Origin of the sequence: Rhodococcus sp. ARC_M5, assembly GCF_022810405.1 — a bacterium.
GTDB lineage: Bacteria > Actinomycetota > Actinomycetes > Mycobacteriales > Mycobacteriaceae > Rhodococcoides > Rhodococcoides navarretei.
Map to the genome: position 1 here is coordinate 114,986 of NZ_JALGQE010000004.1, position 114,102 is coordinate 229,087.

General features: G+C 63.0%; 116 protein-coding genes (1 of these 116 running past the window's edge). 60 read left to right on the forward strand and 56 right to left on the reverse strand.

Annotation, left to right across the window (positions count from 1 at the left end):
- Positions 1-36 precede the first annotated feature (36 nt).
- Both MTX34_RS08020 and MTX34_RS08025 read left to right on the forward strand, forming a co-directional pair.
- Positions 37-345, forward strand: a complete 309-nt coding sequence (locus MTX34_RS08020; protein WP_243596793.1) for a WhiB family transcriptional regulator — start codon at positions 37-39, stop codon at positions 343-345.
- Between the two features lie 120 nt (positions 346-465).
- On the forward strand, positions 466-684 hold the full coding sequence (locus MTX34_RS08025) for an ANTAR domain-containing protein (protein WP_243596794.1): 219 nt from the start codon (positions 466-468) through the stop codon (positions 682-684).
- A 144-nt stretch (positions 685-828) separates the two neighbouring features.
- Here the strand turns inward: MTX34_RS08025 and MTX34_RS08030 are convergent, their stop codons facing one another.
- Positions 829-2,043: an EAL domain-containing protein gene (locus MTX34_RS08030; RefSeq protein ID WP_243609015.1), complete on the reverse strand. Its 1,215-nt coding sequence runs from the start codon at positions 2,041-2,043 to the stop codon at positions 829-831.
- A 444-nt stretch (positions 2,044-2,487) separates the two neighbouring features.
- On the opposite strand from MTX34_RS08030, the gene praA reads away from it, so the two are divergent.
- Both praA and MTX34_RS08040 read left to right on the forward strand, forming a co-directional pair.
- Positions 2,488-2,997, forward strand: a complete 510-nt coding sequence (gene praA, locus MTX34_RS08035) for an alkane oxidation protein activator PraA (RefSeq protein ID WP_243609016.1) — start codon at positions 2,488-2,490, stop codon at positions 2,995-2,997.
- A 40-nt stretch (positions 2,998-3,037) separates the two neighbouring features.
- Complete coding sequence (locus MTX34_RS08040; protein ID WP_243596797.1) at positions 3,038-3,754, forward strand: hypothetical protein; 717 nt, start codon at positions 3,038-3,040, stop codon at positions 3,752-3,754.
- 67 nt (positions 3,755-3,821) lie between these two features.
- On the opposite strand, the gene MTX34_RS25960 is transcribed toward MTX34_RS08040, so the two are convergent.
- The 3 genes from MTX34_RS25960 to MTX34_RS08055 all read right to left on the reverse strand — a co-directional run bounded on the left by MTX34_RS25960 (position 3,822) and on the right by MTX34_RS08055 (position 6,485).
- A complete protein-coding gene (locus MTX34_RS25960; RefSeq protein WP_243609017.1) occupies positions 3,822-4,925 on the reverse strand; it encodes a GGDEF domain-containing protein in 1,104 nt (367 codons plus the stop codon).
- A 91-nt stretch (positions 4,926-5,016) separates the two neighbouring features.
- Positions 5,017-5,235: a hypothetical protein gene (locus MTX34_RS08050; RefSeq protein WP_243609018.1), complete on the reverse strand. Its 219-nt coding sequence runs from the start codon at positions 5,233-5,235 to the stop codon at positions 5,017-5,019.
- 386 nt (positions 5,236-5,621) lie between these two features.
- Positions 5,622-6,485: a DUF559 domain-containing protein gene (locus MTX34_RS08055; RefSeq protein ID WP_243609019.1), complete on the reverse strand. Its 864-nt coding sequence runs from the start codon at positions 6,483-6,485 to the stop codon at positions 5,622-5,624.
- Between the two features lie 566 nt (positions 6,486-7,051).
- Here MTX34_RS08055 and MTX34_RS08060 point away from each other — a divergent pair.
- The 5 genes from MTX34_RS08060 to MTX34_RS08080 are packed head-to-tail and all read left to right on the forward strand — an operon-like array spanning position 7,052 to position 10,445.
- Entirely contained in the window at positions 7,052-8,275 is a 1,224-nt protein-coding gene (locus MTX34_RS08060; protein ID WP_243609020.1) for an alkane 1-monooxygenase, read from the forward strand.
- Positions 8,275-8,439, forward strand: coding sequence for a rubredoxin (locus MTX34_RS08065; RefSeq protein ID WP_243596800.1), 165 nt, complete (start codon positions 8,275-8,277; stop codon positions 8,437-8,439). Before MTX34_RS08060 ends, MTX34_RS08065 begins: the two co-directional genes overlap by 1 nt.
- Positions 8,436-8,609 (forward strand): rubredoxin, encoded by a 174-nt coding sequence (locus MTX34_RS08070; RefSeq protein ID WP_027495558.1) that lies wholly within the window; start codon positions 8,436-8,438, stop codon positions 8,607-8,609. Before MTX34_RS08065 ends, MTX34_RS08070 begins: the two co-directional genes overlap by 4 nt.
- On the forward strand, positions 8,606-9,814 hold the full coding sequence (locus MTX34_RS08075) for an FAD-dependent oxidoreductase (RefSeq protein ID WP_243609021.1): 1,209 nt from the start codon (positions 8,606-8,608) through the stop codon (positions 9,812-9,814). Before MTX34_RS08070 ends, MTX34_RS08075 begins: the two co-directional genes overlap by 4 nt.
- Before the next feature lie 10 nt (positions 9,815-9,824).
- Positions 9,825-10,445 (forward strand): TetR/AcrR family transcriptional regulator, encoded by a 621-nt coding sequence (locus MTX34_RS08080; protein WP_243609022.1) that lies wholly within the window; start codon positions 9,825-9,827, stop codon positions 10,443-10,445.
- Positions 10,446-10,657: 212 nt separating this feature from the next.
- Here MTX34_RS08080 and MTX34_RS08085 read toward each other — a convergent pair whose 3' ends face one another.
- Positions 10,658-11,125, reverse strand: coding sequence for an SRPBCC family protein (locus tag MTX34_RS08085; protein WP_243609023.1), 468 nt, complete (start codon positions 11,123-11,125; stop codon positions 10,658-10,660).
- A 99-nt stretch (positions 11,126-11,224) separates the two neighbouring features.
- On the opposite strand from MTX34_RS08085, the gene MTX34_RS08090 reads away from it, so the two are divergent.
- Positions 11,225-11,833, forward strand: coding sequence for a ClpP family protease (locus tag MTX34_RS08090; RefSeq protein ID WP_243609024.1), 609 nt, complete (start codon positions 11,225-11,227; stop codon positions 11,831-11,833).
- Positions 11,830-12,456 carry a ClpP family protease gene (locus MTX34_RS08095; protein WP_243609025.1) on the forward strand — a complete coding sequence of 209 codons (627 nt, stop codon included), beginning with the start codon at positions 11,830-11,832 and terminating at the stop codon, positions 12,454-12,456. Before MTX34_RS08090 ends, MTX34_RS08095 begins: the two co-directional genes overlap by 4 nt.
- On the opposite strand, the gene MTX34_RS08100 is transcribed toward MTX34_RS08095, so the two are convergent.
- The 4 genes from MTX34_RS08100 to MTX34_RS08115 all read right to left on the reverse strand — a co-directional run bounded on the left by MTX34_RS08100 (position 12,414) and on the right by MTX34_RS08115 (position 14,819).
- Entirely contained in the window at positions 12,414-12,716 is a 303-nt protein-coding gene (locus MTX34_RS08100; RefSeq protein WP_308198155.1) for a helix-turn-helix transcriptional regulator, read from the reverse strand. The genes MTX34_RS08095 and MTX34_RS08100 overlap by 43 nt on opposite strands.
- 45 nt (positions 12,717-12,761) lie before the next feature.
- A complete protein-coding gene (locus tag MTX34_RS08105) occupies positions 12,762-13,199 on the reverse strand; it encodes a protein-tyrosine phosphatase family protein (RefSeq protein WP_243609026.1) in 438 nt (145 codons plus the stop codon).
- A 506-nt stretch (positions 13,200-13,705) separates the two neighbouring features.
- Positions 13,706-14,368, reverse strand: coding sequence for a class I SAM-dependent methyltransferase (locus MTX34_RS08110; RefSeq protein WP_243609027.1), 663 nt, complete (start codon positions 14,366-14,368; stop codon positions 13,706-13,708).
- A gap of 40 nt (positions 14,369-14,408) precedes the next feature.
- Complete coding sequence (locus MTX34_RS08115) at positions 14,409-14,819, reverse strand: SRPBCC family protein (protein ID WP_243596806.1); 411 nt, start codon at positions 14,817-14,819, stop codon at positions 14,409-14,411.
- 131 nt (positions 14,820-14,950) lie between these two features.
- On the opposite strand from MTX34_RS08115, the gene MTX34_RS08120 reads away from it, so the two are divergent.
- On the forward strand, positions 14,951-15,622 hold the full coding sequence (locus MTX34_RS08120) for a TetR/AcrR family transcriptional regulator (protein ID WP_243609028.1): 672 nt from the start codon (positions 14,951-14,953) through the stop codon (positions 15,620-15,622).
- Positions 15,619-16,551, forward strand: a complete 933-nt coding sequence (locus tag MTX34_RS08125) for a TIGR01777 family oxidoreductase (protein ID WP_243609029.1) — start codon at positions 15,619-15,621, stop codon at positions 16,549-16,551. Before MTX34_RS08120 ends, MTX34_RS08125 begins: the two co-directional genes overlap by 4 nt.
- Positions 16,552-16,680: 129 nt before the next feature.
- Here the strand turns inward: MTX34_RS08125 and MTX34_RS08130 are convergent, their stop codons facing one another.
- Positions 16,681-17,889, reverse strand: coding sequence for a citrate/2-methylcitrate synthase (locus tag MTX34_RS08130; RefSeq protein ID WP_243609030.1), 1,209 nt, complete (start codon positions 17,887-17,889; stop codon positions 16,681-16,683).
- 89 nt (positions 17,890-17,978) lie between these two features.
- Here MTX34_RS08130 and MTX34_RS08135 point away from each other — a divergent pair, with 89 nt between their 5' ends.
- The 3 genes from MTX34_RS08135 to crcB all read left to right on the forward strand — a co-directional run bounded on the left by MTX34_RS08135 (position 17,979) and on the right by crcB (position 20,147).
- On the forward strand, positions 17,979-19,115 hold the full coding sequence (locus MTX34_RS08135) for a citrate/2-methylcitrate synthase (RefSeq protein WP_243609031.1): 1,137 nt from the start codon (positions 17,979-17,981) through the stop codon (positions 19,113-19,115).
- A gap of 166 nt (positions 19,116-19,281) precedes the next feature.
- The gene (locus MTX34_RS08140) at positions 19,282-19,782 is read left to right on the forward strand and encodes a CrcB family protein (protein WP_243609032.1); all 501 of its coding nucleotides are present in this window, start codon (positions 19,282-19,284) and stop codon (positions 19,780-19,782) included.
- Positions 19,779-20,147, forward strand: coding sequence for a fluoride efflux transporter CrcB (gene crcB, locus MTX34_RS08145; protein ID WP_243609033.1), 369 nt, complete (start codon positions 19,779-19,781; stop codon positions 20,145-20,147). The genes MTX34_RS08140 and crcB overlap by 4 nt, the downstream gene beginning before the upstream one ends.
- 3 nt (positions 20,148-20,150) lie before the next feature.
- On the opposite strand, the gene MTX34_RS08150 is transcribed toward crcB, so the two are convergent.
- From MTX34_RS08150 to MTX34_RS08175, 6 genes are all read right to left on the reverse strand, one after another.
- Positions 20,151-20,618 (reverse strand): GNAT family N-acetyltransferase, encoded by a 468-nt coding sequence (locus MTX34_RS08150; RefSeq protein ID WP_243609034.1) that lies wholly within the window; start codon positions 20,616-20,618, stop codon positions 20,151-20,153.
- Positions 20,619-20,830: 212 nt separating this feature from the next.
- Entirely contained in the window at positions 20,831-21,166 is a 336-nt protein-coding gene (locus tag MTX34_RS08155; RefSeq protein ID WP_243609035.1) for a hypothetical protein, read from the reverse strand.
- A gap of 161 nt (positions 21,167-21,327) precedes the next feature.
- The gene (locus tag MTX34_RS08160) at positions 21,328-21,837 is read right to left on the reverse strand and encodes a hypothetical protein (RefSeq protein ID WP_243609036.1); all 510 of its coding nucleotides are present in this window, start codon (positions 21,835-21,837) and stop codon (positions 21,328-21,330) included.
- 57 nt (positions 21,838-21,894) lie between these two features.
- Positions 21,895-22,464: a cysteine hydrolase family protein gene (locus MTX34_RS08165; protein ID WP_243609037.1), complete on the reverse strand. Its 570-nt coding sequence runs from the start codon at positions 22,462-22,464 to the stop codon at positions 21,895-21,897.
- Positions 22,465-22,718: 254 nt separating this feature from the next.
- Positions 22,719-23,195 carry a DIP1984 family protein gene (locus MTX34_RS08170; protein WP_243609038.1) on the reverse strand — a complete coding sequence of 159 codons (477 nt, stop codon included), beginning with the start codon at positions 23,193-23,195 and terminating at the stop codon, positions 22,719-22,721.
- A 149-nt stretch (positions 23,196-23,344) separates the two neighbouring features.
- Entirely contained in the window at positions 23,345-23,818 is a 474-nt protein-coding gene (locus tag MTX34_RS08175; RefSeq protein WP_243609039.1) for a MarR family winged helix-turn-helix transcriptional regulator, read from the reverse strand.
- Positions 23,819-23,947: 129 nt separating this feature from the next.
- Here MTX34_RS08175 and MTX34_RS08180 point away from each other — a divergent pair, with 129 nt between their 5' ends.
- The 5 genes from MTX34_RS08180 (at position 23,948) to MTX34_RS08200 (ending at position 27,470) form a co-directional block, all read left to right on the forward strand.
- Positions 23,948-24,874: an EamA family transporter gene (locus MTX34_RS08180; RefSeq protein WP_243609040.1), complete on the forward strand. Its 927-nt coding sequence runs from the start codon at positions 23,948-23,950 to the stop codon at positions 24,872-24,874.
- A gap of 385 nt (positions 24,875-25,259) precedes the next feature.
- On the forward strand, positions 25,260-25,631 hold the full coding sequence (locus MTX34_RS08185) for a PLDc N-terminal domain-containing protein (protein WP_243609211.1): 372 nt from the start codon (positions 25,260-25,262) through the stop codon (positions 25,629-25,631).
- A gap of 206 nt (positions 25,632-25,837) precedes the next feature.
- A complete protein-coding gene (locus MTX34_RS08190; protein WP_243609041.1) occupies positions 25,838-26,170 on the forward strand; it encodes a hypothetical protein in 333 nt (110 codons plus the stop codon).
- A 121-nt stretch (positions 26,171-26,291) separates the two neighbouring features.
- Positions 26,292-26,468 (forward strand): hypothetical protein, encoded by a 177-nt coding sequence (locus MTX34_RS08195; protein ID WP_243609042.1) that lies wholly within the window; start codon positions 26,292-26,294, stop codon positions 26,466-26,468.
- A gap of 132 nt (positions 26,469-26,600) precedes the next feature.
- A complete protein-coding gene (locus tag MTX34_RS08200; RefSeq protein ID WP_308198496.1) occupies positions 26,601-27,470 on the forward strand; it encodes a type IV toxin-antitoxin system AbiEi family antitoxin domain-containing protein in 870 nt (289 codons plus the stop codon).
- A 23-nt stretch (positions 27,471-27,493) separates the two neighbouring features.
- On the opposite strand, the gene MTX34_RS08205 is transcribed toward MTX34_RS08200, so the two are convergent.
- Positions 27,494-27,706, reverse strand: coding sequence for a hypothetical protein (locus MTX34_RS08205; RefSeq protein ID WP_243609043.1), 213 nt, complete (start codon positions 27,704-27,706; stop codon positions 27,494-27,496).
- 93 nt (positions 27,707-27,799) lie between these two features.
- Between MTX34_RS08205 and MTX34_RS08210 the strand changes: the two genes are divergently transcribed.
- Positions 27,800-28,093: a hypothetical protein gene (locus MTX34_RS08210; RefSeq protein ID WP_243609044.1), complete on the forward strand. Its 294-nt coding sequence runs from the start codon at positions 27,800-27,802 to the stop codon at positions 28,091-28,093.
- Here MTX34_RS08210 and MTX34_RS08215 read toward each other — a convergent pair.
- The 6 genes from MTX34_RS08215 to MTX34_RS08240 are packed head-to-tail and all read right to left on the reverse strand — an operon-like array spanning position 28,050 to position 33,310.
- Positions 28,050-28,811: an HpcH/HpaI aldolase/citrate lyase family protein gene (locus MTX34_RS08215; RefSeq protein ID WP_243609045.1), complete on the reverse strand. Its 762-nt coding sequence runs from the start codon at positions 28,809-28,811 to the stop codon at positions 28,050-28,052. The two genes, MTX34_RS08210 and MTX34_RS08215, sit on opposite strands and share 44 nt — an antisense overlap.
- 11 nt (positions 28,812-28,822) lie before the next feature.
- Positions 28,823-29,779, reverse strand: a complete 957-nt coding sequence (locus MTX34_RS08220) for an aldo/keto reductase (RefSeq protein ID WP_243609046.1) — start codon at positions 29,777-29,779, stop codon at positions 28,823-28,825.
- The gene (locus tag MTX34_RS08225; RefSeq protein ID WP_243609047.1) at positions 29,776-30,615 is read right to left on the reverse strand and encodes an ATP-binding cassette domain-containing protein; all 840 of its coding nucleotides are present in this window, start codon (positions 30,613-30,615) and stop codon (positions 29,776-29,778) included. Before MTX34_RS08225 ends, MTX34_RS08220 begins: the two co-directional genes overlap by 4 nt.
- Entirely contained in the window at positions 30,612-31,436 is an 825-nt protein-coding gene (locus tag MTX34_RS08230) for an ABC transporter ATP-binding protein (RefSeq protein WP_243609048.1), read from the reverse strand. Before MTX34_RS08230 ends, MTX34_RS08225 begins: the two co-directional genes overlap by 4 nt.
- 3 nt (positions 31,437-31,439) lie before the next feature.
- Positions 31,440-32,378 (reverse strand): ABC transporter permease, encoded by a 939-nt coding sequence (locus MTX34_RS08235; protein WP_243609049.1) that lies wholly within the window; start codon positions 32,376-32,378, stop codon positions 31,440-31,442.
- Positions 32,378-33,310 (reverse strand): ABC transporter permease, encoded by a 933-nt coding sequence (locus tag MTX34_RS08240; protein ID WP_308198505.1) that lies wholly within the window; start codon positions 33,308-33,310, stop codon positions 32,378-32,380. Before MTX34_RS08240 ends, MTX34_RS08235 begins: the two co-directional genes overlap by 1 nt.
- A gap of 328 nt (positions 33,311-33,638) precedes the next feature.
- Here MTX34_RS08240 and MTX34_RS08245 point away from each other — a divergent pair, with 328 nt between their 5' ends.
- From MTX34_RS08245 to MTX34_RS08270, 6 genes are all read left to right on the forward strand, one after another.
- Complete coding sequence (locus tag MTX34_RS08245) at positions 33,639-35,216, forward strand: ABC transporter substrate-binding protein (RefSeq protein ID WP_243609051.1); 1,578 nt, start codon at positions 33,639-33,641, stop codon at positions 35,214-35,216.
- A 19-nt stretch (positions 35,217-35,235) separates the two neighbouring features.
- On the forward strand, positions 35,236-36,447 hold the full coding sequence (locus tag MTX34_RS08250; RefSeq protein WP_243609052.1) for an exo-alpha-sialidase: 1,212 nt from the start codon (positions 35,236-35,238) through the stop codon (positions 36,445-36,447).
- Positions 36,444-37,136 (forward strand): SDR family NAD(P)-dependent oxidoreductase, encoded by a 693-nt coding sequence (locus tag MTX34_RS08255; RefSeq protein WP_243609053.1) that lies wholly within the window; start codon positions 36,444-36,446, stop codon positions 37,134-37,136. The genes MTX34_RS08250 and MTX34_RS08255 overlap by 4 nt, the downstream gene beginning before the upstream one ends.
- A gap of 73 nt (positions 37,137-37,209) precedes the next feature.
- Positions 37,210-38,391: a four-carbon acid sugar kinase family protein gene (locus tag MTX34_RS08260; RefSeq protein WP_243609054.1), complete on the forward strand. Its 1,182-nt coding sequence runs from the start codon at positions 37,210-37,212 to the stop codon at positions 38,389-38,391.
- Positions 38,388-39,401, forward strand: coding sequence for a 4-hydroxythreonine-4-phosphate dehydrogenase PdxA (gene pdxA, locus MTX34_RS08265; RefSeq protein WP_243609055.1), 1,014 nt, complete (start codon positions 38,388-38,390; stop codon positions 39,399-39,401). The genes MTX34_RS08260 and pdxA overlap by 4 nt, the downstream gene beginning before the upstream one ends.
- A gap of 12 nt (positions 39,402-39,413) precedes the next feature.
- On the forward strand, positions 39,414-40,175 hold the full coding sequence (locus tag MTX34_RS08270; protein ID WP_243597344.1) for a DeoR/GlpR family DNA-binding transcription regulator: 762 nt from the start codon (positions 39,414-39,416) through the stop codon (positions 40,173-40,175).
- 91 nt (positions 40,176-40,266) lie between these two features.
- Here MTX34_RS08270 and MTX34_RS08275 read toward each other — a convergent pair whose 3' ends face one another.
- Positions 40,267-41,493, reverse strand: coding sequence for a GGDEF domain-containing protein (locus tag MTX34_RS08275; protein ID WP_243609056.1), 1,227 nt, complete (start codon positions 41,491-41,493; stop codon positions 40,267-40,269).
- 125 nt (positions 41,494-41,618) lie between these two features.
- Here MTX34_RS08275 and MTX34_RS08280 point away from each other — a divergent pair, with 125 nt between their 5' ends.
- The 5 genes from MTX34_RS08280 (at position 41,619) to MTX34_RS08300 (ending at position 45,841) form a co-directional block, all read left to right on the forward strand.
- The gene (locus MTX34_RS08280) at positions 41,619-42,824 is read left to right on the forward strand and encodes an MFS transporter (RefSeq protein ID WP_243609057.1); all 1,206 of its coding nucleotides are present in this window, start codon (positions 41,619-41,621) and stop codon (positions 42,822-42,824) included.
- Between the two features lie 14 nt (positions 42,825-42,838).
- Positions 42,839-43,195, forward strand: coding sequence for a metalloregulator ArsR/SmtB family transcription factor (locus MTX34_RS08285; protein ID WP_032396178.1), 357 nt, complete (start codon positions 42,839-42,841; stop codon positions 43,193-43,195).
- A 20-nt stretch (positions 43,196-43,215) separates the two neighbouring features.
- Positions 43,216-43,743 carry a copper resistance CopC family protein gene (locus MTX34_RS08290; protein ID WP_243609058.1) on the forward strand — a complete coding sequence of 176 codons (528 nt, stop codon included), beginning with the start codon at positions 43,216-43,218 and terminating at the stop codon, positions 43,741-43,743.
- A gap of 35 nt (positions 43,744-43,778) precedes the next feature.
- Positions 43,779-44,510 carry a TetR/AcrR family transcriptional regulator gene (locus MTX34_RS08295; protein ID WP_243609059.1) on the forward strand — a complete coding sequence of 244 codons (732 nt, stop codon included), beginning with the start codon at positions 43,779-43,781 and terminating at the stop codon, positions 44,508-44,510.
- Positions 44,511-44,620: 110 nt separating this feature from the next.
- Positions 44,621-45,841: a Fic family protein gene (locus tag MTX34_RS08300; protein ID WP_243609060.1), complete on the forward strand. Its 1,221-nt coding sequence runs from the start codon at positions 44,621-44,623 to the stop codon at positions 45,839-45,841.
- Here the strand turns inward: MTX34_RS08300 and MTX34_RS08305 are convergent.
- From MTX34_RS08305 to MTX34_RS25695, 4 genes are all read right to left on the reverse strand, one after another.
- Complete coding sequence (locus MTX34_RS08305) at positions 45,814-46,782, reverse strand: diiron oxygenase (protein ID WP_243597350.1); 969 nt, start codon at positions 46,780-46,782, stop codon at positions 45,814-45,816. The two genes, MTX34_RS08300 and MTX34_RS08305, sit on opposite strands and share 28 nt — an antisense overlap.
- Positions 46,783-47,024: 242 nt before the next feature.
- Positions 47,025-47,342 (reverse strand): hypothetical protein, encoded by a 318-nt coding sequence (locus MTX34_RS08310; RefSeq protein ID WP_243597351.1) that lies wholly within the window; start codon positions 47,340-47,342, stop codon positions 47,025-47,027.
- A 100-nt stretch (positions 47,343-47,442) separates the two neighbouring features.
- A complete protein-coding gene (locus tag MTX34_RS08315; protein WP_243597352.1) occupies positions 47,443-47,610 on the reverse strand; it encodes a hypothetical protein in 168 nt (55 codons plus the stop codon).
- A gap of 93 nt (positions 47,611-47,703) precedes the next feature.
- The gene (locus MTX34_RS25695) at positions 47,704-47,826 is read right to left on the reverse strand and encodes a hypothetical protein (RefSeq protein WP_279393024.1); all 123 of its coding nucleotides are present in this window, start codon (positions 47,824-47,826) and stop codon (positions 47,704-47,706) included.
- A 42-nt stretch (positions 47,827-47,868) separates the two neighbouring features.
- Between MTX34_RS25695 and MTX34_RS08320 the strand changes: the two genes are divergently transcribed.
- Both MTX34_RS08320 and MTX34_RS08325 read left to right on the forward strand, forming a co-directional pair.
- Entirely contained in the window at positions 47,869-48,750 is an 882-nt protein-coding gene (locus MTX34_RS08320; protein WP_279393025.1) for a sensor domain-containing diguanylate cyclase, read from the forward strand.
- A gap of 95 nt (positions 48,751-48,845) precedes the next feature.
- A complete protein-coding gene (locus MTX34_RS08325) occupies positions 48,846-49,487 on the forward strand; it encodes a bifunctional 2-polyprenyl-6-hydroxyphenol methylase/3-demethylubiquinol 3-O-methyltransferase UbiG (protein WP_243597354.1) in 642 nt (213 codons plus the stop codon).
- Between the two features lie 3 nt (positions 49,488-49,490).
- Here the strand turns inward: MTX34_RS08325 and MTX34_RS08330 are convergent, their stop codons facing one another.
- Positions 49,491-50,519, reverse strand: coding sequence for an ABC transporter substrate-binding protein (locus tag MTX34_RS08330; RefSeq protein WP_243597355.1), 1,029 nt, complete (start codon positions 50,517-50,519; stop codon positions 49,491-49,493).
- Positions 50,520-50,696: 177 nt separating this feature from the next.
- Between MTX34_RS08330 and MTX34_RS08335 the strand changes: the two genes are divergently transcribed.
- From MTX34_RS08335 to MTX34_RS25965, 5 genes are read left to right on the forward strand one after another with little or no spacing between them, the layout of a single operon-like run.
- Positions 50,697-51,659: a 3,4-dioxygenase subunit beta gene (locus MTX34_RS08335; protein ID WP_243597356.1), complete on the forward strand. Its 963-nt coding sequence runs from the start codon at positions 50,697-50,699 to the stop codon at positions 51,657-51,659.
- A gap of 32 nt (positions 51,660-51,691) precedes the next feature.
- Positions 51,692-51,886 carry a twin-arginine translocase TatA/TatE family subunit gene (locus MTX34_RS08340; RefSeq protein ID WP_243597357.1) on the forward strand — a complete coding sequence of 65 codons (195 nt, stop codon included), beginning with the start codon at positions 51,692-51,694 and terminating at the stop codon, positions 51,884-51,886.
- Complete coding sequence (gene tatC / locus MTX34_RS08345) at positions 51,883-52,659, forward strand: twin-arginine translocase subunit TatC (RefSeq protein ID WP_243597358.1); 777 nt, start codon at positions 51,883-51,885, stop codon at positions 52,657-52,659. Before MTX34_RS08340 ends, tatC begins: the two co-directional genes overlap by 4 nt.
- Positions 52,647-53,063: a preprotein translocase gene (locus tag MTX34_RS08350; RefSeq protein WP_243597359.1), complete on the forward strand. Its 417-nt coding sequence runs from the start codon at positions 52,647-52,649 to the stop codon at positions 53,061-53,063. The genes tatC and MTX34_RS08350 overlap by 13 nt, the downstream gene beginning before the upstream one ends.
- Positions 53,064-53,074: 11 nt before the next feature.
- Positions 53,075-54,472: an SMI1/KNR4 family protein gene (locus MTX34_RS25965; protein ID WP_243597360.1), complete on the forward strand. Its 1,398-nt coding sequence runs from the start codon at positions 53,075-53,077 to the stop codon at positions 54,470-54,472.
- Positions 54,473-54,518: 46 nt separating this feature from the next.
- Here MTX34_RS25965 and MTX34_RS08360 read toward each other — a convergent pair whose 3' ends face one another.
- Positions 54,519-55,022: an LppA family lipoprotein gene (locus MTX34_RS08360; protein WP_243597361.1), complete on the reverse strand. Its 504-nt coding sequence runs from the start codon at positions 55,020-55,022 to the stop codon at positions 54,519-54,521.
- 56 nt (positions 55,023-55,078) lie between these two features.
- Complete coding sequence (locus MTX34_RS25970; RefSeq protein ID WP_243609061.1) at positions 55,079-56,803, reverse strand: alpha/beta hydrolase; 1,725 nt, start codon at positions 56,801-56,803, stop codon at positions 55,079-55,081.
- 88 nt (positions 56,804-56,891) lie between these two features.
- Between MTX34_RS25970 and MTX34_RS08370 the strand changes: the two genes are divergently transcribed.
- On the forward strand, positions 56,892-57,191 hold the full coding sequence (locus MTX34_RS08370; RefSeq protein ID WP_243609062.1) for a WXG100 family type VII secretion target: 300 nt from the start codon (positions 56,892-56,894) through the stop codon (positions 57,189-57,191).
- On the opposite strand, the gene MTX34_RS08375 is transcribed toward MTX34_RS08370, so the two are convergent.
- The 4 genes from MTX34_RS08375 to MTX34_RS08390 form a co-directional block, all read right to left on the reverse strand.
- Positions 57,192-57,860, reverse strand: coding sequence for a S1 family peptidase (locus MTX34_RS08375; protein ID WP_243609063.1), 669 nt, complete (start codon positions 57,858-57,860; stop codon positions 57,192-57,194). It lies immediately after the preceding gene.
- Between the two features lie 15 nt (positions 57,861-57,875).
- The gene (locus MTX34_RS08380) at positions 57,876-58,754 is read right to left on the reverse strand and encodes a cyclopropane mycolic acid synthase family methyltransferase (RefSeq protein WP_243609064.1); all 879 of its coding nucleotides are present in this window, start codon (positions 58,752-58,754) and stop codon (positions 57,876-57,878) included.
- Positions 58,754-68,548, reverse strand: a complete 9,795-nt coding sequence (locus MTX34_RS08385) for a non-ribosomal peptide synthetase (RefSeq protein WP_243609065.1) — start codon at positions 68,546-68,548, stop codon at positions 58,754-58,756. Before MTX34_RS08385 ends, MTX34_RS08380 begins: the two co-directional genes overlap by 1 nt.
- Positions 68,549-68,754: 206 nt before the next feature.
- Complete coding sequence (locus tag MTX34_RS08390) at positions 68,755-68,898, reverse strand: hypothetical protein (RefSeq protein ID WP_243609066.1); 144 nt, start codon at positions 68,896-68,898, stop codon at positions 68,755-68,757.
- A gap of 55 nt (positions 68,899-68,953) precedes the next feature.
- Here MTX34_RS08390 and MTX34_RS08395 point away from each other — a divergent pair, with 55 nt between their 5' ends.
- Together MTX34_RS08395 and MTX34_RS08400 are read left to right on the forward strand one after the other, a co-directional pair.
- Positions 68,954-70,588, forward strand: a complete 1,635-nt coding sequence (locus MTX34_RS08395) for a DUF4012 domain-containing protein (protein WP_243609067.1) — start codon at positions 68,954-68,956, stop codon at positions 70,586-70,588.
- Positions 70,589-70,991: 403 nt separating this feature from the next.
- Entirely contained in the window at positions 70,992-71,186 is a 195-nt protein-coding gene (locus MTX34_RS08400; protein ID WP_243609068.1) for a hypothetical protein, read from the forward strand.
- Positions 71,187-71,203: 17 nt separating this feature from the next.
- On the opposite strand, the gene MTX34_RS08405 is transcribed toward MTX34_RS08400, so the two are convergent.
- From MTX34_RS08405 to MTX34_RS08455, 11 genes are all read right to left on the reverse strand, one after another.
- Positions 71,204-72,823, reverse strand: coding sequence for a polysaccharide biosynthesis tyrosine autokinase (locus MTX34_RS08405; RefSeq protein WP_243609069.1), 1,620 nt, complete (start codon positions 72,821-72,823; stop codon positions 71,204-71,206).
- Positions 72,824-73,212: 389 nt separating this feature from the next.
- Complete coding sequence (locus MTX34_RS26125) at positions 73,213-74,367, reverse strand: glycosyltransferase (protein ID WP_374639139.1); 1,155 nt, start codon at positions 74,365-74,367, stop codon at positions 73,213-73,215.
- On the reverse strand, positions 74,351-75,514 hold the full coding sequence (locus MTX34_RS08415) for a glycosyltransferase (protein WP_243609071.1): 1,164 nt from the start codon (positions 75,512-75,514) through the stop codon (positions 74,351-74,353). The genes MTX34_RS26125 and MTX34_RS08415 overlap by 17 nt, the downstream gene beginning before the upstream one ends.
- Complete coding sequence (locus tag MTX34_RS25710; protein ID WP_279393026.1) at positions 75,511-76,083, reverse strand: CatB-related O-acetyltransferase; 573 nt, start codon at positions 76,081-76,083, stop codon at positions 75,511-75,513. Before MTX34_RS25710 ends, MTX34_RS08415 begins: the two co-directional genes overlap by 4 nt.
- Positions 76,084-76,097: 14 nt before the next feature.
- Entirely contained in the window at positions 76,098-77,330 is a 1,233-nt protein-coding gene (locus tag MTX34_RS08425; protein ID WP_243609072.1) for a hypothetical protein, read from the reverse strand.
- A 37-nt stretch (positions 77,331-77,367) separates the two neighbouring features.
- Positions 77,368-78,210 carry a hypothetical protein gene (locus MTX34_RS08430; protein WP_243609073.1) on the reverse strand — a complete coding sequence of 281 codons (843 nt, stop codon included), beginning with the start codon at positions 78,208-78,210 and terminating at the stop codon, positions 77,368-77,370.
- Between the two features lie 425 nt (positions 78,211-78,635).
- Positions 78,636-79,484, reverse strand: a complete 849-nt coding sequence (locus MTX34_RS08435; protein ID WP_243609074.1) for a glycosyltransferase family 2 protein — start codon at positions 79,482-79,484, stop codon at positions 78,636-78,638.
- A 98-nt stretch (positions 79,485-79,582) separates the two neighbouring features.
- Entirely contained in the window at positions 79,583-81,100 is a 1,518-nt protein-coding gene (locus tag MTX34_RS08440; protein ID WP_374639142.1) for a sugar transferase, read from the reverse strand.
- 494 nt (positions 81,101-81,594) lie between these two features.
- Positions 81,595-82,914 carry a UDP-glucose/GDP-mannose dehydrogenase family protein gene (locus MTX34_RS08445; protein WP_243609075.1) on the reverse strand — a complete coding sequence of 440 codons (1,320 nt, stop codon included), beginning with the start codon at positions 82,912-82,914 and terminating at the stop codon, positions 81,595-81,597.
- 187 nt (positions 82,915-83,101) lie between these two features.
- Positions 83,102-83,401, reverse strand: coding sequence for a hypothetical protein (locus MTX34_RS08450; protein WP_243609076.1), 300 nt, complete (start codon positions 83,399-83,401; stop codon positions 83,102-83,104).
- 49 nt (positions 83,402-83,450) lie between these two features.
- Positions 83,451-84,896 carry a sugar transferase gene (locus MTX34_RS08455; protein ID WP_243609214.1) on the reverse strand — a complete coding sequence of 482 codons (1,446 nt, stop codon included), beginning with the start codon at positions 84,894-84,896 and terminating at the stop codon, positions 83,451-83,453.
- Positions 84,897-85,499: 603 nt separating this feature from the next.
- Here MTX34_RS08455 and MTX34_RS08460 point away from each other — a divergent pair.
- A complete protein-coding gene (locus MTX34_RS08460; protein ID WP_243609077.1) occupies positions 85,500-86,075 on the forward strand; it encodes a hypothetical protein in 576 nt (191 codons plus the stop codon).
- Positions 86,076-86,101: 26 nt separating this feature from the next.
- Here the strand turns inward: MTX34_RS08460 and MTX34_RS08465 are convergent, their stop codons facing one another.
- From MTX34_RS08465 to MTX34_RS08495, 7 genes are read right to left on the reverse strand one after another with little or no spacing between them, the layout of a single operon-like run.
- Complete coding sequence (locus MTX34_RS08465) at positions 86,102-86,953, reverse strand: sialate O-acetylesterase (protein ID WP_243609078.1); 852 nt, start codon at positions 86,951-86,953, stop codon at positions 86,102-86,104.
- The gene (locus MTX34_RS08470; protein WP_243609079.1) at positions 86,950-88,167 is read right to left on the reverse strand and encodes a lipase family protein; all 1,218 of its coding nucleotides are present in this window, start codon (positions 88,165-88,167) and stop codon (positions 86,950-86,952) included. Before MTX34_RS08470 ends, MTX34_RS08465 begins: the two co-directional genes overlap by 4 nt.
- Before the next feature lie 4 nt (positions 88,168-88,171).
- Positions 88,172-89,434: an acyltransferase gene (locus tag MTX34_RS08475; protein WP_243609080.1), complete on the reverse strand. Its 1,263-nt coding sequence runs from the start codon at positions 89,432-89,434 to the stop codon at positions 88,172-88,174.
- A gap of 16 nt (positions 89,435-89,450) precedes the next feature.
- Positions 89,451-90,695: a lipase family protein gene (locus MTX34_RS08480; RefSeq protein ID WP_243609081.1), complete on the reverse strand. Its 1,245-nt coding sequence runs from the start codon at positions 90,693-90,695 to the stop codon at positions 89,451-89,453.
- Positions 90,692-91,393, reverse strand: coding sequence for a YveK family protein (locus tag MTX34_RS08485; protein WP_243609082.1), 702 nt, complete (start codon positions 91,391-91,393; stop codon positions 90,692-90,694). Before MTX34_RS08485 ends, MTX34_RS08480 begins: the two co-directional genes overlap by 4 nt.
- Positions 91,390-92,634 carry a S9 family peptidase gene (locus MTX34_RS08490; protein WP_243609083.1) on the reverse strand — a complete coding sequence of 415 codons (1,245 nt, stop codon included), beginning with the start codon at positions 92,632-92,634 and terminating at the stop codon, positions 91,390-91,392. Before MTX34_RS08490 ends, MTX34_RS08485 begins: the two co-directional genes overlap by 4 nt.
- A 5-nt stretch (positions 92,635-92,639) precedes the next feature.
- Positions 92,640-94,106, reverse strand: a complete 1,467-nt coding sequence (locus tag MTX34_RS08495; protein ID WP_243609084.1) for a polysaccharide biosynthesis tyrosine autokinase — start codon at positions 94,104-94,106, stop codon at positions 92,640-92,642.
- Between the two features lie 92 nt (positions 94,107-94,198).
- On the opposite strand from MTX34_RS08495, the gene MTX34_RS08500 reads away from it, so the two are divergent.
- The 15 genes from MTX34_RS08500 (at position 94,199) to MTX34_RS08570 (ending at position 110,454) form a co-directional block, all read left to right on the forward strand.
- Complete coding sequence (locus MTX34_RS08500; RefSeq protein ID WP_243609085.1) at positions 94,199-95,638, forward strand: O-antigen ligase; 1,440 nt, start codon at positions 94,199-94,201, stop codon at positions 95,636-95,638.
- A gap of 142 nt (positions 95,639-95,780) precedes the next feature.
- Positions 95,781-97,271 carry a cellulase family glycosylhydrolase gene (locus MTX34_RS08505; protein ID WP_243595129.1) on the forward strand — a complete coding sequence of 497 codons (1,491 nt, stop codon included), beginning with the start codon at positions 95,781-95,783 and terminating at the stop codon, positions 97,269-97,271.
- A gap of 435 nt (positions 97,272-97,706) precedes the next feature.
- Positions 97,707-98,840, forward strand: a complete 1,134-nt coding sequence (locus MTX34_RS08510) for a glycosyltransferase (protein WP_243609086.1) — start codon at positions 97,707-97,709, stop codon at positions 98,838-98,840.
- Positions 98,837-99,832, forward strand: a complete 996-nt coding sequence (locus MTX34_RS08515; protein WP_243609087.1) for a GDP-mannose 4,6-dehydratase — start codon at positions 98,837-98,839, stop codon at positions 99,830-99,832. The genes MTX34_RS08510 and MTX34_RS08515 overlap by 4 nt, the downstream gene beginning before the upstream one ends.
- Positions 99,829-100,803, forward strand: coding sequence for a GDP-mannose 4,6-dehydratase (locus MTX34_RS08520; protein ID WP_243609088.1), 975 nt, complete (start codon positions 99,829-99,831; stop codon positions 100,801-100,803). The genes MTX34_RS08515 and MTX34_RS08520 overlap by 4 nt, the downstream gene beginning before the upstream one ends.
- Positions 100,800-101,417, forward strand: coding sequence for a DapH/DapD/GlmU-related protein (locus MTX34_RS08525; RefSeq protein ID WP_243609089.1), 618 nt, complete (start codon positions 100,800-100,802; stop codon positions 101,415-101,417). Before MTX34_RS08520 ends, MTX34_RS08525 begins: the two co-directional genes overlap by 4 nt.
- 69 nt (positions 101,418-101,486) lie before the next feature.
- On the forward strand, positions 101,487-102,557 hold the full coding sequence (locus MTX34_RS08530) for a glycosyltransferase (protein WP_243609090.1): 1,071 nt from the start codon (positions 101,487-101,489) through the stop codon (positions 102,555-102,557).
- Entirely contained in the window at positions 102,554-103,699 is a 1,146-nt protein-coding gene (locus tag MTX34_RS08535) for a polysaccharide biosynthesis C-terminal domain-containing protein (RefSeq protein WP_243609091.1), read from the forward strand. The genes MTX34_RS08530 and MTX34_RS08535 overlap by 4 nt, the downstream gene beginning before the upstream one ends.
- The gene (locus MTX34_RS08540) at positions 103,696-104,811 is read left to right on the forward strand and encodes a glycosyltransferase (RefSeq protein WP_243609092.1); all 1,116 of its coding nucleotides are present in this window, start codon (positions 103,696-103,698) and stop codon (positions 104,809-104,811) included. Before MTX34_RS08535 ends, MTX34_RS08540 begins: the two co-directional genes overlap by 4 nt.
- Positions 104,812-104,816: 5 nt before the next feature.
- Positions 104,817-105,842, forward strand: a complete 1,026-nt coding sequence (locus MTX34_RS08545) for a hypothetical protein (RefSeq protein ID WP_243609093.1) — start codon at positions 104,817-104,819, stop codon at positions 105,840-105,842.
- A 277-nt stretch (positions 105,843-106,119) separates the two neighbouring features.
- On the forward strand, positions 106,120-106,782 hold the full coding sequence (locus MTX34_RS08550; protein ID WP_243609094.1) for a TetR/AcrR family transcriptional regulator: 663 nt from the start codon (positions 106,120-106,122) through the stop codon (positions 106,780-106,782).
- A 91-nt stretch (positions 106,783-106,873) separates the two neighbouring features.
- Entirely contained in the window at positions 106,874-108,019 is a 1,146-nt protein-coding gene (locus MTX34_RS08555; RefSeq protein ID WP_243609095.1) for an NAD(P)/FAD-dependent oxidoreductase, read from the forward strand.
- 252 nt (positions 108,020-108,271) lie between these two features.
- Entirely contained in the window at positions 108,272-108,694 is a 423-nt protein-coding gene (locus MTX34_RS08560; protein ID WP_243609096.1) for a hypothetical protein, read from the forward strand.
- 36 nt (positions 108,695-108,730) lie between these two features.
- Positions 108,731-109,999, forward strand: coding sequence for a transposase (locus tag MTX34_RS08565; RefSeq protein WP_243609097.1), 1,269 nt, complete (start codon positions 108,731-108,733; stop codon positions 109,997-109,999).
- Between the two features lie 170 nt (positions 110,000-110,169).
- On the forward strand, positions 110,170-110,454 hold the full coding sequence (locus tag MTX34_RS08570) for a hypothetical protein (RefSeq protein WP_243609098.1): 285 nt from the start codon (positions 110,170-110,172) through the stop codon (positions 110,452-110,454).
- 107 nt (positions 110,455-110,561) lie between these two features.
- Here the strand turns inward: MTX34_RS08570 and MTX34_RS08575 are convergent, their stop codons facing one another.
- Genes MTX34_RS08575 through MTX34_RS08585 form a run of 3 tightly spaced genes read right to left on the reverse strand, consistent with a single transcriptional unit; the run spans position 110,562 to position 113,353 of the window.
- Entirely contained in the window at positions 110,562-111,182 is a 621-nt protein-coding gene (locus MTX34_RS08575) for a GntR family transcriptional regulator (RefSeq protein WP_243609099.1), read from the reverse strand.
- A gap of 21 nt (positions 111,183-111,203) precedes the next feature.
- A complete protein-coding gene (locus MTX34_RS08580) occupies positions 111,204-112,148 on the reverse strand; it encodes a hydroxymethylglutaryl-CoA lyase (RefSeq protein ID WP_243609100.1) in 945 nt (314 codons plus the stop codon).
- Complete coding sequence (locus MTX34_RS08585; RefSeq protein WP_243609101.1) at positions 112,148-113,353, reverse strand: CaiB/BaiF CoA-transferase family protein; 1,206 nt, start codon at positions 113,351-113,353, stop codon at positions 112,148-112,150. The genes MTX34_RS08580 and MTX34_RS08585 overlap by 1 nt, the downstream gene beginning before the upstream one ends.
- 208 nt (positions 113,354-113,561) lie before the next feature.
- On the opposite strand from MTX34_RS08585, the gene MTX34_RS08590 reads away from it, so the two are divergent.
- A protein-coding gene (locus MTX34_RS08590; protein ID WP_243609102.1) for a 2-hydroxycarboxylate transporter family protein crosses the window boundary here: on the forward strand, positions 113,562-114,102 show its 5' portion. It continues 806 nt past the right edge of the window; only the first 541 of its 1,347 coding nucleotides appear in the window; its start codon is at positions 113,562-113,564; its stop codon lies off the right edge, out of view.

The window sequence follows — 114,102 nt, forward strand, 5'->3', positions numbered from 1 at the left end:
TGGAACGATCGGCACGACGCGAAACGGATCACGACGATGACGGATGACCAGGTCTGGCGCCTCAAGGGTGCGTGCATCGACGATATGGATGCCTACGACTCGCAGCAACTCCCCCGCCACGGACGTAAGCGCGCAGAAAAAGCATGGCGCCTGTGCGCCGATTGCCCGGTGTTGCGTGACTGCGCCGAACAGACGGCTCGTGATATCGAGTCGGGTCGCATTCCGGTGGGAGTGGTTGTCGCCGGTGCCGCATACCACGACAATGCGAGCAACGGCCGTCGCACGGACGCGTACCGAACACTCGAATTTCTCATCGGGCGCCCGCTGTCCAACCCTGCCGCCTGATCACGGCCCGGTAACGGACCGCTACTGATCAAGTAACGTCGACAACTCTGTTCGACGCGTTTTCGGCGCGTCTTTCGGTGTCCGACCTGCGGCATTCCGGCCCGGGTGACAATTGAGCGCATGAACGCAGGTCGGGCTCTTCGCGTCGACTGGCCCTGTGATGTGCAGAAGGTTCTGGACGACCGAGCACCCATCGAGCAGGCCAAAGGGATCTTGATGTCCGTGCACCGCATCGGCCCACAGGCCGCATTCGACATGCTTGTCGAGCAATCGCAAAAGACCAACCGCAAGCTTCGCGAGGTGGCGCTCGACCACGTCAGGCAGGCATCAGCGGGGTAGCAAAAGAAGTTCGGCCTCGCACGCTGTTTTTTCAACGTGCGAAGCCTGGGCGATGGGGTAGTCCGGACTACACGATCACTTGAGTGCCGTATGCCCTGACGCGGCCACCCGAAACATAGCCGGTCGACAGCTCCGTGCGAGAGCTCAGAAGCGCGCCAGAATAGCTCGGGCACAACGCACTACGGTCGAGCGATCGTACGACATCACGTAGTCGAACTCCCGGTCGGCGTCGACCTCGCCGCGGTGCAGATCGATCGCGGCGAGCACTCCACAGAAGTGCGGGCCGAGGACCACCACGTTCCACTCCTCGACCAGTGGATCCACCGGATCGAGAGGCGCATGCATGATGCCACCCTCTTGCACGTAGCCCATGCCGACGCCGTAGACGCCGGCATACGAGATCTGCTCGGCCATCGACACCCAGCGCCCGCGGGTGGTCGGGGTGAAGTGCTCGGCTCGCTGAAAAGTACCGAGTACCAACGTTTCCGGCCCTGCGGCTGCGGCCTGCATCTCGAGCGATGTGCTCATCGCCACCAGTAGACGCTTGGTGCTGCGGGTCGCAGTCTTGCCTGCGGAGGCAATGCCGTACGGCGACTCGGCGGCGATGGCAGGGGTGCTCCAGGTCGGGAACGGAGGCATCACCTCGGCCGCATCGGCAGGCAGTTCCTCCGTCGTTGCCGCGGCCGGATACAGCTCGCCCACCCCGTAGGTCGCTCCGAGTCCGAGTGCGCGGCTGCGATGCAGGGCAGTGTCGACCCCGCTCGCCACCACTACGGCACCGGTTCGTTCGACCTGAGCCGAGACGGCATGAGCAGTGCGTGCAGTTGCGAGATCAGGGCGGCGGGAGACCATGGATCCGGCGAGGATGATCACGTCCGGTTCGATGAGAGGGAGAAGAGTCATCGACTGTGGCCGACGACCGACGTCGTCGACGGCCACCACCTTGCCGTCGCGTCGAGCCTTGTCGATGGCAGCGAGTGTGCGGGCCGGGCTGTCGACGAGTGCGGCTTCGGTGACGACCACGATGTCGCGTCGCAGCTGCTCTTCGGTGGCCGGATCCAGAGCAGCGAGCGAGTCGACGTCCATGGAGACGAGCATCGGCAGTCGTACCGACTGATTGATTCGAGCCACTCCCCAGGCGAGGGCGTCGAGCTCACGCTTGGCATCCATGGCCCTGGCTGCGCGCTTGAGGGCGTCGGCCGAAGCCAGAGGACCGTTCTCGGGGCCGCGCAATTGAACCTCGATTGCTGCGAGCGCGCCGTTGTCCAGCCGACAGACCGGGGCGAAATACGGCTGCACCGTCAACTCTCCCGTGTCCGTGTCGACTGCAGATCCTGCTTCGGCCAGCGCGAACGTCACACCTCAGTTTGACACGAAAAAACCACCCCCGTCACGTGGGGGCGTCTCCGTTTTCAAACCTGTCGGGCGCACTTTCTTTCGCTCGGTCAATCTTCGGCGTCGGAAGTGTCATCGACACAGCCACAACCATCTCGTTTCGGTAACTTTGTATAACGCAACGGTAACGGCAGAAGGATCCGGGCCGCCTTGAATCCAGAAGCTCACCTTCGTGCCGGAATCGGGGTGAAAGCCGATGTTGCACTGCACTTTCGAGGCATGCGCCGGATTCCGTTACCACTGCATACAACAAACATACCGACCGGATTGTGACTTCTCACAGAGTTGCAGCAAAGCATTTTCGATGGGTGTTTTGTCCCCCTAACGTCCCTCCCGGTTGCCGGAACACCGGCACCACCGGGCCCCGGCAGGGGGTCCGGAGCCGTTCTGGACTTGGAGGATCGATCGATGACGCTCAACCCGCCGACCCGCTCTCGTACACTCGCAGCCGCCGTTTCCGCTCTTGCCATCGCCGGAGCAACAGTCGGTGCCGCCAGCGCCGGTGCCGCTACCATCTCCCCCGCCGGTACCGCCTTCACAGCGCCCGGAACCATCGTCGTGAGCACACCGGCCTCGTTCGGAGTTCCCGTCAGTTGCTCCATCGAACTCATCGGCTCCACCAGTGCCGACGGCTCCTCGGCATCGATCACCGACGCCCAGATCAGCGGTTCCAATCGTCTCTGCAACCTGCCGCAGTTGAAGAACCTGCCCTGGACCCTCACCCCCACCAGCGCGACCACCGGCGAAGTGTCCAACGTCGGCTTCTCGCTGGTCGGCTACAACTGCGGCCCGGCCACCCTCGCGGGTTCGTTCGACAACATGACCAACACCCTCACCTCGACCAACCAGCCCATGTCCGGTAACTGCACGGTCAACAGCCTGTCGGTTCAGCCCGACCCCGCTTTCACCCTGTCCTGATTCCTCCCGTCCCAACTCCCATTCTCTAGAAGGAGAACGCGTGAAGATCCGCAACAAGACCGTCGTCACGATGACGGCACTGGCATCGAGCATTGCCCTCGGCACGCTCGTCGCCGCCCCGGCCAATGCTGCCGACACCCTTCCCATCACGTTCCAGGCAGACACGACGACGATCATCGCCAAGACCGGTCAGCCGGTGGTGTTCCCGACCACGGACCTGGTGACCGATGTCGACCTGGTCGGTGGAACGGTGACCGGTTCGCTCGCCCTCCCGCAGGCGTCGGCCGATCTGAAGCTCGGACCCGCAACGCTGGCCAACTTCACCATCTCGATCATCGACGCGACCCCGGTCTCCGGCACCCTCGTCCAGGGTGGACCCGCCGAGGCACCCACGTTGGATCTCGACGTCGAGCAGAGCTTCAAGATTCGAATCGACTCGGTGAAGCCCCTCGGTATCGACACCGGATCCGCAGGATCGGCCTCGGCCGATCTGATCCCCGCGGGTGCCGATTGCGTCACCGCCGAAACCACCGCCAACCTCACCGGTTCGCTGGATGCGATCGACCTGATCCAGAACAACCAGACCGACTCACATGTCACGGGCACCTACACGATTCCGCAGTTCGAGGACTGTGGCGCGTTCACCTCGGTGCTCAACGCGATCATCGCCGGCCCGGGGAACACCCTCGACGTGCACCTGACCAACCCGGTCTTCGACGTCGGCACCCGGTCCGCGATTGCGGCAGAGGTGGCATAAGCAGTTTGCGCCTCGATCGGCGGCGTCGACCGGTTCCATCGCGGAACACGGTCGGCGCCGTCGTTCGTCACCGTTCGTCGGCGGGGCTGGTCGGCACCGGATCCGAACACTGTGCGACGCGATCTCCGCCCAATCTCTTGGCCCAGTACATCGCCTTGTCCGCCCGGCCGAGCAGTTCGTCGATGCCGGCCTCGACGCCCCTGGCTTCGACAACCGCATGGGCGACGCCTATCGACGCTGTCAATGGGGACCGATCGGTCGCGTCGCACAAGCGGATTCGCAGTTGCTCGGATCGTTCGATCACCGAGTCGAGGCCACCGAGGCAGACGACTGCGAATTCCTCGCCGCCGAGCCGAACCGTGACCGCCGGTGCCGGGAAGACGTCGAGAATGCGGCTCGCAGTCAGTCGTATGGCCGTGTCTCCGTGCTCGTGACCGAACCGATCGTTGACGGCTTTGAAGTTGTCGATGTCGATCACCACCGCGGTCACCACCGCATCCGTCCCGGGTCGACGGTCGAGGTTGCCGATCGCCGCGTCGAATCCCCGTCGATTCTGCATTCCGGTGAGCGGGTCGTAGAACGCGCCGGTGGCATCGCGGCGCAACAGCATCAGGAAGGAGTGGCAGATCAGCGGCGCCGAGAACATCACCAGGATCAGCATCACGAGATAAAGAGTGGTCCGTAGACGCTGTGCGGGGTCGTCGACCATGGCCGATGCGTAGAGAACCGCAACGGTGACGAAAGCGAACAGGTGATGCGCGGTGAACAACTCGGGGCCGTGAAATCCCACGACGTAGCTGCCCATCACCGTGAAGAGCGCCGCCATCGGCAGCATCTCGGACGGCTCGTCGACGGTGAGAAGTACTGCGGCGAGGACGATATCGGCGTACAGCACGAATGCGATCGACATTCGCCAGCTCGGCCAGCCGCCGATCAACCAGGCGACCCCCAGCGGAAGAATCGTGACGATGGTCGACCACAGCGCCCATTGCCCCGGGCCGCTGTCTCCGAGGCCCGGGATCGCCAGGGCGATCACAGCAGCAGCCGCGTAGACGAAGCAGAGGATCCCGATGAGGATCCTGGTGACGTGCAGTGCTTGCTGGGACCGTGCATACGCAACGTTCCACCCGTAGTCGACCGGGAGCGACCACCATTGGCGAAGACTGTTCACAGGTCTCGAGCAGCTTTCCTAGTGTCACGACGTAGATGGACAAGTCAACCACAGACGAAACCACCTGGTCCGCAAAGTGGGAAACTCGCGACTATCCCCGCATGCCGTCGGCCAACTCGAACACTCGGCCCGCGTAGGTCACCATGAACGCATCGAGCGCTTGCTGTGACAGTTCGGGGCACCCGGCTCTCCGAAAGAAGTGCTCCAGGTCCACCAGTCGATCCCCCAGTCCGACGCGTTGTCGATCCAGGGCCTCGAGCTCGACGACCAACGCCTTCAGTTCCTCGACCTTGCGCAGTACGTCGTTCACCGGATCACCGTCCACTTCACTGGGCCCACCACCGTCTATCGATTCGGCGGCGGAGCCGGGCTTCCCTTCCCAACCCCGCCGAACTCGACCCTACGCCCTATCGAACATTTGTGCGAACATCGATCTAGTTTGTACCATTCATCTTGTGCACGATCCGAGGAAGTGACCTACAGTCTGTGACATGCTCCAGAAAAGGGGTCAGAACGGGGTACGCCCGCCGGGTTCGACCGATCCAGTTCAGTTGGCGCTCTTAGCAATCCTCACGATTGCTGTGATCGCTCTCGTTGTTGTCGCCGTACAGCAGGGCCGCCTCTGACCGCGCACCCAAACGTTCACCATCGACCGCGATCGGCGACATTCCGCGTTCGTCACACGGTTCCGAACGCTCAGGTCCGGGGTAGCGACCGGCCGACTGCATCGATCGAACGTCGACGACGCCTGACCACCTCGATGATCTCGTCCACCACGCGCCGCGTATCGCCCATTGCCTGGACGGCCGAGTAGCGCAGCACCAACCATCCCTCCAGAACCATCTTGTTCTGCCGTCGACGATCGTTGTCGAAAGCCTGGCCCGAGATGTGGAACTCCCGGCCGTCGACTTCTACGATCACCCGCGCCCGGAAGTCCACGAAATCGCCGAAGTAGGGCCCCACCTGTGCGTTGATCTCGATGAAGAAATGTCGAGCGGACATCGCTCGCGCCACGACACGCTCCGCTTCCGATCGTGTCCCGAGGCAGCACAGACGTAATTGTCTCCGTACGGCTTTCATGCCGTTCATGCCGCGAGATGATTCGCAGACCGTAGCGATTCGACGCCGAAGGGCCGGCCGCGCAATGGCCGTATCGAAGAATCGCTCCAACTCCTCACCCGTCAGAGTCGCCGCGACGTCCACGAACACCTGAGCCAACGTCACCACTGGAAGCCCTCGGTGCCGGTCCGATTCGGGGAGGCGTCGGCGATGAATCTTCACCCAGTCCGGTGCCTGGTGCCGTGTCGACGGCGGCACCGTTGCCGTGACGTGCAGTGGCTCCTCCTCCACCAACCCCCACACCCACGCCGCGGTCAGATGGCTGAGGACGGCGTCGGGCTTCCACAGAGTCACCGCAGTGCACAGGTCCAGATAGTCGGGCTTTCCTGTCGCATAGATCCCGGGCAGCACTCGAATCAACTGACCGGACGCAGTTCTACGTGTGATGGTGCTGCGACTCGTCCCCCGAGCCATCAGGTCGACCGCGGTGTGTACCCCCATGCGAATACCGTGAACGATCCACGGTGCTTGCGCCAGTGGCGCTTTCGAAACCTGTGGATGGATCCGAGTTATCCACAGGCTGCCGCACCTCAACGTTCACTATCGACCCCGATCGGCGACATTCCGCGTACGGTGCACGGTTCTGAACGCTCACGTTCGCGCTTCCGACACGACGCTCGGGCAGGTTGCGCCGGTGTTGCACCGGCGCAACCGTTCGACCTCAGGATCCGAGGAGTGCACTCACTGCAGTGCTGCCGCTCTCGGCGCTTCCGCTGCCGATGAGGCCGAGGATGACGTCGATGATGATCTTGGCGATGAATGCGTCCATAACTACTCCTGTTGTGTAGTACCCCCGACGGGATACAGACGGACCTACGAGCGCCGTGGCCGCATGTGACCGGCCACAACGGATCGGAAGGTAGCAGCTGAAACTGTCCGAAGGGTGACGCTGTGGGCGCAACCACAGTTCACACCGCAATTTTACAAATCTGCACATTTGTCCAACAACATGACAAATTCGGTGTATTGTCCATTCCACAGTGATCGGCCTTACACGAGGAGTGACGATGACCGCATCGAATGTCGACGATCAGGCGCAGGCGCCGGTCGACGAATGGCACGACCGCAAGCGATACCTCTGGTTGATGGGCTTGATCCCACCCACGGCGGTGTTCATGGCCACCGGACTGGTGTGGGCTTTCAACCAGCTCGGCTGGAATGCGGTGTCACCGGTCTGGTGGTGGATCGGTGCCCTGCTCGTCTACGGATTGCTCCCGATCCTCGACCGGTTCTTCGGTCCCGACGGCGACAACCCTCCCGACGAGGCGATGAAGGCACTCGAGGAAGACAAGTACTACCGCTACTGCACCTACGCCTACATTCCGTTCCAGCTCGCCAGCCTGGTGTTCGCCTGCTACCTGTGGTCGGCCGACAACCTGTCGTGGCTCGGGATCGACGGTGGGCTGGGGCTGATCTCCAAGATCGGACTGGCCATCAGCATCGGCGTGATGGGCGGCGTCGGCATCAACACCGCACACGAACTCGGCCACAAGAAGGACAGCCTGGAACGCTGGTTGTCGAAAATCACTCTGGCACAGACGTTCTACGGCCACTTCTACATCGAGCACAATCGCGGACACCATGTCCGCGTCGCCACCCCCGAGGATCCGGCGAGCTCGAAGTACGGCGAGAGCTTCTGGGCCTTCTTGCCTCGCAGCGTCTGGGGCAGCCTCAAGTCGTCGTGGGAGCTCGAGAAGACTCGCATGGAGCGATTGGGCAAGAGCACGTGGAGCATCCAGAACGACGTGCTGAACGCGTGGCTGATGTCCGTCGTTCTCTACGCGGTGCTTGTCGCGGTGTTCGGTCCGATCATTCTGCCGTTCCTGGTGATTCAGGCAATCTACGGTTTCTCGCTGCTCGAGACGGTCAACTACCTCGAGCACTACGGCCTGCAGCGCCAGAAGAAGGAGAACGGCCGCTACGAGCGCTGCACCCCCGAGCACAGCTGGAACTCCGATCACATCGTGACGAACATCTTCTTGTATCACCTTCAGCGACACAGTGATCACCACGCCAACCCCACCCGTCGCTACCAGACCCTGCGCAGCATGGACGGGGCGCCGAATCTACCGAGCGGATACGCGAGCATGATCTCGTTGGCGTACTTCCCACCGGTGTGGCGCAAAGTGATGGACCACCGGGTTCTCGACCACTACGACGGTGACATCACGAAGGTCAACATTCAGCCGTCCAAGCGGGAGAAGATCCTCGCCCAGCACGGAGCCAAGTGATGGCTGCCTACGAGTGCCCGGTGTGCGAGTTCGTCTACGACGAGACCAACGGCGCTCCGCGCGAGGGCTTTCCGGCCGGCACTGCATGGTCCGAGGTACCCGAGGACTGGCCGTGCCCCGACTGCGGTGTACGCGAGAAAATCGACTTCAGGAGTAAGGCATGAAGCTCTACCGCTGCGTTCAGTGTGGATTCGAGTACGACGAGGAACTCGGCTGGCCCGAGGACGGCATCGAGCCCGGCACCCGCTGGGACGACATTCCCGACGACTGGTCGTGCCCCGACTGCGGCGCGGCCAAGGCCGATTTCGAGATGGTCGAGGTCGAGCGCGGGTGAGCACGCCCACGCCGCGCTCGATCGCAATCATCGGATCGGGTGCGACCGGGTACACCGCAGCCAAAACGCTACGCGCAGAGGGGTTCACCGGCTCCATCACGATGGTCGGGAGTGAACAGGCCGCGCCGTACCGTCGGCCGACGGTGTCCAAGGAATTGCTGACGGGAACCAAGTCGATCGACCAAGTTCAGCTGGGCAACCCGATCGACGGCGTCGACGTGCGCTCGGGCGTCACGGCAGTCGGCGTCACCGATTCGGCCGTGCTGCTCGACGACGGCGACCCGGTTCCGTACGACGCGCTGCTCCTGGCAACCGGTTCTCGGGCACGGCAACTCGATCTTCCGGGCCACGTGTTCACGCTCCGCGGTGTGGCCGATGTCGAGCCCTTGCACGCCGACATTCTGCGCACCGGATCACTGCTGGTGATCGGCGGCGGACTGATCGGGTGCGAGGCGGCCGCGGCAGCCCGATCGCTCGCAGCCGAGGTGACGGTGCTCGAGGCAGCGTCCGCTCCGCTGAATCGAATCGCACCGGCTGCAGTGTCGCAGATGTATCGAGACTTACACGCAGACAACGGTATTGAGCTGCACACCGATGTCGCCGTGACCAGTCTGGAGACACTGTCCGACGGCACCCTTCGTGCGACCGCGCAGGACGGACGCAGTTGGTCGGCGGGCACCGTACTGGTTTCCGTGGGGTCGGTACCGAACGTCGAACTCGGAGTGGACATGGGGCTCGAGGTCGGCTCCGGAATTCTGGTCGACGCAGAAATGCGCACGTCCACGCCGAACGTCTACGCCGCGGGCGACGTGGCAGAGGTACCCAATCGAATCCTCGGCGGCACGTATCGCAGCGAGCATTGGAACGGTGCGGTGGATCAGGCCACCCGGGCTGCCCGCTCGATGCTGGGGGTTCCGCCCGGTGATCTCGATGTCCCGTGGGGCTGGTCCACTCAGCACGGCCTCAACGTGCAGTTCGCAGGGTGGACCGGCCCCGACGACGAGTACGTGGTCGTTCGTGGCTCCATCGAGGATCGACGATTCACCGCATGCGCGCTGCGTGACGGCCGGCTCGTCGGGGCCATCGGGGTGGGTTACCCCAAGGACATCCGGCAGATCAGATCGCTCATCGCGAGCGGAGACCGCGTCGATCGGAGTCTCCTCGGAGAAGATTGGCTGGATCAGCCGCATGCGGTCGTTCGATAGAGTCGTGTTCATGCCCGCAGCCGAACAGACGTCGACCCCCGGTCGATACCGTGAAGCAGCGTCGACTCTTGCGCGCGATACCGCGCTCGATGCGCTGCGCGAGTTGTTGCACCAACGCAACTGGCGCAACGTGACGATGAGTCACATCGCCAAGGCTGCGGGTCTGAGCAGGCAGAGCCTGTACAACGAGTTCGGTTCGCGGCGCGGCGTCGCACAGGGCTACGCCATCAGATTGACGGACGCGTTCGTCGCGATGTGCGAAACAGCGCTGTACCAACACGAGAACGACGCGTCGGCCGCTCTGCGACAGGGTTTCTCGTCGTTCTTCCAGCTGAGCGCGCTCGACCCCCTCGTGCGATCACTGCACGGCGGCGACGCACCGGAGGATCTTCTGCGCCTGATCACCACCGACAGCGAGGTGCTCATCGACCGCGCGGGCGAGCGGCTGTCCGGGACATTCCAGCGCGGGTGGGTGGGCGCAACCCCACGCCAGGCCGACGTCGTCAGCAAGGCCATCGTTCGATTGGCCCTGAGCTACATCCCCGAGCCGCCCGACGACATCGACGCAGCAGCCGATGATCTGGCGCTGCTGCTCACGCCGTTCATCGATTCCATCACCGCGGACAGCTGACCTCGGCACCCGTCGTTCGCCCTCGCCTCCCGTACCCACTGACCTCGCGTACCCCGCTGACCTCCCGTACCCACTGACCCCGCGCACCCACTGACCCCGCGCACCCGCTGACCTCGCAAACGCGCGCGCGTTTGCTGGATGCGAGCGAAATCGGTAGCGAACCCGAACGCGTCTGACGAATGCGCGCGCGTTTGCGATCCCTTGCTTCAAGGTCAGCCCTCGGACTCCACGATTCGTTTGATTGCCGCCAGGGTCCGCGGGATGCCATCAAGTGCCGCCTGGCTGCGAGTGTCGATTTCCTGCTGCGCGTCGTCGCCGAACTTGCGGTGGAAGTAAGCGATGCCGTCGGGAAGGAAGTTCCAGTTCTCGGTCAGGCGTGTGCCACCGTCCACCGACTCGAGGGTGTAGCCCCAGCGTACGAAGTTGTCGCCCACCACCCAGGCGAATTCACGACCGGGCTCGGCTGCTGCCACTGTGGAGACCGTTTCCCACGTACGCCCCGGCACCACGTTGCGGCCGGTGAACGTCGATCCCACGCCACCGCCATCGGGTTCGTTCCACCAGCACTCCTGGCAGATCGGGCTCCATTCGCCTGTTCGGGTGATGTCGGAGACAACGGCGTACACGTCGTCGGCAGACGCAGCGACGACGACGGATTCGGAGAACTCGAGTGCAGTCATCTCACCATTGTCCCTCTGCACCCAACGAAGCTGTGAGCAGACTCGCTGCCCACAGCAGAACAATTGGCGTGCAACAGGATTGGCACTCAGACTCGAACCATGAGCGAATCACCCCGAATGTTTCCGCCCGAACTCCGCAACCAACTCCTGCGGCACCGAGTTCTGGTGCTCGACGGCGCACTCGACGACGACAACGGCACCGTCCTCACCACTCACCTGCTGACTTTGGCGGCAGAGAATTCCTCCGCCGACATCGCCCTGTGGATCCACTCCCCGGGCGGATCGGTACCCGCCATGCTCGCCATCCGCGATGTGATGAAACTCGTCCCCTGCGACGTCTCGACGCTGGCGCTCGGATTGGCCTGCAGCGCTGGTCAATTCCTACTGTCGTCCGGCGCACGTGGAAAGCGCTACGCGCTGCCGCATTCACGGATCCTGATGCACCAGGGCTCGTCGGGCATCGGTGGATCGGCTGTCGAAGTGGAGGTGCAGGCCAACGATCTGCGGCATACCCGAGATACGGTGCTCGGTCTCATCGCCGACGACACAGGACAGACACGGGAGCAGATCTTCGACGACTCCTTGCACGATCGCTGGTTCACCGCGCAGGCCGCCCGCGACTACGGGTTCGTCGACGCCATCGTCGATTCGTTCGATCAGGTCATGCCCGCGAGACGGGTGTCGTTCGGAATGGAGTTGGCACGATGAGCACGTACACGATCCCCAATGTCATCACCCGAGATTCGCGCGGCGAACGCGTCGTCGACGTCTATTCGCACTTGCTCAGTGAGCGCATCGTCTACCTCGGGACCGGGATAGACGCCGGTGTGGCGAATGCAATGATCGCGCAGTTGTTGCACCTCGAGGCCGACTCCCCCGACCAGGAGATTTCGATGTACATCAACTGCGAGGGCGGAGACACGGCCGCCATGTTGGCCGTGTACGACACCATGCAGTTCATCGGATCACCCGTCGCCACAACATGTGTGGGCCAAGCCGTAGCAGCGGGTGCGGTACTGCTCGCGGCGGGTGCACCGGGGCGACGCTCGGCACTGACCCACAGCAGGGTGGTGTTGCATCAGCCTGCGGCGCAGGGACGCGGGACCATCCCCGATCTGATTCTGGCTGCCGATGAGGTCGTGCGAGTCCGGTCCGAGATGGAAGCGATTCTCGCGAAGCACACAGGACGCGACGCGGCGAGGCTTCGGCACGACACCGACCGGGACCTGGTGCTTACGGCCACCGCCGCCCGCGAGTACGGCGTCGTCGACCAGGTTCTCGAGGGACGTCAGGCAGCCATCAACGTCGCGTCGCCTCGCGACAGGTCGTGATGCGCCAGGCCTGAGATGTCCGCCATCGATGTGCCCAGCGCACCGACAACGGCCGCGAGGATTTCGCTCGACGGATCCTTGCGGCCGCGTTCGAGCTCCGACAAGTACTGCGGCGCAATGCCTGCGCGCGCAGCGGTGTCGGCCAGAGTGTCGCCGCGGGCGTGCCGGCGCTCGCGCAATCGTCGGCCGACTACCTCTCGCCACAGCGGTTCCACCGTGCGCGGCGTTCGACGCTCATCCATTCGTATGACCTCGCCCATGATCGGAGCCTAAGCCTCGATTTCGTGACGGGTCGGCGATTCTGCTCAGAGCAGAGAACCTGGCCTGACGAACGTCTTCGCAAAGTGCTTCTGCCGCGGGGTCTCCATAGCCCGGTGTGAGTAGTTGCGCCGAACGTAGTCGACGGCGGCACTGCCGGGCATACCGTCGAGCGCCACGAGACACGCCAGCGCTGTGCCAGTACGTCCCACACCGCCGGTACACGCGATCTCGACCCGCTCGGTTGCGCAGCGACGCAGTGCTTCTCGTAGTACGGTCCCGAGTTCTTCCGAGTCGGACGGGAGCCAGAAGTCGGGCCATCGAACCCATCGGCTGTCCCAGTCGAAGTCGCCGGGATCCTTGCCCTGCAGGTAGACCCCGAAGTCCGGCAGTGGGCCGTCCGGCATCGAACCACGCAAGCCGCGTCCCCGAACTACGCTGCCCGACGGCAACTGCAGCACGCCCGGGTTGTGTCGATCCCACATAAGGCTCCTCCTTCCCCTGCGTCGACTTCTGGAAGTAACGATGCTGCGGTATCGTTCGCTTCACCAACCCGAAGCACTCACCGGCCCGCCTCCGATATGGCGTACATGATGACAATTCTGCACGAGAGGGCAATGCCCCCGTTCGTCCGATGAACCCCCACAGGCCGCGCAAGGCGCGGACCGATGGTTGGGCACTCCACTATCTGGCGCAGTGGCGGCGGCGAGTCGAGTATCTCGAAGATCGCGTCAACCGAAAACACAGAGCGGTGTTCGAGAATCGGGTGCCGATCTTGGCCGGGTTCACGGGATGTCCCGCATGCGACGGCCACTTCTCCGGCGACGGACCGCGCGATGCATTGGAACGACTCATGCGCCGCGATGGGCGTCGTGCCCACCGATTACGCGTCGCGGTGACTCGATTGGATCAGCGGTATCGTGACGTGACAGTCGAGATCGATCGGTCCAGGTCGATGCCGTGGTGGGAGCGCCGAGCACCGTGGGTGTGACTACCGCGGCGGCTTCGTCCACTCGATGGTGTGTCGAAACCCTATGCGGTGTCGCATCTTCGCGCCCGGTAGCCGCTTTTCGACGATGTCTCGGATTTCGTCGAAGCTCAACACTGGCTCTTCGACCGGGAACGGTGTCGATGCTGTCGCTGGGCTCGGCCACGGGCGGTGAATGAATCCGATCAATGGGTTGGTCACGATGGAGACCGAATCCCACAGGAGATCTCGTACGCTTCGGGGTGGCGCAAGCCCGACGATGAGCGCCCGACCGCCCGGCGCAAGAATTCGCCCGACATGATGCACGGCATCGTCGACATCGAGGTGATGCAGGACGGCGACCATCGTCACGAGATCGATCGAATCGTCTGCCCAGGAATCGAGTTGGCGATCTGTGATCGACACATTGTGTGCATCGGCGGAGGTGATCGCAGCGATTCGGCGCATCTCCGAATCGGAGTCTGCCCCGGCGACCTGATCGAAGTGTGGAGCCAACGCACGCACCAGACCACCTCGACCACAGCCCATGTCGACCGCACGGCCACGCCGGTCCGGCAGATTCGCCAGAATCCAGCTGTGAAAGTAGTCGTTGTGACTCCACGGGTGTCGCTCGTTCAGCTCCCGAACCCACTGGGCACCTCTGCCTCCGATAAGGGACGTCCCCATTCGTCTCAGCACCACGGGCCCCAGTATCCACTCGGCGTGGTCACTGAGCTTCCAACAACTCTTTGAGTCGTCTCAGATCTTCGGCGACCATGTCGAGATCGCGCTCGAATTCGTCGTCGCTGAGTTCGATCTGGCGGACCGTGAACAGAATCTCCGCCCCATTCGGATGACTCAGCACCCGTACAGGATTGTTCACTACGGTCCCTGAAGGCAACGTGACGTCATGATCGAGGACGCCGAGGTCGTTGTGAGGCACGAAACGGACTGTCACCTGCCCCATCGGCGATTCAGCGAGAAGTCGATCTCCGTCGACGGTCACTGCGCTGTTGGCCAATCCTGCTGCCCACCTGGGTAAGTTCGCGGGATCCGCCGCGAACTCGTACACCTCGTCGGGTGTGCACCCGATTACTTGGCTCACATGCCGACTTGCCACCACGAGTTCTCGATTCATAACCACGACCCTACGTAGGACGGGCCACGGCGTCTCAGATCTCCCAACGCGCAGGTATCGAACACCACTTGAACATGTTCAACAGAGGGTCTACCGTCAATTTTGAACACGTTCAGAAACGAGGCGAATCGATGGCACGCACGTCCGACACGCGAGGCAAGGTGGTCGAGGTAGCCCTACGCCTCTTTCGCGACGAAGGGTTTCAAGCGACCACCATGCGTCGCATTGCCGACGAAGCAGGCGTCTCACTCGGGAATGCGTACTACTACTTCGCCGGCAAGGACGAACTGGTCAGCGAGTTGTACGTGGTGATCCAGCGAGACCATCGCGAGCGCGCCCTCGACGTTCTCGTCGACGGCGCGTCGCTCTCCGACAACCTCGCTGCCGTCCTGCATTCCGGTCTGGACGTGATGGAGCCGTATCACGCCTTCGGCGGCTCCTTCTTGCACTTGGCACTGCCGACGAGCACGAGCTCCAGCCCGTTCTCGGAGGAGTCCTCCGACGCCAGGTCCATGGCCATCGACCTCATGCGAACCACCTTGGAGGCGTCGAAACAGAAGGTCCCGGCACCACTGAAAGACGCTCTTCCCCAACTACTCTGGATGCTCTACATGGGAGTCACCCTTCATTGGGTCACCGATTCCTCGGACAACCAGAGACGAACCCGCACCTTGGTCGACGGGCTCGTACCCGTCGCAGCCAAAGCAGTGCGCCTCGCACGCCTCCCGGTGGCACGGGGGTTGGTCACCGACGTGGCCGGCCTGCTGAAACGAGTGACATCCCCAGAAGGGCTCGAACAATGAGTGATTCACCCTCGACCGTCGTCCTGTGCGGCGCCTCCGGCTACATCGGCGGGTACCTACGTCGGCACTACCGAGAACGCGATATTCAGGTCAGGACCATTGGTCGCGGATCGTCCAGCGACGCAACGTGGTCCGACCACCGCAGTGTCGTCGAGGTTCTCGACGGGTCCGATGTCGTCGTCAACCTGGCCGGTCGCTCGGTGAGCTGTCGCTACAACAAGAAGAACGCGGACGAGATCATGTCGTCGCGAATTCAGACGACGGCCCAACTCGGCCGCGCCATTGCCGACGTAGAGAACACACCTCGATTGTGGGTCAACGCCAGCACCGGCACCATCTATCGCGACTCGCGCGACAGGCCGATGGACGAACGATCCGGCGACATGGGATCGGGATTATCGGTCGAGGTGGCTCGCGCCTGGGAACGCGAGTTGTTCGACGCCGATGTAGCGATCCGCAAGGTGGCGCTTCGCATGTCGATCGTCTTGGGCGCAGGCGGCGGGGCCATCAATCCGATCATCGATCTGGCCAGAGTGGGGCTCGGCGGCACGATGGGCGACGGCGGCCAGATCTTCAGTTGGGTGCACGTCGCCGATGTCGCACGCGTCCTCGATCACCTCTACGACAACACCGATCTCTCCGGCCCGGTCAACGTTGCTACTCCGTTCCCCGTCACCAACGAGGAGATGATGCAGCAGGTCAGAAGTACCCTGGGCCGCAATCACGGTCTACCGACACCTGCGTGGCTACTCCAGTTCGGTGCACGGGTGATCCGGACGGAGGCCGAACTGGTTCTGAAGAGTCGCTGGGTCGACCCGAAAGTGCTGATAGACAGCGGTTTCGAGTTCCACTATCCGAAGCTGAACAGTGCACTGGCAAACGTCGCATCCGAGACACCACGAGGATTGCTCCCTGTCGCCCTGGGATGACGACCGCGCGCGGAAACGACCGGAACCAGGACGTGCCCTACTACATCACCTGGCCTGCAACTGAACCGAGGTTGCCGCCGTGCATCGGCAACTGCATGCTGCGTTCGCTCTACTGGATTGCCCGACGCGTCAGTAGGCTTTCGGCCGCGTTCCTGTGTAGATGCCCGGTACTCGAAAGCGAAGGGGCGCTTCGTCGTATTCCTCGAGGGCGTGTGCCGTCCAACCCACGATGCGGGCGAGGGCGAACACCGTTTCCGGGGTGTCCGCCTCGAGACCGTAGGCACAGGTCATGGTGGAAAGCGCGAAGTCGAGATTGGGAAACGTATCGAATCGATCGCTGACCTCGGCGATGACGACGTCTGCCGCTGTGATCACCGCGGGTTCCGCGCCGAGATCGGGATCGTGGAGTAACCGCAACAGTTCCTCGGCACGTGGATCTCGATCGGTGTAGATGACGTGGCCGAAACCGGGAACTCGTTCTCCGGACCTCAATTGTGTTGCCAGAGCACCGATCGGATCGACAATTGCCGTCTTCAGGAACCGATACACCGGTTCGGCTGCGGAGCCGTGCAGGGGACCGTCGATACATCCGAGCCCCGCCGAGACGATCGAATACAGATTGGCGCGGGTGCTCGCCGCGACACGGACCCCGAGCGTCGATGCCGCGAGGCCGTGGTCGGCAGTCAGGTTCAGAGCTGCGTTCAACACCTCGAGCCCGCCTGGGTGCGGCCTCTCGCCTGTCACTGCATCCCAGACCGATTCCGCTACCGGACGTTCCGCGGATCGCGCTCCCAACGCAGCAGACACGGTCGCCAACAGCTGTCCGGCCTCCCGAACAACCGAGGCGGATCCGGTGTCGAATCGCATGGGGCGAAATGTCGACACGACGTCGACCGCGATACGTATCCGATCGATCGACCGACAGTTCGGAGCCAGGAGCGCTATCGCATCTCGACACCGTTGTACTACAGCATGATCCGTGACGATGTGCACGTCGTCCAGCAGGTCACCCGTCCAGACGAAGTGTGCAACCGACTCGAACGGGCGAGAGCTCAGCTCGACGGCATCACGACCTCGGTAGTACAGATGCCCGTTCTCGATCAGCGTGGTCTGTGTCCGAATTCGTTCCACCGCACCGATATCGGTTCGGCGGGCCGAGTCACGGCCCGCAAGCGATTCCACCTCGTCGACGTCGAACACGCTCCCCCGCACACCGGGTAGTCGCGTACTGGTCAGCAGTCCGCGGCTGACGTAGGCGTACACCGTTTCCGGCTTGACGCCCAGCCGTGCAGCCGCTTGGGCTGTGGTGAGTAGATTTCGGCCGTCCGCGTGGGTCATGGGCGTCTTTCATATTGATGCAATCAACATTGACAATAATCAACGTTAGCGCGGATCGTGGTGCTTGACCAGCGCGAAGGAGTGCAACCATGACCGTGATCGAAGCCCCGAGAGGGCTCCACAATGTCGTCGTCACCACCACGTCGATCGGGGACGTGCGAGGCGACGAAGGTTTCTACCATTACCGCCAGTACTCGGCCATCGACCTGGCTCTGACAGGCACGTTCGAGGACGCCTGGTTCTTGATGGTCGAGGGTCGGTTGCCGGACGGCACCGAGCGCGCGGAATTCCTGCGCACGGTAGCGCCCTTGCGAGTGCTACCGGACGACGTCGCAGCGGCCGTGCGGACGGTGGCGACATCAGGTCCCGAACAGCCCCTCCTCGCGTTGCGGACGGTGTTGTCGGGGCTGGCCGGCGCGGTACCGCTGTACGAGTCGTCGGAGTCGGACAAGCGGACGACGGCCCTGCGGCTGTGCGCGATGACACCCACCATTCTGGCTGCGGTGCACAGGATTCGGTCCGGTAAGGAACCCGTCGAACCGCGGCAGGATCTGATGACGGCTCAGAACTGGTTGTACATGATCACCGGAGATGCGCCCGACGCGGCCAGCGCCCGAGCGGTCGACCGCTACCTCACCGCCACGATCGATCACGGGTTCAACGCGTCGACTTTCACTGCGCGAGTCGTGGCGTCGACGGGGTCGGACATCGCATCCGCAGTGTGCGCCGCGATCGGTGCCTTCGCGGGCCCGTTGCACGGAGGTGCCCCGGATCGCGCCCTCGACGGGTTGGACGAGATTGCCGACGTCGACTCCGCCGATGCGTGGGCGCGTTCCAAAATCACGGCAGGCGAGCGCATCATGGGATTCGGTCATCCGGTGTATCGCACCGACGATCCCCGATCGGTGATGCTGCGCGAGACGGCGCAGGAGATGGGCGGGGACCTCATCGACAAGGCCGTGCAGGTCGAGAAGATCATCGCTGCTGCGCTCGAAGATCTCAAGCCCGACCGCAAGTTGTACGCCAATGTGGAGTACTACGCCGGCGTCGTGATGGAACTGTGCGGAATTCCGCGATCCATGTTCACTCCGACCTTCGCGTGCAGCCGGATGGTGGGGTGGTGCGCCAACATCGTCGAGCAGTCTCACGACAGCAAGATCATCCGGCCGATCGCCCGCTACGACGGCCCTGCGCCTTCGGCAGTGGAGCGGGTAAGTGCCTCCTAGGGCACTTACCCGCTCCACTGCGGCGAGGCCGCACCGCGGTATGCCATGATGGAAACGCACCTCGGTGTGCAGCGGCGGTGGGGCTCGCCGTAACCGAACCTCGGTCTTCGCGCCGACAACAGTCCCTGTCTCGGCACTCGCATGTCCGCAGATAGGGAGCAGGTTGATGAACGATTTCGACGAGCACAGCGATACCGCGGCCGATCGGGCCATGCCTGTGGACCCGGACGGCGTCGAAACGGCGCGCCCTCTACACGTACAGCCGGCGGCAATTGCCGCAGTTGCTCTCGGCGGTCTGGTGGGCACCGGCATACGCTACGGCGCGGAGTCGGCCTTCCCGTTCGTATCCGGTTCGTTCCCCTTCACCACTCTCGTCATCAACATCACCGGCGCGTTCATCCTCGGGATGTTGCTGGAACGGCTTGCCTTGTCCGGACCGGACAGTGGCTTGCGACGACGGATACGGCTGTGTATCGGCACCGGGGTACTCGGCTCGTACACCACCTACAGTTCGTTCGCCCTCGAGACCGTGGAGCTGGTGCAAGATCATCGCGTCGTGGCTGCCGCGGTGTACATGACCGTCAGCGTGGTCATCGGTACGTTGGCGGCCGGGGCGGGCATCGTCTGCGCGCAACGGTTCGGTACCCGCGCGGAGGAGAAGCAATGATCGCCCTGTGGGTCGTGCTCGCCGGAAGTGCCGGTGCAGTCAGCAGATTCGTCCTCGACGGCGTCATTCGGTCACGACTGAAAACCGAGTTTCCCTACGCCACAGTGCTGATCAACATCACCGGATCGGCCGTACTCGGTGTCGTAGCAGGGTTGGTGGCGTTCCGCTCGGCACCGGAACAGGTGCAGGCCATCGTCGGCGTCGGATTCTGCGGCGGCTATACCACTTTCAGCACCGCGAGTGTGGAGACCGTTCGCCTGCTCGAACGGCGTCGCTACGGTCTCGCTGCGTACAACGCGATCGGCACGGCGCTCTGTACTACCGCGGTTGTCGGTGTCGCGATGGTCGCGACGGCGTACATCTGATTGTCACAACTGCGCCCGCATAGCAGGAAAGGCGCTGGCAGCGAAACCGTTTCGCTCGTATATGCCCTGCCCTGAGGGCGTCGCCATCAGCTCCGCTCGTGCAATGCCGGTTTCCCGAGCCCAGTCCATCACCGCAGCGAACGCTCTGCCGCCGAACCCCTGACCTCGAGCTTCGGGTGCGGTGCACACATTGCTGATCAGGACATCACGTCCATCCGGTGAGAGAGGCGAGGGTGCAGCGTCTCGAACGGCACCCATGGCGCAGGCTACGACCACGCCGTTGTGTTCGACGACGACAATGCGGTAGTTCGCATCGTCCAATCGGTCGACGAACCAGTCGAATGCATGTGCGCGCCAAAGTTGGTCGTCAGGGGCACTGCCCATCGATCGAAACATTTCGGCGCGCAATTCGACGAGTGCGTTCACGTCGCCCATACACGCCCGCCGAACCGTCACACCGACCTCACCCATGATGCTCACCTCATCCCATCGCCGCCCCTGACCCCAGCCTGGTGTACACCGGCTCAACGATCAAAGCACCCGGTCACTGGATATCACCGTGAACGCTACTGACACGCGTGGCGAGATCCGAATATTCGACGATGAGTCCTGACGCGTCGTACCGTACTGGGAAACAGGCAATTTCGGTCGAGCATTTCCACCCTGCGCTCCGTAGCGCAGGTTCACAAGGTCTCGATCTTGGCGAACGGGTAGCCACCGATAACCACAGCGACGAACACATAAGCTGCCAGCCCTGCCAACTCCCACGTTGTTCTCTCTCGCTGGAAGTCGGAGAATATCCACAACAACGGTGCCAGCAGCAGAATGGCTGCAGCGACGCCGCACACTACGAACAGCCTGTTCGCTCGTGCACGTAGGTGCGGCGTGGTCTTCACCCGGTCCGGTACGTCTTTGCCGTAGTAGTCCGGATAGAGAACTTTGCCGCGTAGCCCCACTGACGAACCGAAGCCGAACGCGACGATTCCCACGATCAGCCCCAGGGCGAGTGCAGTGTTCACGACGGTGCCGCTCTCATGTCGGTGACATCGGAACCGAAACGTATGAACCCATGTACAGCAAGACACCCGCGCTCAACCGATCGTCCATACCGCACGGTATCAAATCGACATCGATCGAGTGCGCCACGACTACTGTCGCCGTTCGGTCGGTTTTCGAGTGACTACATTCCCCCACGAACGATCCGCACGTACTCTCTCCATCCCTCCAAATAGGGCTGCAGATCATCGATCTCGATCAGAGCGATGTCTTCGACGGGGCAGTTCCGGCTTTCGATGACGATCGAGACGCCGTCGATCTCGCCGGACGCCCACCATCGCTGGAGTCCACCCCACTTCTCGAACTCCACGCTCACACCGTTGCAGGGAATTGACACGGCGATCCCGGGAGCGTCCCGGACCAATCTGTGTCGGCTCCGGTAATCGGGCTCCCTCGGGGAAATTCCGGTCGCACGTTCGATCGCGCGAACCACCTCCCATCGAGAATCTCCGACCACGGTGTCGATCTGCACAGACACGTCACCGTCAGGAATGCCGTGCACGAGTCCGGCGGACGAGAGTCGGTCGTCCACCCATCCCCAGTGCCCGATCATGATGGGGCCGATCCACTCCGCCAGTCCGAACACACGAACCTGCCGAGCTTCCGAAAGCATTCGGCTCTCGAGCTGACTCATGTGTTCCCAGAACTCATCCGGGGACAGTCGGCCGGTCACTTTCATTGCGCGCCTTTCTCAGTCCGTGAGAAAATCCTCTGTAGTCACGACCGTCGCGAACTCGCCGTGCAGATTCGTCGCGGTGATGGTCGACAATGTCGCTGCCGGAACGGTGGTTCCATCAGGCCCCATCCGATCGAATGTGTGCGTGGCGTCGATGACGAAGAAGGTGTCGTAGCCGAGGTTGCCGGCCATGCGTGCCGTTGTCTCACAGCAGTGGTTGGTGGTGATCCCGCAGATCACCACCTGATCGATACCCTCACCTCGAAGCCAGGCGTCGAGATCCGGCGTGCCGTAGAAACTCGAGTTGACCCGCTTGCTGATCAAGAGATCAGGTGTCCCGTCGAGGATCTTCTTGAAGGAATGCCCCGCACCAGTCGGCGACAATGGAGACTGCGGGTTCTCGGAGTCATGTCGAACGAACACGATCGGCCACGCCTTCGATCTCCACAATCGTAGTAGTACTGCAATATTGCTCTCGCACAATGGGTTGTCACGCGGACCCCAGAACTCGGAATCATCGAACCCGGACTGCACATCGATGACGATCAGTGCGGGTCGATCGAGATCGGTCGGTACGGAATTCATACCATGCAGGCTATCCGCCAACCTTCATCCTGACCATATCGCCGGGTGGCCCCTTACCCACCCTCGTTCCCGTTCGATCAGCACACGGTAGTGCGACGTGCGCGGTGCACCGTCCTGCGTGAGTTGTAATGAGCTGCACTGTGACCGGGCGAATACCCGAAACGCTGCTCACCACGCGGGAGAGAGGCCGGAAGACCGCCGGCCACGGTACGTGCTCGCCTCGAACGAAAACTACCTACAACCCGGCGTCCGGCTCACTCGTCGATCAGGTCGAATTCCCAGTTGACGCGTTGAATTTCCAAGTCCACGAGCCGAATACGCTTGGCGATATCATCGGCAGTAGAACGCAACTCGGCAACTGGAAGAGCTGCCACGTGCACCAACTCCGATCGCAGTTGGCGCGGTCCGTATCGACGCTCCTGATCGCGCCCCGACGCCGCATCCGCCGCGGCGGAGATCGCCTTGTGGCGCATACGTAGTACGTCACGCGATGCCAGCGCGTCCGTGATGGTTCCGTCTTGCACTGTCGCGGCGCTGTTCGTCCGGTTTATCCGACGGATGAGAACTTCGAGGCGGTCGAGAGCAATCATGTACTCCGACAACAGACCGACAGCATTCTCGGCCGGTAATTCACCATCCTGGTGGCGGGCATTCGCCAGAATTCGAGCTTTCACATGCTCGGCGCGCTTGATCAGTTCGCCTCGTTCTGCGAGGGCCTCGGCAAGCTTCATGATCTGCACCTCGGGCCAATAGCACCGAAGGTGGAATGACTGCGGGCGCTCATGCGCCTTTCGACGTGTCGAATCTGTTCATGGTTCAACAAATACCACAGTTCATCTACATACGGAAGGGCCTGTGCGAGTGACCGATCGACACACCTCTACCGAAGATCGGAGAGAAGTCGCTTCAACAGGCCGGCAAGCTGGCTTCGCTCATCCGGATTCAGCGCCCTCAGCAGAGCCTCCTCGTTGGCAACGTGCGCGGGTAACGCGGCATCCACAACGTCGAGTCCGGCCGGTGTCAATTGCACGATGATCACCCGACGATTCGTCGGGTCGATTTCTCGTTCGATCAGTCCTTTGTCGGTCAGTCGGTTCAAACGATGCGTAACAGCGCCGGACGTCACCATCGCACTGTCCAACAACTGTCCGACAGTGAGGCGATGCGGGGCCCCGGTACGCCGGAGCGTCGCAATCAGATCGAATTCACCTGGTTGCAAACCGAATTCGGCCAACACCGCGTGAATGCGCTTGTCCAGAACCGATGCCGCTCGGCCGATACGCCCGATGACCGCCATAGGGCTGACATCCACATCGGGTCGCTCGACCTTCCACTGTTGCAGGATCCTATCCACTGCATCGTGCGCCTCCTCCGACACCGACGAACCCCTCACTGCCGAACCGTTGACTTCGGACCAGCATACGCCTACGTTTCAACGCTAGATAGTTCAACGTTAAGAGATCAATTCGTCGGGAGTCGAGAGATGTGGGCGTCACGCACCAAGACACGGTCGAGCCACCCTCTCGAGCTCCAGGGCGCGTCCTCGCCCCTCGGAATCACAGCCGCGGCCGCTCTGGCTCCGGTTGTTTGGGGCACAACATATGTGGTGACTTCAGAGCTTCTTCCGCCGGACCGACCCATGACTGCCAGCGTCCTTCGCGCTGTTCCCGCCGGGCTACTGCTCCTCCTCATCGCACCGGGCATTCCCGGCCGAGGTTGGCGACTGAAGACCACGGTCCTCGGCGTGTTGAACATCGGATTATTCTTTCCGATGTTGTTCGTGGCGGCCTACCGACTACCCGGCGGGGTCGCTGCAGTAGTCGGTTCTGCGCAACCCCTCGTCATCATCGCGATGTCCACTGCGCTCGGGTGGGGACGGACGCGTCCCGTCCAGATCGGATGCGCCCTTGTCGCCGTCGCCGGGGTCGCGCTGACGACGATGACGAGCGCTGTTCATCTCGACGCGATCGGACCCGCCGCCGCTGCCATGGGTACCGCCAGCATGGCGACCGGCATCGTCCTCACCAAGCGCTGGGGCGTGCAGCAGAACACGAGTCCGCTCAATTCCACTGCCTGGCAACTACTTGTCGGCGGGATGGTGATCTGCCCGTTGATCCCGATCGTCGACGACGGTCCGTGGGCCATCGATGCGAAGGCTGCACTCGGCTACGCATGGTTGTCGGTGATCGGCGGCGCGATGGCGTACGCGCTCTGGTTCAGAGGTGCCCGCGCGCTGCCGTCTGCGAGCATCTCCCTTCTCGGCATCCTCAGTCCACTGACCGCGGCCGCGGTCGGCTGGATCGTGTTGGGACAGAACATGACAGCACTTCAGTGCACGGGCTTCGTCGTCGCACTCATCGGTTCGATAGCCGGGCAGTTCATCACGACGCGTCCGCCGCGACCGACGTAGTCGGGCTGAGTAATCGAACACCACGGCCCGCAACAACAACCCCGACTCGAGACTGTGGACGGTGTCGGCGAACGGAATGATCCGCTCGTCGAGTTCTCCATCGAACCAGCACATTCGATACGGAGACGGCACGCGCTGTCATCGGCGGATAGAGACGATTGTTCCGTTGACCCAATCGGAATCTTCATGTTCGAGGGATCGTCCGTGTTCGAGGCAGCGGTCCAGTTCACCTACCCGGCAGTGCTTCCTGGAACACGGCCCCTGGACCCGTCGAAACTCCCGGCATCGAAACGACCGCAGGGCTGAATCGGCCTGTCGGATTCTCGACAACCCCGCTACGATGCTCGGTACATCAGACCGAACGGTCTGGAACATGGAGGATCACATGCCGTATTTCGGTCTGCTGGTGATGTTGCTGTGGGTGTTCTGCCTGATCGACGTGATCACGGCCGACGACGGCGGAGTGCGATTTCTCCCGAAGATCGTGTGGCTCTTGCTGGTGGTGTTTCTCCCGCTCGCCGGCTCGCTGGCATGGCTGTTCGCCGGACGTCCGATAGGTGGCGGAATCTGGGGAGGTGCCGGCGGCGGCATCCGGCGGGTGAGCAATTCTGCGTTTCCGGAGTACGAGACGCGCCCTGGTCGTCAGGCCGCACAGAATCCTGATGCCGACGCGGAATTCCTTCGGCAGTGCCGAGAGCGTGCTGAGGAGCAACGTCGACTCGAGCGCGAGCGCCGGAAGCGAGATCTCGAATTCTGATCATGATCACCGGTCAGCATCGACTCCGTGGAAAGGGACGGTGTCCAGTACACGCGACCGACGAACGTTTGCAGAGCAACGCTCGAAACCAGCGCAAGAACTATCAGACCGTCTCGCATGATCACGACGGAGCTGTGGGGCGCTGCGGATCGCGTGCCTCAGTCATCCTGGCAGCTCAGAACCCTTGGTCGCGTATCGTACCGAGCATGTTGTTTGTCGGTTTTGTGGTCGCCGCGCTCGGTGCGTGGATGATGACCGTCGCGACGAAACAATTGTCACGCGTCAACGAAGGCCACCGTCTACCCATGATCATCGGAAGGTTTGCGGTCCGCCCCCCGTTCGCGGCCACGGCGCTTCGAGTGGGAGCTCAGACTGCAGCCCTACTCGCAACGCTGATTGTCTTGAACGCGACGTGGAACTACACCGCACCCTGGCCTTCGACCATTGCCGCCGCTACGACTCTCACTGCACCAGTTGCCATTCCAGTCATCGCCATAACCTTGGCCCACAATCGACGCCTGCCGGCCCCGGGACGGTGAGTCTCCTGCACCTCGCTCCCATCACTGAAGAAGAGTCAGCCGCTCGATTCGATCGAAACGAGCATGTTTCGGCCACTGTCGAAAGCACCTTGCCACGCGCGCATCGGGGCGTACTGTCCCGGTGAAAATCACCGGCCCGGACACCGTCGATGCGAGCGGCAAGGGGTCGTTCCGCGGCCTCGACTCCTATTCGGTCGGTCCCATCCCCTTCGTGCGGTTCGAGAACGAGTGGAAGGTCTCTCGCGCCTTCGCCTGCAGAGTGGTCGGCGCATTCGATGGATCCGACGCCTGCGCGTGAAGGGCCTCACCTGCAACTGCCACCACGCCTACCACCGACCATCGACAGAATCCGGTGCAGCCAGCCGCGCTGAGCGCGGTCAACTGCACCCGATTTTGTTCGTGGAACCGCTTCGACGCAGTGAACGTCCAAATGGACATGCTCGATCATTGGTTGTCGCAACACGACGGCGTGATCACCCGTGCCCAGGCGGCGATCTGTGGCCTGAGCGGTGATGCCGTCGACCGTTTGGTACGCAGAGGCACATGGCAAACGATTCACCGCGGGGTGTATTTCGTTGCAGACCGCCCCTTCACCGCAGATGCGCGTATTCGATGCGCCGTGTGGAGTGCGGGAACGAACGCCGTGCTCAGCGGGGAAGCCGCGGCGTTCTGGCACCGAGTGATTTCCGAGGCACCGAGCATCATCGAGGTCACCACCCCACGCAAGGGGCGAAGCCGCGCGGAGGGATGCCGGCTTCGCCGACGCGACATTCACAGCAAGGACATCGTCGAACGCCGCGGGATGCGGGTCACGTCGCTCGACCTCACTGTTCTCGAAGCGTCGATCGGCAAGGCTCACATCATGGATCGCGCACTTCAGCGACACACGAATCTGGAGGGACTGCGGCAGGCAGATGCCCGAAACCCAGGCCGCGCCGGAGCCTCCGAAGCGAAGCGTCTGCTGAAGGTCGCGGCGCATGGCGCCCGCTCGGAGGGTGAGCGCCTGCTGATCGGCGAATTCCGGTCCCGCGATATCCGCGGCTGGGTGGCCAACTTTCGATGGGGCGGATACGAACTCGACATCGCTTTCGCTGCAGAGATGGTCGCGATCGAAATCGACGGTTGGGCGTATCACTCCGATCACGACGCATTCCAACGGGATCGAATCCGACAGAACGACATCACTCCGAATTGGACGATCCTCCGCTACACCTGGTTCGACCTCACCGAGCGGATGGAACACGTGATCGCGGAAATTACCTCGACAGTTGATCGAATCCGGTGCAGCCAGCCGCGCTGAGCGCGGTCAGTTGCACCCGATTTTCATCGACGCGCGGACTCGGGCGGACGGTACGACCCATCGAGTCGACGTCGGATACGGCGAATCGCCTTCCATCCTGCGGGCGTCACCGCGGTGCTGATGATCGCGCCGAGCATGACGCCCTGCGACAGGGCCGACCACTGGCCGGGGCTGTCGCCGAACAACGGCCACTTGTACACGAGCGCAAGGACCGCAAGAAACACCAGAGCACGCATACTTGCACCCTCCCATGACATAGTCAGCGCCGCGAACTATCCGGTATCGTGGTGAGAACGGGCACAGCGGACCACACGAGGTCGGAGGCCGAGATGCAGAAGCCGTTCCGTGAGTGGGTCATGACCGGGGCCTTGAGCAAGAGATGCGGTGCAACCCGAGCGGACTACATCAATGCGCTGGCACTTGTCCCGGCAGTCGGTGTCGGTTTCCTGTTGGTGCACTTGATGATCGACTCGGGCTCCACAGCACTCGATTACGCAGCGGGATGCTTGGGTGGTGCCATCACAGGCTTGCTGTATCTCTACGTCGCGTACCGGGTCGATGTGCGCAAGAAACGCGGGCCTACCCCTGCGCCGCCGCTAGGTGCTCGGCCGACACGGCTTTGAGGTGCGTCAAATCCGATGCCACGGTCGCCAGGGTGAATCCCTCGGACAGTCGCTGCGCAGCAATACTTCCCGAAGCAGTGTGAATTCCCGCAGTGATACCTGCTGCGGCAGCGGCCTTCTGCACTCGTACCAGGGCCGCGTCGAATTCGGCGTCGACGGAGGGGTCCGTGGGCGATGATCCGCCGACGGCCAGGCGCAGGTCCGAGGGTCCTACGTAGACGCCGTCGAGTCCTGGCACAGCGCAGATTTCTTCGACATTGGCCAAACCTTGTGGAGTTTCGATCATCGCCAGCACGACGGTATCGCGGTTGGCGGCGGCGGGATCGGGCCCAATGCGTAGTTGTGAGCGCATCGGTCCATAAGAGCGGATGCCTGCCGGCGGGTAGGTCGCTGCGGATACCGCGGCGGCGGCATCGGCAGCGGTGTCGACGAGTGGAACGATGACACCGGCCGCACCGGCGTCGAGTGCGCGGCCGATGACGGTGGCGTTGTTGGCCTCGACGCGAACGAGGGCGGCGGGTCCGTGGGCGGCGTCGATGGCCGTGATCCCGGCGAGCATGCCGGAGTATCCAATCAGGCCGTGCTGGAGGTCGAGGGCGATGTAGTCCCAACCCACGTGCGCGAGCCATTCGGTGGAGACCGGACTGTCGATCACCGACCAGTAGCCGAGGATGCGCTCGCGGTTACGAACACGGGCCGCGAATTCCTGTGCAGACATTGAAAACCCCTTCAGCGGTTGTAGTTCGGCATCGGTCCACGGAGCGCGGCACCGACTTCGTCGCACGAGGCGACGACGTCCGCGTCCAGTGGCCCGCGGCCGAGAGCGGCGATGTTCGACTGGAGGTGCTCCACCTTGGAGCCACCCAGCAGCACCGGCCCGGTGGCGGGCTTGGATACCAGCCATCGTAGGGCGAGCTCGGTGAGCGGCATCCCGGCACCGTCGGCCACAGTGCCCAGCTGGGTGATGGCGTCGAATATCGCCGTGTTCCAGTATCGTTCGCGGTACATCGTGGCCAGGCGCGAGTCGCCGAACCGACCGTCGGTGGGTTCGCTTCCCGCCGAATGCTTTCCGGTGAGCAGTCCGCCGCCAAGTGGGTTGTAGACCATGGTGGTCAGTCCCGTCGACGCCGCGAACTCGACGTACTCCTCCTCGATCCTGCGGGCGAGCAGGTTGTAGAGCTGCTGCGCGACGATCGGCCGCGGGGCACCCACCTCGTCAGCGACGCGGTTGATCTCCCCGATTTGCCAGGCCGCGAAGTTCGAGACGCCGAGGGCCCTGATCTTTCCTTCCGCCACCAACTCGCCCACTACTGCGAGAGTGTCGACCAGAGGAGTCGCGCGATCGGGTTGGTGCAGGTAGAACAGGTCGACGTAGTCGGTGTTCAACCGCGTGAGACTGGCATCGACGCTGAGCCGCAACCCTTTCGGAGACAGAGGACTGTTGTCGCCTGCGTCGGGATGAGGCATGCCCGCTTTGGTTGCCAGGGTCACTCGGTCGCGACGGGTTGCGAGCAGGGCGGCGAGGATCCGCTCGGATTCCCCGCCTGCGTAGCCGTTGGCCGTGTCGATGTGGCTGATTCCCGCGTCGAGCGCGGCGTCGAGCATCTTGGCGGCACCGGATTCGTCGACGGTGTCACCGAACGTCATGGTCCCGAGAACGAGGGGAGAAATGTCGAGCGATGTCATGCGGAGACTCCTGCCGGGGTTTTCGTGAGCCGCGAAACGACATGTCGCGGTTTGATTCCTGTCATGGCTGCGGGGTCCAGAGCCGCTGCGCGCAGGGCCCGAGTGTACGGCTCCTTGGGTCGCGCGAGCACTTCCTCGGTCTCGCCGCCTTCGACCACGCGGCCCTTCGACATTACGATGACCGTCTCGCTGATCTCGCGGACGACACCGAGGTTGTGCGAGATGAAAACGTAGGTCAATCCGGTCTGCTGTTGAATTTCGCGCAGCAGCTCGAGCACCTGCGCCTGCACGGACACATCCAGTGCGCTGGTGGCCTCGTCGCACACCAGGATCTCCGGTCCCGACGCGAGAGCACGGGCGATGCCGATTCGTTGGCGCTGTCCACCGGAGAACTCCGCCGGTCTACGCCCGAGGGCTGTGGTCGGCAGACCGACTCGGTCGATGAGTTCGGCGGCCTTCTTCGCGCGCTCGGACTTACTGCGAATACCTCTGAGCCGTAGCGGCTCTCCGACGATGTCGACAGCCGTCAGGTGCGGATCGAGTGATCCGTAGGGATCCTGGAACACCATCTGCACACGAGAACGGAACGGCCGCAGTGCTTTCTCGGACATCCGCGCGATGTCGGTGCCGTCGACGACGATGCGTCCCGAGGTGGGAGTGAGCAACCGCACGATGGACTTGGCGATGGTGGATTTGCCGCAACCGGATTCACCGACGATGGCGATGGTCTTGCCCTTGTCCACCGAGAAGCTCACCGTGTCGACCGCGCGGAATGTGCCGGCGGCAACCGGGTATTCGACGACGAGGTCCTCGACCGACAGAAGTGGTGCACTCATACCGTGGCCTCGACCTTCTCGACTGCTTCGTTCCACGGTCCCAGTTGCGGGATCGCGTCGAGCAAGTTCTTCGTGTACGGATTCTTCGGAGCATTGACGAGCTCTTCGGCACCACCGTTCTCGACGAACACGCCACTCTTCATCACGTAGATGCGATCGGACATCAAGCGCGCGACGCCGAGGTCGTGGGTGATGACGAGCAGTCCGATTCCGGTGCGCTCCTGCAGTTCCAGAAGCAGGTCGAGGATGCTGGCCTGCACGGTGACGTCGAGGGCGCTGGTCGGCTCGTCGGCAACGATCAGTTCGGGGCCTGCCGCGAGTGCGCCTGCGATGAGAACACGTTGAAGCATGCCGCCCGAGAGCTGATGCGGGTACTTGTTCAACTGGCCTGCGGGATCGGGGATACGGACCTGTTCGAGCAGTTCGATGCATCGCGCGGTCTGCGCGGATCGGCCGGTGACGCCGCTGTGCCGGACCGCTTCTCGCAGCTGGCTACCGATGGTGTGCACCGGACTCAGTGCCGTCATCGGATCCTGCGGGATGAGCGCGATGTGCTTACCGCGAATGCCGCACAGCTCCTTGTCGTTTCCGAGTATCTCGGTGTCCTTGAACGTCACGGACCCGGAGAGCACCGCCAGATCGCCGGGGAGCAGGCCGAGGATGCCCATCGCTGTCGTGGACTTGCCGGACCCGGATTCACCGATGATGGTGACAGTTTCACCTGCCTCGATGCAGAAGGACACGCCGTCGACGGCCCTGATGAGGCCTTTGTCGGTGACCAACTCGATCTGCAGTTCGTCGACCTTCAGTAGGTTGCCCATGACTCAGGCACGCCCTTTCTCTTTGGAGCGGGAGAACATTCGTCGCAGACTCGATCCGGCCGGACGGTCGCGCAGGCCGTCACCGAGCAGGTTGACACCGACCACCAGCAGCACGATGACCAGGCCGGGCAGGGTGACGAGCCACCACGAGGTGGTGATGTAGTCCTGGCCGTCGGAGATGATGCGTCCCCAAGTGGCGAACGGACGTTGCGGTCCGGCACCGAGGTAGCTCAGTGCACTTTCGAGCAGCACGGCCTGTGCGAGGAGCAGCAACACGACCAGTGATGCCTGCTTGATGATGTTGGGGACCACGTGGCGCAGCAGGATCGCGATGCGTCCGAGCCCGAGTACGCGGGCAGCGGCGATGTATGGCTTCTCGCGTTCGACCAGGACGAGTGATCGTGTCAGACGGGCGATCTCGGGCCACTGGGCGATGGCGATGACGAACGTGATGACCGGGATCGACGGGCCGAACAGTGCGACGACGAGGAGCAACATCATCAGCAGCGGCAGGGACAGTTGCGCTTCGAGCAATCGGGAGACGACGGCGTCGACCCAGCCGCCGAAGAAGCCGGCGAGCGATCCGAGGGTGAGTCCGATGAGGCCCGAGACGATGACGGCGAGGATTCCGACGGTGAGCGAGACCTGCCCGCCGTAGAGCACGCGGGCCAGGAGGTCGCGGCCGAGCTGATCGGTTCCGAAGAGATGCCCGTCGGTCAACGGTGCGAGTCGCCGTTGGGCGAGATCGGTGGCGTCGGGCGAGGCGAGTGGCAGGACGCGAGCGAAGGCGACCGGAAGGATCACGGCCAGCGCGCACACGGTGCCGATCCAGATCTTGACGCGGCTGTCTCGTCTCCTGCGCGTGGCACCGGCCGAGGCGAAGTCCTTGGTGGTGACGGCGCTGGGACGTGCTGTGTCCGAGGGCTTGTCGACGACTGTCATCAGCTTGCTGCCTTCCCGAGGCGGACGCGGGGGTCGAGGAGTGGGTAGCAGAGGTCGACGGCCAATTGCACGAGGACGGCGAGCACTGCGGTGACCAGAACCGTTGCTTGGATCAACGGGTAGTCGCGGGTTTCGAGGGCGCGTACCACCAGCGAGCCGACGCCGGGCCAGGCGAAGACCACCTCGACCACGACGACGCCGTTGAGCATCGAGGCAAATCGAGTGCCGAGCGCGGTGACGACCGGGATCGAGGAGTTACGCAGCGCGTACCGCCAGGTGATCTCTCGTTCGGTGACGCCCCTCGAGCGAGCGACGGTGACATAGGGCGAGGCGTACGCGTTGACCATCTCGCGTCGCACCATGCGGGAGATGAGGGCGATCTGCAGGATGGCCACGGTGACCGCGGGCAGGATGAGCGACGACCAACTGGTGAAGCCGGCAGCTGGGAGCACCGGAACCAGAACGGCGAAGAAGGTCAACAGCATCAGGCCGGTCCAGAAGTCCGGCATCGACTGGCCTGCGATGGTGACGACGTTCGCACCAAGCTCACGGCGGGTGTCGGCGCGACGGGCCATCCAGATGCCAAGGGGAATCGACACCACGGTCGTCAGCAGAATTGCCGCGAAGGCCAGCGTGATCGTGTACGGGATGCGTTGCAGGACGACGTCGAGCGCGGGTGCCTGGAACGAGTACGAGGTACCGAGGTCCAGGGTGAACAGGCCCTTCAGATACAGCGCGTACTGGGTGAAGATCGACTGGTCGAGGCCCAGGTTGGTGCGGATCTGCGCCAGGTCCTCGGTGCTGGCCAGCGGGCCCGCCATCGAGTAGGCCGGGTCACCCGGGGCCATCCGGATCAACACGAAGACCGTGGTGAGCGTCAAGAAGATGGTGAGCACGCTCTGCCCGAGCCGTCGCACCACGTAGCGAGCCATCGGCGCGGTGAGGAACGCGGGCAGCTTGGAGCTGGTGGCGGACGTGGCCGCGGGCACGCTGGGTGGACTGGCGGTGAGCTGGGTCATCGCCCCACCTGCGCTGCTGATATTGCCTGGGTCATCGTCGACCTTTCGATAACACTGCCTCGTTGTAACTCAGCTCACAATGGCACCGATGCGCGGTTTGCGCAACCTTGAATATTTTTCTGCGCACTTCATGCATTTCGTAGTACAGTCACCCTGTGTCCACGATCACTTTCGTCGACGGAGGTCCGCGAGACCTGAACCGACATCCACATTTCGATGTGTCAGTCACGAGAGGTCAATGATGACCGAAAGCTTTGTCAACCAGCGCTTTTCACGGCGGTCACTGTTCCGGTCGAGTCTGATTCTCGGCGCGGGACTGACCCTCGGTGGCGCGATGACTGCATGCGCGACGCCCACCGGCCGGCCCGGACCGGACACCGTCAGCCTGGCGATGAATCGATCGATGGTGAGCCTGGACAACAAGCTCCTCCAGTTCGACGCGGCCTTGACCGTGCAGCGCGCAGTCCGCGAGGCGCTGACCACTATCACTCCGTCACTGAAGGTACAGCTCGTCCTGGCCGACAGCTTCGAGCTCGTCGCGCCGACGCGGTGGCTGGTGCATCTACGTCCCGGTGTCACCTACTCCGACGGCAGGCCGGTTCGGGTCGAGGACGTCGACACCGCACTGCGCATGTACAGCCAGGTCACCGGTTCGTTCGTCGGCACGTTCTTCCCCGAGTGGCCGACGGTCGGCAAGATCGACGACTCGACGTTCACGCTCGACACCGAGCGGCCCATCCCCGTGCTCGACTACTTGATGTCGAACATTCTGATCACCCCTGCCGAGGACAATGTTCCCGAGGATCTGCAGGATGGCGTCGGCACCGGCCCGTTCGTGGTGACCTCGTCCGATCGCGGCACCGGTAACTATTCGCTGGCGAGAAACCAAAGCTATTGGGGAACTGCGGCATCGGCCGAGTCGGTCAGCGTTCGGTTCGTACCCGACGAATCCAACCGCGTCGTCTCCCTGCGCAGCGGCGAGGTCGACGTCATCGATGCCATCACTCCCGATGCGGCGGATCAGCTCGCCGGCCTGGCCGGTGTCACCGTCGAACGCACCGACGGAGTCCGGCTCAATCAGCTCTTCTACAACTTCCGCAAGCCGGCCGGGCATCCCCTGGCCGATCCTCGCGTCCGAAGAGCACTGAGCTATGCCATCAACGGCAATGCACTGATCGACCAGGTGATGCAGGGCGCGGCAACTCCGTCACGCGGTGTCGTACCGGGCATTCTGGCCGGAGCCATCGAGACCGGCGAGTACGTCTACGACCCACAGCGGGCCAGGCAGGAACTCGAGGCGCTCGGTGTTCGCGATCTGGAAGTCAAGATCATCTGGGAGACCGGTGAATTCGCGGCCGATACCGACATCATGGAGTCGGTGCTGCAGATGCTCTCGGCCGTCGGTGTTCGGGCGACGCTGCAGCAGTTCGAGCCGGGCGGCGACATCGCGACCTGGCGTCAGGGCAAGGCAGGCGACTGGGACATCCTCGGCAACGGTTACCCCAGCCCCACCGGCCTGGCCGTGACCATCATGCAGGGCATGTACGCGGGCACCGCCGCCAAGGAAGAGACCCGAGACACCTACCACGGGTACATCTTTCCCGAGATCGCGTCCCTCATCGCCAAAGCATCCGAGGACGCCGACGCCACCACTCGAAACGAGACACTCGCCCAGGCCCAGCGTCAGATCTGGGAGACCTGGCCGTGCCTGTGGTCGTTCGTGCCCAAGACCGTCATCGCTCGGCGCAACCGCATCGCCGGAATCGACCTGCGCCCCACGAACTCCTACGACATGGCTGCGGTCACGCTCTCCTCCTGAGCAGAAAAGAAGGTAGAACATGAGCAACACCAGCTTCCTCACACCGGGCGATCTTCTCGCCGACGGTGCTGTGCGAGAGACCGCCGAGCCGGGGCGCTCCGACGCATTCCTGCCTGCCCCTCAGGTGCAGAACCACGCGGCCAACCTGGCGATCCTGCCCGACGGCGCGTTGGCGTGCGTGTGGTTCGCGGGCACGCAGGAGGGTGTTCCCGACATCAGCGTGTGGTTCTCCCGCCTCGAGGCCGGGGAACAGCATTGGAGTGCTCCCGTCCAGCTGTCCGACGATCCGACGCGCTCGGAGCAGAATCCTGTTCTGTTCGTCCGTGATTCGGGCGACGTGTGGTTGCTGTGGACCTCGCAGCATGCAGGCAACCAGGACACCGCGCGGGTGCTGCGTCGCATCTCCCCCGACGGTGGGCTCACGTGGGGTGAGGCGCACGTGTTGCTTCCCGAGACCGATGCGGGCGGCGTCTTCGTGCGTCAGCCCGTCGTTCGACTCGACTCGGGGCGCCTACTGCTGCCGGTGTTCCACTGCGTCAAGATCGACGGCCGCAAATGGGTCGGCGATCGCGACTACAGCGGTGCCATGATCTCCGACGACGACGGCACGACGTGGCGCGAAGTGGTGGTGCCGAACAGCATCGGCTGCGTTCATATGAACATTGTGGTGCAGCAGGACGGTTCGCTCGTCGCTCTGTACCGCAGTCGGTGGGCGGATCACATCTACCGCAGCGTCTCCACCGACGACGGAGACTCCTGGAGCGCCCCGGTCCCCACCGAACTCCCGAACAACAACTCGTCCGTTCAGGTCGTCGCCCGCGCCGACGGAACACTGGCCCTGGTCTACAACCAGTCGTCGGCGCTGGACGCCACCGCACGACGCGTCTCACTGTACGACGAGATCGACGACGACGGCTTGGCCGACGGCACCGATGCCGCCGAGTCTCCCCTCGACGACGGTGACGCCCGCGCGGCATTCTGGGGAGCGCCCAGAGCGCCGATGACACTGGCCATCTCGTCCGACGGCGGGCTGACGTGGCCCGTCCGGCGGGATCTCGATGTCGGCGACGGCTACTGCCTGACCAACAATTCTCGGGACGGCTCCAACCGCGAGTTCTCGTACCCGTCGATCGTCGAGGGTTCCGACGGTCGACTTCATATCGCGTACACCTACTTTCGGCAGGCGATCAAGTACGTCCAACTCGACTCGGACCGGGTCGTCGGCGCATGAGTTCGACGCCGCACGCCGTGGTCACCGGAGTCAGCAGCGGAATCGGGGCATCGATCGCGCGGACGCTGTCCGATCGTGGCTGGCACGTCACCGGATTGAGTCGGACCCGTCCTGAACAGGGTTTCGATGACGGCGGACCGCATCGCTGGATCGGCGTCGATCTCGCCGATACCCAGGCCGTCTCCGATCTCGTCGACGAGCTCCCCGATCCGCACTCGATCGTCCATGCTGCAGGAGTGCAGCGGTCGGGCCGGCTCGGGACTCTCGATCCTGCCCACAGTGAGCAGATGTGGCGGATACATGTCGCGGCCGCCGAAGTTCTGGTCGACGGGTTGGCCTCGCGCATGGCCGACGGCGGCCGGGTGGTGTTGATCGGTAGCAGGACGATGACCGGAGTGGCGGGCAAGAGTCAGTACGTGGCCACCAAGTCGGCGTTGGTTGGCATGGCGCGGTCGTGGGCCATGGAGTTGGTGAGCCGCGGAATCACCGTCAACGTGGTGGCTCCCGGTCCGACGGACACTCCGATGCTGCACGATCCGGGGCGGGTCGCGACCCCGCCGATCACCCCTCCGCTCGGGCATTTCATCGACCCCGACGAGGTTGCCGAGACCGTCGCGTTTCTGCTGTCGCCGCACGGACGCAGCATCACCGGCCAGACCATCGTCCAGTGCGGCGGAACATCGCTATGACAATAATGCGTGAAACACGCAATAATGTTACCTTTAGGTGCGCACATAGCGCAGATATGGACGGTGAGGCACGATGAGCAGCACGCAGCGCCCCCGCATCCTGATACTCGCGGACGATCTGTCGGGAGCCGCCGAAACTGCAGCACTGTTTCTCGATCGTGACGTCACCCTCGGCATCGACATCGGTGCAGTTCACGGCGACAGCGACGTGCGTGTGGTCGATCTCGGCACCCGTGTCATGTCCGGCCCCGAGGCCGCCGACCGGGTGCACGCTGCGGTGCGCGATCTTTCACCCCAAGTTCGGGTGATCAAGAAGATCGATTCGATGCTGCGCGGCAACATCGCCGCCGAGGTCGAGAGTCTGCTGAACACCGGACCGATCGTCTTCGCCGCCGGCCTTCCTGCCCTCGGCCGCACCGTCGAGAACGGTGTGCCCCACATCGACGGGGTGCCCCTCAATCTGAGCGACCGATGGGCACTGGAGACAACCGAGGCCCCCGCCTCGATAGCCGACCTGTTCGGCCACGTTCGCACGACCTCCGTCGCACTGGAGGACGGCATAGACGGGCTCACCGCTGCAGTCGATTCCGGCGCGGTGGCAGTGTTCGACGTGCGGTCGGACGCGGACCTCGACGCCATCGTCGATCTGTCGGCACTCCTTCCCGGCGTCCGCCTCGTCGGCACCGCGGCGCTGGCTGCCGCGGTCGCCAGAACACTGCGGCCGAACGAGCTCGGCTCCCTTCCCATCGAACCCGTACCCACTCTCGTCGTGGTCGGCACCGCAGAAGCTGTTGCTGCACAGCAGGTATCGGAGCTGGAGCGCTCCGGTGCCACGCACGTCCGGATCCATGTGGACCACTTGCTGGCCGGCACAGACCCCACTCCGGTGCGCAACGCCGTCGACGGTGGGGCGGCGATCCTGACAGTAACCGGCCCTGTCGATCCCGCTCGCTCGAGCGCGATCGCGACCGCGTTGGCCGAGTTGGTCGCCCTGGCAATTAGTAATAAGACCGTGGGACTCGTCCTCACCGGAGGCGAAACCGCACGCCGCGTGCTCGACGCCCTGGGCGTCAACACTCTTCATCCGATTACCGAAATCCATCACGGCGCAGTCGTGTCCCGCACGGCTGCAGGCGGATACGTTGCCACTCGGCCCGGCAGCTTCGGTGGACCGGACAGTCTCGTCGCGATGACCGCGTACCTGCGAGGCGTCGAAAGCACACCTTCTTTCTCTAACAGTGAGGCATTGGCATGACTACAACACTTCAGCCCTACATCGCGGTCACCATGGGCGACGGCGCCGGGATCGGTCCCGAGGTGATCGTGCCCGCCATGATCGACCCCGCTACCCTCGAGCGGTGCAAGCCGGTCGTGATCGGCGACGCGTCACGGCTGCGACTGGCAGCGCAGGTGCTCGGCACCGACGTGGAGATTGTCACCGTCGAGCGTGTCGAGGACGCCGAGTTCACACCGGGTCGGATCAACGTCATCGACCTCGATCTGCTCCCTGCGGACCTCCAGTGGGGCGAGCTGTCCGCTGCTGCGGGCGATGCCGCATTCCACTACATCCGTGTCGCAAGCGAACTCGCCGTGCGCGGTGAGGTCCAGGCGATCTGCACCGCACCGCTGAACAAGGAAGCGCTGCACGCGGCCGGGCACATCTTTCCCGGGCACACCGAGCTGTTGGCACACCTGACCGGCACCGAGGAAGTGTCGATGATGCTCTCGACGCCCAAGCTCAAGGTCATTCACGTGACCACGCATATCGGGTTGCTCGACGCGGTCGCCAAGATCGAGCCCGGATTGGTCGAGCGCACCATTCGGCGCGGGCACGAGGCTCTGGTGCGCTCCGGCACCGCTCAACCGAAAATCGGTGTCTGCGGCATCAACCCTCATGCGGGCGAGAACGGCTTGTTCGGCTACGGCGAGGAGGATCTCAAGATCGTCCCGGCCGTCGAGAAGTTGAAGGCCGAGGGTATCGACGCTGTCGGTCCGCTGCCCGCCGACACCGCCTTCTTCCTGGCCGGCCGAGGAGACTACGACCTCATCGTGGCCATGTACCACGACCAGGGCCACGGACCGGTCAAAGTGCTCGGAATCGAGGCGGGAGTCAACATCACGGTCGGCCTGCCGGTGATCCGCACGTCCGTCGATCACGGCACCGCATTCGATATCGCAGGCAAGGGCATTGCCGAGGCCGGTAGCATGATCGAAGCTCTGCGGCAGGCTGCCGAATTGGCCACCAGCCCAGCGCTACTGAGCTGACGGGGGTGGGTGGTGCGAGTATCGGAAGCCCGACGCGGTGAGATAGTGCGCCTGGCCAAGTCCGGTGGACTCACCAGCGTCGAGGAGTTGTCGGCGTTGTTCAAGGTGACCGCCTCGACCATCCGACGCGATCTCGACCACCTCACCAAACAGGGGCTGCTGGCCCGTACCTACGGCGGCGCCATTGCCATCGGCGGCCGACACGAGGCGTCGGTGAAGCAGCGGTCCCTCGAGGGATACGACGCCAAGCGGCTCATCGCAGCAAAGGCCGCCGAGTACATCCAGCCCGGTGAGACGGTTCTGTTGGACGCCGGCACCACAGTCGGCGCAATGGCGGAGTTCCTGCGCGAAGCGGTGGATCTCACCGTCATCGCCGCGGGGTTGACTGCGCTCGAAGCACTCGTCGACGCCGACGAGGTACACGTGGAATGCATAGGCGGGACCTTGCGCCACGTGAGCCAGGGATTCGTCGGTCCACTTGCCGAGGCATCCCTGCGGCGGGTCTCGTTCGATCGAGCGTTCCTGGGAGCCGATGCCGTCACCGCCGACTTCGGTATCTGCGAGGCGGGTTACGAGCAAACCCAGCTCAAGGAGTTGATGATGGAGCGCGCAGTGCAGACCTACATCCTGGCGCACTCGGCCAAACTCGGCCAGAAGCCCTTCCACGCCTGGGCTCCTATCCCGCCGGGCACCACTCTCATCACCGATTCCGAAGCAACTCGGGCCCAGATCGACGCCTTCGAAGGTAAAGGCATCGAGGTCGTCATCGCGTAGAGGTCACTGCGCATGCCCGCTCCCCCCAACCCGGCGAATCAATGCGACTCTGTTGCACTCCGACCGACTGAATCCCACATTGATCCGGATCTCAGGCCCGCTTGGACGAATACATTCGCTCGTCTGCGATTCGTAACATCTGGTCCGGGTCAGTGGTCGGCTCCCAACTCCATCCGACGCTGACCGATACCGGGACGTCAGTGCCGTCGATGTCGTAGGGGCCGGCAAGGAAGCCTCGTACTCGGTCTGCGAGGCGTTCGACTCCGTCGGCCGATCTGGCCGACAGCAGTAGAGCGACAAATTCGTCCCCTCCGATGCGGCAGGCAACATCGGCTGCGCGCACGTTGTCGAGAACGCGACGTCCGATGGCGGCGAGTACGCGATCGCCCACTGCATGACCGAAGCGATCGTTGATGGATTTGAAGTCGTCGACGTCGACGAACAACATTCCTACCGGCCGATCGCTGGACTTTTCCTTGAGACTGTTCAGCTCGGCCATCAAGCGTCGACGATTTCCCAGCAAGGTGAGGTCGTCGATCAGCGCCTGGCGTTCGAGTGTCATCTCGGCGTCTTTGCGCGCGGTGATGTCCTGGATCTGCGCGATGACCACGTCACCGGCCTCGGCGTCGCGCACCAGGGTGGCGTTGCGCTGCACCCAGATGGTGGCACCGTCCTTGCGGAGATATCGCTTCTCCGACGCGACGTTGGTCAGAGTTCCATCGGCCAACCCCCGTAGATGCTCGTCCGCGAGGGGAATGTCGTCCGGGTGGGTGAGATCGCGAAAGGTCTTCTGCTGCAGCTCTTCCGAGGTGTACCCCAACAGCTCGCACAGCGCCTTGTTCACCTGCAGCCAGCGGCCGTCCACGGTCAGGACGGCTTTGCCGATCGGGGCGTTCTCCATGGCGATCTGAAACAACCGCACAGCGCGGTCGCGCTGTCGTTCCGCTTCGGCGCGGGCACTGACATCGACGGCCATCACGGTGAACCCGAGGACGGTAGCGTCGACGACATCGGGGACGTAGGTGGTCTGAGTGACGCGCACAGCACCGTTGACATCGATGAGCGTGCGATCGAACTGCTGCTGCTCGCCGGCGAGGACGCCGGTGATGTACGGCAGGTTCAACTGATACAGCGCCTCGCCGAGCAGTTCACTGATGTGCTTACCGACCAGATCCCGCGGATCGATTCCGAAATAGTCCGCATACACCCGGTTGGCGAAGACGTTCCGGAGCGAGCTGTCCCAGTACCCGATCATCGACGGCAATCGATCGACAGCTCGATGCATCACCTCGTTCGACGTGTTGCGAGTTACCGCCATGAATCACCCCACTTGCAATGCCGACTGCTGAACGATACCGAAGTATCTCGCGTTTCGACCGCGTGAGGCCCAAATCCATCCAGGTTATGAGTGCGCACTTGCGCACACGTGTGTATGTTGAAGCCATGCTGCTCGACAATGTCGCTTTTCGACGACTCTTCACCGCACAGGTCGTCGCGTTGCTGGGCACCGGACTGTTGACGGTCGCGCTGGGGTTGCTTGCCTACGACATCGCCGGCAGCGCCGCCGGGGCCGTGCTCGGCACCGCCCTCGCAATCAAGATGATCGCGTATGTGTTTGTCGCTCCGGTCGTTTCGTCGTTGACGAGCACGCTCCCCCGCAAGCTCGTTCTCGTCACCGCTGACGTCGTGCGGGCACTCACCGCGCTGGCGCTGCCCTTCGTCGATCAGGTGTGGCAGGTCTACGTCCTGATATTCGTTCTGCAGGCAGCATCGGCCACCTTCACCCCCACCTTCCAAGCCGTCATCCCGACGATCGTCCCGGACACACAGCAGTACACCCGCGCACTGACGCTCTCCAGGCTCGCCTACGACCTCGAATCCCTGGTCAGCCCTCTGATCGCCGCAGCTCTGTTGACGGTCATCGGCTTCCACACGTTGTTCGTCGGTACAGCTCTGGGGTTCGTCGTCTCCGCGGTGATGGTGGTCGGCACCGCCCTACCGCGACACGTCGCAACCAAAATCCAGAGACCGACAACAGGCATCGCGACGTTCGTCAGAAATCCTGAACTGCAGGGACTGCTCGCGCTGAACACGGTGGTCGCCGCAGCGACGGCGCTCGTGGTGGTCAACACCGTGGTCTACGTCCGCGATCTGTTCGGCGGATCGAGCAGCCAGCTGGCAATCGCTCTCGGTTTCTACGGCTGCGGTTCCATGGTCGCAGCACTGTTCATCCCGCGCGTACTCAGAGCTACGACCGATCACATCCTCATGCTCACCGGAGCCGTCGTGGCCGTGACAGGCACGGCCGCAGCAACATTGGTGGCAACCCTGCACGGAGGATCGGCCGGGTGGGTTGCACTGGCCACCACGTGGGCGGTCCTGGGCATCGGGACGTCGATGATCAACACACCGTCGGCGAGAATCCTGCGTCGTGAATCCGACGAGAGCACCCGGAACTCGATCTTCACCGCGCAGTTCTCGCTGTCGCACGCGGCATTTCTGCTCACCTATCCGGTAGCGGGATGGGTCGGCGCACAGTTCGGACTGTTCACCGCGGCGCTGGTGCTCACGGGCTTGGCTACACTTGCGGCACTGTCCGCAGCACGCCTGTGGAGTCGCACCCGAATGTCGGTGGTCGCCTCCGCGTAGGGAGACGACGTTCGATGCCACCGAAGAAGGAACCGCGCATCAGTCTCGACCATGCCGTCGAACCGGACTCCGCACGCCTGGCCACTGCAAGCGACACCTTTCGGATGCTGTCCGATCCCACCCGGCTCCACATCCTCTGGCTGCTCGACCGCGGCCCAGCGGACGTCAGCGCACTCACCACGGCCACCGGAACCTCGCGCACCGCCGTCAGTCAGCATCTGGCCAAGCTCCGCTTCACCGGACTCGTCGAGACCCGACGCGACGGCCGCAACGTCATCTACCGCCTGGCCGACGGTCACCTCGCCCGACTCGTGCGCGAGGGTCTGAACTTCGCCGACCACAAGGTCACCGGCGAACCCCCGCACGAATAACCCAACCGAGAAAGCATCCGATGAAACGCCTGGCCCTGATCGCCGCCACCATCCTCACCGCGACGGCATTGTCGATCGCCCCGGCATCGGCGCATGCAACTCTGCAGTCCAGCAACCCCGCCGAAAATGCTGTGCTCGACGCCGCGCCGGACGCGGTGACCTTGACGTTCAATCAGAACGTGCAGTCGAACTTCGCCACCGTCACCGTCGTCGGGTCCGACCAAAGCCAATGGGCGGCATCGGAACCCGTCGTCGACGGCAGCACGGTGACCGTCGATCTCGACGGACTCGGCGCGGCAGGCGAGTACACCATCGGCTATCGAGTGGTCTCGGCCGACGGGCATCCGATCACCGGCAGCATTCCGTTCCAGCTGACCCAGGGCACGTCCACCCCGCCGGCGACAGACCTCGACTTCACCAACGAGGCCCTACCGCCCGCTCCCCAGCCAGAAGAAGACAACGGCTTCCCACTCTGGCCCATCGGGGCGCTCGTGGCCGTGGTCGGAGCAGCAGGTGTGCTGTTCGCGCTGCGTAAACGCACCCATTGACGGCCTCGACCAGTGCGGACGTGAGACCATGCAGCATGAGCGACGGTGGGTCACGCCCCAAGGCCGATGGCCGTAAGCGGCGTTGGGAACAGCACAACACCGATCGTCGACGTCATATCATCGGTGCCGCCATGACTGTGCTGGCTCGCGATATCGCTCCCGGTGAGCGTCTCACCACTGCTCAAATTTCCGCCGAAGCCGGGGTGCATCGCACTGGTTTGTACCGGCATTTCAACGATCGCACCGATCTCGACACCACCATTCAGCGGGCCATCTGCTCGGAGTTGACGGCCACATTGGTCACCTCGTTCGAGTTGACCGGCACTCCTCGCGATGTGGTGCATCGGGTGGTGAGCACGTATGTGCGCTGGGTGGCCGAGCATCCCGCGTGGACGCGGTTCGTCGAGCAGGACGTCAGCGATCAGTCGCCGACGCCACTCGAAGAGACCAATGCTCTACTCGCCGAACAACTCGAAGTCAGCGTCGCCGGATTCCTCGCTCTGGTGCACGCGGATCTCACGGCAGACGACTGGTCGCTGGTGCGGCCGTGGGTAGCCGGGTTGGTCTCGTATTGCATGGGCGCGGTCCGCAGTTGGAGCGGGCAGACCGAATCACGCACCGGCCTCGATCATTTCGCCACGTTCCTGGCCGACACCATCTGGCTGCAGGTGAAAGGCCTTGGCGCATCCCGTGGGATCGCGATCCCGCAGGTGCCCCTGGAGAGCGTCGTCGACGAGACTCAGCCGAACGACGGCTCACTGCAGTAGCCCCGAAAGCGTCGGAAAACGCGACCATTCGCCCACATAGAATACTTTCGGAGTATCAAAGTATACTTGAGTCCGAACTAGTCACGTTTTCTGGCGATCGGGAGGCAGCAATGATCTGGTCGCCACACCGCGTCGAGTCGCGGGCATGGAAGCCCAGTCGGCGTCAAGGTTCGCGGGCCGATCGCACGCTGCAACACATCGAAGTGTCCATTCCGCCCATGATCGGCGAAGCGCACTGCGATGTGTCCGGCTCGGTTGCCATGGCTCACGAAGAGGCGATCATTGCTGTCGCACGACTGGAGGCGGGTTTCGGCGAGCACCTCGCTCCTCTGTCCGACTTTCTACTCCGAAGCGAGTCTGTCGCCTCGTCGAAGATCGAGCACATCGACGCCGGCTGGCGAGCGTTCGGCAAGGCGTTCGCGGGAGGTAAATCCAACGCGGAGGCCAAATCTCAACTTGCGGCCGTGCATGCGTTGGCGGCGATGGTCGACGCCGCCGGCAAAGGTCCGATTACAGGCGACAGTCTTGCAACCGCGCACAGATTGTTGATGGCACCGGATTTCTACACCGCGCGCGATTCGGGCACCGTTCGCGACGTGCAGAACTGGATCGGGGGCAGCGATTACACCCCGATCGACGCCCTGTACGTGCCACCTCCGCCGGAATTCGTCCCCGAATCGATGACGGATCTGCTCATATTTGCGAATCGAACAGACTTGCCCATACTCGCTCAGGCCGCGATCGCGCACGCCCAGTTCGAGTCCATCCACCCGTTCACCGACGGCAACGGCCGCATCGGCCGAGCTCTGATCAGCGCGATCCTGCGTCGACGCGGGTTGACCGGACGGGTGACAGTCCCTCTGGCGTCGGTGATGCTCGCGGACACAGGCCGCTACTTCGACAGACTGACCGACTACCGCGCCGGCGGCGCAGATGGATTCGTGGAGTACGTCGCGCACGCGGCAACAGTGTCCAGCTACGCCGCCCAGGACTCGGCCAAGGCCTTGGCCGACCTTCCCGAACACTGGCGCGCCACTGCGCGACCTCGTGCCAGTTCGGCGGACGCAAAGATAATCGACGCTCTGCTCGACATCCCGATCCTGAACGCGGACACGGCCGGCCAGATCACCGGCACTACCGATGCGAGCACCTATCGCGCCCTTGCTCGGCTGACCGAGGCAGGCGTGCTCGAGGTACTGACAGCCAGCAAGCGCAACCAGATCTGGGCTGCCACTGCTGTGCTGGCCGAACTCGACGCACTCAGCCTCACCATCGGCAAACGCTCGATCCCCCAACGATCAGCTCAGCCGAACGACGGCTCACTGCGGTAGCGCGAAGGCCGTCCGTCGATACCGAGAGCGCGCCACACTCGCTTCGATACTCGGTTCATCAGTCCCAGTTCACCGGCGAGCATGCGAACGTCACCGAAGGTGTCGCGCAATGCCTTTCGCGAGGAGTCGCTATCCCACCAGACGGCGTCCACAACCTCGTCGGGGATGTCGAGCTCGCGTCGCATCTGCTTGCTCGGCTTCATGATCACATCGCACAACAATCGCATGATGACGGGCGTCAGGATCGAGATCGACGCCTTCTCGAAGGGGCCGAGCCGCGGGGCCTTGTGCTCGAGATACTGGTGCGCGAAGCCGATGTGACGGGCTTCCTCGGCGATGTGGATCTGCATCACGCGCTGGACCAAGGGGTGCCCGACGCTACCGGCGCGCAGAACGCCCTTCTGCATGTGGTCGATCGGCTCTTCTCCTGCGAGGACACCGACGAAGAATCCGAACGGTGCCGATCGGGCGGCGAACACCGTGAGCACGGGCACGATCTTGCGGAACCATGCGGGCCCACCCGGCACGTCGATGCCGATGCGGTTCACCAGTTCCTGGAACATCTGGGTGTGGTGGCACTCTTCGGTTGCCTCGTGAGTCGAGTACCGGAATTCGGGTGAATCGTTCGGGAGCGTGAGGGCGTACTGCATGAGCCCGCTGATGAGGATCTGCTCGAACTGCAGTCCGACCTTGACCATGCTGGCCTGGCGATACATACCGATGTGAATCTGCCGGTCCAGGGGAAGTGACTTGTACCAGTCGGTGTGGCCGAGCGGGTCCGCATCCGGGAGCACCCAGCGCGGATCGTTGGGAACGATCGCGTACTCGGGTTCGTCCCAGGGGATGTCGAGGAAAGCGTCGAAGTGCTGATGCACCGAAGCCGTCGACAGTGCATGCAGCCTGTCTCGGTAGAGCGATCGTGCGTCGTCGACTGCAGTCATGATGGTCCTTCCGCCCGCGTCCGAACAATATGTACGAAGAATGTGTACGCAACACAGCGTCACACATAAAACCGGTTAGTGCAACGGACCGTCGCAGATATCTGAGAAATCTGCTTCGAAACGACGAAACCGGTCGACCGCAGTGCGGTCGACCGGCCTCGCGAACCCAGTTCAGCGCTGTCGCACGTGAACAGAAATTCGTAGCAGACTACGAAGTTCCGCTCACGTGCGACGACGTCGCTCTACAGCACCATCGCCAGGAAGCCCACGCCGATGACGATGCCGATTACTCCGGTGCCGATGGCCAGCGCCGCGTCGGAGCGTTCGGCACGCTCCCCGGCCAGGTCGGGGGTTCGATCGGCCCACAGCGCAGAGGCGACGGCGATCAGACCTGCCGCGATACCGAGGCCCGCGGCCCAGAACGAGACGATCGACAGCGCACCGAACATCACGGCGTATTCGGTCACCTGAGCTCGGGTGCGAATGTGCCGATTCCACCACTTCGGTGGCATGTCGTCGTCCGAGTCACGGGCATCGAAGCGGGGAGAGGTGACGGTCACTGTGGGCTCCTTTCGGCTAAGAGTGTGCCTCCATTTTGGCACTCGCCGGTCGAGAGTGCCAATCCCCTGGACGAGGGCGATGGGCGCGTCCGCGGAAAAATCAGCCCCACAGAAGCCGCTGCCCCACAGACGCTTTCGTCGGCCCCAGATCGAAGGTCGCAGCGTCGGGCATCAAGTATGGGACGAGTATCCGCATCGCGTAGTCACGGTGCTCGAGCAGAACCTCGAGATATGTGCCCGACGCCTCCTCGCCGGTCACGTCGGACACGATGGCAAAGGACCGCGCATCCCCTGAGACGGCGCGCAGATCGTGAACGAGTCGCTCGCATATCGACCTGTTCGTCGATCCGCCTCCCTCCGACTACTGCCCCGCGAGCACCCGCTGCCGGCCGGAGCAGTCGTTGACGACGGCCACCGGCTGAAGTCCCCAGTTCTCGGTGATTCGCTCGGCCGCGATGTCGACACACACGTCTGCCGGCGACACTTCCCGCAACGGTCGGCGGGACCGACCTGAACTAGACTCTCGATGCAGGAAGGGGAGAGAGCGGGTCGTTGCGTCGTGGAGGAACAACGGTACCGGCGCATGTTCGCCTCCAGCCCCGTGGCGCAGGCTCTCTCCGACGCCGACGGATTGTTCGTCGAAGTCAATGCCGCCTACTGCGAACTCGTGGGCTTGCCTTCCTCTGAACTGATTGGTCGATCCGCGACGGTGCACACTCACCCGGACGACCTCGCACTCCACGGCAGCGTCGAGGATCTGATGGCCGCGGGGGTGGCCGCGGAAAGATCCGTGAAGGTCGAGGTGCGGGTCGTTCGCCCGAACGACGAGATTCGCTGGGTTCTGCTGACTCTGGTTCCTTTCACCGGTCCGGCCGATGCCGAATGGACGCTCGCCGCCGCTCTCGATATCACCGAACGAAAGGAAGTCGAGGACGGCATCCTGCTCGCGTCTCGAACCGATCAACTGACCGGAGCGCTCAATCGTCGCGGCTGGTCGGACTACGCGGTGTCCGTCGTCGACGACAACTCGGTCGACACAGTCGTCGCGGTTCTCGATCTGGACCATTTCAAACAGTTCAACGACACCTTCGGCCACGCTGCCGGCGACAAGTTGCTCCGCGACTTCGCGTCGACGGCCCGCGACTGCATCGGCGTCGACGGACTCCTCGCACGTTGGGGCGGAGAGGAATTCGTGATCACTCTGCGCAACTGCGATCGTCGCGAAGCTCTTCGATCACTCGAGAAACTGGCAGCCGCCACCCGGCCATCGGGTGTCACGTTCTCGGCCGGATACACACTCCAGCGACCGAACGAAGGTCTTCGCCACACACTCGACAGAGCCGACGCTCTGATGTTCCAGGCGAAGCGCGCAGGCCGCAATCGAATGGTCACCGACGCACCGCACTGACACAGTTCAAATTTGCCGATACTGCAAAAATACTTGCCGCAACCATGCCGCGCTGCCACTCTGGCATCTGCAACGCCACCGCGAAAGGCCATGGAATGACGCATACATTCGACAAGGATTATTGGGAGCACCATTGGGATGACAGAACATCCCATACCGTCGCAGCGAATCCGTATCTCGTGGAGGAGACAGCCGGATCGACGCCCGGTACCGCGCTGGACGCAGGCTGCGGTGCGGGAGCGGAAGCGATCTGGCTCGCCGAACGGGGTTGGCGGGTCACCGGTGCCGACATCTCGGCCGCAGCCCTCACCACCGCCGCACAGCAGGCACAACATGCAGGAGTCGACGTCACCTGGATCGAAGCCGACCTGACGTCATGGGATCCAGCAGAACAATGGGATCTGGTCATGACCCACTACGCGCATCCGTCGATTCCGCAGTTGGAGTTCTACCGACACATCGCGCAGTGGGTGGCGCCGGGCGGTTCGCTACTCATCGTCGGGCACCTGCACGATGGCGCGCAACATGATTCACACGAGGGCACGCCGCCGCACGAGGCCACCGTCACCGCGAAAGATATCACCGCCCTGTTCGACGCCTCCTCGTGGCGCATCGACACCGCAACCGAGCGTTCCAGGACCGTCGGCGGTACAGGTCTGCACTCGAAGACGTTGCGTGACGCGGTGGTTCGCGTCACCCGGGTGGCACCCGCCGGGACGAAGCCCGCTCCTCGGTAGCCCTCAGCCGGCGTTGCTGACAGCGGCGGCCAGTCCTTCGACCAGAGTCGGCAGGAAGTACGGAATCGACAGTGCCGTCGGGCCCACTGCCGCTCCGGCTTCCTGCCCGACGAATCCTGCCACTGCACCCGCGGCAACCGCCGGAATCTGGCGCGAGACAGACGAATCCAGGAACTGCTGCAAGGCATCGTCGGTGTCGACCTGAGTGAACACCACATCGGCGTCGATCTTCGAGATGTTCTCCGCCGAGACCGTGGTCGAGTAGGTGGCATCGTCGGTCGCGAGGTCGGTCACCGAGGCAGGCGAGACGAAGCCGAGATTCTCGAGCAGCTCCACCCGTGGGTCCGACGGCAACAGCAGGTAGTAGACATCCGCAGCCTCGGACACGTAAGCAATTGTGCGGCCCTCGAATTCGGGATGCGCAGCACCTGCGTCCTGAACCTGACGATCGAGATCGGCAACAAGATCACGTGCCCTGTCCTGCACGCCCAGAACATCTCCGGTGGTGGTGATGACATCGCGCCACGGCGTCGACCACAGCTCCTCGGGCGGGGCGATGACAGGTACGCCGGCAGCGGTCACCGCGTCGTATTCCGCCTGCGTCAGGCCGGAGTGCGGAGCAAGCAGTACATCGGGATCGGCGGCGAGCACCTTCTCGACCGTCAGCGCATCGGTGACGTTGTCGAGCAGAATCGGTGCCGGCTCGCCGCTCGCGTCGATCGCATCGGAGATCCACGGGTAGGTCAGATCATCACCTCCGCCGTATTCGGCCGAGGGCATGGCCACGGGTACGACGCCGAGCGCGAGTACCGCGTCCGTGGTGCCGAATCCCCATGTCGCAACCCGCTCGGGCACGGCGTCGAGCGTCGTCTCGCCGTACATGTGCGGCACGGTCAGCGGGAACGAGCCGGTGGACGACTCTGCGGCCGGAGTCTCGGCACTATCGGAAGTGCTGCAGCCGACCACTGCGATGGATGCGGCGGCCATAGCGGTGAACACTGCAGCGAAGCGGGTGGTTACACGAAGAGTCATCACGGTCCTGTGGGTTGGCGGCATTGCCACTGAGGTTAGCCTTAGCTACACCCTCATGGAAATCCAGCCCCACCGCTCACAGCAACCTCGCAGCGAGGGTTCAGCGTCCTCACCGGAACACCCCAGAGTATTGGCACTACCGAAACGAACCGATGCCATCTCAGAGGAGAACCCACGATGACCCCAATCCCAGAGCCCACCAACACTTCTGCCGGACCCACCTACGAGGGACGCCTGCTCGATCGCCCCACCGAGGAGGTCGTCGACCAGGGTGCCGGGTTCGACATCACCACCCTGATCACCCGCCGCCGCGTGCTGAGCATCGTCGGCGCAGGGGCCGGAGCGGTGGCACTGGCCGCCTGCTCCTCCACATCGAGTTCCGGAAGCGTCACCACCACAACAGCTTCCATGACGGCGAGCGCAACGACCGAGATTCCACAGGAGACCAACGGCCCCTACCCGGCCGACGGCTCCAACGGCGTCAACATTCTCGAAGAGTCGGGGATCGTGCGCAGCGACATCACCTCGAGCCTCGACGGCGGCACCACGGTCGACGGCACACCGCTCTCGTTCACCTTCAGTCTCACCGACATGGCGAACGACAATCGACCGTTCGAGGGTGCGGCCGTATACCTGTGGCAGTGCGATGCGGACGGCCAGTACTCGATGTACTCCGAGGGCGTCGAGGACGAGACGTACCTGCGTGGCATTCAGGCTGCCGGTGCCGACGGCACAGTCACATTCGAGACCATCGTCCCCGGCTGCTATTCCGGTCGCTGGACCCACATGCACTTCGAGGTCTACCCCGACGCGGCGTCGGCGACCAACGTGGACAATGCCATTGCCACCTCGCAGGTCGCGTTCCCTCAGGACATGCTCGACGCGATCTATCAACTCGACACCTACCCGAACTCGGCGCAGAACCTCGCCCAGCTCGGCAGCCTCGACAACGACAACGTGTTCGGCGACGGCTACGACCTCGAGATGGGGACGTTCTCGGGCGACCCCACATCCGGCTACGTCGGATCGTTGGCCGTGGCCATCGACACCGCCACCGAACCCGCTGCAGGAGGCGGCGGAGCACCCGGCGGAGGTGGCGGTCAGCCTCCGATGGGCGGCGGCACTCCCTCCACCAACTGATCCCTCTCACCCCAACCACCGAAGGAAAACCCATGTTGCACAACCTCACCGGATGGCACGCCCTCATCGTTCTCGCCATCCTGCTGCTCGTGTTCGGTTCGACCAAGTTGCCGTCACTCGCCAAGGGCGTCGGCCAATCGATGCGCATCCTGAAAGACGAAGTGCGCGTGGACAAGGCAGCATCTACGCCGGACGACGCCACCGTTCCGTACCGACACGCGTCATGACCACGGCCACCGCCGCGCGAGGCGTAATGCCCCTTGCCGGGCACATACGCGAGGCCCGTCGCCGCGCTGTCCGCGCGGCGGTGTCCCTGCTCGTCGGCATTGCCATCGGATTCACCCTCTCCGATCAGATCCTCGACATCCTCCGCGCGCCCGTCGAAGAACTGGCTCTCACCCGTCAGGCCAGTCTCAATTTCGAGACCGTCACCGGCGCTTTCGATCTCGAACTGAAGATCGCCCTGTTTACCGGCGTGATCGTGTCGTCTCCGGTGTGGCTGCGTGAGCTGTTCGCCTACCTGACCCCCGGCATGACGCGTCGGGAGAAGAAGTACGTCTACGGATTCTCCGCGGCCGCCGCTCCACTCTTCGTCGCCGGCTGTCTGTTCGGATTCGCCATCTTCCCTCGCATGGTCAGTGTGCTCGCCGGGTTCTCCTCCGACCAGGACAGCACCATCCTCAACGCCTCGTACTACGTCGATTTCGTCATGAAGATCGTGCTGGCCACCGGTATCGCCTTCGTCCTTCCGGCATTGCTCGTGATGCTCAATTGCCTCGGAATCCTCTCCGCACGCAGGCTACGCAGCAGCTGGCGCATCAGCATCGTCGCCATCGCCCTGTTCAGCGCACTGGTCACGCCCGCCGCCGATGTCCTGTCCATGTTCCTCGTCGCGCTACCGATGGCAACACTGTTCGGCGCAGCGATCGCGATCACCGGCGTACACGACAGACGCGCCCTCACCCCACCGAAACCGGAGCTCTCATCATGTTCGGCTTGACCTTCGAGAAACTGTTCCTGGTCGCGATCATCGCCGGGTTCGTCCTCGGCCCCGCACGCCTCCCCGGATACGCCCATCAACTCGGACGGGCCGTGCGTGCCGTGCGCCATTTCGTCGAATCGACCCGCAGCGCAGCGGAAGACGAGATGGGTGTTCCGCTGCGGCGCAGCGAGTGGGAATCCATGGACTTACGGCAGTACGACCCCCGCCGCGTCGTCAGCGACGCTTTACGTGACACCGACGCACTGCGTGAGACCGACTCCCCATCGGAACAGGTGCGCGCCGAGGCTGCCCGAGTTCGGCCCGGTCAGAAGTACCTGATCACCGGGACGGCGTCGCATCCGCACCGGATTCTCCTCGACTCACTTTCCGAGGACGACCCGCGACGCATCGCCGCGCAGTAGATTCGGAGATTGTGAACACGGCGAACATTGCGGTCCCCGATGGTTGGTACTCGTTGGTGTCGACCGGGCACGAAGTACACGCAGTCCCGAGTCCGACATCGGTTGTGGCAGCGTCGGATTTCGGCGTCAACGTCAGTGCTGCGCGTCCCGGTGAGGTCTCGGTGACCATCGAAAACGCGTACCGCCCTCCGACCGATCATGTTCCGAAGGGGTGGACCCTCGAAGCGTCCGGGACCTTCATTGCCGCAACGCTGTTGCGCGTCGAGACCCCGGACGGCATCGTTCACGACGAGTTCCCCGACTTTGCGCAGATCATCCTTCCCTCCGAGATGACGTATCGGATGTTCCGAAAGTTTCGGGACGACACCGGCCTCGAGCAGCATCTCTTCGAACTCACACCGGCGATGATTCTCGACGCGCAAGGACGACCCGCGCGCTTCGAGACAATCCAGCGCGCTCACCCGGACCCCGACGACGTCACAAGGTGGGAAGTCGCATGCCCCACGTCGGCACCCGGCGCGTCCGTCATGGTCAACGGAAGCGGGGCCGATCGAGCCGAGGCGTTGCGCGCGGTCGTCGACAACGGCCTGAACCTGTTGCACAGCGAGACACCCGATGCGAGCCCGCTGTCGCCGATCTTCGTGGCGTTGGGTGCGGAGTTCGCCTGGGTCAGGGGTTTCGGCGATCCAGCGTTGTCGACGTCGGACCTCGCGCAGGTGGTTCTCGACGGCATCGAGGGTGAGCGGCGCTCTGCCGTCGAGCGCGCCGCTGCTTTTTCTACCCGTTCGTCACGCCCGCCTGTCAAATATTCGACGCACTCATCGAGTGTCACGCAGCAATGGAATCGGATCGCCGCGTGGCTCGAGAACAATATTCCGAACTACGTCGTCACGGGTGCCGACGAGACGCGCATTGCCGATGCCCAGAGGCGAACCGGAGTGGAGTGGCCGAGCGAGCTCATCGAACTCTTCCGGTGCGTCGACGGCCTTCCTCGTGAGCCATGGATGGTCCTGTTTCCGAAATACGAGCTGTTCGGTCTCGACGCGATGCTCGAGGACCGTGCAATGATGACCGACATCTGGCAGACCGGCGATGCCGAGAACGATCCCGACCGGGTGATCTCCACGACCGCAGGCGAAGCCGCGTGGACCTTCCTCGACGAATTCATCCCGATCGCGGGGATGGACGGCTACTCCCTGTTCGTCGACACCCGCCCGGGCGAGTTGAACGGCTGCGTGACCGTCTTCGACAAGGTGAACTCCGACGATGCTGGGCCGCAATGGCTTTCCATCAGCGCTCTGCTCGACGATCTTGCAACCAGTCTCGAGACAGGAAGGCCGTTCGACGGAGGGTGGCGGCACGCAATCGTCGACGGGCATCTGGCGTGGGACATTGAGGTCGAGTGGTGACAAACCATTGGCTGGACCCCAGCGCCGAGGGTGTAAGACGCGCGACTCACCGCAGGTAACAGCCCGTGGTGATCATCAGCGCGGTGCGTCCACCTGCACCCAGCAGTATTCGGCCGCCGTCGGGGTCACGCATACTCACCGAACGACTTTGTCCATCTTCACGGTTGAGATCGACTCCGTCGAAACCATTGGCCACAGCGATGCTATCGACAGCCTCGAGCACTGCCGCCCATCGATCGGACGGGATGGGAGTATCGGAACTGTACGGCAGCAGTTTCACCTCGACCCCCGGCGTGTTCGAATACGGGGCGCTGCAGGGTGATTCGCTGCGCGCTCGGGTGGTGGACCATTCCAGGCCCGGCACGAGTGCCGAAATGGCCGCCTTGATGTCCTCCTGCATTTGCTCGAACTTCGGTTCGACAACGCTCTGCCGCCCCGGCCGTTGCTTCAACTCCTCGGTCAGCGCGGCGGTCTCCTCGGCCCTGATCTCCGAATCCGCCTTCCCCCGCGGACGCTGGTCCCCCTCGTACGGCTCCGCTGTGTTGCTCATGCACCCTCCCAGGAATACGGCAGCGAGTACGGCTGCGCACGCACGTCGCGGTCTCGTCATCGGGCCACCGCCACATCGGGAATGCCGGCGATCACGGCAGCTTGATTGAACTGACTGGTGGTGTCCAGCTTGTAATAGTCACTGTGACTTCCCATCCGGTCGATGAGGGGGCCGGTGAATCGATCGGTGGACATCAGCGTGACGTCGGTACCGTCGGGCATCACGATGTCGGCGGCTCGGGTCGACAGATCGTGCACTCCGGCGATCTCGCGTGGATCACCGTCGAACCGGGCCAACGCAGCGACACCGTCTCCCCCGGACGCGAGGGTGTACGCGTCACCGTTGATGTGCAGTGCGCCGAGGTTGTCGGTACCCACACCGGGCGAACCCATGAACACCGCGTCGTCCACACCGGTACCGTCCTGCAACGCGAATCCTGTTGTGACAGAACCATAGGAGTGCCCGACGGCCGTCAGATGGGGATCGTCCGAACGCGAGGCATCGATGCCGTCGAGGAAGGACGCCAGTCGGTCACCTCCGGTCCGTGCCATGTCGTCGGACAGCACCCCCACATTCTGCGGTGACTCGTATCCCATGAAGGCCACCGACGCGACGCTCTGCCCGGCAGTGTCGGTGCTGTAATGGTCGAGTTGCCACTCGGACAGATCCCGCACGGACGCTGCGTCGCGCACCAGGTTGGCCAAGCCGCCGTCGACGGTACTGGTGAAGCCCGGGGTGTGTACGGACACGTGATCGGCGGTGTCCACGTCGCCCACCGCGACCACTGCGGTGGCCAGCGTCTGGCCGGGCGAGGCGTCGAAGGACAGCAATTGCCTGTCCGGGAACGGGATTCGATTGCCTTCCGAATCCAGCGCCACGTTTCCGTCCTGCCCCACCTCGAACATAGCGCGTTCGACGGCATCCAGAGATGCCCGCTTGTCCAGTGCGAGTTGCAGCCTCTTCTCGTCCATCGCGTTCTGTGTCTGCTCGAAGCGAGCCCGCGCTTCGTTGATCTGCCCGTCGATGGTGCTGCGATCGATCTCGAGTTGCATCAGGTTGGCCGTCGACCGTTCGGCGGCGGGGATGCCGTCGAGGTCCCCGATCCAGTAGGGGCGCTCCGCGCGGACGTAGGCACGCTGATCGTCGGTGAGCGAATCCCACCACTGGTTGTTCTCGGCGGGCTTGCCGTCTCCCGGCGGCATCGGGGCCTTCATCGATCCCTGATCACTACCGAAATCGGCTGCCTCGCGTACGTCGGTGCTGCCGTGGTCGGTGATCGAATTCTGCGCCGCGGCACTCATCACTGCGGCCGCGTTCTCTTCGATCTCCGTTCCGCGACGCACGATTTCGCCGACGCGGTCGAGGAGTTCGGCTTCGAGTCGTTGACGGTCCGCGGCGTAGGCGTCGGTCTGATTCGGCGGTCGCTCGAAAGCCCATCTGTCCCAGAGCGTGTTGTCGTTGCACACGGCGAAGTCGTTCGCGAAAGCCAGCGACGAGACGTCGGCGAGCGCTCGTTTCAGTGCGGTGACGCCATCTTCGGTGTCGTCGGTGAGCCTCTTGACGGCCCCGGCCTGCGCCGCCGAGTCGGTCAGGTGGTCTACGACGGCATCGAACGCGCGGCGTGCCTCCTCGCTGGTCTCCCCTACCCAGCCGTCGACGACCCCGAGACGATCGAGCTGATCACCCAGTTCGATCAGGGTGCTGATTCTGCTGGCGAGCGAGCTGCTGAGCCGCTCGAGCCCCGCCGTGTCCCAGTCGTTGATTCCCCCGATGTCAACCACGCGGTCAAGATACCAGCCCACTACCCGCCCCACCGGGTGTTACGTTCACCGTAGTGACAGGCACCAACAGCCTCGGGGGAGGAATGTGATGGGGGATCGTCTGGACGTCGACGTGGCCGCGCTTCTCGACGCAGCGGGCAGAACCGACCTTGCGATCGAGATGGCGTCCGAAGATCTGGCCGTGGTGGCACGCGATATGTCGACGGGTGCAGCGTGTTGGCCGGGAGCAGCAGGCACGGCGTACTCCGCCCTCATGGCTGCGTGGGACACAGCCGATTCGACGCTGTCCACCGAGGTGAAAGATCTTGCTCGAAAGCTGCAGGCAGCGGCACGAGACTACGCAGAGGCCGAGGCTCGAACGGAGGCGCAGATTCGCGGTACCGGCTGACTACACCGGACGGAAGCCCGCACCCGGAGCCCCCGACTCACTCAGCAAGCGCACCGATTCCGACGCCGATGCGTAGGCGGTGGGACTGAGCAACGGAGCGCCCGAGGCATGGCTGGCGATTCCGACGAGCGTGGTGCCGGCCATGAGTGGGGCACCGGAGTCGGCCCATACGGTGACGGCATCGGACATCAGATCGCTGCCCCGGGTCTCGACGATGGTGCCGCACGTCAGTCCGCTGCCGAGCCCGCTCTTGCAGACCGGCTGCCCCACCGATCCGATGCCGATGTCCGTCACGGTGATTCCGCCCAGACTCGCCACCGGCGTGACCTTGGTGGGATCGAGGACGATGACGCCGTAATCGGGTCCCCAATGCCCGACGGCCGTAGTGCCGACCGGGGCCGCGGGCGATCCGACGAGCGTGACGGGCAGACCCGTACGCAGAATGCAGTGGCCTGCGGTGAGGGCAACGAGTCGGCCGGCGTCGTCGTATCCGACGGCCGCGATGGAGCAGGCGGTGAGGTCGTCGATGCCGCCGGTGGTGACGAAGCCACTGCCGGGCCCGACGACCGGAAGGGGTGCTGCAGCAGCAACTCCGGGAGCCATCGCGCTGAACGTCAGGACCGCGGCAGCGAACAGTCCACTGACACAACCGAGTCGGGCATTCTTCATGGTGGGCATTCCTTTTCACTCCACAGGGATGTCTGCAGCCGCCAGCGTGAATTGCACAACGTCGATGCGTGAACTCTTGAATCGGGCCGACGAGCCGGTGAGGTACTGAACGTACTTGTCGTACGTCGCCTCCGAGGACACGGCGATGGCCTCGTCCCGGGACGCGATCAACTTCTCGGCCCACGTGTCGAGGGTCCTCGCGTAGTGCAGCCTTAAGGGATGCTCCCGAAGCAACTCGAACCCGGCTTCGGCAGCCTTGGACTTGATCACCTTGACGAGCGTCAACTGTCCGCCGGGAAAGATGTCGCGCAGGATGAAGCGGGAGAAATGCGCATCCTCGCGCGTGAGTCCGCCCGCACCGGAAGCCGGATCGGGTGGCGTGATGACGATGGTGTGCAACAACATTCGACCATCGGCCGACAGTAGCGAGCGGCACTTCGCGAAGAACGCCGAGTATCGATTGCGCCGAAAGTGCTCGAACGCGCCGATGCTGACGATCCGGTCGACGGGCTCGTCGAATTCCTCCCACCCCTGCAGCCGAATGTCGACGGTGCGGTCACTCGACAGGTCGGCCACGACGGCGCGGCCGTGCTCGTACTGATTGCGGCTCAACGTCAGACCGATGACGTTGACGTCGTACTTCTCGACCGCCCGCTTGGCGAGAGCTCCCCAACCGCAACCGATGTCGAGCAACGTCATGCCCGGCTTCAGGTCGAGCTTGCCGAGGGCGAGGTCGATCTTGGCCGTCTGCGCCTCCTCCAGCGTCATGTCGTCACGCTCGAAGTAGGCGCAGCTGTACGTCATACTCGGATCGAGGAACAGAGCGAAGAACTCGTCCGACAGGTCGTAATGCGCTCGCACGTCATCGACGTACGGCTCCAGTTGTTCGCTCATCACGCCACACCTTTCCCCACCGCATCGGTGCCGATCACTCGGCCTAGTGCACGGGCACCGAGCTCGCCCAGCATGTCTTCGTGTTCCACATCCACCCGATGCACCGACATCCGGCCGTCGACGAATTCCGTCCAATGCTGCGCACCGTGCGAGCCACGAGCGGCGAAGTAGTGCACCGGACCCGCGAACACAGCGGGCGAGTACGACGCCACCCAGGTGGGAGACATCGCGACGGGACGATACATTCGCTGCAGATGATCCTCGGTGAGAAACGCCAGTTCACTTCTGTTCTCGCGCAATCGATCCACGATGGCCTCGAACGAGTCACCCTCGACCCCGAGCTGACGAGCGAGATCGTCGATGCCGAACTCCGAAGCCCCCTCCGGCACTGAGAGCTGGGCATCGACGAGCGCCAGCAGTGCGACGTCCTCACCCTCCGACTGCAGTTGCGCAGCAACAGCATGCGCGATCACACCGCCGAGCGACCACCCGACCAGGTTATAGGGGCCGTGCGGCTGAACACCTCGGATCTCACGCACGTACCTCTCGGCGAACTCCTCGATCGAGTTCGGTGCGGCGTCACCGTCGGCGATACCGGGCACCTGCAGCCCGTACAGCGGACGTTCGGTCTCCCCGAGCAGCGAGAAGTAACTCCAGGCAATGCCGATGGCCGGGTGCACGCAGAACAGCGGTGCGCCCACACCCTCGGTCCGCAGCGGAAGCACCACCTCGAAGGCACTGTCGGCCCCCTGCTCGCCCGCATCGAGTTGCGCGGCCAGGGCCGAGATCGTCGGATGCACCAGCAGCAGGCTGATGGGCAGTCGACGGCCCAGCCGGTCCCCCAGTGCATCCATCACCTGCACCGCAGAGAGGGAGTGCCCGCCCAGATCGAAGAAGTTGTCGCCCACCCCGATGTCCTCGCCGGCCACCTGCAGCACGTCCGCGAACACCGCGTGCACCAACAGTTCGCTTTCGGAGACCGGGACGCGCCGTTCGGTCGACATGACCGAGGGCTCGGGCAGCCTGCTCGCATCGACCTTGCCGGACAATGTCATCGGCAGCGCCTCGACGACGGTCACGGTACTGGGCACCATGTACGCCGGGAGCGTCCTCGCCAGGAACTCGCGAGCCTCCCGCGGTTCGACGCCACCCACCACGTAGGCAGCCAGAGAGTGCGCACGACCGATCACGCTGGCCTGACGCACATTCCGGTGACGCAGCAACGCTGCCTCCACCTCGGACAACTCGATGCGATGGCCGCGAATCTTCACCTGTGAATCCACTCGGCCCAGATATTCGAGTTCGCGATCGCTGCCCAGCACAACCCAGCGCACGAGATCGCCTGTGCGGTAGAGCCGTCCGTCGCCGAAGGGATCGGCAACGAAGCTGCTCGCCGTCGTTCCGCTCTGCCCCACGTATCCTTCGGCAAGACCGGCCCCACCGAGGTAGAGCTCCCCGACGACGTTGTTCGCCACCGGGCGCAACCGGGCGTCGAGGACCACGGCGTCGAAGCCGCGAACCGGTCCGCCGATGGTCACCGGGCTTGCCGGGCCCCACTCACGCTGGTCGCTGGTGCAGGTACTCATGACGGTCCCCTCGGTGGGGCCGTAGGCGTTGAACACCGAGCGATCACGTGACCATCGCTGCAACAGAGCAGAATTGGCGGCTTCGCCCGCCATGACGATGACGCGAAGCGACGGCACTGCCTCCGCGTCGGTCACCTGCAGCACGGTCGGTGTGAGGCAGGCGTGGGTCACCTGATGTCGATCGATGAGCGCTTCGAGTTCGCGCCCTCCGTGCACCTCGGACGGAACGATCACCACGGCGGCTCCCGCGCCGACGGCCATCAAGGTCTCGAAGATCGATGCGTCGAAGCTCGGGGATGCGAACTGCAGTACCCGGGATCCCGGCTCGACGTCGAACAGGTCTCGTTGGCTCTGCACCAGATTCGCGATGCCGCGGTGCGTCACCCGCACGCCTTTGGGTGCCCCGGTCGAACCGGAGGTGTAGACGACGTAGGCCACGCTGTCCAGCGGTGCGTCCCGCACGTCGACGCGGTCAAGTTCGTCGCCGGTGACGCTCACCCAGTCGCTACCGACCGAGTGAAAGTCTGCAGCCGAGATTCCCGTGACCGGCGCTGCCCGATCGAGGATCTCCTGTACCCGAGCCACGGGTTGAGACGGGTCGATGGACAGGAAGCCGGCACCGGTCTTGGCCACGGCCCAGATCGCGATGAGGTACTCGACGGAGCGAGGGTAGGCGATCGCCACCAGCGCACCGGGTCGAGCGCCCGCACGTATCAGTCTGTCTGCCAGGGCATTCGACTGTCGGGCCACCTCGCGGTAGGTCAACGACCGTGAGTCGTCGATCACGGCGGTATTGTCCGGCCAGCTCGTCACTGCCTGCTCGAACACCGCCGCCAGTGTGCAGCGTTCGGGTGCGCTGTCTCGGTGGGAGGCAACGGCCGACGGAGCGTGCCCGAAATCTGCGCTGCCGAGCCGGGCGTCCGGCTGCGCCCCGACCAGGGCCAACACCTCGGTCAGACGCTCGGCAAGTCCGAGAATCACCGAGCGCGAGAACCGGGCGGGCGAGTACCCGAGATGGCCGATCAGTCCGGACTCGGACTCCGCGACCACGACCTCGAGGTCGAACTGCGTGGCCGTGATGTCCACGCGACGCGGGGCGATCTGCGAGGACCCGAGTTCGATTGTCGGAGTTGCCATGTCGCCGAAGGCCAGGAGCACCTGGAACAGCGGATGGGTATCGACGGCGCGGGTGGGTTGCACGGCGTCCACCACCCACTCGAACGGTACGTCCGAGTTAGCAAATGCGTCGAGATCGCGGTCTCGCACGGCGGTCACGAAGTCCGCGAACGTCATCGATGGATCGGCCTGTGTCCTGAGGACGACGGTACCGACGAACATGCCGACGAGGTGGTCGAGCGCGGGGTCGGATCGGCCCGCCACCGGGGTGCCGATGGCGATGTCCTGGGTGCCACTGGCTTCGGCGAGCACGGCGGCCAGCGCTGCGTGGACCACGACGAACACCGTCGCGCCCAGTCCATGGGCGAGCGTGCGTAGACGAGTGAGGGTCTCCGAGTCGACGGCGAACTTCACCGGACTCGCATCGACCGACGCGTCGGGAGTCCCGGTCGGCAAGTCGAGAAACTCCGGTACGCCGGCCAGGGTGCGTCGCCAGAATTCGAGCTGATCCGACGCCACCGTGTCGAGAACGTCGCGCTGCCACACTCGGTAGTCCGAGTAGTCGACGGCCAGCGATCCGAATTCCGGTGTGGATCCGGACAGTCGGGCCAGCAGAGCGATCTCGATGTCTCGGGCGAGTGGACGGAGCGAGAGGCCGTCGATCGCGATGTGATGTGCAACGGCAGACAGCACCCGCTCGCCGCCTCGGTTCACCAGGGCCAGACGCAGCGGTGCCTCGAGGGTCAGGTCGAAGCCGTGCAGAGCCGGAATGTCATGGGCGGCATGAGCATCGTCCAGCGTCGACAGCACGATCTGCGGATCGAGAATCACGGTGACGGGACCATCGCCGGCCGACGGGTACACCGTGCGGAGCGGTGTATGCCGTTCCAGCACATCCACTATCGCGGCGCGAAGAACATCGAGATCGAGATCCGCCGGGAGCGGCACCTCGACGGCGATGTTGTAGGCGGCCGATGTCGGGTCGTAGCGATTCTGCAGCCAGATTCGCCGCTCGGCCGGGGCCAGCCCGGGGTACGACCGCGCCTCGGGATCGTGGACCAGAGCGGGCAGTGGGGTGTAGTTCTCGGACAGCAACTCGATCGCGGCCGCGAGCCGTGCCGCGGTGGGCGACTCGAAGATGGTTCGCACCGGAACGTGGGTGCCGAGGGCCGCGCTGATGCGAGTCGCAGCACGCGTCGCGACGAGAGAATCCCCGCCGAGGACGAAGAAATTGTCGTCTACGGCAGGACCGTCGATTCCCAGCAGGTCGGCGAAAATTCCGAGAACCACCTCCTGCGCCAGGGTGCGCACCGCCGCCGGATCGCCGTCCGGCAGCGTCTCGGACGGCAACGCGGCGAGATCCACCTTGCCGTTACCGGTCAACGGAATACCGTCGATCCGGGTGATGGCGGCCGGCTGCGTCGACAACGGCAGCCTGTCCAGAAGCCAGGCGGCTGCGTCCTGCGCATCGAGGCCCACCACCCACGCGTGAATTCTGTTCTCGCGCATCGTCGCCACTGCAGCACTGACGTCCGGGTGCGCCGTCAGTGCACTCTCGATCTCGCCCAGTTCGATCCGCACACCGTTGATCTGGACCTGGTCGTCCCTGCGGCCGCGGTAGTCGAGCACGCCCGACAGCTGCCGCCGGATGAGGTCGCCGGTCCGATACATCCGGGTGCCGTCGGCAGCCGCGATAAAGCGCGCGGCGGTCGACGCCGGGTCCGCGCGGTAGCCGCGAGCCACACCCGACCCTGCGAGGTACAGCTCCCCGATGCCCCCGAGTGGCACCGGCTGCAACCGGTCGTCGAGCACGAGCGCTCCCACGTGCGGCAACGGTCGACCGATGGTGACCGGCTCTCCGGCGCGCAGCGACTCGGCCAGCGTGGCCACCACCGTCGCCTCACTCGGACCGTAGGCGTTCAGCATCGACCGTCCCGCCGACCAATCGTCGACGACGCCCTGGCCCAACACGTCTCCACCGACGGCCACGGTCTCGATCCCCGGCGTCGGCGGCACGGTGGCGAGCACCGCGGGCGTGGACAGGTAGTGGGTGACGCGGTGCGCAGTGAGGAAGGCCGCCATCTCGTCCCCACCGAGCAGATCGGGTGGCGCGATCACCATGGTCGCCCCGGCCCCGAACGCTAGGACGAGCTCTAGTACCGCGGCATCGAAGTTCACCGAATATCCATGCAACACGCGCGAACTCGGTGTCACGCCGTAGCGCTGAACTACCTGCTGCGCAAGCGAATAGACACCCTGATGCGTCACCACCACGGGTTTGGGTGTTCCCGTCGAACCCGACGTGTGGATCACGTACGCGGGGTGCGCAGGGGTCAGCACTGCCAGGCGGTCCGCATCGGTCAGGGGCAGGTCGCTGAAGTGTTTCGCCTGATGCTCGTCGAGCCAGGTCACCGTCGGCTCGAGTCCGCCGAACCCGATCTCGACGTGCTCGAGCATCTGTTCCCGGCGAACTTTCGGGTAGCGCGGGTCCACGGGGACGAATGCGCCGCCCGCCTTCACCACGGCCCACAACGCAACGATGTAGTCGGCCGAGCGCTCGAGGGACAGAGCGACAAAAGTTTCCGGTCCGACGCCGCGTGCGATCAGGAGCCGCGCGATTCGGTTCGAGCGAGAATCGAGCTCGGCGTACGTCACCGAGTCCAGGCCGTCGATGGCGACAGCATCACCGGAAATTGCTGTGCCACTGGCCAACACGTCGAGTAGCGTTCCGCCGGCCATGGCGGACGGCAGTGCGGGAGTCTCCGCCAGCGCCAGGTCACCGATCACAACGGCGGGGTCGGCGACCGCCGCGTTCAGGAAGGCCAGGATCACCGAGGCGAACTGTTCGACGGTGGCCCGCTGGTACAGGTCGATCGAGTACTCGATCTGGCCGGTGATGACCGCCGAATCACCCGGCTCTTCCGCCAGCACGAGAGTGAGATCGAACTCGGACGTGCGGGTGGGTATCTCCAGCACCGAGACCGGCAGATCCTCGACCGATCGGTGCGGCGCATTGTCGAAGGCCAGCATCACCTGGAACAGCGGATGCCGGTCGAGGGATCGGTCGGTCGCCAGGGCGTCGACCATGCGCTCGAACGGGACATCCGAATGCGAGAAGGCATCGAGGTCCGCGGTGCGGACCGCATCGAGCAACGACGCGAAACTCTCCGACGGGTCCACAGTGACTGCGAGAGGCAGGGTTCCGACGAACATGCCCACCATCTCGTCGAGCGCTTCGTGACCTCGCCCTGCAGTCGGAGACCCGACCACCACCCGGTTCGACGTGCCGAAGCGACTCAGGGCGGCAGCCACGGCGGCATGGACGACCATGAACGTGGTCGAGTTCATCGATCGGGCCAGTTCACGAATACCCGCGTGCAGCGTCGACCCGATCTCGAAGGGCACTGCGTCCGTGATCATCGATTGCATGGTGGGCCTGGGGAAGTCCGCCGGCAGCTCCGCCGACGCGGTGCCGGCATCACCCAGAACCGATCCCCAGAACGAGAGTTGTTCGTCGGCAACCGAATCCACCAGTGCGCGGTTCCACACCGCGTACTGGCCGTACTGCGCGCGTAGGCGTGGCCAGGTGGGCGCGTGACCTGCGCCGCGTGAGGCGTGGGCGAAGGCGAAGTCGCGGACGAGTGGGTCGACCGACCACCCGTCCATCGAGATGTGGTGCACCACGACCACGAGAACGGTGTCACCGGACTCTTCTACCCTCAGAAGGGTTGCGCGGATGGGCACTTCGGCCGTCACATCGAATCCCTGGGCCGCGGCAACTGCGACAGCAGAGTCCAGATCGTGCTCGGAGACAGTGCGCTCGGGCACCTCGACGAGGACGGTATCGGTGGGCCGCACCACCTGCCTCGGTCCGTCGTCGGCCGGGTAGTACGTCCGCAAGGCTTCGTGTCGCTCGATGACGTCGCGGAGAGCGGTCAGAACCAACGAGTGGTCGTCACCGGCTCCGACGCGGACCGCCACCGGCATGTTGTAGGCGGGCGATGCGGGATCGAACTGGTTGAGAAACCATAGCCGCTGCTGCGCGTAGGACACCGGGATACGCGTCGGCAGAACGGTGTCGAGTAGCTCGAGCGAGACCTCCCGCGCCGAGGATGCGTCGATGGCAGCGGCGACTGCGCGGACTGTGGGGTCGGCGAACAGTGCGGTCAACGAGATCGAGGAACCGAGGCGTGCGAGAACTCGGGTAGCGCTGAGCGAGTCACCGCCGAGCTCGAAGAACGAGTGCTCGCGCCCCACCTTCTCGACGCCGAGGACGTCGGCGAATGCCTTCGCCACGGAGCGTTCGGTATCGGTCTGCGGCGCAACGTATTCGGTGACGACGAGGGCAACGGGGGCCGGCAACGCACGACGGTCGACCTTGCCGCTCACCGTCATCGGCAGGGCGTCGAGAACCACGACGGCACTGGGAACCATCCAGGCGGGCAAACGGTTTCGCAGATGATCGTCGAGCCCCGCCGATTCTCCGGTGACGTAGAGGACGAGTCGGTCGTCGCGCACGACGGCCACTGCAGCGGTCACTCCCACACACGTCGTGGCCGCGGACTCCACTTCGCCCAGTTCGAGACGACGCCCGTGCAGCTGGATCTGCTGATCGCTGCGGCCGAGGTATTCGAGCGAGGAACCGTCGAATGACCGGCGGACGATGTCTCCGGTGCGGTACACCCGAGCCCCGGAAACCCCGGGGTCGGCGATGAACCGCGTCGATGTGACCCCCGGCTGGCCGCTGTACCCGCGGGCGAGTCCGTCGCCGCCGAGATAGAGCTCGCCGACGCCGCCACACGGTGTCGGCCGCAGGTGCGCGTCGAGCACCAGGGCGCGCACGCCCGGCAACGCAGCGCCGATGGTCACCCGTTCGCCGGCCTGCATCGCGTCGGACAAGGTGGCCAACACCGTTGCCTCGGTCGGCCCGTAGGCGTTGCGCATCGCCGCATCGGCGGAGACGAACCGGTCGCGCAATGCGGGCGGGCATTCCTCTCCCCCGACGTCGAAGACCTCGATGGAGCCGAGGTCGTCGGGGTCGAGGGTGGCCAGCACCGTCGGCGAGGTGATCAGATGTGTGATCTTCTCGCGGTCCAACACATGGGCGAGGGCGGGGCCTGCGTAGACGTCGGCCGGGGCGATCACCAGGGTGGCACCCGCGGCGAAGGCGGCAAGGATTTCCTGCAGGGACGCGTCGAACACCGGTGAGGCCGCGTGCAGCACGCGCGAGTCGGGGGTGACGGCATACCGTTCGACCACGTTGGCCGCGAGTTGCGCGAGTCCGCGGTGAGTGACGCTGACGGCCTTGGGTTTTCCGGTCGACCCCGAGGTGTGGATGACATAGGCCTCATTGTCCACGTGCACGGTCGGCGGCGTGAAGGGCCGCGCATCCGCGTCGAGCAGGTCTTCGATGTCGAACCATTCGATCGTGCTCGGAAGTTGTTCCAGCACATCCCTGGTGGTGATGCCGAAAGCGACGTTCGCGTCGGCGAGTACTGCGGCCAGCCGCTCGGCGGGCTCGGTGGGGTCCAGAGGAACGAACGATGCGCCTGCAGTGGAGACCGACCATGCTGCGAGCACGGATTCGTAGGAGCGTTCGATGGCAACGGCGATGCGCGTCTCGTTCACTGCGCCCAACGAGAGAAGCTGCGCAGCAATGTGTTCCACGACCAGGAGAAAGTCTTCACTCGACTGATCGACTCCCGTGGCACGCACCACGGTGCCGCTTCTCAGGAGCGAGGGCAGCGGTACGGGGGTCGAGGTCGCCGTCGCAGATGCGCCGAGCAACGCTGCCTTCTCGTCGACATCCAGCACCTCCAGCTCGGACACGGCGAGCCCCTCGGGTGCCTGGACCACCTCGCGTAGGAGTGCCAGGAAGCGTCGATGGTGGGCTGCGAGCTCATCGGTGCTGTAGAGCGCCGGGTTACCGAGGAAGTCGACGCGAGTGCTGGTGCCGGCGACACCGGGGTAGACGTTGACCATCATGTCGTCGATGGGGCCGCTGGAGAGCACGCGGTATTCGCCGATGACGTCACCGAGCCGAATCGTGCTGTTGTACATCATGATGTTGACCGTGGGACCGAACACTCCGCGTCCCGCGGCCGCACTGCCGGTGCCGTCGCCGGTTGCCCGCTGCATGTCCTCGACGCGGAAACGTTGATGGCGAAGTGCGCCGGTGAGTTCCACCTGAATCCGTCGCAGCAGTTCCTCGACGGTGACCCCGGGTTCGACGCCGATGCGCAGCGGCACGACGTTGGACATCATGCCGGACGATTCGCGCAGTTTGGTGGTCGCTCGGCCCGATACCGGCAAGCTGAGCATGACGTCTTCGGTGTCGGTCATGCGCGCGAGGTAGAGCGCGAACGTGGCAAGCACGACGGGGACGTCGGAGGAGTTGTACCGATGTGCCACTGCGGCAACGGCTTCGGTGAGGTCTGCATCCAGCACCGCACCGACACTCACCGTCACTCCGCTGGGAGCGGCGGGTTCACTCGGGCTACCGGCCAACCGGGGAGCTTCGAGATGTCCGTCGAGTCGACCGAGCCAGTACTGGCGATCGGTCTCGTAGCGGGAGGAGTCGGGGTATGCGGCCTCGTAGTCGTAGATCTCCCGCACTCCGATGGCGCGGGTGTTGGGGATCTCGGTGCCCTCGATCAACGCGGTGTACACCGCAGCGGTGCGCTCCTGCACCGAGATTGCGCCCAGTCCGTCCATCACGATGTGGTGCGCCCGGCTGTACCAGTAGTAGTGGCACGGGCCCACCTGGATGATCTCGGAGGCGATCAGTTGATCGCGCACCAGATCGACGGGTTGCCGGTACTGCTCGTCCATGTAGCGCTGGGCATCCTCGATGGGATGCTCGCGGTCGGTGAAGTCGCGGTAGATCATCGCGTAGGGCACCCGGAGGTCCGACCACTGGTACGGGTGACCGTCGTCCACACCGATTCGCACTGCGGGCGATTCGAGCCGTCGGCAGGCGATGTCCGTTGCACGAATCAGCACGGCCGGATCGATATCGCCGTGGATCTCGACGTATTGAGCGATGGTGAACGGCACATCGGGGGCCAGCTGCTGAGCGAGGTAGATATTCATCTGAGCAGCCGACAGAGGGAAGCGGCCATCCTCGAACCGCTCATCCGCCTCTGGCGACACTCCCCGACCTCCTCAACGCACGCGCCCTGACGGCTTCGATTCGGCCGGCGCGCCACCATCGACGTAGATCTTTCATCGCCCACTACAAACTAGTCGACACGGGGTGAATGCTCTACCTGGATCGCACTACAGGTACGCCAGATCGACTACTCCCCCTTAGGCTGTGCACTCGAATACATTTCCTCGACCGAGAGGCCACCGACGATGGCAACCAGTTCCACCGATACCCGTGGTCGGAAATCGGGCAGAAAGCGGCCGATTCTCATCACGGTGGGGGTATTTCTGGTCATTGTCATAGCTTTTGCAGTGTGGCTTGGTTACGAAGCCTATTCCGCGCAGTCGAGTTTGACCGCCACCCGCGACTCGGCCACACAGGCCAAGGACGCATTGCTCGACGGCGATTCGGCCGGAGCCGAGGCAGCCGCGGCGCGCGCCTCCGAATCCGCGGACGATGCGGTCTCGGCGACGACGTCCATCCCGTTCTCCATCGCCACAGCCGTTCCCTATCTCGGTAGTCCCCTGAAATCGGTAGCGCAGATCAGCGATGTGGTGCAGGGATTGGCCGTGGAGGTGTTGGCCCCCGCGTCGGCCGCCGGTGCCAGCCTGAATCCGAGCAGCCTCGTCGAGGGCGGTGGCAAGGTGGACACCGCGGCCCTACGGGATGCGCAACCGGTACTGCAGCAGACCTCCGCAGCAGCCGACGAGCTCAGTGAGCGCGCCCAGCAGGTGGACGAGCCCGAATTCCTCGGCGTGGTGGACGAGGCCCGGACGTCGCTGATCGATCAGACGCACGAACTCGCGACTCTGCTCACCAACACCCGCATCGCCAGCGAACTGCTGCCGTCGATGCTCGGCGACAACGGCCCGCGCAGTTACTTCCTCGCGTTCCAGACCAATGCGGAGGCTCGGGGCACCGGCGGGCTGCTCGGTGGCTACGGCATCATCCGAACCGAGAACGGCACGGCCCGCGTCGACACTCTCGGAGCCAACAACGAACTCGAATTCGCGGAGCAGCCCATCGATCTGGGGCCCGAATACAACGCGCTGTGGGCTCCGCGAAACACCACCACCGATTTCCGCAACTCGAATGCGAGCCCGCACTTTCCGTATGCCGGCCAGATCTGGTCGTCCATGTGGACGGAGCAGACCGGGGAGGCGCTCAACGGTGCCATCGCCACCGACCCGATTGCGTTGAGCTACATCCTCGGTGCCACGGGCCCGGTCACGTTGGCCGACGGCGAGCAGATCACCGCAGACAACGTCGTCGAGATCACGCTCAGTACTGCCTATTCCAGGTTCGGCGACGACCAGTTGGCCCGCAAGGCGTATCTGCAGGAGATCGCCGCGGCAGTGGTGCAGAAGATGACCACGGGAGCGGCACCCACCAGGCCTCTGCTCGACGCAGTGGGCCGCGCCGGCAGCGAAGGCCGCATCTCGATATGGAGTGCGGACCCGGCCGAGCAGGCAATTCTGGCCGGTACCAAGGTGGGTCACGTGTTGCCGGACAGCCCCGCGCCGTACGCCAACGTGGTGGTCAACAACGCCGGCGGCAACAAGCTCGATTACTACCTCACGCGCGACATCACGTATTCGGCGGAATCCTGCACGGCAGGAACGCGTAAGTCGACGGTCACGGCCACGCTGACCAACAACGTCGATCCGGCGGGTCTGACGTCGTACGTGGCGAGCACATTCCAGCCGACCGTGGAGTACGGCACCAACGAATCGATCGTCTACGTGTACGGCACTCAGGGCGCGAAGATCACGTCGATGAAGGTCAACGGCATCACGGGATTCTCCATCCAGGCCGGCACCGAGCTCGGTCGGCCGGTGCAGGCTACGTACCTCACCATTCCGCCCGGCAAGTCGCAGACAGTGACGTGGGAACTCGAGGAGCCTGCTGCTCCGGGCGAGGCCACGGTGCCGTTGCAGCCTCTGGTGGATCAGCCCACGGTGAGCATCGACGTTCCGCAGTGCTGATTGCGCAGTAACTCGCCCCTCCACTCTCGTCGGCAAGCAATGGTCGGCGAGAGTGTCCTTGGGAGTCATTCGACTGAATTAAATTTTTAGCGAAGTCGGGCCACGCGACTGTTGACGAATGCGCACTTATAAAAGGCGTTATGTTCCTGTTCTCGGACCGGAGCCCGGGAATCCCAAGACGGGATTCGCGCTCCGACGCCGGCCTCGGACATACCGACATCCCTCCGATTCAAGCGCATCCGTGCTCGATACAGTGACGACGACGCGGGTGCATAACTCGCGTTATGCAACCTTTCGCAGGCAATACAAAGACTGAGATGCTCTGCTTCTTAGGCATTTTCATACCCATCAGCGCATGTAGCTTCGACGATGTCATCAACGAATGCCACGTCAGGAGCTACACATGAGCAAGCAGAAGAAAATTCAACCGAGCATCAGCGACAAGCTCACGGCCGTCGTTCAACTACTGGCCGCAGTGGCTGTCACAGCGCAGATCCCGAACGTCTCGGCGCCCCTGATTCTTGCGTCGATGACTCTCGCGGGAGTTGTAATTGGCACGAGCGGACGGTCGAAGCCGACTTCTTCACGATCGAAGTGAGTCCGGCCCTACAACAGCTACTTCCGCAGCCTGGGGTTCTCCGTACCGTTTCGATGCGGAGTCTCCGACCGACGGGGGCGAGGGTAGGAATCGGATTCCTGCGTCGACTCTGCGGTACGTGGACCGGCAGCAGGCGACGCAGAAGCAGACCACGAGGCGGACTGCCGCGACGGCGGAGCATGTACCGGTGCGGGAGCAGGAGGGGACACCGGCGTCAGTGGGGCAGCGGGTGCCTGAGGTGCGGGCGCAGGAACCGGCGGTGTCACCTGTTTGGGCAGGTTGGTATCGGCGGTGTAGTTGTACGAGTAGCTGTACATGTCGCCCTTCTTCGAGGGCGTCAATGCCAACACCACGCCGAGGACGTGCGCACCGATTGTTTCGAGATTACCGATGGCCCTGGACAATTCGTTACTCTTGGTGTGCCCGTAGCGGGTGACCAGGAGCGCACCGTCGGCATGGGTGGTGAGGACGGCCGAGTCTGTGACCGGCAGCAACGGCGCACCATCGACGATCACGTAGTCGAACTTCGAGCGCAGTTCCACCAGCATGACGCGAGACGCTTCCGAACCCAGCAGCTCGGACGGGTTCGGCGGGATCGGACCCGACGCCATGGCCTGCAGACCCTCGTATTTCGTCGGCTGAAGCACCTCGTCCACTTTCGCCTGACCCGCAAGCACAGTACTCACACCGACCGAACCGATGAGGCCCATGTACTTCGAGACGCGGGGACGACGCAGGTCACCCTCGACGAGAACGACGTGGTGTCCGGCCTCGGCAAGTGAGATCGCCAAGTTGACCGCGGTGGTCGTCTTTCCCTCGCTCGGAATCGCGCTGGTGACGACGATGACACGCGGAGGATGATCGACCTCAAGGAACTGCAGGTTGGTGCGGAGCTCACGGAAAGCCTCGGCGCTGGACGATTGCGCAAGATCCTGAAAATCGACAGCCGGATGCGTTGTGCGCTCCTTGTCGAACGGAATGGTGCCGACCAAAGCCTTGCCGGAGATCGACTCGATCTCACGACGACTCTTGATGGTGTTGTCCAGACGATCCCGCAGCACTGCAAGCGCGATACCAAGCATCAGGCCAACGGCGGCACCGAGGGCGAGGTTTCGCTCAGTGTTCGGGCTGACCGGGTTGGACGACGAGGAGGCTTGCTGAAAGACCTTCACACCGGCCGATGGAGCACCTCCATCTTCAGGTGTTTCCAACTCCCGAACCTGAGCAGTGAGTTCGTCCGCAGTGGCGTTTGCAATGTCGCGAGCAAGCGCAGGTGAGGAATCAGTGACAGTAAGATTGAACAACACTGTGTCCGGTGTAGACGTGGCATTGATCTTCTCCGCCAACTGACTCGCGCTCAAGTTCAGCGGGAGTATCGTCAACACCCGGGCAGCTAGCGCCTCGCTGGTGGCAAGCTCTGAGTACGACGCTACGAGCTGCTGCGAAGCGAGATTGCCCTGATAGGTCTCGGTCACTGTTGCGCCACCGGTGGTCGAGACAAACATCCTGGCACTCGACTCGTACTGAGGTGTGACCAACAGCGAAGCGCCCAGTGAGCCGAGGATCGCCACGATCACGGTGACGGCGATGATGATCCACCGCGCCTTCAGGATCTTAAGGTAATCCTGTATCTCCATGTCTCGAGCTCCTCGTCCGTTTCTTACACCTCACAACGCGACACTGCGTGGCCTAATCGTTACATAAGTCAGGTGGCCACGCACACCTGGCGAACTTGGGCTGCAAGTCAGCAAGGCCATTGCCCACTAACACCGAACAAAACCATCGAATCACTAAAAAAACACCCACAATGGGGCTCGATGACCAATGCAGACAACTGGTCTGAGGTAGCCCCATGTGACCGGAACCTGTTCCGGACGCTAGACCGGTGCTCCAACAATAGCTGAAGGAACCAACCAAAAGTCAGCAATTCCGTTGTCCGGACGATCCCGGAGGAGCACACTGCTGGAAGCTAAGCCAGCTCCGTTCAAGATCTTGACTGCTGACAACCTGATATCCGATGTCACAGTCAACTATCAAGCAAGAACCCCTCGAACTTTGCGACCAAGTTCTCAGGCGAGTAGTGCCTCGCTGTTTCGACAGCAGCGGCTCCTAGCCTTGACCGCAACACAGGATCTTTCACCAAACGCATCATCCCATCGGTCAAAGATTGAACGTCGCGTGGCTCGAAGAATAAGCCGTCTCTGCCGTCAGTAATTGTCTCCAACGGACCGCCCTCCCCGGACGCCAGAACTGGAAGCCCCATGGCCATTGCCTGCACGATAACTTGCCCGAAGGGCTCCGGGATAATTGATGTATGGATGACCGCATCGACCGATTCGAGTGCCGCATAGACGTCGTTGACGTGCCCAGTCAGATGAACATTCGAGGACAACCCCAAATCCGCTATTACGGACTTTAGTCTCTCCAGGTAGGCGGCATCCTCAAATAACGCACCACCAATCAACGTCAACTTCGCCGGCGTTGTTTTTACCAAGTTCGCGAATGCCTGGATTGCAAATTCCTGCCCCTTCCATTCAGCAATACGTCCCACCAGGGCAAAATGAACGTGACTACATCCCGACCCAGTAGCCAAATATTTGGGTGTAAGAATAGGGCTGGGGATAATGGCGGAAGCACGTCCTCTGCGAACCTTCGGCACAGTCTCCATTGTCGATTTCGAGTTGGCCAGAACACCAAACGGAGCTATTCGTAACGTCAGCCGTATGAGCAAGACACCCAACCTGCTCATGAAATCGGTCGAAACGCGATCGCGGACGTAACAGAAAAATCTAGTTCTTGCCCACAGTCCAGTTCCCGCGACCAGCAGGTGCCCCTTCATTGAGTTCGAGACGATCACATCAGGACCAAGGCTGCGGAGCTTGACCCTTAGAAGTCGTATGTAAACCAGTGACTTCCAGACCGACGAGACTAGCCCGGTGTTGAAAGCGATCTTCGAGCGTGATGCATTTCTTACGTCACCCACAAGTGGAAGAATATGCACCTCTACACCCAAACCCCTGAGACGGGCATGAAGAGGACCGTCTTCCCCCAACACCACAATGGGTCGACCACGCGACATGTTCGAAGTAGTATTGAGTAGCGCAATCTCCGCACCGGACATTCTTGCGCAATGTCCGTAAAAGACAACTATACTCTGACCCTCGTTATGAGAAGGTTCCATTAGTTATCACCCTCATCCGCTCCAGAAAGGACTCTTTACTAAATCGCTCACGTGTGTTTTTCGCTATCGACTCCGAATTCCACTCCATAGACTCGAACTCCTTAATCGCACCCAGCATAGATTCAGGGGTTTGTGAATGAAATAACAAACCTGACTGACCATGAACCACGGTGTCGAGCGCACCCCCGGCACCATAAGCGATGACCGGTGTACCACATGCCATGGCTTCCACTGGAACGATTCCGAAGTCGTCCTCGCTACCAAACAGGAGAGCCGCGGCATTCGCATACAAGAAGGACAGCGATGCTTTCCCCTGCCAACCCAAGAATGTCACATTAGTTGGGGCGTCCGCGCGCAACATCTTTAAATCTCTACCATCGCCCACAACGTCCAAGTGCAGATCTGGTCGTGCTCGCATGACATCCAGAACGAGACCGAGCCTCTTGTAGGGCTCAATTACTCTCCCTACCCATAGAAACGACTCGCCACGCGCGTGGTGCGGGATAGGATCTGACAGTTCCGGAAGCTTCAATGGCGGCGGAATCAATACAACATTTGACACGTCGTAATACCGCTCTATTCGCTCCTTGACTGCCCGACTTGTCGCTATAAATACGTCTACATCCTTCGCAAATCTACGATCGAACCATCGCAAATACGGACCAAATATCCGAACCGCTAGCCGTTCCGAGAACGCACCCGCACCGGAATACAATTCGCTTCCACTCCAGGCTTGCCGCAAAGGGCTATGACAGTAGACGACCTTTGACCCAGTGCATCTTATTCCGTGCGCAAAAGCGTAAGACGATGCAAGAACATTGCCTCGCACATTAGGAAACGCTCGGACGATAAAAGGGTATAGGGGGAGAAGATAACGGTACGTATTTCCACTAACAAAACCAACCACCCGGCGAGATTTATTTCGAGACCCAGAAATCTGCTCCAGGACTTTTCTGCTGCCGCCAACCGTTACAACTGGCGCACCCGGCAGCAAATCCCGCGACAGTACCGAAGTCACAAGTTCTGCGCCGCCAAAAGCGAAAGCAAAATCGTGTGTGACTGTCCATTCATTCGTTGAGCTATCCACGAGCGATACCTCTCCCGCTTTGTTATTTAAACGGTGGCCCGAACTGTTGCCTGAAATCATTTGTCAAACTCTTTCAAAAAGCGATGCACATCGTCACTCGATATGATGTCCACGTTATCGGTGATCTTGTCAATTGACCATTCCCACCACCGAATTCGGCTAATGGCATCGGAGGTCTCTTGGTCAAATCTTTTCCGCACTTCACGTGCGGGATTGCCTACAGCGATTGTGAATGGAGGTACGTCACGAGACACCACCGATCCCGCTCCAATAACGGCGCCATCGCCGATAGCTACCCCGCTCAAAATTGTAACCCCCGCTCCGATCCAGACGTCAGAACCGACAACGATATCTCCGCGGGATTTAGGATGGCTATCACTACCTGCCCCTGGCAGGTTAAATTTTATCCTAAACGGAAAGGTCGTAACTTCATCTGTTGGGTGCCCTCCACCAAGTACAAATGTTACGCCCTCACCAATAGAACAATACGATCCAATAGTCAGCTTTGTCGGGTCGTATTTAAAGTCGAGAATACGTGGCGTTCCATATGTCCCGACGCCTACCGATGCGACTCCTGCACGCTGCAATCTCCGCAAGTCCGACCGGTGTTCTCGCAATTTGGTTCGCAAGCCCCTCAGCTTTATCAAATCGACCGTGTCCTTTCAAGAAATTCCTGTGAGCGTGCTGGCGCACAGACTTGACCCCAGACCAGAGCCAGCAAGAATGCAGATGCGCACACTGTTCCGACTGAGTAAATGCTGTCAAAAAAGAATGCAGGTAGAGAGATTACGCCGAAAATGCAGAGCTTGGTACCAGCATCCACCTTGGTTCGAAGTATTAAAGTCAGCACGAAAAGAATAAGAGCGACACCAAGTATTCCTAGGTCAAAGTACGCTGTTACATAGCTGTTGTCGAAGGTGCGTACGAGGCTGGAATTACTGTAAGTCGCAAAATAGTCTGTAGATCGCCGAAATCCGCGGCCGGTAACCTCGCAGACTCCTGTGCAAGTGAGACTCGCTTCCGCACGCTGCAGGATGGACAATGTATTCGCTCTAGTCGCGAAGGAAGCTTCGGATGCCAACTCACTGAAGTCGAAAACCCGTAATTGACTTGCGGTCAATAGTGTACTTGAGAAGTAGGTCAGAGTTAATATGCTTCCCACACCTAGCAAGTAGGCAGTCCGAGCGACGGTGGACATTTTCCGGGTCAGAGCTGATGAAATAGTGGCGATGAGACACACTATGGCAGTAGTGATGAAGGCCGAACGCGTACCGGTGAATAGTGCGGCACCCGTACCAGAGAAGAGAATTAGAAGTATAGCGAATCCTCGAAAACTAGCCCAGTAGTATGCTGCCAGTCCGCAGCAAAGAGTCACAATGACAAATGCTGATAGCAACGGGTGCCCCATGACCCCAGTTGCTCGAAAGAGTCCGGAGTTTGGGTATTCGACTCGCAAGTCGATTCCTGTGGTGACTAGCAGATCGAAACTAAAAAAGAATGATGCCGAAAGTACGAGCATTGATGCCCCGAGAATGGTCCAGACGCACTTTTTAGCCTGCGGTATTGTCGCAGCGGCAACCCCAACAGCGGCGGATGAAACAAGCAGACTGACAGACACGATCCGGTCAGGAACGAGCAACCCTGTAGTTCCAAAAACCAGAACGCCAACGGTAACTATGCCGACGCTAACTTGACTAAGCTGGACTCTCCAAAGTAACAGATAGAACGAACAAATCCCCGAGAGGATTACTGTCAGCGCCAGTATTTGCCACAATCCGTCTGGTGCTGCCGCATTAAAGGGGAACAGAAGGCATAACGTAAGACCGAAAAGGACCAGAATTTTCGGCGCGCCTATTTTAGCAGAATAGCTGGACACTTCGCTTCTCGCTGGACTCGGCATAGATACGCGCATATTAGGCATGCCAACCGCCCTTAGCTAGGCGTGACGAACCAAATGCACTGTAAGCGAGCGAGCTTAGAATGATCGCTAGGGTTGAGATAAGGATCAGCGCAATCGAATCCTGAGCGAAAATTCCGTAAGCAAATGCGGCGTAAACTACCGCAGCCATTGGAAGCAAGTACATCAGTTCGAGAGCAGGGCGTCGAATTGACGCGAGATACATTGTTATTGGAATAGTTAATGCACTTGCGGTCTGTGCACATATAACAACGCAGACTATCAAGACTGCGGTTGAGTCTGTAAGCAAACCAAGTATCCAACTCCCCATCAGGGCACACCCGGCTCCGGCGATGCCTACCGATGCGGTAATTACCATAGACTTGATGTAGGTTTTACGCACCGCGAGGGTACTGCTACTGGTTGAATCGCTCATTTCCTTTATTAAGCCGGCCAGCAGCGCCACCAAAGCAACTTTAGGTATCGACCCAAGCCGGGTGGCTGCGTCATACACTTGCAAATTTTCTGGCGAGCCGGATAAACCCAGCGCCCATCGATCAAGCTGCAGTATCGACAAACCAATCGCGGCCACGGCACCTTTTGATTTAGCGAATTGCCAGATGACTCCGTCGATGTTGACAGTCTGATCATCCGGACGGTCCACTATTGTCTGCACCCTTGCGATGGCAATTACCATCTGTACGACCCCACTAAGTAGGATCCCCAACCCTAGTGCAATTACTCCTTTACCGAGTCCGAGAAGCAAAGAAACGACAAGCAGCTGCGTCAACGCGCCTGACAAGTATACCCATGCGCGCAACACATAGCGCGACTTACCAAGTGCAACTCCGGCGATCACAAGCCCGATACCTCGGCAGACTGTCCCAATGGCAAGAAGGACAAACAGCGTCGCAACGTCCCCGAAACTCGCAGACACGTCCGCATTGCGCGCGTACCATGGCCATATCGTAATCGCCAACGCTGACAACAGAATTGGGGTGGCACTAGTAATTGCGCAGAGCTTTAATAGAGCGCGTGGATATGCCTGGCCCTGCGCAGCTAGGCTAACGGAAAGGGTTCCTGTTCCGAAGTCAAGGACCAAGAATACTGTGATTAGTGTCGAAGCGAGCGCCCAGACTACGTATGTATCAGGATCCAAAAATTGCAATCCTAAGAGCGGAGTCAAAAGGGAGATCCCCCCTGCGAGAAGGGCAGGTGCCCCACCCTTAAGAAGCCGCATGACTAGCGTAGACCGCTCTCTTGGTACGCGGCTACTCGATCGGATCATGTCTTCTCCCGACCAAAGGAATGACGTATCTCGGCGAGTCTAATCTTGCGAATATCAGAGCTGCGCGACGTTACCAGGAGATCAAACCCGGCGAGCACAGATCCAAGGAACCCGAACTTGCGGCGTGCAATCTCTAAAGCGGCAGCTGCTTGACCGCGGGTGACGATATGTGGCACAGACTTAGCACTCACTCCACCCTCGTGAATTGCGATTGCTTCACGGCAGAGCAAGAGTTCTATATTCATCGCGCGTGCGCGGCGGCACATGTCTCTGTCCTCGCCGTATAAAAAGAATTTGGGATCGAATGGTCCAAGTCCGTTGGCCACGTCTCTATTCATGATAAGAAACGTCCCAGGAAGCTTCAGCCCTCTGGGAATTCGAGCGGAAGATCCGAGTTGAAGTACAAGGCGACTCCAGGCCCGTATCAGGTATCTCGTTGGGGTGAATGTCCAGTCACCGTACGCGTGATGCTCAATTTTGCCCGAATGACCAACAACCAGTGGCGAGACAATCGAATGAGTAGGGCCATTTTGCAGGCACGCAATAAGTTCGCGGAGTCCGCGGCCTTCTTCCAAGTAGCAGTCAGGGTTCGCAATTGCGACTATTTCTGACGATGAATTCTCAAGTGCCAGGCGCACACCAGCACCAAAACCGATGTTTCCGTGGCCCTGCAGTGTTACGGCACCGTTTCGCTTGTAAGCCGGACCAGAATCGTTTTGTACGACGACGACCTCGATCTCGTTTGTGCATTCTTCGTGGGGCTTCGAGTCTGCAAGTGATTCGATCAGGCGATCGATACCTTCATGTGGTGAATTGTAGGCGACTACTAACAGTGCGATGCCCAAGATATTCTCATTCCGATAGCACAACAGTTTCGACGGCTTAGTTTGATTGAACTGCGCCAAACGACATGCTGACTGCTTGCAGCTCAGCCTTACGATTTCTAGTACGCACCTTCACGCGCAGTCACCGCCCTGATCGTTTTCGCAATGATCAGCAGGTCCCCTACCATCGACCAGTTCTCGACGTACGAGAGGTCCAGCCGGACTGTCTCTTCCCACGACAGGTCGGATCTGCCACTGACCTGCCACAGACCGGTCACCCCGGGCTTGACCAACAGTCGCCGACGAACCTCACCGTTGTAGGTCTCGACCTCGCGGCGCAGCGGAGGCCTCGGCCCCACCACACTCATCTCGCGCTTGAGAACGTTGACGAACTGCGGAAGCTCGTCGAGACTGAGACGACGTAGCACCTTGCCTACGGGCGTAACCCGCGGATCGTCACGCATCTTGAACAGCACCCCACCTGCACCCTCATTCTGATCGAGCAGATCCGCGACCTGCTTGTCCGCGTCGGCAGTCATACTTCGGAACTTGATCATCGAGAACGGTGTGCCGTCGATGCCCATTCGCTCGGACTTGTAGAAGATCGGCCCACGACTCGTGGTCTTCACGGCAATGGCGACTGCCAGCAGGATCGGCGAGATCATCACCAGCACCAGAGCCGCGAACGTCAGGTCGAAGGCAGTTTTGCTGAATCGCGTCGCACCGTTGTACTGGGGCTTCTCGACGTGGATCAGAGGGAAGCCGGCCACGGGCCGCATCACCAGGCGCGGACCGGCTACATCGACCACACCTGGGGCGACCACCAAGTCGACGTTCTTCTTCTCCAGGTCCCAGATCATCTTGCGAATGCCTTTGTTGCCCAGGTGCTCGGTAGCGGTGACGGCCACCGTGTCGGCACCGCACTCGTTGATCGCATCGAGAACGTCGTGCTCATCCCCGAGCACTGGAATGTCGGTGCCTTCCACATGAACCAGCCCGTCCCGCGGAGCCTCGTAACCGGGCATGCAGATTCCCACCACCGCGTAACCCGAGGCCGGCGATCCTTCGAACGACTGAGCCATCGACACCGCGGCGGTACGGCTGCCCACGATCAACACCGAGGTCTTGTATTCACCCTTGCTCCGCAGCCGAGTGACCACCTTGCGCCAGAGCCACCGGCTCACCAGGAGCGCAAGCAGTCCGGCAGGCAACGCGATGGCCAGATACAGACGAGCGAAGTCGATGCGGAACAGCAGGGACACGATCGCGATGACCCCGAAGAGGCGGAAGGTTGCCGAGACGATACGCCGGTACTCCTCCGCGCCGTTTCCGATGACGCGAGGCGATCGGGTCCGAAAGATCGCGAGGAAGGAGATCCAGAGGGCGGCCAGAGCAATGGAAACACCGGTGTACGTCACCGTCGGGAGCAAACCCGCAGTCGCCACATCGCCGTCACCGAAACGTACGACCTGAGCCAACGCGACCGACAGAACGACGACGACCACGTCGGTTGCACGCAGTCGCCTGATGTACTGCTCTTCCCACACGTGACGCGAAGTCAGGGTGCGTGTTGCCACCGCGCCCTGCCGACGCGGATAACCCCACAGAGAGCGCTGTGCAGCCCCGACAGATGCCACGTGCTCCCCTCCTCTGTATTACGGCGGACACCGGAGGTGTACGCAGAATTTCGGTCCGACCCAATCCGGCAAGCAACTGGTATCGAATTGGAATAGTCCCACGCTGTTATCAGATGCACCACGCGAGCGGCCTAGATCACAAACAAATAACAGCAGGTAATCGGTGTACCACACCTTCGCTGACTAGGCGATCCGTGCGACTGGAACCCTTTGGATGTAACCGCGCCAGGGCCCAAAAACGTTACATCTGAACACAATCGACACGGTGATGTGAGGCTTCACAGGCTTCAGCGCCGATTATTGTGCGATCGACGGACTCACCCCCGTCGAAGGGCTCCTGAACAAACCCTCAGTAGACCGAATGGGTCGAAGCAAGGATTTCGCCTACATCAGCGAGCGCAAGAAATCGAATCGGCGGAAAGTCAGAGTCAAAAGAATGAGTTCCTCAATTCATTCCAACGAATGAATTTTTCGCTCGGTTTTCTTCATCCTGATCAGGGACGGCCGAGCCCGCGGTAGTTCCACCCCGCCGCCCGCCACTGCTCCGGGTCCAGGCAGTTACGTCCGTCGATCAGGGTCTTGCTGCGCACTGCGCCATCCAGGTCCTCAGGAGCAAGCGCCTTGAACTCTTTCCATTCCGTCAGCACCAGCACCACGTCCGCGCCCTCGCACGCCTCCAACGCGGAGTTGCTGTAGGTCAGAGTGGGGAACAGTGCCCGCGAGTTCTCCATGGCTTTGGGGTCGTACACGTTGACCGCGGCCCCCTGGAGCTGGATCTGCCCGGCAACATTGAGGGCCGGTGAGTCACGCACGTCGTCCGAATCGGGCTTGAACGCCGCACCGAGCACGGCGACCCGAGCACCGAGAAGTGACCCACATGCCTCGCGCGCCAGCTCGACCATGCGGGTACGGCGTCGCATATTGATGTTGTCGACTTCGCGCAAGAAGGTCAGAGCCTGATCGGCACCGAGTTCACCGGCCCTGGCCATGAACGCCCTGATGTCCTTGGGCAGGCAGCCACCACCGAAGCCGATGCCGGCGTTGAGGAACTTGCGTCCGATACGTTCGTCGTGGCCGATGGCGTCGGCCAGCACGGTGACATCTGCACCCGCGGCTTCGCACACCTCGGCGATGGCATTGATGAACGAGATCTTTGTGGCCAGGAACGCATTGGCGGATGCCTTGACCAGCTCGGCGGTAGCAAGATCGGTGACCAGGAACGGGATCTTCTCGTCGAGCAGTTGCGCGTAGACCTCACGGGCGAGGTCCTCGGCGCGACCCGGACGGGCGCGGTCGACACCCAGCACGAGGCGATCCGGATGGAGAGTGTCTTTGACGGCGTAACCCTCCCGCAGGAATTCCGGGTTCCAGGCGACCTCGACGCCGTCACCCGCGGGTGCGAGTTCACGGGCCATACGGCCGAGACGCTCGGCTGTGCCCACAGGCACGGTCGACTTACCGAAGATGACCGCAGGCTTCGTCAGCAGTGGGGCCAGCGTGTCGATGACCGAGTCGACGAACTTCATGTCGGCCGCGAACTCCCCCTTCTTCTGAGGAGTACCGACGCCGAGGAAGTGCACGTCCGCGAAGTCTGCGGCTTCCTGGTACGACGCGGTGAAGCGGAGACGGCCGGCCGCGATGTTGCGCTGCAGCACCTCTTCGAGACCGGGCTCCCAGAAGGGAACCTCACCGGCTTCGAGCTTGGCGAGCTTGGCCGGGTCCACATCGACACCGAGCACCTCGTGGCCGAGTTCGGCCATGCACGCGGCATGAGTGGCACCGAGATAGCCGGTACCGAAGACTGTGATTCGCATACTGTTCGTTCCCCGTCGGTTGTGCTGTTGAGCCAAGTGTTCGGTCGAGACAATGCCCCGACTGATGCTGGGCTCTCGCGTGGACTACACCCGCGTCTGCGAATAGTAAACGCAGTCCCGGCGTCTCCGATACTCCAGGGACGGGGTCCACAACACGATGGACGGCCGGTAACTCAGGAACCAATTTCTAGCGACGAACGGGAAACTGCGGGTTCTCAGGCTCCTCGACGGCCTCGGCGCAGCGGTGGATGAAGTCGCTCAATTCGGTCCGAACCTCGGGGGCAAGTAGGTCCAGCGAGGCCTCGGTGCCGTGATATTCGGCGAATGCCGATGTGTACGCGTCGACGCTGTCCGAGATCACCGCGTGCAGCGAGGTCGACCGATTCAGATGCACCCGTGCAATCAGGTCCACGCGATCGGACAAGAAATCGTGAAAAGAGTTCTGCGCCAATGAGGTACCAATTTCGTTCTCCGAAATACTCGTCATCAGAAAATGATACGAACAAACCCGACCACCCGCACGATGAGTGCCTGTGTCAGTACGCGCCTTCACTCTTGAACACGGCCACTGCAGTTTTGGCGATGATGAGCAGATCCCCCGTCATCGACCAATTCTCGACGTACGAGAGATCGAGACGAACGCTTTCCTCCCACGACAGATCGGATCGGCCACTCACCTGCCACAGCCCGGTGACACCCGGCTTGACGAGCAGGCGGCGTCGCACCTCGCCGTCGTAGGTTTCCACTTCACTGCGCAGTGGCGGTCGAGGACCCACCACACTCATCTCGCGCTTGAGCACATTGACGAACTGCGGCAGCTCGTCGAGGCTGAACTTCCGCATCACCTTGCCGACGCGGGTGACCCGTGGGTCGTCGCGCATCTTGAACAACACTCCGCCCGCGCCTTCGTTCAGGGCGGCCAGTTCTTGCACACGCTTGTCCGCATCCTGCACCATGCTGCGGAACTTGATCATCTGAAAAGGCTTGCCGTCGATGCCCATTCGTTCGGAGTTGTAGAAGACCGGGCCCTTGCTGGTGAGCTTGATGATCACGGCGAGGGCGATGAGGATCGGTGAGATGAGCAGCAGAATCGAGGCGGCGAACACGAAGTCGAAGGCCGTCTTGCTGAAGCGCTTCGCGCCGTTGTACTGCGGCTTCTCGACGTGGATGAGCGGGAAGTTCGCCACCGGTCGCATCACCAGCCGCGGACCTGCCACGTCCACCACACCCGGGGACACGACGAGGTCTACCTTCTTCTTCTCCAAGTCCCACACCATCTTTCGCAGACCGTGATGGCCGATGTGCTCGGTGGCCGTCACCGCGACGGTGTCGGCTCCGGACGCTTCGATGGCCTCGACAACGCTGTGCTCGTCTCCCAGCACGGGGATCTCGACCCCGTCGACGGTGAGCGAGGTGTCGTTGCCGGGCTCGTAGTTGGGGAGGCAGATTCCGACCACGCTGTAGCCGGCTTCGGGAGAACGCTCGAAGGACGCCGCCATCGACAGCGCCGAACTACGGCTTCCGACAATGAGTACCGACGTTTGGTAGCCGCCGTGAGCGCGCTTGCGGGCAACCACCTTGCGCCACCCCCACCGACTCAGCAACAAACCGATCATGCCGACGGGTAGCGCGATGGCCAGATACAGCCGAGCGATGTCGAACCGGAACAGCAGCGACAGAATGGCAATGGTGCCGAAGAGGCGGAAGGTGGCCGAGACGATGCGTCGGTACTCCTCCGAGCCGTTGCCGATCACCCGCGGAGAGCGGGTGCGGAAGATGGCGAGGAACGCCAACCACAAGACGGCGAGCACACCCGAGATTCCGAAATAGCTCACGATGGCCCACGGCTCACGAAAGTCGATATCGCCGAAGCGGATGATCTGAGCGACCGTGACGGCACCGAGAACAACAAGGGTGTCGGTCACCCGTAGTCCCTCGGTGTAATGCGTCTCCCAATCACGACGCGACGTCGTCTTACGCAGCCGTCGTGCGTCACGCCGCGAGACAACCGAACTCTGCGTTTCCAGGTCTCTGACTGACACTTGTTTCCCCTCGGTACGTACGCGTTGCCGAACCCCTGCGTGATCGACACTGCTCCGTGCCACCCCGTCGTGCAGATTATCTTGTTCTACTTATCGTGTCACTTGGTAACGGTATGTTGATCGACGCAAAACCGCAGGTCGTTACATGTTTCGAGTGCATTAACCAGAGGCGTCCAGAGTGTTTCTGGCAGAGCAGAATCCCACATTCCGCCCCACTCCCCGAGGTCCACTAAGCAACACAACGTCACTCGATGTCAACCGTTGTCGGTCGAACGTGCGACCTGAACCGAGGTGCTAACGTGTGGCGACTTCGGGGGGAGCGTTGTGAGTCTGAAAATGCGTCTACTGCGCGTCGCGGCGTTGCTGGGACTGCTTGTGTTCGTCGGACTTGTGCTACCCAAGCTCGGGCCGCAAGCGCCGGGTGGATACCAAGGCGCAGCGTTTCCGGCCACCACTACGACTCCGGCCACGAGCACGCCGCCGGCCGCCGGTTCCCCATTGGCAACGTCCACCCGTCCTGGACCGCCGCCCGGGTTTCCGTCGATGGAGTTTCCGCCGCCCCAGAACATCGTGCCCGAGGGTGACCCCATCCCCATCGATACCAGGTACGGCATCAGCTATACGGTGCCCGGTGATTGGAGAGACGGCTCCCAGGCTGTTGCGGGCTGGGAGGGCGACACAGGGTCAGTGACCTTCGGAGGCATCGCCATGTACGGCTACGACTATTGTCCCGAGCATCGAGACGGGGCCCGCAAGGCAATCACGGGGATAACTGGCCGTAACGGAATCGACGTGGCCACAGCAGCATTCGAGGTAAGTCGACAGGCCGAGGCTATCTTCCGGGACGAGCCTGACGATGGTGTACAAATCGTTTATTCAGAACCGACAGAGTTCGCGATCGACGGGGCACCTGCGATTCGCTACTCGGTTGCCGCACGCAACCTGGCGCAGAAATTCGATTGCGACCCAACTGAAGCCACCTTCGATGTGGTGGCAACACAGGGCTACTCGAATGCAACCGTCGCGGTGTTCATGGTGCAGACCGACCAACAGATCGACGGAGCCCTCGAACCTGCTGACGTCGATCGCATCATCTCGACCCTGCGCCACAAGAAGTGACGATCGGAGCACACCGTGGACTACAGCTACTGGATACGCGATGACAGTCTCGCGAACGCCGTCCACATTCGGTGCCCCAATTCCCGTTGCCCTGCACCGCTGTAGTGGATCTTCTCGGTCTCGCTGTTGTAGAGCCCCTTCGGGCCCGGCACATACGCAACGTTAGTCCTTCGACGCGGAGTATCGGCATGTACCGCGTCGATGACGGCGTAGTTGGGCTCCCCCGATTCGATTTCGTCCGGCACCATCTGGCCCAGAACAAAGGGCACATCACCGAACTCGGTGCGCAGCGCATCGATGAGACTGTCGAGCTTCTCGGCGTACACCGGCCCGGTCAGCAACGGCACATCGCTCTCGCCCTGATGCCACAGCACCGCCGCGAGCTCGTTGCCGGGCTTGGTGGCCAGGCCGGTGCGGATGCGCTGCATGGCATTCCAGAACAGATTGACGCGGGCACCCGTATCGACTGGATCCCATGAGATGCCGTGGATGCGCGCAAAGCCCGAGTCTCCGCGCGCGTAAGGAACGAGCAACACCGGTTTACCCGTCGTATCGGCGAGGTGCGCTGCAAACGTCGGGCCGAACCCCACGGCCTTGGATGGAACCTCGTGAAACAGCGGATTGCTGCCCGCCACGATGGTGTTCTTCGATCGCCCCGACGCTGCCCACTGATGCACCTGCGGATGCGGCGCATCCAGGCCAGCCCTGTCCAATCCGACGCCGGCACCGTGCGCATTGGACTGCCCCAGCACCGCAACAACAAGATACGGCTCGTCGATCGCGTCCACCGCAATGCCGCGTCCCAGACGCTTCTTCACGACGTCCTTGGCCCGGACTGTCAGATCCTGACGTAACCCCACGACGATCCCCCTGTTCAACTGCAATCGTTCTGCGCAGGTACCCCGGCGAAACGATCCGCTATCCACTGATTGACGGCGTCGCCGTTCACGTCTCCGTGCCCCCGCCCGGCCTGACGATCGATGGTGATGACGTCTCCGAACGCGCAGGCCTGCTCGAGGGCCGTGTCGGTCCACGCCGCATCGATGTACGTGTCGGCGTCGCCGTAGGCCACCAGCATCGGTGCCGAGGCCGGGCCCTGCGGCACGGCCATCCGAGCCAGAGCCTGTCGAAGGGCAGCCGCAGCAGCATCGGACTTCGGTGCAAAGTCTTTGTCCCCCAGCCTCTTCACCGCGTCCTCACGTGCACCGGCCTTGTCCGGAGTGCACCCGGTGAGCGCAGCCCAATTCTGCGCGGCATCGCCGCTGCGGTAGTCGTCGAGGTTCAGAGGCGAGTCGCGTCGCGCCAACGACTCCAGCACCCACTGCAGCAACGGGCCCTGGTCGTCGGTCAGTGTTCCCGCAATGGCCTTGTCCACCAGCCCGACCATGTTCGCTGCAGGTGCCAGAGCGACGGCACCGACCAGATCCAGCTCGGGCGCATAGGAATCGGCGAGTTCGTTCGCCGCCCACGCAGCGCCGCCACCCTGCGAACCACCGAACGCAGCCCACTCGGTACCGACGTCGGGGAAGACGTTGCGCAGAGCGCGAACGGCATCGATGACGTCGTAGCCGGCGGTGATGTTGTCCAGGTACGCGTGGTTGCCGGGATGTCCCAGACCCTCGTAGTCGGTGATGGCGACCGCGAATCCCGCTGTGGTGTAACCCTGTACGAGCGCCGATGCGCCCAGCAGCGACGCGGACCTCGACGGCGCGCATGCCTGCTCGATTCCCGTTGTGCCATGGGCGTAGGAGATGACGGGCCATCCCCCCTCGGGCGCATCGCCGGAGGGGGTGAACACCGTGCCCGATACCTCGCGCTCGCCCACACCCGGCTGCACCGAGCGGTACACCACCCGTGCCGATTCGATACCCGACATCCGCACCGGCAGTGGCAGATTCGGCATGGTCTCGGCACTCACGATGGAGCCGCTGCCGGTACCAGGATTCGCGATGTCCATCGTCTCAGGATCTGCACCACGAACCACCGATGCCAGAGCGCCCTGCGCCTGGCCGCCGAGCGGCACCACCACGGCGCATCCCGCGAGCAGAGGGAGCAGCAGCAGCGGCGCGGCGAGCCTACGGACGGAGTGCATGAATCTATTTGCTCGCCTTGAATCTACGCGCGTACGTCAACGACGGCTTCTCGATGAAGCGGTATGTCACCGCTCCGAATGCGATGCTCACGGCGCTCACCAGCACGAAGTTCCGCAGTAGCCCCAACGGGCTGTCTCCTGCCATCCAGCCGAAGCGCCCCACCATGATCAGAATGGGGAAGTGCCACAGGTAGACGCTCAGCGAGATCATGCCCACGTAGCTCAGTGGTGCCCAATCGGCCCATTCGGCCAACTTCGAGCGCTCACCGCGGGCCAGCGGCACGACGATGAACAGAATCAGCAAGGCCGATCCGAGTGACACGGTGGACGTCTGCCAGCGCGAGTTGTTGTCGATCAGCATCAGCGAGATCACTGCGGTCGGAATCATCGCGATGCCCGTCCACCACCGCATTCTGTCGACGAACGCGCCCTTCAGAATTCCGTTGTCGATCGCGACGAACACCACCGCCGCCAGCATGCCGTACGTGAAATTGTCTGCCAGCGACCAGAAGCTACGGCTGAGCACCGCGATCTCGTTGGGTCCCCATTCCAGCAGTTTCGGATCGGTGATGCCCGACGGCCCGACGCGCGATGCGGTGTAGAGCTTTCCGGTGATTCCGATGGCGAACATGATCACCACCGGGATCAACGCCAGCACCGGTGCCGAGAGGGACGTGCGCTTACGCAGGAAGAACGCGATGCTCGTCAGCAACGGCAGTGCGATGTAGAACGCGAACTCCAGCGACAGCGACCACGACGGGTTGATGCCGGTCTGGATCATGCTCGGAATGTAAGTGTGCACCAGCGTCAGATTGGCCAACAGTGTCAACGGGTCGGTGAGGATGCCCAGACCGTTGTCGGTGAAATGCTGCTCGGCCACAGCGGCGTTCTCCACGAACACCGCACGCATCACGTAGTTCGCGAACAGGAAGATGAACAGGTACGCCGGAAACACTCGCAGCAACCGATGCATCGCGTAGCTGACATTGTTCGGCATCGGTTTGCCTGCGAACAGCTTTCGGACCATCGGCAGGAAGATCAGGAAGCCCGACAGCGCGAAGAAGAAGATCAACCCCTGACCCAGCACCCCGAGCTTGTAGGTCAGGACCGTCTGCGGCGAGTAGTGGCCGCCGACGTGCACGGCGAGCACGCACAGGCAGGCGAATCCGCGGGGGCCGTCGAGCCCGACGAGGCGGGCAGGTCGTTTGATTCCGGTATCGGAGACCGCGGTGGCGGCGGTCGCGGTGCTGTCGGGTGTGGCGGTCATGGATACCCTCTGAAGGTCATGGCGCAGGAGGCGGGCAGAAGCTGATGGCGTCGATACCGGCGAACCGGTCGCCGAGCCATCCGAACGCAGCAGCACCGTCGATGTCTGCGTGACCGGAATTCGGTTGGAGCACAGATTGAATCGTGTCTCCGTTGGCGCAGCCGGCCGCGATGGCGGCCTCGGTCCACGGCTGCGAGATCAACGTGTCCTGGCCACCGTAGAGAACCAGCATCGGTGCGGCGGCCGGTGACGTCGGCAAGCTCATCTCACGCAGGTAGTCCGCGAGCTTCGCCGTCGCCTCGGGGGTTGCCGGACGCAGATCGTCGTCACTGATCTGCGCCGCCAGGGATGTGCGGTCGGCAGCGAGGACGCCGCCGCACGCCGAGAGCTCGTCCCACTTCTCCTCGACGATGCCCCGACGGTAGTCGTCCAGGTCGATCTCGGGATGCGACTGGGCCAGGCCCACCAGAACCCACTGCAACAGGGGCTTCTGATCGTCGGTGAGCGTGCCGTTGGCGGCCGCGGCCGCCAACCCGGTGATGTCCGCTGCCGGGACGAGGCTGACCGACCCGACCATGTCGAGACCCTCGCCGTAGGTCCCCGCGAGTTCGTTTGCGGCCCAGGACGCCTGACCACCCTGCGACCCGCCGAACGCAGCCCACTTCGTGGACGCATCGGGAATGAGCTTGCGGGCAGCGCGCACCGAGTCGATGAGGTTGTTCCCGACGGTACGAGCGTCGAGATAGGGATGGTACGAACCCTCGAGGCCCAGCCCCTGATAGTCCGACACAGTGACGACGTTCCCGGACCGCACCAGAGCCGCGACGATCTGCGAACTGCCGAGCAGTTCGGGATCGGTGGACGGTGCGCAGTCCTCGAGCACGCCGGTGGTGCCGTGGCCGTAGGCGATGATGGGCCAACCACCCTCGGGCGGTGTGCCGTCCGGTGCGAAGATCGTGCCCGAGACACGCTGCGGTGAACCGTCGACCCCGGAGGTGGACGAGTAGATCACCCGCGCGGCAACGGACGACACGGCGCTGACCCGGCGATCGATGGTCAGCAGTTGCTGCGCACTCTCGAGCGAACCGGGTCCTGCTTCGCCGTAATCGGCGTCGAGCGTGGCACCGAACGCTGCGGATTGTGAAATCGAGTACGGATCGGCAGGCGGTTCGTCGGAGGAACACCCCGACGTCACCAGGATCAAGGCCAGTGCGCAGGCACCGCTCGCTCGGCTCACTCGGTGCGTTCTCGACAGTGTCATCGGACCCCCTCTGCAGCTGGCGTCCGCTGGGCAGCGGTCGCCTGCTTCACGATGTTCTCCACTTGATCGCGATGGTCGATCGAGTCGCGTGCGATTCCGAATGCGAGCACCAGCACACTGCTCAGGATCGCGCCCATCACTCCCCCCAGAATCATGTTGCTCGTCGGCGTCGGTGTGGTGGCCGAATCAGGAGTGGTGGCCGCATCGACGAGCGTCACCTCCGACACCGCTCCGTCGGCCCCAAGATCGACCTCCCCGACCAGCTTGATCAGTTGCACTGCAACGGCATTGGCGATGTCTCGCGCCTGCTCGGCATCGGCGTTCACCACCGAGATGTCGATCAACGCCGAGCCCGGAGTGGGCACCACCGTGATGTCGTTCTTCAGCACGTCGGGCTCGACCGGCAATCCTTCCGACGCGATGACGCGCCGCAACACCTGTTCCCCGGTGGCCAACTGAACGTACGTCTCGACGCGGACCAACGACCCGCGATTGCCGTCGAGCGAGTTCTTGGGCGACGTGGGGCCGGGAGCCGTGACGAACACGCGGGAAGACGCGGTGAATGTCGGCTCGACCAACTGCGTCGCCAACCACCCGGCACCCGCCGACAGTATCGCGGCGGCGAGAACCAATGCCCAGCCGGACAACAGAATACGGCCGTAGTCCTTGAGGGTCGGCACACCCGCGGGTGCGATCATCGATTCAACTCGCATGTGTCGACGGGACGTTGGCCGGCGAACATGCCTTTGACCCACGGCAGCGACCGGCTGCTGTCCAGATCGCCGTGCCCCTCACCTTGATGCAGCTCGTACTCGACGAGGTCTCCGGAATCGCACGCCCGCTGCAACGCCTTCTCGGTCCACGGTTCCAGAATCAGATCGTCCTCGCTGCCGTACATGACCAACAGTGGCGTCGTCGAACGCTGCTGCGGCAGAGCCATATCCGACAGGTATCCGCGCAGACGATCCGTTGCTTCGGCGCTGACCGGCGTCAGGTCCGCGGCCTGTAGACGCGCCAGGAGCCCGGGCACGTCGTCCGACTTCGGCGGCACGCATTCCATGAAGTCGTCCCACCGCTCCCGCGCCAACCCCGACCGGTAATCGTCGAGGTTCATCTCGGGATGACTGATCGCCAAGGTGTGCAGCGCATACATCAACAGGGGGTACTGAGCCCGCGTCAGAGTCCCGTTCGCGGCAGCATCGGCCAAGCCGGACATGTCCGACACCGGCACCATCGCGGCGGTCCCCACCAGCTCGAGCCCGCCCCCGTACTCGGCATTGCGGTCGCTTGCCGCCCACGCTGCCATGCCGCCGAGCGAGACTCCGTAGGCGGCCCACCGCGAGCTGAGGGTGGGCATGAAGTTCCTGGCCGCACGGACGGCATCGATCATGTTGTAGCCGAACGTCTTCGAGTCCAGGTACGGGTGATACGACCCACCGAGTCCGAGCCCCTGATAGTCGGTCATCGCCACCGCGAAGCCGTTGAGCACCAACGCTGCCACGATGGGGGCGCTTCCGAGAAGGTTGGCGTACCGCGACGGCCCGCACGCCTCCAGCACTCCCGTCGTGCCGTGCCCGTAGGACACCACCGGCCAACCCCCCTGGGGCGCAGTGCCACCCGGGATGACAACGGTGCCCGAGACGTCCGTCGGCTCCCCCGTCACGCCCGACGTCGATCGATACACCACGCGAGTCGCGGTAGCCCCCAACTCGGTGATGTCTGCTGCGATGTCCTCGATCGGCTCGGCCGAGATCAACGAACCCGGTACGGCACCACCGAAAGTGGACGGTGGCGGCGGCTCCGACGCCGCCGGAGCGGCCGTGACGGGAGCCGTCTGCGCGCCGGGCGGCAGTGTGATCGGAGCTTGCTGCGAGCAGGAAATCGACATTACGGCGGCGGTCGCCAGGACGCCGACTCGGACCGCCCACCTACCGAACATCGAGGCTATCCTCTGCTCGCCGACGAGGTCGCAGTGTCGTTCTGCGCCGGCTTCGGCCTGACCACCGCAGACGCAGGGGACGGAGCCGACGCGGGCGGAACAGTGTATGTCTCTGCGCTCGAGGGTGATTCGCGGACGTTCTCGGAGGATGCGGAGGTGCCACCGAGGAGGCGTCGACCCGAGGGTTCGAAGGTGGTCACGACGCCCAGAACGGTTCCGCCGACACCGTCGAGCACCTTGATCGCACGGCGCAGCTTGTCGCGCGTGGTGCGGCCGGTGCGCGCGAGAACCACTGTGCCGTCGGCCAATGCGGTGAGGATCGCACCGTCGGTGACCTCGAGCAGAGGCGGTGTGTCGATGATGACGTAGCGGTATCGCTCGCGCAGCGATTCGAGCAGCTGCTGGGCGCGATCCGATCCGAGCAGTTCGCTCGGATTCGGCGGCACGGGCCCCGAGGGCAGTACCGAGACGCCGTCGAACACATCGTTCTGGATCGCGTAACCGATATCGTGCTCGCCCGAGAGGACGGTCGACAGACCGCTGTGCTGGTCGACACCCAACCGGGTGCCCAACGTTGCGCTGCGCAGGTCGCCGCCGACGAGAAGCACCGTGTGTCCCGCCTCGGCGAGCACGGCCGCGAGATCGATGGCCGTGCTGGTGCGTCCCTCGCCGCCGGCCGGACCGGTGATGGTGATGACGCGCGGCGGAGAACCGCCGCCGAGGAAGCGAATGTTGGTGCGCAGGGCGCGGAGCGGCTCGCCCATCGTCTTCACCGACGCCACCGCGACCGTGGGGCGCGTCCCGTCGGCAGGGAGACCGCCGAGCACGACGCGGCCCGAGACGTCCTCCGCGCGCGGCCTGTCCCGGATCGAGCGATCCAGCAGACCGCGAAGCAGCGCGAGCGCGAGTCCGAGAACGAAGCCCATCGCACCGCCGAGACCGAGCGCCGTGGTCAGGCCCATGCCGATCGGTGCCGACGGAACGTCGCCCTGATCGACGATGGTGGCCCCGGCCGCGGGATCGCCGCCGCGCTGCGATGTTTCGAGTTCCTGCACCACCTGCGTCAGCTGCCCGGCCACCGCGTTGGTCAGTGCCTGCGCGACCTCGGGATCGGGATCGGTGGCGCACAGATCGAGCAGAACGGTCTTTTCGATCGGCGTCGCGGTGATCCGGGAACGCAGGTCCGCCGCCGACCCCTGCAGTTGCAACTGATCGACGGCTCTCTGGGCAACCTGGGTACTGGTGGCCAATCCGGCGTACGAAGACACGCGTTCCTGCGAGAACAGGTTGTTCTGGTACGCCTCACCGACGGAACTGCCGCCCTCGGTGGTGACGAACAATCGCGCACACGCTTGGTACTGCGGCGTCGTGAAGAACGTGTAGGCATAGCCGCCGGCGATGCCGATAACCGTCGCGAGAGCGACGATCCACCAACCCGCGCGAAGGATCCGCCAATACTCTCGAATCTCCACGAGTGCTCCTATCGAATGACGTCGGTCAAGGGGAAACAATAAAGCGCAGCGAAGGATTCGGCACGGCGTACATGTTGCGAGTGGATGAAAGCGTGACAACATCAGAGCCTATGAGCATCGCGCAGCGGGTCGGATGGGTTGCCATCGTGGCAATCCCCGTTCTCGTTACATTCGCCGTGATCGTCGGCGGAACTCCAGCGAAACTGGCGGCATTCGCCCTCGTCGCGCTGACCGTGGGAGCGTACGTCGGCCTACGTCATCCGCTGTATTTGACTCGCGCTCTTGCATTTTCACTGGGCGCACTTCCGTTCGGCTACGCACCGGGCACACCGGCACCGCTGATCTTCACACTGACTGTCGCGACGATTCTGGCCACTGTGATTCACCGCACAGCGGTGAGCCGCATCACATGGCCGGAAACGACCGTCATCGCACTCATCGCCTTGTCTGCTCTGTCGGTCGTCGTCACCGCCACGGGGCCTAGCGATTTCTTCGAGTTCGGTAAATGGCTCATCTCGACACTCGTGGTGGTGTGCCTGTTGCGTATGCCCCGGGACGAAATGGCGATGTTCGGCAGGATCTACGTCTACGCCGCCTCCGGCGCAGCCGCATTCGCGTTGCTGATCTTCGTCGGCGATCCCGCGGGAAAGCTCATTCGCTACCTGTCGATCCTCGGGTACGGCTCCGAGGAGGAGAGCACTCGCTTCGTCTACAGCCCCACCGGAGCCACGTCGGTTCGCCTGGCCGGGACCTACATCGACCCCAACGCGGCCGGAATCGGCTTCGTCCTCGCACTCATGCTGTGCATCCTGTTGCTGCGTGGATACCTGCGTACCGCTCTCGCTACTCTGCTGTTCCTGTCGATCGTGCTCACCCTGTCGCGAGCGGCCCTGTTCTCGGTGGTGCTCGGGGTACTGCTGATGTTCGCCTTCCAACAACTGCGGGCCAGAGAACGTTTCGCCATCGTCGGCGCATTCCTGGCGGCCTTCGTCGGAGCCCTCGCAGTACCCAGCGTGCGCAGCCGAGTTTTCTCGTCCTTCGGCAACGAGGACGCAGGCTCGAGCGCACGCGGCGATGCGCTTGCCGAATTCCCCGGCCACATGCAAGGCCACTGGCTGTTCGGCCTCGGTTGGGGGCGGCCGGAATTCGTCGATCCCGCCACCGCATTCGAGGTCAATTTCGTCGCCAACTCGCCACTGTTGACCATCTACCGCGGCGGTATCTTCACCGGCCTGGCCTTCACGGCAATTCTCGTTGCCGGTGCCGTCGTGGGCTACCGGATGCTGCGCTCGGGACGCTGGGAGCTCGGCTTCTACGGCGGCACCTTCATCGGTTTCTCGGTGGTCGCGCTGCAACTCGACTTTCCCGTCGTCAGCACGCCGGCGACCACAACAGCGTTTTCCGTCATGCTCGCATTCGTCGTCTACGCGTGGGAAAAGACGACCCAAACCAATCAGAATGGCGACAACGTCGAGAATACGAAAACGAAAAGCTTGCTTTCACCCGAACGCACTCGACCAGCAGTTTCATAATTATCGGTCGGCTTCTTGGGATTTGTCCAAAAACGCGTCCGAAGTGCAATGATTCACCACACCGGCCCGTCGAATGTTGGTACGGACCCCCTGGTGGAAAGAATTGAAGATGGTTCCCTTTCGCGGTGGCTTTCGCGCAATAATGTCAGCGACAACCGTGTTGATCGTCGCGGCCGGGCTCACCTTCGGAGTCTCGTCCGTCCTCACTTCACCCGATCACCTCGTCGGCGCATCACGCGCCGAAGCAGCCCCCAACCCACCCGGCGTCGGCATTTCCGACGGCGGCGGACTGCTCTGGGCCTCGGACGCGGAGCTGGACACCACCGTGCAATTCCTGAACGCAATGGGCGTCACATCGATGCGCATCGCCATACCGTGGTCGACCGTCGAATACACCCAGAACCAGCTGGACTGGACGGCCGTCGATCGCGTCGTGAACAAGCTTCGAGCAGCGAACGTCTCGATGCTCGGCATCATCGCGTACACCCCGCCGTGGGCGACCTCTCCGGCCAATCAACCCATCAACACCCGCCCCGCGTCACCTGCGGCGTTCGGCGCCTTCGCCGGCAAGGTCGCCGCCCGCTACAAAGGGAAAGTTGCCGACTACGAGATCTGGAACGAGCCCAACGGATCGATGTTCTACGGGCCGCAACCCGACGCGGCCGGCTACACCGCCCTGCTGAAGGCCGCGTACCCCAAGATCAAGGCAGCCGACTCGGCCGCGACCGTCGTCGGCGGTGTCCTCGGTGCAGCAGAACAGGCTTGGGGCATCGTCAACCCCGTCGACTTCACCAATCAGATGTACGCGGCCGGTGCCGCCGGCTCTTTCGACGCCCTCTCCTACCATCCGTATCAATACTCACTGAAGTTCTCCGAAGGCCCCTACGTCGATCATTCACCGGCCCGTCAGGTCATGGACATGCGCGCGGCCATGGTCGCCAACGGTGATGGCAGCAAGAAGATCTGGGCCACCGAGTACGGCGTCCCCACCTCCGCAGTGTCGGGAGACCAGCAGAACGCGATGATCACCGACTTCATCCAGAAGTGGCGTGAGCTGCCGTACACCGGGCCGATCTTCCTGTACACGATGCGAGACAAGGCGACCGGCAGCAATGACCCGGAAGATACGTTCGGCCTGCTCGAGAGCAACTGGGGTGCCAAACCGGCTCTATGGGGCGTAATGGGCCTACTGCAGCAGGGCATCCCACGCACCGCCGAGTACAACCGATTCGCTGCTGCTCCGAACAACTCCGGGGCGGTACTGGGACCGGTGTTCCCCGTGCGCGATACGTGGGCGCAGTACCGCCAGGACGCGGTTCTCTACGAGATGCCGAACGGTTTCGTCGCCGTTCCTCGCGCTGTGGCCGAATCGATCCGGGCCACCGGCTTTCTCCCCACGACGCCCTTCAACGGCACCTACCAGGACTTCGACAGCCCCTTCGGCCTTCGTGTGTTCTCCACCGCCATCGGCGGTACCCGCAACATCGGTGGCGGCATCTACAGCGCCTGGGATCCCACCCTCGGGCCCGCAACGAGCGACGAGATGCCGCAGTACGGCGGCGGCGTACGGGTGACGTTCCAGTACGGCGCGATCACCTGGACACCGTATGTGGGAGCGACCGTCACCCGCTGAATTCATTCGATCAATTGATCGATAATTCACAAACCGCACGGCCCTTTTCATGGGGTCCGCCATGCCCATTTCTCGGCGCAATCATTGCGGCCGCGTTAACTCTGCGCAAAGGTGCGGTTTCAATTCAACGATCAAGTATTTTGCTTTGTGAACCACCTCACTTAGTGCTATCTATTTCTTCCCGAAGCGGATATTCATATAGCGCGAACGAATGACTCTTCGTGGCAGGATTACGTCCAGTGTTCGCACGTCTCGTCGGGGGACACCCTAATTTCGACGCTCTTGTTCTGCACCGTCGCAGAACCGGAGCGTCAACAGGCGTTTCGAGATTCCCCCTTGGCTCCACACGAGTACGGACCGACACGATGGGTAGCTCATGAAGACGGACAGCGTTGTGTCTCAATCGGGTTCACACACCTGCCTTCGGGCGGAGATATGATCGACGGCCTGCGCGTGGCCATCGCACACGACTACCTCACCCAGCGCGGTGGTGCCGAGAAGGTCGTGCTCGCCATGGCCCGCGCCTTCCCCGACGCACCCATCTACACGACGCTGTTCGAGCCGTCGGCGACGTTTCCCGAATTCGCTCGACTCGACGTGCGACCATCCTCGCTGAACCGCGTCGGATTCCTTCGCAAAAATCACCGAGCCGCACTTCCCCTGCTGCCGTTCGCATCCTCGTCCGTCAAGATCGACGCCGACGTGGTCCTGACGAGCACCAGTGGCTGGGCCCACGGCTTCCACACCACCGGTCGCAAGCTGGTCTACTGCTACTCGCCGGCGCGCTGGCTGTACGAATCGCAGATGTACCTGGGTGAATCTCGAAGCCCGGTCAAACGTGTTGCACTGAGGGCACTCTCGTCACCGCTACGCCGTTGGGACAAACGCGCTGCACTCTCGGCCGACCGCTACCTCGCCATCTCCACCGTGGTCCGCAAGCGCATCACCGACGCGTACGGCATTCCCTCGACGGTGGTGCCTGCACCGTTCACGGTCGAAGCCGACCCCGCTGAAGCCGTCCCCGAGGCCACCGCCTGGCTCGACGGCGGCGGCTACTACCTGTGCATCTCACGGCTGCTGCCGTACAAGAACGTCGACAAGGTGATGGCCGCGTTCGCCGACACCGACCGCAAACTGATCGTCGTCGGTCGAGGCCCCGAGGCCGAGCGACTACGAAAGCTCAAGTCCGACAACGTGCTCATGCTCAGCGATCTGACGTCGGGACAGATGACCTGGCTCTATCGGGGTTGTAACGGTTTGATTGCCGCAAGCTATGAAGATTACGGATTGACCCCCATCGAAGCGGGTTACCACGGCAAGCCGAGCGCAGTGCTCCGCTGGGGAGGCTTTCTCGATACCGTCGAGGAGGGCGTCTCCGGGGTGTACTTCGATCGGCCCCAACCGGATTCGATCCGCGACGCGGTCGCGCATCTCGAGCGAACAGCCTGGGAACCACTGAAGATTCAGGCGCACATGGAGCAGTTCAGCGAAGAACGCTTCGCCGCCGAACTCATCTCCGCAGTATCCGACATTCGTGCAGAAAAAATCGAGAGGACGGCGTCGCGATGAGCAAGCGCGCTTTGATCACCGGCATCACCGGGCAGGACGGCCTCTATCTCGCAGAGCTGCTGCTGAGCAAGGGCTACAAGGTGTTCGGTCTGCTTCGCGGACAGAACAATCCGAAGGCACCGATGCTGGAGCGAGTACTGCCCCAGGTCGAGATTCTTCACGGCGACCTCCTCGACCTGTCCGCGCTGATGCGCGCGTTCGCGGTGGCCGACCCCGACGAGGTCTACAACCTCGGAGCCGTCTCGTTCGTCGCGTACTCCTGGGAGAACGCCCGCCTCACCACCGACGTCACGGGCGGCGGAGTGCTGAACATGCTCGAGTCGACCCGGCTGTACGAGCAGGTCGCCGGCAAGCAGGTTCGCTTCTACCAGGCGTCCAGCTCGGAGATGTTCGGCAAGGTGCAGCAGGTGCCGCAGCGCGAGGAAACTCTGCTCTGGCCGCGATCGCCGTACGGCGTGGCCAAGGTCTACGGGCACTACATGACCATCAACTACCGCGAGTCCTACGGCATGCACGCCAGCTCCGGCATTCTCTTCAACCACGAATCACCCCGTCGTGGGCCGGAATTCGTGACTCGGAAAGTGTCCCAGGCCGTCGCCCGTATCGCCCTCGGGTTGCAGAGCGAGATTTCGCTGGGCAATCTCGACGCCAAACGCGACTGGGGTTTCGCCGGCGACTACGTCGAAGCCATGTACCTGATGCTGCAGCAGGACGAGGCCGACGACTACGTGATCTCCACCGGCGAGACCCACTCGATTCGCGAACTCCTCGACCACGCTTTCGCCGCCGTCGACATCCACGACTGGGAGCCCTACGTCACGATCGATCCGCGCTTCTTCCGGCCCGCCGAGGTCGACCTACTCGTCGGCGATTCGTCGAAAGCGCATGCAGCTCTTGGCTGGAAGCCCAAGGTTGCCTTCCCCGAACTGGTGGCCATGATGGTGCGTAACGACCTCGCCGAACAGGCCCCCGACACCGTCAAGATCGCGTGAACACCAGGCTCCACCCGACCGCTCTGATCACGGGAGTGGCGGGTCAGGACGGCAGCTACCTCGCCGAACTTCTGCTCGGCCGGGGCTGGGCCGTGCACGGCGTCGCCAAGCCTGGCGGGACCAACCACTCGGTCAACCCACTCGTCGAACAGCACGATGTCGAGCTGAGCGACCACCGGGGCACCGCAACACTAATCACCGAGACCGACCCCGACTACGTTTTCCATCTCGCCGGGATCTCCTCGGTATGGCGGTCGTGGAACGACCCGGTGCTCACCACCAGGGTCAACGGCGTCTCTGCAGCCGCATTGCTCGACGCCTGCTTCACCCACCAGGAGGCGTCGGGAAAGCGGATCGTGATGATCAACGCATCCAGTGCCGAGATCTTCGCCGGATCCGGTGTCTCGATGCAGAGCGAGGCGACCCGAATCGCACCGACATCGCCCTACGGTGCGTCGAAGGCGCTCAGTCATCACATGGTCGATGTCTATCGATCGCGAGGACTCGAGGCCACCAATGCCATTCTCTACAACCACGAGTCACCGCGTCGGCCGGAATCCTTCGTCACCCGGAAGATCAGCAAGGCTGCGGTTGCCATCTCGCGAGGACAGCAGACCACCCTCGAACTCGGGAACCTCACTGCGGTGCGTGATTGGGGCTGGGCTCCGGACTACGTCGACGCGATGGCGGCAATGGCCGAGTACGGCAAGGGTGACGACTTCGTGATCGCCACCGGGCAGGCCCACAGCGTTGCGGACTTCGTGTCCACCGCCTTCGAGGCCGTCGGCATAGACGACTGGCGGGCCTACGTGCGGAGCGATTCCGAGATGCTGCGACCGATCGATTCGGCAAGGATGGTGGGCGACGCCGCCAAAGCCCGTGACCTGTTGGGATGGGCACCGACCAAGGACTTCGACGAGATCGTCAAGTCGATGGTCCAATTCGACATGACCGAGGAGATGGCAGCATGACAGCGGTGGAACGGCCTGTGAGCAGCTCCGAGCCCGAGATCTACGACGTGTCGAACTACAAGATGCAGGACATCACGTTCAAGCGGAAGCTGCGCAATCGCATCGGCACCCTCGGCTTCAACATGATCGTCACCTACGTTCCGTCACACTGGATTCGGCAGAACTTCCTGCGTGCCTTCGGAGCGACGATCGGCAAGGACACCTCGATCTTCCGCGGCACCACCATCCTCGATCCCGAGGGCCTCACCATCGGGGACGCCTGCGCCATCGGGTTCCGGTGCATGCTCGACGCCCGCGGTGGCATCACCATCGGCAACAACGTCGTCATCGCCAGCGACACCCACATCATCGGTGGATACCACGATCACAACTCTCCGGAATTCACACCGATCCTCGAACCCTGTGTCATCGGCGACTACGTGTGGATCGCCAGTCGCAGCACCATTCTCAGCGGAGTGACCCTCGGACGCGGTGCCGTCGTCGGTGGTTGCTCGATGGTGCGCGCAGATGTCGGCGAGCTCGAAGTTGTTGCCGGTGTACCCGCGAAAGTGCGAGCGATGCGCGATCCCGAGGCACTCGCCTACCGCCCCAAGTATCGGCCGTTGTTCTACTGACCCCCATGTGCACGGAACTTCGTAGTCCACTACGAAGTTCCGTGCACGACGGAAGGGAGCCACCGGAAGGTGATCCTGCGTGACTGCCGACTCGTCTACGTCGCCCCCCGATCCGGGGTGGGCGGCGTGGGCGACTATGCCGACGACTTCGCCGACGCCGTGAGGCCGCATTTCGGCGAGGTGATCGAGTATCGCCACGAGGGACCCGGATCGCATTCGGTGCGCGATATTCTGCGCCACCGCAGGGCTATTCAAAAACTCGTCGACGCCGATCCCGGCCGTGTCATCGTGCACTGCGAACTCAGCGGCGGTTCGGTGATGCCGTTCTGGGCGACCGCCCGACTCACCGGCGACCCGGTGGTGACCGCTACGGTGCACGACCCTCCCGGCCTGGTCTGGTGGCCTGCGCGCACCAAGTTCCTCGCAGGCAAGAAGGTGCTCAATCACGGCTTGCACTACCCACTTCGGTCGGGATGGCGGGCACTCGAACGCCGGGTTGCCGGTAGCCGAACGTTCTTCGCCCTGACCCGCTCAGGTGCCGATTCGCTCGCCCGTGAATACCCCCGCGCCACAGCCAAGGCCAGTGCCCTTTTCGTTCCCGCGCGCCCCGACATCACCCCCGCCGAGGAGCGGCCGCTGGCCGTCGGGCTCTTTGGATTGGTCTATCGCGGCAAAGGTTTCGACCAGATTCAGCAGCTTCGAGACAGTCTCCCCCGCGACATCGCGATCCGCATCGCCGGCCGGGGAACCGAACTACTCGATCCCGTCGACGGCGTGGAGATCCTCGGTGAGGTGAACGGACCGGACGAGGATGCCTTCTTCGCCTCCATCCGCGCACTCGTCCTGCCCTACGGCAAACGGAGTGTGTACGGAGATGCGTTCCCCGCGTCCTCGGTCGTGACGCGAGCAATCGCCTATCAGACCCCGGTGGCCTGCCTGAAGGTCGGCGCTCTCGCCGAGTCCGACAGCGGTGCCCTGGTGGTCGACGGTGATGTCGAGAAACTCGCCGAGGCCACCGCAGACCTCATCACCGATCCCATTGCGCTGGGCAAACTTCGGCGCGAAGTAGAGGCACTACGCATCTCCCACACCGCAGAACTCGTTGTGGACGACTTCGTCTCCGTGTGGGCGGCGCGATGAAGGGCAATCTGTTGAAGGCCGGAGTTGCTGCCCTGTGGACCTACGGCGGCCGCGGTATCGGCCTGTTGTGGACTATCGCGCTGATCGCCCAGCTGGGGATCTCCGATTACGGCCAGTACGCGATGGCCTTCGCCCTGGCCGCGATCGTGGCAGCGCCTCTGGATCATCCGTTCACCGTGCGCTCGATTCGCGTTGGCGAACGAGAGTTTCTGGGCGAGCGCACCACTCGCGTACTGACCGGCGTCGTTCTGATCGTCGGTGGCCTGTGCTTGGTGGAGGTGAACTACATCGCGTGGTTCGCTCTTGTGATCGGCGGCGGCGAGTTGGTCTTCAACGCCTACAAGAGCAGAGCGCTGCGCGACGGCCGTCCCGACCTGACCCAGCGCCTCGATACCACTCGGCAGGCTACCTCCATCGCACTCGCGACGGCCTACCTGTTCGCCGTGCCCGATCCGTCGCTGACGGTGGCCAGCCTGCTCTACGCTGCACCGTATTTCGTCATCGCGCTGCTCGCCGCACTGCAAACCCGGGTGGCCAGGCCCCGCCTGCCCGGATCGTGGCGCGAGATGTCGATGTTGTTCTCGGAGAACCTCGCCAACGCGGTCTACATCCAGGGAGACGTGCTGCTGCTCGGCTTCCTCACTGATTCCACCATCGCCGGCTACTACTCCGTCGCTGCCGTGACGGCCTGGGCGGTGGCCTTCATCGGTCAGGCGTTCGGCAACACTTTCCACGAAAAGCTCCGCGCAGCAGACGGACTCGTCAGCGCCGGACCGGCCTTGAAGCATACTGCGGTTCTCGGCTGCGCTGCCGGCTCACTGCTGCTGGTCGCCGGCCTCCTGCTCTTCGTCACCCCGGCCTCCCCGCAGGTCGCGGGTGCACTCGTCGTGATGTCTACGTTCGTGGTGATGCGAGTGATGAACCACGTGTTCACCACCGTGCTCTACCTCCAGCACCGCGACCGCACACGAGTGATGGCGGCAGCGACGCTGGCACCGCTGAAGATGGTTCTCGTCCTGTGCCTGTTCCCCTTCGGTGCCGTCGGTGCCGCAGTGGCGTCGGTGGTCACCGATGCCGTACTGCTCGTTTGGTTCATGCGCGCCCTGTACCGCGATCCGGTGAAAGAAGAAGTGACGCAATGAGACGCGCAACCTTCCTGTTGTCGAAAGACCCCGTGACCGAGCACGGCGGAGACATCGCACTCTCTCGCCTGATGATGCAGCTCGCCCGCGAGGCGTTCGAGGTTCGCTCGATCTGCTTGTCCAAGGAGACCGATATGGCTCCCGACGTCGTCCGCGTCCCCAAGCCGAAGGTCGACCTTGGGTTGTTGATGAAGTCCGTACGGCCCACCCGCTCGGTGGTACACGGACGCTACGACGTCGACGCCTTCCGTGACGCGATCGATGCATCCACCTCCGATGTGTATGTGGCCGAACACAGTTACATGGCCGAGTCATTCCTGCGCTCTACGAAGCTGGGGACGCCCTTCGCGATCAACACCGTCAACACCGAGTCGCAGGTGTGGAAGGTGACCCGCGGGTTGATCGGCCGCGTCGAGGCACCCCGCATCCTGCGTGACGAGATTCGCGTCGCCCGCGCGGCAGATGCCGTCGGGACCTACGATGCCGACGAGGCGCAGATGTACCGAGACAACGGTGTACGTGATGCCCGCTGGATCGACCTCACCCTCGAACCCACCCCCCAGCTCGACCTGTCCGAGACCGCGAAACGCCTGGTGTTCATGGGAACTCGGGATTGGCCGCCGAACCAGGAAGCCTTCAAGATCGCCCTGGAGTACTGGCCGGCGATCTCCGCGGGTATCGACGGTGCCGAGCTGTGCATCATCGGTGCCAAAGCCCCCGGCGCCAAGGATCCCGTCTATCCTCCCGGGGTTCGCGATCTCGGCTTCGTCGACGACCTGCAGGAGTTCCTCGGCACCTGCCGAGCCCTGATCGCACCGGTTGCCACCGGCGGCGGCGTGCGCGTCAAGATCCTCGACGCCGCCAGCAAAGGACTACCCGTCGTCGGAACCTCCGCGGCCGTCGGATCACTCGATTCGATCTTCGAGCTACCCACGTTCGACGACACCGAGCAGTTCGTCGCCGAATGCCGTCGCTACCTGCTCGATCGCACCGCCGCCGTCAAAGCGGGTGAGCGCATCTACGAGTTGAACACAGCACGCTGGAACGATCGCGTGCCCCATTCCACCGTCGAAGCACTGATCAGCGCCCCACTGACAACCACCTTAGGATGATCGCCATGACCCTCCGCTCCCGTCTGCTCACCGTTGCCGCAGCCGCCGCGATCGCCGTCGGCCTCTCGACACCGGTCGCACACGCGGCACCGGCCGACCTGGGCTTCACCGGTGGCGCACCGTTTCTGACGCTCGACGACGCCACGCTGAACAACGAACTCGGTGCCGGACGCGATATCGGTGCCTCGTGGGTACGGGTGGTGGTGAACTGGGCGGCCATCGAGACAGCGCCGGGAGTGTTCGACTGGGGCAACACCGATCGCGTGATCAATGCCGCTACGGCGCAGGGCTATTCGGTACTGGCCGTGCTGGGCGGAACGCCCGGATGGGCGCAGGGCGGCATCGCCTCGCCACTGCCCGGTGCGGTTCCGTTGGATCCCAACGCCTTCGGTGCGTTCGCCGGCGCAGCAGCAGCACATCTGGGCGATCGCGTCGACCACTACGAGGTGTGGAACGAGCCCAACATCCCCACCTTCTTTGCGCCCGTCGACGCCGCCCGCTACACGGGCATGCTGCGTGCGGCCTACCCCGCGATTCACAACGCCGACGCCGGAGCCACCGTGCTGAGCGCCGGGTTGGCCACCACCGTGAATCTAGGAGCCTGGACCGTATCGCCGGTGACCTTCCTGCAGCAGATGTACGCCGCGGGTGCCGCCGGATTCATGGACGCCGTCGCGCTGCATCCGTACACGTTCCCCTTCACCGTCGAGAACGACCCCAACGGCCAATGGGCACAGGTGGATCAGGCCTACGGAACGATGGCGGCCAACGGCGACGGTGGCAAGAAGATCTGGATCACCGAACTCGGCGCACCCACCGGAAACGGTCCGGGAGCTGTGCCCGAGGATCTGCAGGCTGCCATCATCGGCTCGAGCCTGGCCAAGGCGTCGTCGCTGCCGTACGTCGGGCCGGTCTTCGTGCACTCGCTGCGTGACTCGGGAACCAACCTCGCCGACACCGAACAGAACTACGGACTGCTGCGCTCGGACTTCAGCGCCAAGCCGGCATTCGACGTGGTGCGGGGTTCGTAGGCTCTGAAGGGTTCGGGTTCGGGACCTCACACCCTTTTTCCCGACCGCGCTCCCGAGTTCAGCTCATAGAATGGGCGCGCACCGTGCAGCAGGGGTGTGAGGTCGCTCAGCCGCAGGGGCGGTCCGGCGTGCGCACCTCACGGTTCACGATCGCTCTCCGGATGCGGCATCCCGCACATTCGAGTCGATACTGAACGCTCAGGTCCGGGGTCGTCTCGCCTCGGAATCAATCGCGGCCAGGCCTGGAACGACGTTCCAGTTGTGACAGGATCTGCGCATGCCAGAGAAGAAGCCGACACCCGCTCGACGCTCCGATGCCCTGTCCAAGGGCCGCATCGTGCAGGCAGCGATCGAAATGCTCGGTGAAGGTGGCGCCGACGCTCTGACGTTCCGCACGCTCGCCGCGCACCTGTCAACGGGCCCCGGTGCGCTCTATCACCACGTCGGCAACAGGGACGATCTTCTCGCAGCAGCGGCCCAAGCCGTGATGGCATCGGTTCTCGAACCCTCTCCCGACAACGAGGCGACGGAACCGGGTGTTCGCGGCGTGATGATGAGGGTGTTCGACATGATCACCACGCGGCCATGGGTGGCAACGCAACTCGCCGGCGCGCCGTGGCAGCCGGCCGTCATGCATCTCTTCGACCGCATCGGAACCGAACTGGACGCACGCGGAGTTCCGGAGAATGCGCAGTTCGACGCCGCGTCCGTGCTCATGTACCACGCTCTCGGGGCTGCGAGTCAGCGCGATGCCGGGAGGCAACTAGCCGCCACGGTGACGGACCGCGCGGCGTTTCTCGACTCCACCCGCTCGGCGGTGACGGATACCGGCGATCACCCGTTCCTGACCCGAATCGCGTCGCAATTCGCCGAACATGACGACCGAGAGCAGTTTCAGGCCGGTGTCGACATCATCTTGGCCGGTATCGACCGCGGCTGAATCGACCGCTCAGCGATATCCCGCTTGACAGCATTGGAACAGTGTTCCAATCTTAGTTGGAACACTGTTCCAACTATTGGCGGAGGCCTACATGGGTACAACCATCTCGATCATCGGTGCAGGACTCGGCGGCCTGGTGCTGGCACGAGTACTGCACGTTCACGGAATCGCCGCCACGGTGTACGAGGCCGATGCCGCGGCAGACGCTCGGACACAAGGCGGGCAGCTCGACATCCATGAGAACGACGGACAGGTCGCCCTCGCCGCGGCCGGGCTCACGGAGCAGTTCCGCGCCATCATCCATGAGGGAGGCGAAGCGACTCGCGTCCTACGCCCCGACGGCGAGGCGTTGTTCGACGAACCCGACGACGGCACCGGGGGTCGACCGGAGGTACTGCGCGGCGACCTTCGACGCATTCTGCTCGAGTCACTGCCGGCCGACACCGTTCAGTGGGCGCACAAGCTCACCTCCGTCCGCCCACTGGGCAACGGACAACATGCACTCGAGTTTGCGAACGGAACCACCACAGTCTGCGATTTGCTCGTCGGTGCCGACGGCGCGTGGTCACGAGTCCGATCCCTGCTGTCTGCCGCCGTACCCGAGTACGTGGGTACCGTCTTCATCGAGACCTACCTGCACGACGTGGACGCACGTCACCCCGCGACGGCTCGCGCAGTCGGCGGTGGAGCGATGTTCGCCCTCACACCGGGTAAGGGAATCTCCGTGCATCGCGAGGCCGGCGACATCCTGCATACGTATGTTCAGCTCAACCGCGGCGTCGAGTGGATCGATGCGATCGACTTCACCGACTCACACTCCGCAAAAGTAGCGGTTGCAGCCGAATTCGATGGGTGGGCAACGGAGTTGACGGCGTTGATCACCGGCGGGGACACTGCGCTGGTTCCCCGCAAGATCTTCACGCTGCCCAACGACCACCGCTGGGATCCCACGCCGGGAGTAACTCTCGTGGGCGATGCCGCACACCTGATGCCTCCATCCGGAGACGGCGCGAATCTCTCGATGTTCGACGGTGCCGAACTCGCTCGCGCGATCTCCGATCACCGCGGCAACATCGATGCAGCCCTGTCCGTCTACGAGCAGGCCATGTTCACCCGAAGTGAAGCGGTGGCCGTCCAGTCACATGAAACGCTCGACCTGTGCCTCGGAGAACGCTCCCCGTACGGGATGATCGATCTGATCTCGGGCGTCAGCTCGGGTGATCGTCTCTTGCAGTAGTAGTTTCACTGTCCGACGCCGCATCGAGTGCGAGGGCGTCAAGTAGTCATCGACGACAGACTGTCGCCGGTGATCACGAGAGTGGCGTCGGCTACGTGCCTTTCGATCGCGTCCTGCATCACCGGACCGTACACCCGGCCTTCTCCCATACCCAGGGTCGATGGCGTCTCGATAGCTCGTTTGCCACCACCTCGCCTCGAATCGGAGAGAGGATAGGGCAATCGCCGGATTCCGAAACCAGTGGAGGTTGTCATGGCAAGACTTGTTCAGCGGTTGGCAGTGTGCGGTGCCGTGATGGTCGGCGCGGCGTTCGCATCGGCTGCGGTGGCCTCCGCGGAGGTGACGATTCCGTTTCAGTTCAACCCAGCGCCCTACGGAAACCCGAGAGGCAGTGTCGATTCACCCCCGAGCAATTGTGCTGTGGTGGTCGGCGAGCAACCCGGGATCGCGAAGGTCACCGACACCCCGAATGCGAACACCGGCTGCTACCTCATCTCCGACGTGCGCTGGGTGAATCTCACTACCGGGGCCAGTGGTACCGCCCGATTGTCGGACGCCCTCTTCGGATCCCCGCACGAGGCAATTGTGTACAGCGGGCCGGGCCAAGTGGCACTCATCGGACTACCGACTTCTGCGACCACGGTGCCGGGGTTCGCGACGTTCTACGTTCCGTAGATCTTTGTCGATCTCGTAGGCTCTGATGATGGAATCGTGCGTGGGCAGCTGGGACCATCGTGGCAGCGCAAATCCTCGGAGGATCTGGATGTCCACTCCCGGCGAGCTGGTTTCGTGACGTACTCCGGGATTGTCGACACCGACCATCACCAGTTCGTCGTCGGGTCACAATCCGCAGAGACCTACGAACCTGCTGTGACCGGCAGCGTCATGGAAGTCGGACGGAATTTCGTCACCGTCATGACAGGTGCCGCATACGGCCCGGTCTCGGTAACAGTCGAACTACTCACCACCGCTCCCGGCGACCCTGGCGCTGAGGTCGAGTGGGAGGTCATCGAAGAAGCCACGATCAAGGTGAGCAAACCGTTCCGGGTCATCACCCTCGATGGTGAAATTGCACAGGATTTTCCAGCGTTACCGATAACCAAGGGTCTCAACACATTTCGTGTCAGCGCACGAGGTCGCGATGCGAACCCGGGCATGATCGTCGCCGAGCCCACCGAGTTGTACCTCGTCCAGGTCTGGAAAGTCACCCAGCCTGCCGCTCTGCGGCGACTCCACAAGACCGACACGGTGTGGAACGACGACATCGTCGTCCACAAGGTCAGAAGCTGGTGGGACCCCGATCCTGTCGCAGACGCGACCCTGTACATCAAGTACGGCTACGAGCACATGGCCAACCAGGTGAAACAGGACGCAATCAATTGGGGTGGGCGACCTCCCACCGAGAAGCTGTACCGCGCCGCCACTTCCAAACAGTTCGCATTTCACGATCGAATGCTCGTCGACGCTCTGGCGCGCGCCCGCGCACCGAAACTTCGCAAGATCGCGGCGTGGGCTGCGCGTCGGTCGTACACGTTGGCCGGCATCGCGGATATCGACTGGATTCGGGCCGGACTCGAGGCGTTCGAGAACGAGACCCCGCTCCCGGCACCGTTCGACGACCGGCACACCACGAAAGTGTGGGACGCATTCAACGCCGACACTCGCATCGAGCTGTGGGCCACTTCGGACAGCGGCGAACAGACCCCGACGCCGGCGTTGGTAGCGGTCAATTCTCTGACCGCCGCCAGCGGGGACGAGCCATTCGCCGACCTGTTTCACGCTTTGGACACCTTGCTCAAGGTGCAACACCAGGTCGACCACCCGGACCAGTTGCCGTTCTCGAGGCCGGACTACGACCACTTGGGGCTCATCTCCGATGTGCGTGGAGAGTTCTTTCCGAAATTGGCCCCGGCCGACCAGTACGAACGTTGGATCGGACACACGGTCGATGATGTGCTGCAAGCAGATACAGGGCGTTGACGGCGCTGTATCGACGCACATGGTGTCACAGCCAAGACTCCCGGCAGAGACGAGACACTAGGTAGGGGAGAATCCCTCCACATCCAGGGAAATCCAGAAGAGAGACAGGACTCCATAGACCGCACGTTCAGATTAGGACCTGATCGTCTGCGTTCGGTCATGATGAGTCCGTGCCGACTACCGATCCGTTCCACGCACTCGTTCTGATGAACGCAGTGTTCGCCTCTGCCGCATGGTCTCTGGCCAAGCCGTCGTGGCCCGCAGCGATATCGCTGGGTGTTACCTCGATTCTGTGGCTCTTCTTCAACGCCCCTATCGAGGGTGCGGTGCTGTATGTCGTCGATGCGGACAGAGGGTTGACCGAATCCGACTTCCTCACGGTTGCGGGGTTGATCCTGGCCGCAGTGACTATCGCCCGAGTCCGGCGCATCCAGCGATCGGACGTCGATTCCTGAAGCAACTCACGCTCCACTCCTCGAAGTAAGTCAGTGAATGCCCCTGATCGAGGCGTCGAGTGGAGTGTCCTGTGCAGCTGCCGCGTCCCTCCGGGACATCGCCGTCGTCAGCTGCCCTGCAGCGCACTGTGACAGCCTGCCCGGATGTGCGCGCGCATGATGGCCTCGACCCATTCGCCGTCGCCACTTTCCAGCGCGTCGACGATCTCGAGGTGATGAGAGGCACTCCGGATCAGTTCGGCCGGGGTGTACCGGCGAAAGGTTCGAGCTGCGACAACGGGTTTGAGCATTCCTATCGCCATGTCGGCCATGCGACCGTTGGGGCACCTCAGCAGAATCGCAGTGTGAAAGGCATTGTTCAGCACCGCTATCTCGGACAGGTCCGCGGAGTCGAGAATCTTGTCGTGCATGCGCTGAGCCATCTCTCGAAGCTCGGCGAGATCCGACTGGGTCACGTGACCGGTAGCAAGCTTGGCGGCCTCGGGTTCGAGAAGGGACCGAGCCGCGTAGATCGCTTCGACGGAGTCTCGGGTGTACTCACTGACGCGGGCACCCTTGTTCTTCTCGATCGTGACGACTCCGGTGCCGGCAAGAGTGACCAACGCTTCCCGGATGGGGGTACGACTGACACCCAGCCGCGCAGCCAACTCGGCCTCGTTCAACTTCTCGCCTGGGCCGTAATGACCGGCGACGAAGAGGTCGAAGATCTTGTCACCGATCTCGGACAACAGATTCCCCTGTCGACATGTTCACACGGGCCATTGTGCATCAGCGAGCTGTTGCCTGGTGCCACCTCTGCAGACGAACGAGTACGACGGAGTACCGGTGTAGCCGACGCTGGTCCGCACCATCGCCAAGTAGGCCTCGAGGTCTATCCCGGTCTCGATTCCCAGCGAATCCAGTAGTGCCACCACGTCCTCCATGGGCGCGTTGCCGAGAACGGAGGGGTCGCCTGGGAACCACATGTCTCCGCCGAGGCCGCCGAAGGAGGCCTCGATCCAATCCGCTCCCGCGGCCAGGCTCGCCAACGCGTTGACGGTGCCGAAGCCGTTGCGGTTGTGCAGATGCACCCCCACCGGGATGGTGGAATAGCGGCCCTTGACGCGTCGAACACCGTCGTAGAACTCTGTCGGCGTCTCGACACCGCTGGTGCCCGCCAGATACAACGAGTCGGCTCCGGCGTCGACCACTTGCTCGACCACCGCGTCGAGCTCGGTGGCATCGATCGGGCCGTGACACGGAGCGAAGAACGCGGTGGCCACTGCGGCGCTGACCTTCTTGCCGGACAGGTGCCCCTGGGCGACGATCGCGGAGAAGTCGTGGAGCAACTGCTCGGGCGTCGAATTCTGATTCTTCGCGGCCATGTCCCGATCGACCGGGATGATCGCGACGATTTCTTCGATCTCGGTGGCGCAGGCCCGTTGTGCGCCGCGAACATTGGGCACCAACGCCTTGTAGTGAACACCCTCTCGTCGCGGCGCCTCTGCGATGAGTCGCTCGGCATCGCCGAACTGCGGCAACACTTTCGGATGCGCGAAGGAGGTGATCTCCACGGTGGTCACACCGGAGTCGAGAATGCCGTGCAGCAGTTCGAGCTTCTGGTCGGTGCTGACGAACTCCGATACCGCCTGCAAACCGTCCCGTAGACCGACCTCGACCAACTTCGCGCTCCGGGGCAACCCGTCGAACACCATCAGATGGTCCCGTCGGCGCGGAAGGCGTCGATCGTGTCGCGCGTGAATTCGCCGACGGTGGTGAGTATCTCTTCGGTGTGTTCGCTGAGCTTGGGTCCGGGCCAACGGACGGCTCCGTCTGTGCGACTCAACCGCGGGAACGTGTTCTGCATCGGCACTTCTCCCAGGGTGGGATGCGGGGTGGTGATGATGCTCTTACGGGCAATGAAGTGCTCGTCGCTCAACATGTCCTCTGGTCGATAGATCTTGCCGACCGGTACCGAATGCGCCAGCAACAGTTCCTCGAGTGCGCGCGCGTCGTGCTGGACGGTGAACTCTCCCACCAGAGCGTCGAGTTGTTCCTGACGTTCACCGCGCGCTCCGTGCGTGCTGAACCGTGGATCGGTGGCCAACTCCGGCGTACCCATCGCTTCGGCGAGACGCGCGAAAACCGTGTTCTGATTCGCTGCGATCAATACCCATCCGCCGTCCGCGGTGGGATAGACGTTGCTGGGCGCGACATTCGGCAGAATGGCACCACTGCGTTCACGCTGATATCCCGAGATGACCCACTCGGGAACGATCGACTCCATGATGCCCAGCACCGCCTCGTAGATGGCCGAATCCACCACTTGTCCACGGCCACTGCGAGTTCGCTCGTACACCGCGCCGAGCGTCCCGATGGCGGCGAACACTGCGGCCAGCGTGTCGCCGATCGAGATTCCCACGCGTGAGGGCGGAGTCGAGGGATCGCCGACGACGTAGCGCAGTCCGCCCATCGCCTCACCGATCGAGCCGTAGCCGGCACGGGATGAATACGGTCCGCTCTGACCGAATCCCGAGACCCTGGCCAGAATCAAGCCCGGGTTGTCGGCAGAGAGACGGTCGTATCCCATCCCCCACCGCTCCAACGTCCCTGGCCGAAAATTTTCCACGACGATGTCGGAGCGGGAGATCAACGTTCGCGCGATGGCCTGCCCTTCGGGGGTGCGAAGATTCACCGTCACCGATTTCTTGTTGCGGCCGACGACCGACCACCACAGCGACTCGCCCTGGGGACGCGTCCGGCCCCACTCACGTAGTGGATCCCCGGTTCCCGGCTGCTCGAGTTTGATCACCTCGGCACCGAGATCTCCGAGGATCTGCCCGCAGAACGGTCCGGCGATCAGTTGACCCATCTCGATGACGCGCAGACCCTCCAGCGGTCCGGCACTCGTCGATCTCATTGGGCTCGGTTCGTCGATTACGCGGTCTTCGACAGTCACTACAGCTCCCCTGATTGCATGCACTTTGGTTCCAGAACTCGATATATAGAACGTTCTACCACTTTCTACGCGGATTGTGCATACAATCTGTCTTGACCGAGTGACTAGCGCCACATAACGTATTGCTGACTCCATCAGCTCATCGCGTACCGAAAATTCAGGAGAGACCGTGACGTCAGCCCGCCCGAGCGAATCCGAACTCGTCACCGAGGACAGCGAACGCACGTCGGATATGAACTCGACCCTCGGCTTGCCGATGCGCTGGTTCGTTCCGATGGCACTGGTCGTCGTAATTCTGGCGTACCTGTTCACGCCGGCGGAGGGGATGACGGCGGGCTTCGCCACCACGATGGCCCTCGGCGGACTGCTGATGGTGGCCGGCAACGCCATCCCCGGCCTCAACCGAATCGGCGGCGGCGTCATCTTCGCCATTCTGATTCCGGCCGTTCTGTACAGCTACAACCTCATGCCCGAGAGCACCGCGACAGCTATCGACGACTTCTACACCCTGTCTGCGTTCGGCGAATTCGTGGTCGCCGCGTTGATCGTCGGCAGCATCCTCGGCATGGACCGCAGCCTGCTGATCAAGGCGGGCTCTCGGATCATCGTGCCGATCGTCGCCACCATCACCGTGTGCTTCGCACTGTTCGGCCTCATCGGATATCTCACCGGATACGGTCTCGGCAAGATGTTGTTCTACGTCGTCGGGC

Excerpts from the sequence above, each read along its gene's own strand:
- MTX34_RS08020 (WP_243596793.1), top strand. The coding sequence starts at position 37 with ATGACGGATGACCAGGTCTGGCGCCTCAAGGGTGCGTGCATCGACGAT.
- MTX34_RS08025 (WP_243596794.1), top strand. The coding sequence starts at position 466 with ATGAACGCAGGTCGGGCTCTTCGCGTCGACTGGCCCTGTGATGTGCAG.
- praA (WP_243609016.1), top strand. The coding sequence starts at position 2,488 with ATGACGCTCAACCCGCCGACCCGCTCTCGTACACTCGCAGCCGCCGTT.
- MTX34_RS08055 (WP_243609019.1), bottom strand. The coding sequence starts at position 6,485 with ATGGGGGTACACACCGCGGTCGACCTGATGGCTCGGGGGACGAGTCGC.
- MTX34_RS08060 (WP_243609020.1), top strand. The coding sequence starts at position 7,052 with ATGACCGCATCGAATGTCGACGATCAGGCGCAGGCGCCGGTCGACGAA.
- MTX34_RS08065 (WP_243596800.1), top strand. The coding sequence starts at position 8,275 with ATGGCTGCCTACGAGTGCCCGGTGTGCGAGTTCGTCTACGACGAGACC.
- MTX34_RS08070 (WP_027495558.1), top strand. The coding sequence starts at position 8,436 with ATGAAGCTCTACCGCTGCGTTCAGTGTGGATTCGAGTACGACGAGGAA.
- MTX34_RS08080 (WP_243609022.1), top strand. The coding sequence starts at position 9,825 with ATGCCCGCAGCCGAACAGACGTCGACCCCCGGTCGATACCGTGAAGCA.
- MTX34_RS08085 (WP_243609023.1), bottom strand. The coding sequence starts at position 11,125 with ATGACTGCACTCGAGTTCTCCGAATCCGTCGTCGTCGCTGCGTCTGCC.
- MTX34_RS08090 (WP_243609024.1), top strand. The coding sequence starts at position 11,225 with ATGAGCGAATCACCCCGAATGTTTCCGCCCGAACTCCGCAACCAACTC.
- MTX34_RS08095 (WP_243609025.1), top strand. The coding sequence starts at position 11,830 with ATGAGCACGTACACGATCCCCAATGTCATCACCCGAGATTCGCGCGGC.
- MTX34_RS08100 (WP_308198155.1), bottom strand. The coding sequence starts at position 12,716 with ATGGGCGAGGTCATACGAATGGATGAGCGTCGAACGCCGCGCACGGTG.
- MTX34_RS08105 (WP_243609026.1), bottom strand. The coding sequence starts at position 13,199 with ATGTGGGATCGACACAACCCGGGCGTGCTGCAGTTGCCGTCGGGCAGC.
- MTX34_RS08110 (WP_243609027.1), bottom strand. The coding sequence starts at position 14,368 with ATGGGGACGTCCCTTATCGGAGGCAGAGGTGCCCAGTGGGTTCGGGAG.
- MTX34_RS08115 (WP_243596806.1), bottom strand. The coding sequence starts at position 14,819 with ATGAATCGAGAACTCGTGGTGGCAAGTCGGCATGTGAGCCAAGTAATC.
- MTX34_RS08120 (WP_243609028.1), top strand. The coding sequence starts at position 14,951 with ATGGCACGCACGTCCGACACGCGAGGCAAGGTGGTCGAGGTAGCCCTA.
- MTX34_RS08125 (WP_243609029.1), top strand. The coding sequence starts at position 15,619 with ATGAGTGATTCACCCTCGACCGTCGTCCTGTGCGGCGCCTCCGGCTAC.
- MTX34_RS08130 (WP_243609030.1), bottom strand. The coding sequence starts at position 17,889 with ATGACCCACGCGGACGGCCGAAATCTACTCACCACAGCCCAAGCGGCT.
- MTX34_RS08135 (WP_243609031.1), top strand. The coding sequence starts at position 17,979 with ATGACCGTGATCGAAGCCCCGAGAGGGCTCCACAATGTCGTCGTCACC.
- MTX34_RS08140 (WP_243609032.1), top strand. The coding sequence starts at position 19,282 with ATGAACGATTTCGACGAGCACAGCGATACCGCGGCCGATCGGGCCATG.
- crcB (WP_243609033.1), top strand. The coding sequence starts at position 19,779 with ATGATCGCCCTGTGGGTCGTGCTCGCCGGAAGTGCCGGTGCAGTCAGC.
- MTX34_RS08150 (WP_243609034.1), bottom strand. The coding sequence starts at position 20,618 with ATGGGTGAGGTCGGTGTGACGGTTCGGCGGGCGTGTATGGGCGACGTG.
- MTX34_RS08160 (WP_243609036.1), bottom strand. The coding sequence starts at position 21,837 with ATGAGTCAGCTCGAGAGCCGAATGCTTTCGGAAGCTCGGCAGGTTCGT.
- MTX34_RS08165 (WP_243609037.1), bottom strand. The coding sequence starts at position 22,464 with ATGAATTCCGTACCGACCGATCTCGATCGACCCGCACTGATCGTCATC.
- MTX34_RS08170 (WP_243609038.1), bottom strand. The coding sequence starts at position 23,195 with ATGAAGCTTGCCGAGGCCCTCGCAGAACGAGGCGAACTGATCAAGCGC.
- MTX34_RS08180 (WP_243609040.1), top strand. The coding sequence starts at position 23,948 with ATGTGGGCGTCACGCACCAAGACACGGTCGAGCCACCCTCTCGAGCTC.
- MTX34_RS08185 (WP_243609211.1), top strand. The coding sequence starts at position 25,260 with ATGCCGTATTTCGGTCTGCTGGTGATGTTGCTGTGGGTGTTCTGCCTG.
- MTX34_RS08190 (WP_243609041.1), top strand. The coding sequence starts at position 25,838 with ATGTTGTTTGTCGGTTTTGTGGTCGCCGCGCTCGGTGCGTGGATGATG.
- MTX34_RS08200 (WP_308198496.1), top strand. The coding sequence starts at position 26,601 with ATGGACATGCTCGATCATTGGTTGTCGCAACACGACGGCGTGATCACC.
- MTX34_RS08205 (WP_243609043.1), bottom strand. The coding sequence starts at position 27,706 with ATGCGTGCTCTGGTGTTTCTTGCGGTCCTTGCGCTCGTGTACAAGTGG.
- MTX34_RS08210 (WP_243609044.1), top strand. The coding sequence starts at position 27,800 with ATGCAGAAGCCGTTCCGTGAGTGGGTCATGACCGGGGCCTTGAGCAAG.
- MTX34_RS08215 (WP_243609045.1), bottom strand. The coding sequence starts at position 28,811 with ATGTCTGCACAGGAATTCGCGGCCCGTGTTCGTAACCGCGAGCGCATC.
- MTX34_RS08220 (WP_243609046.1), bottom strand. The coding sequence starts at position 29,779 with ATGACATCGCTCGACATTTCTCCCCTCGTTCTCGGGACCATGACGTTC.
- MTX34_RS08225 (WP_243609047.1), bottom strand. The coding sequence starts at position 30,615 with ATGAGTGCACCACTTCTGTCGGTCGAGGACCTCGTCGTCGAATACCCG.
- MTX34_RS08230 (WP_243609048.1), bottom strand. The coding sequence starts at position 31,436 with ATGGGCAACCTACTGAAGGTCGACGAACTGCAGATCGAGTTGGTCACC.
- MTX34_RS08235 (WP_243609049.1), bottom strand. The coding sequence starts at position 32,378 with ATGACAGTCGTCGACAAGCCCTCGGACACAGCACGTCCCAGCGCCGTC.
- MTX34_RS08240 (WP_308198505.1), bottom strand. The coding sequence starts at position 33,310 with ATGGCTCGCTACGTGGTGCGACGGCTCGGGCAGAGCGTGCTCACCATC.
- MTX34_RS08245 (WP_243609051.1), top strand. The coding sequence starts at position 33,639 with ATGACCGAAAGCTTTGTCAACCAGCGCTTTTCACGGCGGTCACTGTTC.
- MTX34_RS08250 (WP_243609052.1), top strand. The coding sequence starts at position 35,236 with ATGAGCAACACCAGCTTCCTCACACCGGGCGATCTTCTCGCCGACGGT.
- MTX34_RS08255 (WP_243609053.1), top strand. The coding sequence starts at position 36,444 with ATGAGTTCGACGCCGCACGCCGTGGTCACCGGAGTCAGCAGCGGAATC.
- MTX34_RS08260 (WP_243609054.1), top strand. The coding sequence starts at position 37,210 with ATGAGCAGCACGCAGCGCCCCCGCATCCTGATACTCGCGGACGATCTG.
- pdxA (WP_243609055.1), top strand. The coding sequence starts at position 38,388 with ATGACTACAACACTTCAGCCCTACATCGCGGTCACCATGGGCGACGGC.
- MTX34_RS08275 (WP_243609056.1), bottom strand. The coding sequence starts at position 41,493 with ATGGCGGTAACTCGCAACACGTCGAACGAGGTGATGCATCGAGCTGTC.
- MTX34_RS08280 (WP_243609057.1), top strand. The coding sequence starts at position 41,619 with ATGCTGCTCGACAATGTCGCTTTTCGACGACTCTTCACCGCACAGGTC.
- MTX34_RS08285 (WP_032396178.1), top strand. The coding sequence starts at position 42,839 with ATGCCACCGAAGAAGGAACCGCGCATCAGTCTCGACCATGCCGTCGAA.
- MTX34_RS08290 (WP_243609058.1), top strand. The coding sequence starts at position 43,216 with ATGAAACGCCTGGCCCTGATCGCCGCCACCATCCTCACCGCGACGGCA.
- MTX34_RS08295 (WP_243609059.1), top strand. The coding sequence starts at position 43,779 with ATGAGCGACGGTGGGTCACGCCCCAAGGCCGATGGCCGTAAGCGGCGT.
- MTX34_RS08300 (WP_243609060.1), top strand. The coding sequence starts at position 44,621 with ATGATCTGGTCGCCACACCGCGTCGAGTCGCGGGCATGGAAGCCCAGT.
- MTX34_RS08305 (WP_243597350.1), bottom strand. The coding sequence starts at position 46,782 with ATGACTGCAGTCGACGACGCACGATCGCTCTACCGAGACAGGCTGCAT.
- MTX34_RS08320 (WP_279393025.1), top strand. The coding sequence starts at position 47,869 with ATGCAGGAAGGGGAGAGAGCGGGTCGTTGCGTCGTGGAGGAACAACGG.
- MTX34_RS08325 (WP_243597354.1), top strand. The coding sequence starts at position 48,846 with ATGACGCATACATTCGACAAGGATTATTGGGAGCACCATTGGGATGAC.
- MTX34_RS08330 (WP_243597355.1), bottom strand. The coding sequence starts at position 50,519 with ATGACTCTTCGTGTAACCACCCGCTTCGCTGCAGTGTTCACCGCTATG.
- MTX34_RS08335 (WP_243597356.1), top strand. The coding sequence starts at position 50,697 with ATGACCCCAATCCCAGAGCCCACCAACACTTCTGCCGGACCCACCTAC.
- MTX34_RS08340 (WP_243597357.1), top strand. The coding sequence starts at position 51,692 with ATGTTGCACAACCTCACCGGATGGCACGCCCTCATCGTTCTCGCCATC.
- tatC (WP_243597358.1), top strand. The coding sequence starts at position 51,883 with ATGACCACGGCCACCGCCGCGCGAGGCGTAATGCCCCTTGCCGGGCAC.
- MTX34_RS08350 (WP_243597359.1), top strand. The coding sequence starts at position 52,647 with ATGTTCGGCTTGACCTTCGAGAAACTGTTCCTGGTCGCGATCATCGCC.
- MTX34_RS08360 (WP_243597361.1), bottom strand. The coding sequence starts at position 55,022 with ATGAGCAACACAGCGGAGCCGTACGAGGGGGACCAGCGTCCGCGGGGG.
- MTX34_RS08370 (WP_243609062.1), top strand. The coding sequence starts at position 56,892 with ATGGGGGATCGTCTGGACGTCGACGTGGCCGCGCTTCTCGACGCAGCG.
- MTX34_RS08375 (WP_243609063.1), bottom strand. The coding sequence starts at position 57,860 with ATGAAGAATGCCCGACTCGGTTGTGTCAGTGGACTGTTCGCTGCCGCG.
- MTX34_RS08380 (WP_243609064.1), bottom strand. The coding sequence starts at position 58,754 with ATGAGCGAACAACTGGAGCCGTACGTCGATGACGTGCGAGCGCATTAC.
- MTX34_RS08385 (WP_243609065.1), bottom strand. The coding sequence starts at position 68,548 with ATGAATATCTACCTCGCTCAGCAGCTGGCCCCCGATGTGCCGTTCACC.
- MTX34_RS08390 (WP_243609066.1), bottom strand. The coding sequence starts at position 68,898 with ATGACCAGAAATACCCCCACCGTGATGAGAATCGGCCGCTTTCTGCCC.
- MTX34_RS08400 (WP_243609068.1), top strand. The coding sequence starts at position 70,992 with ATGAGCAAGCAGAAGAAAATTCAACCGAGCATCAGCGACAAGCTCACG.
- MTX34_RS08405 (WP_243609069.1), bottom strand. The coding sequence starts at position 72,823 with ATGGAGATACAGGATTACCTTAAGATCCTGAAGGCGCGGTGGATCATC.
- MTX34_RS26125 (WP_374639139.1), bottom strand. The coding sequence starts at position 74,367 with ATGGAACCTTCTCATAACGAGGGTCAGAGTATAGTTGTCTTTTACGGA.
- MTX34_RS08415 (WP_243609071.1), bottom strand. The coding sequence starts at position 75,514 with ATGATTTCAGGCAACAGTTCGGGCCACCGTTTAAATAACAAAGCGGGA.
- MTX34_RS08445 (WP_243609075.1), bottom strand. The coding sequence starts at position 82,914 with ATGCGAATCACAGTCTTCGGTACCGGCTATCTCGGTGCCACTCATGCC.
- MTX34_RS08450 (WP_243609076.1), bottom strand. The coding sequence starts at position 83,401 with ATGACGAGTATTTCGGAGAACGAAATTGGTACCTCATTGGCGCAGAAC.
- MTX34_RS08460 (WP_243609077.1), top strand. The coding sequence starts at position 85,500 with ATGGAGTTTCCGCCGCCCCAGAACATCGTGCCCGAGGGTGACCCCATC.
- MTX34_RS08470 (WP_243609079.1), bottom strand. The coding sequence starts at position 88,167 with ATGCACTCCGTCCGTAGGCTCGCCGCGCCGCTGCTGCTGCTCCCTCTG.
- MTX34_RS08475 (WP_243609080.1), bottom strand. The coding sequence starts at position 89,434 with ATGACCGCCACACCCGACAGCACCGCGACCGCCGCCACCGCGGTCTCC.
- MTX34_RS08480 (WP_243609081.1), bottom strand. The coding sequence starts at position 90,695 with ATGACACTGTCGAGAACGCACCGAGTGAGCCGAGCGAGCGGTGCCTGC.
- MTX34_RS08485 (WP_243609082.1), bottom strand. The coding sequence starts at position 91,393 with ATGATCGCACCCGCGGGTGTGCCGACCCTCAAGGACTACGGCCGTATT.
- MTX34_RS08490 (WP_243609083.1), bottom strand. The coding sequence starts at position 92,634 with ATGTTCGGTAGGTGGGCGGTCCGAGTCGGCGTCCTGGCGACCGCCGCC.
- MTX34_RS08505 (WP_243595129.1), top strand. The coding sequence starts at position 95,781 with ATGTCAGCGACAACCGTGTTGATCGTCGCGGCCGGGCTCACCTTCGGA.
- MTX34_RS08510 (WP_243609086.1), top strand. The coding sequence starts at position 97,707 with ATGATCGACGGCCTGCGCGTGGCCATCGCACACGACTACCTCACCCAG.
- MTX34_RS08515 (WP_243609087.1), top strand. The coding sequence starts at position 98,837 with ATGAGCAAGCGCGCTTTGATCACCGGCATCACCGGGCAGGACGGCCTC.
- MTX34_RS08525 (WP_243609089.1), top strand. The coding sequence starts at position 100,800 with ATGACAGCGGTGGAACGGCCTGTGAGCAGCTCCGAGCCCGAGATCTAC.
- MTX34_RS08535 (WP_243609091.1), top strand. The coding sequence starts at position 102,554 with ATGAAGGGCAATCTGTTGAAGGCCGGAGTTGCTGCCCTGTGGACCTAC.
- MTX34_RS08540 (WP_243609092.1), top strand. The coding sequence starts at position 103,696 with ATGAGACGCGCAACCTTCCTGTTGTCGAAAGACCCCGTGACCGAGCAC.
- MTX34_RS08545 (WP_243609093.1), top strand. The coding sequence starts at position 104,817 with ATGACCCTCCGCTCCCGTCTGCTCACCGTTGCCGCAGCCGCCGCGATC.
- MTX34_RS08550 (WP_243609094.1), top strand. The coding sequence starts at position 106,120 with ATGCCAGAGAAGAAGCCGACACCCGCTCGACGCTCCGATGCCCTGTCC.
- MTX34_RS08555 (WP_243609095.1), top strand. The coding sequence starts at position 106,874 with ATGGGTACAACCATCTCGATCATCGGTGCAGGACTCGGCGGCCTGGTG.
- MTX34_RS08560 (WP_243609096.1), top strand. The coding sequence starts at position 108,272 with ATGGCAAGACTTGTTCAGCGGTTGGCAGTGTGCGGTGCCGTGATGGTC.
- MTX34_RS08580 (WP_243609100.1), bottom strand. The coding sequence starts at position 112,148 with ATGGTGTTCGACGGGTTGCCCCGGAGCGCGAAGTTGGTCGAGGTCGGT.
- MTX34_RS08585 (WP_243609101.1), bottom strand. The coding sequence starts at position 113,353 with ATGAGATCGACGAGTGCCGGACCGCTGGAGGGTCTGCGCGTCATCGAG.